This window comes from Sphingopyxis selenitireducens (genome assembly GCF_051550705.1).
GTDB lineage: Bacteria > Pseudomonadota > Alphaproteobacteria > Sphingomonadales > Sphingomonadaceae > Sphingopyxis.
Genome location: NZ_JBPULG010000001.1, coordinates 1,022,375 through 1,136,544 on the forward strand (window position 1 = coordinate 1,022,375; position 114,170 = coordinate 1,136,544).

General features: G+C 64.2%; 99 protein-coding genes, 1 pseudogene and 1 riboswitch (2 of these 101 running past the window's edge). Of the genes and pseudogenes, 47 read left to right on the forward strand and 53 right to left on the reverse strand.

What is annotated here, in order from left to right; all coding sequences use genetic code 11:
* The 3 genes in view from ACSYDV_RS04705 to ACSYDV_RS04715 are tightly spaced (at most 25 nt apart) and all read left to right on the forward strand, a layout consistent with a single transcriptional unit that may run on beyond the window.
* Positions 1-177, forward strand: partial view of an isoleucine--tRNA ligase gene (locus tag ACSYDV_RS04705; RefSeq protein WP_438322577.1) — the 3' portion only. 2,841 nt of this gene lie to the left of the window's left edge; 177 of the gene's 3,018 nt are visible here — the last part of the coding sequence; the start codon falls outside the window, past its left edge; it ends in the stop codon at positions 175-177.
* Positions 177-698: a signal peptidase II gene (lspA, locus tag ACSYDV_RS04710; protein WP_438322578.1), complete on the forward strand. Its 522-nt coding sequence runs from the start codon at positions 177-179 to the stop codon at positions 696-698. Before ACSYDV_RS04705 ends, lspA begins: the two co-directional genes overlap by 1 nt.
* A gap of 25 nt (positions 699-723) precedes the next feature.
* Entirely contained in the window at positions 724-1,143 is a 420-nt protein-coding gene (locus ACSYDV_RS04715; RefSeq protein WP_438322579.1) for a DUF3035 domain-containing protein, read from the forward strand.
* A gap of 174 nt (positions 1,144-1,317) precedes the next feature.
* Here the strand turns inward: ACSYDV_RS04715 and ACSYDV_RS04720 are convergent, their stop codons facing one another.
* The 5 genes from ACSYDV_RS04720 to ACSYDV_RS04740 are packed head-to-tail and all read right to left on the reverse strand — an operon-like array spanning position 1,318 to position 5,319.
* Positions 1,318-1,986, reverse strand: coding sequence for a hypothetical protein (locus ACSYDV_RS04720; RefSeq protein WP_438322580.1), 669 nt, complete (start codon positions 1,984-1,986; stop codon positions 1,318-1,320).
* A gap of 39 nt (positions 1,987-2,025) precedes the next feature.
* Positions 2,026-2,520 carry a hypothetical protein gene (locus tag ACSYDV_RS04725; protein ID WP_438322581.1) on the reverse strand — a complete coding sequence of 165 codons (495 nt, stop codon included), beginning with the start codon at positions 2,518-2,520 and terminating at the stop codon, positions 2,026-2,028.
* Positions 2,520-4,448 (reverse strand): 1-deoxy-D-xylulose-5-phosphate synthase, encoded by a 1,929-nt coding sequence (gene dxs, locus ACSYDV_RS04730; protein WP_438322582.1) that lies wholly within the window; start codon positions 4,446-4,448, stop codon positions 2,520-2,522. Before dxs ends, ACSYDV_RS04725 begins: the two co-directional genes overlap by 1 nt.
* Before the next feature lie 57 nt (positions 4,449-4,505).
* Positions 4,506-5,084 carry a hypothetical protein gene (locus ACSYDV_RS04735; RefSeq protein WP_438322583.1) on the reverse strand — a complete coding sequence of 193 codons (579 nt, stop codon included), beginning with the start codon at positions 5,082-5,084 and terminating at the stop codon, positions 4,506-4,508.
* A complete protein-coding gene (locus tag ACSYDV_RS04740) occupies positions 5,071-5,319 on the reverse strand; it encodes a hypothetical protein (RefSeq protein ID WP_438322584.1) in 249 nt (82 codons plus the stop codon). Before ACSYDV_RS04740 ends, ACSYDV_RS04735 begins: the two co-directional genes overlap by 14 nt.
* 153 nt (positions 5,320-5,472) lie before the next feature.
* On the opposite strand from ACSYDV_RS04740, the gene ACSYDV_RS04745 reads away from it, so the two are divergent.
* From ACSYDV_RS04745 to ACSYDV_RS04755, 3 genes are read left to right on the forward strand one after another with little or no spacing between them, the layout of a single operon-like run.
* The gene (locus ACSYDV_RS04745; RefSeq protein WP_438322585.1) at positions 5,473-6,474 is read left to right on the forward strand and encodes a MipA/OmpV family protein; all 1,002 of its coding nucleotides are present in this window, start codon (positions 5,473-5,475) and stop codon (positions 6,472-6,474) included.
* Positions 6,475-6,522: 48 nt separating this feature from the next.
* Entirely contained in the window at positions 6,523-6,744 is a 222-nt protein-coding gene (locus tag ACSYDV_RS04750; protein WP_438322586.1) for a tautomerase family protein, read from the forward strand.
* Entirely contained in the window at positions 6,741-7,196 is a 456-nt protein-coding gene (locus tag ACSYDV_RS04755) for a DMT family transporter (protein ID WP_438322587.1), read from the forward strand. Before ACSYDV_RS04750 ends, ACSYDV_RS04755 begins: the two co-directional genes overlap by 4 nt.
* A gap of 222 nt (positions 7,197-7,418) precedes the next feature.
* Here ACSYDV_RS04755 and ACSYDV_RS04760 read toward each other — a convergent pair whose 3' ends face one another.
* Positions 7,419-9,722: a TonB-dependent receptor gene (locus tag ACSYDV_RS04760; protein WP_438322588.1), complete on the reverse strand. Its 2,304-nt coding sequence runs from the start codon at positions 9,720-9,722 to the stop codon at positions 7,419-7,421.
* A gap of 191 nt (positions 9,723-9,913) precedes the next feature.
* Positions 9,914-10,025, forward strand: a riboswitch (TPP riboswitch).
* 57 nt (positions 10,026-10,082) lie between these two features.
* Here ACSYDV_RS04760 and thiC point away from each other — a divergent pair.
* The 8 genes from thiC to ACSYDV_RS04800 all read left to right on the forward strand — a co-directional run bounded on the left by thiC (position 10,083) and on the right by ACSYDV_RS04800 (position 17,530).
* Positions 10,083-11,975: a phosphomethylpyrimidine synthase ThiC gene (thiC, locus tag ACSYDV_RS04765; RefSeq protein WP_438322589.1), complete on the forward strand. Its 1,893-nt coding sequence runs from the start codon at positions 10,083-10,085 to the stop codon at positions 11,973-11,975.
* Positions 11,975-12,364 (forward strand): ferredoxin, encoded by a 390-nt coding sequence (locus ACSYDV_RS04770; protein WP_438322590.1) that lies wholly within the window; start codon positions 11,975-11,977, stop codon positions 12,362-12,364. The genes thiC and ACSYDV_RS04770 overlap by 1 nt, the downstream gene beginning before the upstream one ends.
* Before the next feature lie 18 nt (positions 12,365-12,382).
* Positions 12,383-14,215 carry a P-loop NTPase fold protein gene (locus ACSYDV_RS04775; RefSeq protein WP_438322591.1) on the forward strand — a complete coding sequence of 611 codons (1,833 nt, stop codon included), beginning with the start codon at positions 12,383-12,385 and terminating at the stop codon, positions 14,213-14,215.
* Positions 14,216-14,324: 109 nt separating this feature from the next.
* Positions 14,325-14,819: a 2'-5' RNA ligase family protein gene (locus ACSYDV_RS04780; RefSeq protein ID WP_438322592.1), complete on the forward strand. Its 495-nt coding sequence runs from the start codon at positions 14,325-14,327 to the stop codon at positions 14,817-14,819.
* 114 nt (positions 14,820-14,933) lie between these two features.
* On the forward strand, positions 14,934-15,407 hold the full coding sequence (locus ACSYDV_RS04785; protein WP_438322593.1) for a glycine zipper 2TM domain-containing protein: 474 nt from the start codon (positions 14,934-14,936) through the stop codon (positions 15,405-15,407).
* A gap of 160 nt (positions 15,408-15,567) precedes the next feature.
* Positions 15,568-15,876 (forward strand): hypothetical protein, encoded by a 309-nt coding sequence (locus ACSYDV_RS04790; protein WP_438322594.1) that lies wholly within the window; start codon positions 15,568-15,570, stop codon positions 15,874-15,876.
* Positions 15,877-16,057: 181 nt separating this feature from the next.
* Positions 16,058-16,882, forward strand: a complete 825-nt coding sequence (locus ACSYDV_RS04795) for a hypothetical protein (RefSeq protein WP_438322595.1) — start codon at positions 16,058-16,060, stop codon at positions 16,880-16,882.
* A gap of 183 nt (positions 16,883-17,065) precedes the next feature.
* Complete coding sequence (locus ACSYDV_RS04800) at positions 17,066-17,530, forward strand: nuclear transport factor 2 family protein (protein WP_438322596.1); 465 nt, start codon at positions 17,066-17,068, stop codon at positions 17,528-17,530.
* Here the strand turns inward: ACSYDV_RS04800 and ACSYDV_RS04805 are convergent.
* Entirely contained in the window at positions 17,527-18,387 is an 861-nt protein-coding gene (locus ACSYDV_RS04805) for an arylamine N-acetyltransferase family protein (protein ID WP_438322597.1), read from the reverse strand. The two genes, ACSYDV_RS04800 and ACSYDV_RS04805, sit on opposite strands and share 4 nt — an antisense overlap.
* Before the next feature lie 155 nt (positions 18,388-18,542).
* Here ACSYDV_RS04805 and ACSYDV_RS04810 point away from each other — a divergent pair, with 155 nt between their 5' ends.
* A complete protein-coding gene (locus ACSYDV_RS04810) occupies positions 18,543-19,151 on the forward strand; it encodes a 2'-5' RNA ligase family protein (RefSeq protein WP_438322598.1) in 609 nt (202 codons plus the stop codon).
* On the opposite strand, the gene ACSYDV_RS04815 is transcribed toward ACSYDV_RS04810, so the two are convergent.
* From ACSYDV_RS04815 to ung, 7 genes are all read right to left on the reverse strand, one after another.
* Positions 19,148-19,576 carry an OsmC family protein gene (locus tag ACSYDV_RS04815; protein ID WP_438322599.1) on the reverse strand — a complete coding sequence of 143 codons (429 nt, stop codon included), beginning with the start codon at positions 19,574-19,576 and terminating at the stop codon, positions 19,148-19,150. The genes ACSYDV_RS04810 and ACSYDV_RS04815 overlap by 4 nt on opposite strands.
* Before the next feature lie 66 nt (positions 19,577-19,642).
* Positions 19,643-20,203 carry a hypothetical protein gene (locus ACSYDV_RS04820; protein WP_438322600.1) on the reverse strand — a complete coding sequence of 187 codons (561 nt, stop codon included), beginning with the start codon at positions 20,201-20,203 and terminating at the stop codon, positions 19,643-19,645.
* Positions 20,204-20,290: 87 nt separating this feature from the next.
* Positions 20,291-20,632 (reverse strand): Mpo1-like protein, encoded by a 342-nt coding sequence (locus ACSYDV_RS04825; RefSeq protein ID WP_438322843.1) that lies wholly within the window; start codon positions 20,630-20,632, stop codon positions 20,291-20,293.
* A gap of 120 nt (positions 20,633-20,752) precedes the next feature.
* Entirely contained in the window at positions 20,753-21,208 is a 456-nt protein-coding gene (locus ACSYDV_RS04830; protein WP_438322601.1) for a YaiI/YqxD family protein, read from the reverse strand.
* Between the two features lie 28 nt (positions 21,209-21,236).
* A complete protein-coding gene (locus tag ACSYDV_RS04835; protein ID WP_438322602.1) occupies positions 21,237-21,368 on the reverse strand; it encodes a hypothetical protein in 132 nt (43 codons plus the stop codon).
* A gap of 93 nt (positions 21,369-21,461) precedes the next feature.
* A complete protein-coding gene (locus tag ACSYDV_RS04840) occupies positions 21,462-22,220 on the reverse strand; it encodes a sulfite exporter TauE/SafE family protein (RefSeq protein WP_438322603.1) in 759 nt (252 codons plus the stop codon).
* Positions 22,217-22,933 (reverse strand): uracil-DNA glycosylase, encoded by a 717-nt coding sequence (ung, locus tag ACSYDV_RS04845; protein WP_438322604.1) that lies wholly within the window; start codon positions 22,931-22,933, stop codon positions 22,217-22,219. Before ung ends, ACSYDV_RS04840 begins: the two co-directional genes overlap by 4 nt.
* A 93-nt stretch (positions 22,934-23,026) precedes the next feature.
* Here ung and ACSYDV_RS04850 point away from each other — a divergent pair, with 93 nt between their 5' ends.
* The 5 genes from ACSYDV_RS04850 to ACSYDV_RS04870 all read left to right on the forward strand — a co-directional run bounded on the left by ACSYDV_RS04850 (position 23,027) and on the right by ACSYDV_RS04870 (position 33,808).
* Entirely contained in the window at positions 23,027-23,356 is a 330-nt protein-coding gene (locus tag ACSYDV_RS04850) for a phosphoribosyl-ATP diphosphatase (protein WP_438322605.1), read from the forward strand.
* Positions 23,357-23,382: 26 nt separating this feature from the next.
* Entirely contained in the window at positions 23,383-23,760 is a 378-nt protein-coding gene (locus tag ACSYDV_RS04855; RefSeq protein WP_438322606.1) for a histidine triad nucleotide-binding protein, read from the forward strand.
* A 154-nt stretch (positions 23,761-23,914) separates the two neighbouring features.
* Entirely contained in the window at positions 23,915-29,755 is a 5,841-nt protein-coding gene (locus ACSYDV_RS04860; RefSeq protein ID WP_497198767.1) for an alpha-2-macroglobulin family protein, read from the forward strand.
* A 233-nt stretch (positions 29,756-29,988) separates the two neighbouring features.
* Positions 29,989-32,160: a penicillin-binding protein 1C gene (pbpC, locus tag ACSYDV_RS04865; RefSeq protein ID WP_438322607.1), complete on the forward strand. Its 2,172-nt coding sequence runs from the start codon at positions 29,989-29,991 to the stop codon at positions 32,158-32,160.
* Positions 32,161-32,266: 106 nt separating this feature from the next.
* Positions 32,267-33,808 carry an amino acid permease gene (locus tag ACSYDV_RS04870; RefSeq protein WP_438322608.1) on the forward strand — a complete coding sequence of 514 codons (1,542 nt, stop codon included), beginning with the start codon at positions 32,267-32,269 and terminating at the stop codon, positions 33,806-33,808.
* 40 nt (positions 33,809-33,848) lie between these two features.
* On the opposite strand, the gene ACSYDV_RS04875 is transcribed toward ACSYDV_RS04870, so the two are convergent.
* The 4 genes from ACSYDV_RS04875 to ACSYDV_RS04890 form a co-directional block, all read right to left on the reverse strand.
* Positions 33,849-35,042, reverse strand: a complete 1,194-nt coding sequence (locus tag ACSYDV_RS04875) for a multidrug effflux MFS transporter (protein WP_438322609.1) — start codon at positions 35,040-35,042, stop codon at positions 33,849-33,851.
* Between the two features lie 197 nt (positions 35,043-35,239).
* Positions 35,240-35,542, reverse strand: a complete 303-nt coding sequence (locus ACSYDV_RS04880; RefSeq protein ID WP_438322610.1) for a hypothetical protein — start codon at positions 35,540-35,542, stop codon at positions 35,240-35,242.
* 25 nt (positions 35,543-35,567) lie between these two features.
* Complete coding sequence (locus ACSYDV_RS04885; RefSeq protein ID WP_438322611.1) at positions 35,568-38,447, reverse strand: M16 family metallopeptidase; 2,880 nt, start codon at positions 38,445-38,447, stop codon at positions 35,568-35,570.
* 94 nt (positions 38,448-38,541) lie between these two features.
* The gene (locus ACSYDV_RS04890; protein ID WP_438322612.1) at positions 38,542-40,698 is read right to left on the reverse strand and encodes an acylase; all 2,157 of its coding nucleotides are present in this window, start codon (positions 40,696-40,698) and stop codon (positions 38,542-38,544) included.
* A gap of 155 nt (positions 40,699-40,853) precedes the next feature.
* Between ACSYDV_RS04890 and ACSYDV_RS04895 the strand changes: the two genes are divergently transcribed.
* On the forward strand, positions 40,854-42,425 hold the full coding sequence (locus ACSYDV_RS04895) for a leucyl aminopeptidase (protein WP_438322613.1): 1,572 nt from the start codon (positions 40,854-40,856) through the stop codon (positions 42,423-42,425).
* Between the two features lie 109 nt (positions 42,426-42,534).
* Entirely contained in the window at positions 42,535-45,111 is a 2,577-nt protein-coding gene (clpB, locus tag ACSYDV_RS04900) for an ATP-dependent chaperone ClpB (RefSeq protein ID WP_438322614.1), read from the forward strand.
* Between the two features lie 76 nt (positions 45,112-45,187).
* On the opposite strand, the gene ACSYDV_RS04905 is transcribed toward clpB, so the two are convergent.
* The 6 genes and pseudogenes from ACSYDV_RS04905 to xseA form a co-directional block, all read right to left on the reverse strand.
* Positions 45,188-48,136, reverse strand: coding sequence for a TonB-dependent receptor plug domain-containing protein (locus ACSYDV_RS04905; protein ID WP_438322615.1), 2,949 nt, complete (start codon positions 48,134-48,136; stop codon positions 45,188-45,190).
* A 212-nt stretch (positions 48,137-48,348) separates the two neighbouring features.
* Positions 48,349-48,450: pseudogene (locus tag ACSYDV_RS04910) on the reverse strand (M23 family peptidase); the annotation flags it as partial.
* A 185-nt stretch (positions 48,451-48,635) separates the two neighbouring features.
* Positions 48,636-51,482 (reverse strand): TonB-dependent receptor domain-containing protein, encoded by a 2,847-nt coding sequence (locus ACSYDV_RS04915; protein ID WP_438322616.1) that lies wholly within the window; start codon positions 51,480-51,482, stop codon positions 48,636-48,638.
* A gap of 265 nt (positions 51,483-51,747) precedes the next feature.
* Positions 51,748-52,683, reverse strand: a complete 936-nt coding sequence (locus ACSYDV_RS04920) for a M23 family metallopeptidase (protein WP_438322617.1) — start codon at positions 52,681-52,683, stop codon at positions 51,748-51,750.
* Complete coding sequence (locus ACSYDV_RS04925; protein WP_438322618.1) at positions 52,680-52,892, reverse strand: DUF2093 domain-containing protein; 213 nt, start codon at positions 52,890-52,892, stop codon at positions 52,680-52,682. Before ACSYDV_RS04925 ends, ACSYDV_RS04920 begins: the two co-directional genes overlap by 4 nt.
* 75 nt (positions 52,893-52,967) lie before the next feature.
* The gene (gene xseA / locus ACSYDV_RS04930) at positions 52,968-54,392 is read right to left on the reverse strand and encodes an exodeoxyribonuclease VII large subunit (protein WP_438322619.1); all 1,425 of its coding nucleotides are present in this window, start codon (positions 54,390-54,392) and stop codon (positions 52,968-52,970) included.
* Between xseA and purD the strand changes: the two genes are divergently transcribed.
* Positions 54,391-55,668: a phosphoribosylamine--glycine ligase gene (gene purD / locus ACSYDV_RS04935; protein WP_438322620.1), complete on the forward strand. Its 1,278-nt coding sequence runs from the start codon at positions 54,391-54,393 to the stop codon at positions 55,666-55,668. The two genes, xseA and purD, sit on opposite strands and share 2 nt — an antisense overlap.
* A gap of 62 nt (positions 55,669-55,730) precedes the next feature.
* Positions 55,731-56,558, forward strand: coding sequence for a helix-hairpin-helix domain-containing protein (locus ACSYDV_RS04940; protein WP_438322621.1), 828 nt, complete (start codon positions 55,731-55,733; stop codon positions 56,556-56,558).
* A 756-nt stretch (positions 56,559-57,314) separates the two neighbouring features.
* On the opposite strand, the gene ACSYDV_RS04945 is transcribed toward ACSYDV_RS04940, so the two are convergent.
* A complete protein-coding gene (locus ACSYDV_RS04945; RefSeq protein ID WP_438322622.1) occupies positions 57,315-58,640 on the reverse strand; it encodes a hemolysin family protein in 1,326 nt (441 codons plus the stop codon).
* Between the two features lie 217 nt (positions 58,641-58,857).
* Between ACSYDV_RS04945 and ACSYDV_RS04950 the strand changes: the two genes are divergently transcribed.
* The gene (locus tag ACSYDV_RS04950; RefSeq protein ID WP_438322623.1) at positions 58,858-59,547 is read left to right on the forward strand and encodes a YiaD family glycine zipper/OmpA-like lipoprotein; all 690 of its coding nucleotides are present in this window, start codon (positions 58,858-58,860) and stop codon (positions 59,545-59,547) included.
* Between the two features lie 57 nt (positions 59,548-59,604).
* Here ACSYDV_RS04950 and ACSYDV_RS04955 read toward each other — a convergent pair whose 3' ends face one another.
* The 6 genes from ACSYDV_RS04955 to ACSYDV_RS04980 are packed head-to-tail and all read right to left on the reverse strand — an operon-like array spanning position 59,605 to position 63,724.
* Positions 59,605-60,234 (reverse strand): MarC family protein, encoded by a 630-nt coding sequence (locus tag ACSYDV_RS04955; protein WP_438322624.1) that lies wholly within the window; start codon positions 60,232-60,234, stop codon positions 59,605-59,607.
* Positions 60,231-60,902 carry a hypothetical protein gene (locus ACSYDV_RS04960; RefSeq protein WP_438322845.1) on the reverse strand — a complete coding sequence of 224 codons (672 nt, stop codon included), beginning with the start codon at positions 60,900-60,902 and terminating at the stop codon, positions 60,231-60,233. The genes ACSYDV_RS04955 and ACSYDV_RS04960 overlap by 4 nt, the downstream gene beginning before the upstream one ends.
* 2 nt (positions 60,903-60,904) lie before the next feature.
* Entirely contained in the window at positions 60,905-61,798 is an 894-nt protein-coding gene (gene folD, locus ACSYDV_RS04965) for a bifunctional methylenetetrahydrofolate dehydrogenase/methenyltetrahydrofolate cyclohydrolase FolD (RefSeq protein ID WP_438322625.1), read from the reverse strand.
* Positions 61,798-62,097, reverse strand: a complete 300-nt coding sequence (locus ACSYDV_RS04970) for a YggT family protein (RefSeq protein ID WP_438322846.1) — start codon at positions 62,095-62,097, stop codon at positions 61,798-61,800. Before ACSYDV_RS04970 ends, folD begins: the two co-directional genes overlap by 1 nt.
* 44 nt (positions 62,098-62,141) lie before the next feature.
* Complete coding sequence (argB, locus tag ACSYDV_RS04975) at positions 62,142-63,050, reverse strand: acetylglutamate kinase (protein ID WP_438322626.1); 909 nt, start codon at positions 63,048-63,050, stop codon at positions 62,142-62,144.
* Complete coding sequence (locus tag ACSYDV_RS04980; protein ID WP_438322627.1) at positions 63,047-63,724, reverse strand: queuosine precursor transporter; 678 nt, start codon at positions 63,722-63,724, stop codon at positions 63,047-63,049. The genes argB and ACSYDV_RS04980 overlap by 4 nt, the downstream gene beginning before the upstream one ends.
* Positions 63,725-63,899: 175 nt before the next feature.
* Between ACSYDV_RS04980 and ACSYDV_RS04985 the strand changes: the two genes are divergently transcribed.
* The 3 genes from ACSYDV_RS04985 to ACSYDV_RS04995 all read left to right on the forward strand — a co-directional run bounded on the left by ACSYDV_RS04985 (position 63,900) and on the right by ACSYDV_RS04995 (position 66,283).
* Positions 63,900-65,228, forward strand: a complete 1,329-nt coding sequence (locus ACSYDV_RS04985) for a NupC/NupG family nucleoside CNT transporter (protein ID WP_438322628.1) — start codon at positions 63,900-63,902, stop codon at positions 65,226-65,228.
* 113 nt (positions 65,229-65,341) lie between these two features.
* Positions 65,342-65,959: a beta/gamma crystallin-related protein gene (locus tag ACSYDV_RS04990; RefSeq protein ID WP_438322629.1), complete on the forward strand. Its 618-nt coding sequence runs from the start codon at positions 65,342-65,344 to the stop codon at positions 65,957-65,959.
* A gap of 15 nt (positions 65,960-65,974) precedes the next feature.
* Complete coding sequence (locus ACSYDV_RS04995) at positions 65,975-66,283, forward strand: MliC family protein (protein ID WP_438322630.1); 309 nt, start codon at positions 65,975-65,977, stop codon at positions 66,281-66,283.
* Between the two features lie 33 nt (positions 66,284-66,316).
* Here the strand turns inward: ACSYDV_RS04995 and ACSYDV_RS05000 are convergent, their stop codons facing one another.
* The 8 genes from ACSYDV_RS05000 to gluQRS all read right to left on the reverse strand — a co-directional run bounded on the left by ACSYDV_RS05000 (position 66,317) and on the right by gluQRS (position 73,137).
* Positions 66,317-67,459: an epoxide hydrolase family protein gene (locus ACSYDV_RS05000; protein WP_438322631.1), complete on the reverse strand. Its 1,143-nt coding sequence runs from the start codon at positions 67,457-67,459 to the stop codon at positions 66,317-66,319.
* Between the two features lie 28 nt (positions 67,460-67,487).
* Complete coding sequence (locus ACSYDV_RS05005; RefSeq protein WP_438322632.1) at positions 67,488-67,976, reverse strand: hypothetical protein; 489 nt, start codon at positions 67,974-67,976, stop codon at positions 67,488-67,490.
* 89 nt (positions 67,977-68,065) lie between these two features.
* Entirely contained in the window at positions 68,066-68,932 is an 867-nt protein-coding gene (locus tag ACSYDV_RS05010) for a 3-hydroxyacyl-CoA dehydrogenase NAD-binding domain-containing protein (protein ID WP_438322633.1), read from the reverse strand.
* 55 nt (positions 68,933-68,987) lie between these two features.
* Positions 68,988-69,974: an L-histidine N(alpha)-methyltransferase gene (egtD, locus tag ACSYDV_RS05015; protein WP_438322634.1), complete on the reverse strand. Its 987-nt coding sequence runs from the start codon at positions 69,972-69,974 to the stop codon at positions 68,988-68,990.
* Positions 69,975-69,976: 2 nt separating this feature from the next.
* Positions 69,977-71,281: an ergothioneine biosynthesis protein EgtB gene (gene egtB / locus ACSYDV_RS05020; protein WP_438322635.1), complete on the reverse strand. Its 1,305-nt coding sequence runs from the start codon at positions 71,279-71,281 to the stop codon at positions 69,977-69,979.
* Positions 71,282-71,450: 169 nt separating this feature from the next.
* The gene (locus tag ACSYDV_RS05025; RefSeq protein ID WP_438322636.1) at positions 71,451-72,032 is read right to left on the reverse strand and encodes a cob(I)yrinic acid a,c-diamide adenosyltransferase; all 582 of its coding nucleotides are present in this window, start codon (positions 72,030-72,032) and stop codon (positions 71,451-71,453) included.
* A 13-nt stretch (positions 72,033-72,045) separates the two neighbouring features.
* Complete coding sequence (locus ACSYDV_RS05030; RefSeq protein WP_438322637.1) at positions 72,046-72,273, reverse strand: HIG1 domain-containing protein; 228 nt, start codon at positions 72,271-72,273, stop codon at positions 72,046-72,048.
* 9 nt (positions 72,274-72,282) lie between these two features.
* On the reverse strand, positions 72,283-73,137 hold the full coding sequence (gene gluQRS, locus ACSYDV_RS05035; RefSeq protein ID WP_438322638.1) for a tRNA glutamyl-Q(34) synthetase GluQRS: 855 nt from the start codon (positions 73,135-73,137) through the stop codon (positions 72,283-72,285).
* Between the two features lie 194 nt (positions 73,138-73,331).
* Between gluQRS and ACSYDV_RS05040 the strand changes: the two genes are divergently transcribed.
* The 3 genes from ACSYDV_RS05040 (at position 73,332) to ppc (ending at position 77,164) form a co-directional block, all read left to right on the forward strand.
* Positions 73,332-73,898: an HNH endonuclease gene (locus ACSYDV_RS05040; RefSeq protein ID WP_438322847.1), complete on the forward strand. Its 567-nt coding sequence runs from the start codon at positions 73,332-73,334 to the stop codon at positions 73,896-73,898.
* Between the two features lie 80 nt (positions 73,899-73,978).
* Complete coding sequence (locus ACSYDV_RS05045) at positions 73,979-74,401, forward strand: YbaY family lipoprotein (RefSeq protein WP_438322639.1); 423 nt, start codon at positions 73,979-73,981, stop codon at positions 74,399-74,401.
* Positions 74,402-74,485: 84 nt separating this feature from the next.
* On the forward strand, positions 74,486-77,164 hold the full coding sequence (ppc, locus tag ACSYDV_RS05050; RefSeq protein WP_438322640.1) for a phosphoenolpyruvate carboxylase: 2,679 nt from the start codon (positions 74,486-74,488) through the stop codon (positions 77,162-77,164).
* A 31-nt stretch (positions 77,165-77,195) separates the two neighbouring features.
* Here ppc and ACSYDV_RS05055 read toward each other — a convergent pair whose 3' ends face one another.
* From ACSYDV_RS05055 to ACSYDV_RS05070, 4 genes are all read right to left on the reverse strand, one after another.
* Positions 77,196-77,711: a hypothetical protein gene (locus ACSYDV_RS05055; RefSeq protein ID WP_438322641.1), complete on the reverse strand. Its 516-nt coding sequence runs from the start codon at positions 77,709-77,711 to the stop codon at positions 77,196-77,198.
* A gap of 160 nt (positions 77,712-77,871) precedes the next feature.
* Positions 77,872-78,675, reverse strand: a complete 804-nt coding sequence (locus ACSYDV_RS05060; RefSeq protein ID WP_438322642.1) for an SDR family oxidoreductase — start codon at positions 78,673-78,675, stop codon at positions 77,872-77,874.
* 143 nt (positions 78,676-78,818) lie between these two features.
* Entirely contained in the window at positions 78,819-79,937 is a 1,119-nt protein-coding gene (locus ACSYDV_RS05065; protein ID WP_438322643.1) for an acyl-CoA dehydrogenase family protein, read from the reverse strand.
* 3 nt (positions 79,938-79,940) lie between these two features.
* On the reverse strand, positions 79,941-81,122 hold the full coding sequence (locus tag ACSYDV_RS05070) for an acyl-CoA dehydrogenase family protein (protein ID WP_438322644.1): 1,182 nt from the start codon (positions 81,120-81,122) through the stop codon (positions 79,941-79,943).
* 169 nt (positions 81,123-81,291) lie between these two features.
* Here ACSYDV_RS05070 and ACSYDV_RS05075 point away from each other — a divergent pair, with 169 nt between their 5' ends.
* From ACSYDV_RS05075 to ACSYDV_RS05115, 9 genes are all read left to right on the forward strand, one after another.
* Entirely contained in the window at positions 81,292-82,149 is an 858-nt protein-coding gene (locus ACSYDV_RS05075; protein WP_438322848.1) for an SDR family NAD(P)-dependent oxidoreductase, read from the forward strand.
* A complete protein-coding gene (locus ACSYDV_RS05080; protein WP_438322645.1) occupies positions 82,146-83,606 on the forward strand; it encodes an MFS transporter in 1,461 nt (486 codons plus the stop codon). Before ACSYDV_RS05075 ends, ACSYDV_RS05080 begins: the two co-directional genes overlap by 4 nt.
* A 111-nt stretch (positions 83,607-83,717) precedes the next feature.
* Positions 83,718-85,007 (forward strand): acyl-CoA dehydrogenase family protein, encoded by a 1,290-nt coding sequence (locus ACSYDV_RS05085; protein WP_438322646.1) that lies wholly within the window; start codon positions 83,718-83,720, stop codon positions 85,005-85,007.
* Positions 85,008-85,113: 106 nt separating this feature from the next.
* Positions 85,114-86,205 carry a Zn-dependent alcohol dehydrogenase gene (locus ACSYDV_RS05090; RefSeq protein ID WP_438322647.1) on the forward strand — a complete coding sequence of 364 codons (1,092 nt, stop codon included), beginning with the start codon at positions 85,114-85,116 and terminating at the stop codon, positions 86,203-86,205.
* A complete protein-coding gene (locus tag ACSYDV_RS05095; protein WP_438322648.1) occupies positions 86,202-87,269 on the forward strand; it encodes a phosphotransferase family protein in 1,068 nt (355 codons plus the stop codon). The genes ACSYDV_RS05090 and ACSYDV_RS05095 overlap by 4 nt, the downstream gene beginning before the upstream one ends.
* Positions 87,266-88,042: an SDR family NAD(P)-dependent oxidoreductase gene (locus tag ACSYDV_RS05100; protein ID WP_438322649.1), complete on the forward strand. Its 777-nt coding sequence runs from the start codon at positions 87,266-87,268 to the stop codon at positions 88,040-88,042. Before ACSYDV_RS05095 ends, ACSYDV_RS05100 begins: the two co-directional genes overlap by 4 nt.
* Positions 88,042-88,845: an SDR family NAD(P)-dependent oxidoreductase gene (locus ACSYDV_RS05105; RefSeq protein WP_438322849.1), complete on the forward strand. Its 804-nt coding sequence runs from the start codon at positions 88,042-88,044 to the stop codon at positions 88,843-88,845. Before ACSYDV_RS05100 ends, ACSYDV_RS05105 begins: the two co-directional genes overlap by 1 nt.
* Positions 88,846-88,931: 86 nt before the next feature.
* Positions 88,932-90,134 carry a serine hydrolase domain-containing protein gene (locus ACSYDV_RS05110; RefSeq protein WP_438322650.1) on the forward strand — a complete coding sequence of 401 codons (1,203 nt, stop codon included), beginning with the start codon at positions 88,932-88,934 and terminating at the stop codon, positions 90,132-90,134.
* Between the two features lie 117 nt (positions 90,135-90,251).
* Positions 90,252-92,285, forward strand: a complete 2,034-nt coding sequence (locus ACSYDV_RS05115) for a 3-hydroxyacyl-CoA dehydrogenase NAD-binding domain-containing protein (RefSeq protein ID WP_438322651.1) — start codon at positions 90,252-90,254, stop codon at positions 92,283-92,285.
* A 223-nt stretch (positions 92,286-92,508) separates the two neighbouring features.
* On the opposite strand, the gene mmsB is transcribed toward ACSYDV_RS05115, so the two are convergent.
* From mmsB to ACSYDV_RS05155, 8 genes are all read right to left on the reverse strand, one after another.
* Positions 92,509-93,384: a 3-hydroxyisobutyrate dehydrogenase gene (mmsB, locus tag ACSYDV_RS05120; protein WP_438322652.1), complete on the reverse strand. Its 876-nt coding sequence runs from the start codon at positions 93,382-93,384 to the stop codon at positions 92,509-92,511.
* A gap of 118 nt (positions 93,385-93,502) precedes the next feature.
* The gene (locus ACSYDV_RS05125; RefSeq protein ID WP_438322653.1) at positions 93,503-94,285 is read right to left on the reverse strand and encodes an enoyl-CoA hydratase-related protein; all 783 of its coding nucleotides are present in this window, start codon (positions 94,283-94,285) and stop codon (positions 93,503-93,505) included.
* Between the two features lie 96 nt (positions 94,286-94,381).
* Positions 94,382-95,428 (reverse strand): enoyl-CoA hydratase/isomerase family protein, encoded by a 1,047-nt coding sequence (locus ACSYDV_RS05130; protein WP_438322654.1) that lies wholly within the window; start codon positions 95,426-95,428, stop codon positions 94,382-94,384.
* Positions 95,425-96,570 carry an acyl-CoA dehydrogenase family protein gene (locus tag ACSYDV_RS05135; RefSeq protein WP_438322655.1) on the reverse strand — a complete coding sequence of 382 codons (1,146 nt, stop codon included), beginning with the start codon at positions 96,568-96,570 and terminating at the stop codon, positions 95,425-95,427. The genes ACSYDV_RS05130 and ACSYDV_RS05135 overlap by 4 nt, the downstream gene beginning before the upstream one ends.
* Before the next feature lie 2 nt (positions 96,571-96,572).
* Complete coding sequence (locus tag ACSYDV_RS05140; protein ID WP_438322656.1) at positions 96,573-96,968, reverse strand: RidA family protein; 396 nt, start codon at positions 96,966-96,968, stop codon at positions 96,573-96,575.
* Complete coding sequence (locus ACSYDV_RS05145; protein ID WP_438322657.1) at positions 96,961-97,266, reverse strand: I78 family peptidase inhibitor; 306 nt, start codon at positions 97,264-97,266, stop codon at positions 96,961-96,963. Before ACSYDV_RS05145 ends, ACSYDV_RS05140 begins: the two co-directional genes overlap by 8 nt.
* Positions 97,267-97,291: 25 nt before the next feature.
* Positions 97,292-97,822, reverse strand: coding sequence for a hypothetical protein (locus ACSYDV_RS05150; protein ID WP_438322658.1), 531 nt, complete (start codon positions 97,820-97,822; stop codon positions 97,292-97,294).
* An 89-nt stretch (positions 97,823-97,911) separates the two neighbouring features.
* Positions 97,912-99,405, reverse strand: a complete 1,494-nt coding sequence (locus ACSYDV_RS05155) for a CoA-acylating methylmalonate-semialdehyde dehydrogenase (RefSeq protein WP_438322659.1) — start codon at positions 99,403-99,405, stop codon at positions 97,912-97,914.
* Between the two features lie 99 nt (positions 99,406-99,504).
* Between ACSYDV_RS05155 and ACSYDV_RS05160 the strand changes: the two genes are divergently transcribed.
* The 7 genes from ACSYDV_RS05160 to ACSYDV_RS05190 all read left to right on the forward strand — a co-directional run bounded on the left by ACSYDV_RS05160 (position 99,505) and on the right by ACSYDV_RS05190 (position 112,071).
* Complete coding sequence (locus tag ACSYDV_RS05160; protein ID WP_438322850.1) at positions 99,505-100,392, forward strand: LysR family transcriptional regulator; 888 nt, start codon at positions 99,505-99,507, stop codon at positions 100,390-100,392.
* Positions 100,393-100,649: 257 nt separating this feature from the next.
* On the forward strand, positions 100,650-101,828 hold the full coding sequence (locus ACSYDV_RS05165) for an efflux RND transporter periplasmic adaptor subunit (protein ID WP_438322660.1): 1,179 nt from the start codon (positions 100,650-100,652) through the stop codon (positions 101,826-101,828).
* Between the two features lie 6 nt (positions 101,829-101,834).
* The gene (locus ACSYDV_RS05170; RefSeq protein ID WP_438322661.1) at positions 101,835-105,041 is read left to right on the forward strand and encodes an efflux RND transporter permease subunit; all 3,207 of its coding nucleotides are present in this window, start codon (positions 101,835-101,837) and stop codon (positions 105,039-105,041) included.
* Positions 105,038-106,435: an efflux transporter outer membrane subunit gene (locus ACSYDV_RS05175; protein ID WP_438322662.1), complete on the forward strand. Its 1,398-nt coding sequence runs from the start codon at positions 105,038-105,040 to the stop codon at positions 106,433-106,435. The genes ACSYDV_RS05170 and ACSYDV_RS05175 overlap by 4 nt, the downstream gene beginning before the upstream one ends.
* A 104-nt stretch (positions 106,436-106,539) precedes the next feature.
* The gene (locus ACSYDV_RS05180) at positions 106,540-107,340 is read left to right on the forward strand and encodes an ImuA family protein (RefSeq protein WP_438322663.1); all 801 of its coding nucleotides are present in this window, start codon (positions 106,540-106,542) and stop codon (positions 107,338-107,340) included.
* Positions 107,231-108,793: a Y-family DNA polymerase gene (locus ACSYDV_RS05185; RefSeq protein ID WP_438322664.1), complete on the forward strand. Its 1,563-nt coding sequence runs from the start codon at positions 107,231-107,233 to the stop codon at positions 108,791-108,793. Before ACSYDV_RS05180 ends, ACSYDV_RS05185 begins: the two co-directional genes overlap by 110 nt.
* Before the next feature lie 5 nt (positions 108,794-108,798).
* The gene (locus ACSYDV_RS05190) at positions 108,799-112,071 is read left to right on the forward strand and encodes an error-prone DNA polymerase (RefSeq protein ID WP_438322851.1); all 3,273 of its coding nucleotides are present in this window, start codon (positions 108,799-108,801) and stop codon (positions 112,069-112,071) included.
* Between the two features lie 152 nt (positions 112,072-112,223).
* Here the strand turns inward: ACSYDV_RS05190 and ACSYDV_RS05195 are convergent, their stop codons facing one another.
* Positions 112,224-113,090 carry a flagellin N-terminal helical domain-containing protein gene (locus tag ACSYDV_RS05195; RefSeq protein WP_438322665.1) on the reverse strand — a complete coding sequence of 289 codons (867 nt, stop codon included), beginning with the start codon at positions 113,088-113,090 and terminating at the stop codon, positions 112,224-112,226.
* Between the two features lie 239 nt (positions 113,091-113,329).
* On the reverse strand, positions 113,330-114,170 hold the 3' portion of the coding sequence (locus ACSYDV_RS05200) for a flagellin N-terminal helical domain-containing protein (RefSeq protein WP_438322666.1). It continues 8 nt past the right edge of the window; the window shows 841 of its 849 coding nt (coding positions 9-849); its start codon lies beyond the right edge, outside the window — the gene reads right to left on this strand; its stop codon occupies positions 113,330-113,332.

A 114,170-nucleotide genomic window follows, 5' to 3' on the forward strand; every position in this document is an offset into this window, starting at 1 on the left:
ACGCTCGATCCGGCGGCACTCGAGGAAATCTTCATCGTATCGGTCGCGCGCGCGGGCGATGCGCTCACGGTAACCCGCACCGAAAACCACAAATGCGGCCGCTGCTGGCGCCACTTGCCCGAGGTCGAGGCCGACGGCAGCTTGTGCAATCGCTGCGACACGGTATTGGACGCCTGATGACCCGTACCCGCTCCCCCTATCTGGGTTTCGGCCTGCTGATCGCGGCCGTCGCCTTTCTGCTCGATCAGGTCAGCAAGTGGATCGTCATCACGCCGCTGTCGCTCGAAGCGAAGCGGTCGATCGAACTCGTCTCTTTCTTCAACCTGACCTGGGCTGAAAATTGCGGCATTTCGCTGTCGATGTTCTCGGCCTGCAACGACACCACGCGCTGGACCCTCGTCGCGGTCACCGCCGCCGTCGCCGCCGCCGTCGCCTTCTGGATGACGCGCGAAAAGGCGAAGGGCGACGTGATCGCGCTCGCGATGATCCTCGGCGGGGCGCTCGGCAATATCGTCGATCGCGTCCGCCACGGCTTCGTCGTCGATTTCGCCGACCTGCATTTCGGCGATTTCCGTCCCTTTCTGATTTTCAACGTCGCCGATGCGTGCATCACCATCGGCGTGCTTTTGCTGGTTGCGCGCGCGCTGCTCTTGGGCGAAAAGGCCCCAGCCGCGGACGGCCAGCCGTCCGCCGATTAACGGGGCGCATAGGAGAGTATTTCAAGTGAACCGGACCACCGCCATCCTTGCCGCCACGATTGCCGCATCCACCCTGTCGGCCTGCGGGTCGAGCAGCCTGTTCAGCCGCGACCGCCCCGATGAAATGATGGTGTCGCGTCAGGCACCCCTCGTCGTGCCGCCCGACTATTCGCTGACCCCGCCCGCCCCCGGCTCGGCGCGTCCCGGCGGCGAATCGACCGCGGAACAGACGCTCCGCGCGCTGTTCGGCGGCCCCGCCCCGCGCAGCGCCAGCGAAGCCGCAGTGATCGGCAGCGCCGACGGCGGCCGTGCCGACCCCGGCATCCGCAGCCAGGTCGGCAGCCCCGACACACAGGTCGTCGACAAGGGCCTCGTCGTCCGCGACATCATCGCCGCCCCCGAAGGCGACGGTCGCGACGCATCCTCGGCGATCCCGGGCGCGTAAAGCCCCACAAAATCCAAAGAGATCGGGCGGCCTCGGCCGCCCTTTTTCATATCCTCTACGCGACCGACGCGCCGCGATTCGGCCTGACCGCGCCTTCTTCGCGCCTTTGCGTGAGCTTTTCCGGTTTCACGCAAAGGCGCAAAGCCGCGAAGAAGAATTGGCTTGCCGGTGGGCTTAGCTGAACAGGCTCGACAGCAGGAACATCGCGATCAGGCTTTCGACCATCGTGCGCGACGCGTGACCAAAGGCGCGGAGCCGCCCGCATTTCAGATGCTGGTTGAACCAGGCGGTCTGCAGAAAGCCGAACCACAAAAGCCCGAAGAAGGCGAGCGCCGCGCCCGCGAGCGCCGACCAGTCGTGCCCCAGCTTGATCAGGATCACCCCTCCGCCCAGCAGCATCGCGAGCACCGCGGCGGCATAGCATTGGCTGTAAAAGGGCGCGCGCAGCGTGTCGCGGTTGACTTGCAGCCCCTGCGCGCGAACCATCCGCGTCGCCATCATCACCGGAAACAGGCTGTACATCACGATGCGCAGGACGATCAGGTCGGTGTTGTTGCTGACCAGCGCCGACAGCCCGACCTTGCTCGTGACCACCGCATTATTACCAACCAGCGCGATCTCGGCGGCGTGGACGATGATCAGCGACAACAGCAGGAACAGCGGCGGCGACAGCGTGTCGCTATATTGCTGGTCGGCGGCGTCGCCCTGCTCGACGTCCGAATAATCCATCATCTGCAACGGACGGACGAGCGTGCGCCACAAGGTGATCGGGTAGAAAATCAGCCACGACATCACCTCGTACAAAAGCTCGTCGAGCGATTGCAGGAGGTTGAAGAAGTTCATGCGCGGCTCCGAACGCAGCGGAAGCAGTCGCTAGCGTCCTTATAGATCGTCATATCGGTTGTAGTCGGAGATCACCACGCGATTGGTAAAAGGCGACAGCTTCAAGTCCTTATCACATCGAGCGCAATAGACAATTTCTCCGCCACTGTGCTTGTTCTTGACGTGCAAGATCGATCTTTTCTTATCCTCAAAGCATGCCGCACAAATTCTGTGAAATGTCTCAGCAGCAGAAAATTCATCGAGCAGATCATAGGTATAGGCACCACCTGTCGACTTGGTTAGTCGATATCTCGACGCAAGAGCTTGCCATTCATCGTTTGACGAAATTTGGCGACGAAAATCCTCGATCTCTCGGTTGAGCGCCGCGATTCGCTCCTTATCTGCCAACGCCGATTCTTGCACTTCCAAAAGTATGCGTTGAATCTCGATAACCGCAAGGTTGCGTTCGGTCTCCGATTTCAGCGCATTTATGCCTTTGGCCAGATCAAAGGCCGCTTTTGCTCCAGATATTGCCCCTGCGGCTTCTCCGAACATTATGCCCTAACCCCCGCCTCCTCGACGCCCGCGCTATTGTGGCGCAGCGCCTTCAGCACCGTATCGACGATCTGCGGCGCGTTCAGCCCCGCTGTGTCATATTGCGCCTGCGGCGAATCCTGATCCTGGAAGACATCGGGCAGGCGCATCGTGCGCAGCTTCAGTCCGGCGTCGATCAGCCCTTCGTCGCTCGCCAGCGTCAGCACATGCGCGCCCAGCCCGCCGATGCTGCCTTCCTCGACCGTCACGCACACCTCGTGATTCGCCAGCGTCTTGCGGATCAGCTCCTCGTCGAGCGGCTTCGCGAAGCGCAGGTCGACCACGCTCGTCGACAGTCCGCGCGCTTCCAGCGTGTCGGCGGCCTTGAGCGCCTCGGCCAGCCGCGTCCCCAGCGACAGGATCGCGACCGTCTTGCCGCTCCGCACGGCGCGGCCCTTGCCGATGGGAAGCTTTTCGGGAACCGCGGGCAGCGCGACCCCGGTGCCATTGCCGCGCGGATAGCGAAAGGCAATCGGGCCGTCGTCATATTCGGCGGCGGTATAAGTCATATGGACCAGCTCGGCCTCGTCGGCCGCCGCCATCACCACCATGTTCGGCAGGGTCGCGAGGTAAGTGACGTCGAACGATCCCGCATGGGTCGATCCGTCGGCGCCGACCAGCCCCGCGCGGTCGATCGCAAAGCGCACCGGCAGATTCTGGATCGCCACATCATGGACGACCTGATCATAGGCGCGCTGGAGGAAGGTCGAATAAATCGCCGCGAACGGCCGCATGCCCTGCGCCGCGAGGCCCGCCGCGAACGTCACCGCATGCTGTTCGGCGATCCCGACGTCGAAGCTGCGCGTCGGATGCGCCTTGGCGAATTTATCGACCCCGGTTCCCGACGGCATCGCGGCGGTGATCGCAACGATGCGCTTGTCGGTCTCGGCAAGTTTCGCCAGCGTTTCGCCAAAGACATTCTGGTACGCGGGCGGTCCCGGCGGGGATTTTGCCTGCTCGCCCGTGACCACGTCGAATTTCTGGACGCCATGATATTTGTCGGCGGCCGCCTCGGCGGGGGCATAGCCATGCCCCTTTTTGGTCACCGCATGGATCAGCACCGGGCCATGGTCGGCGTCGCGCACATTCTCCAATATCGGGATCAGATGCTCCAGATTATGCCCGTCGATCGGCCCGACATAGTAAAAGCCCAGCTCCTCGAACAGCGTCCCGCCCATCGCCATGCCGCGCGCGAACTCGTCGGTCTTGCGCGCCGCCTTGTGCAGCGGCTCGGGCAGCTTGCGCGCGAAGCGCCGTGCAATTTCGCGCAGCTCCAGAAACGGCCGCGACGACACCAGCTTGGCCAGATAGGCCGACAGCCCGCCGACCGGCGGCGCGATCGACATGTCATTGTCGTTGAGAATCACGACCAGCCGGTTGCCGGCCGCCTTGGCGTTGTTCATCGCCTCATAGGCCATGCCCGCCGACATCGACCCGTCGCCGATCACCGCGATCGCGCGGCCGGGCTCGTCCTTCAGCTGGTTGGCGATCGCAAAGCCCAGCGCGGCGCTGATCGAAGTCGACGAATGCGCCGCGCCGAACGGATCATATTCGCTTTCGCTGCGCTTGGTGAAGCCCGACAGGCCCCCGCTGGCGCGCAGCGTGCGAATGCGGTCGCGGCGTCCGGTGATGATCTTGTGCGGATAGCATTGGTGGCCGACATCCCAGACGATCTTGTCGCGCGGGGTGTCGAACACATAATGGAGCGCGGTCGTCAGCTCGACGACGCCCAACCCCGACCCCAGATGCCCGCCGGTCGTCCCGACGGCCGAAATCATCTCGGCGCGCAGTTCGTCGGCGAACTGGCGGAGTTGTTCGGGCTTCAGCTTGCGGAGGTCGGCGGGGACATCCACCGTGTCGAGCAGCGGCGTATGCGGACGTTCGGTCATCTCGCCGTCATAAAGATAAGCGCTGAAACTGTCGAACGAAAAGGCGGTGCCGGTCGCTCAACGCGCACTGGCGGGGTTCCTGATATCCGCCGTCAGCCGCCAGCAATCGGCGGTGCGCTCGAAGATCAAATAGCCGCCCGGTCCGGTTCGTTCGATCAACGTCCCCGGCCCGTCGCCCTCGCCGGGTTCGAAACGCCCCGGAGCCCAGTCGACGCGCTCGATTCCGCCCGACGAAATGTTGAAGTCGACCTGCACAGGGACAAGCTGGCGCGGATCGCCGCCGCCCGGCGCATCGAACTGCCGCGCCGACGCCCCGGTGACATAGGTGAAATCGATCATCACGACCGGAAAATCATCGGCATCCAGATAGCGCGCCACCGGCACCGCCACCGCGCTGCCTGCAACGCCCGTCCTGATCGCCGGCGCGCTATAGCGCTCGCGCACCAGCCGGCTGTTGGCAAAAGGCCAGAGAAAGGCCGAAAAATCGCCGCTGCTGCACGTGGTTTCGGCCTCGTTCAGAAAAAATTGATCGCTTTCGCTCACCGCATTCCCGGCGGCGGCGGCGGCGCTCACCGGCGCCAGCACGCACAATATCGCCGCCAGCGTCCGGCCCAGGCGGGTATTATTCTTCGTCATCGACTCGTTTCTCCTCGGCGGGCGGCGCATCTTTCGCCGCCCCGACCTGCGCATAAAGCCCGCGCACCATCAGGTCTGTGAACACGATCATAACCCCGATCATTCCGATCAAAAGCGCGACCGCCGCGACGGGGAAGGGGCCGAGGGCGTCGATCAACCCGCGACGCGACGCGAGCGCGAGCAGCGCCGCGAGCGCCATCATCGCATAGCCGGCAAAACGCGGCGCGCGGCTCATGCCGCTGGGTCCGCGAAGAAAGGAACGGGAACAGGATGCATGAAGGCCTGATGGCGCCAAATGCCCCGGCCCGCAAGACGAAGCCTTTGCATTGCGCCATCAATCTCTTACACCTGTGAACAAGGGGGTCGGATCACAGGAATGTCGAAACCTATGACGACAACCTCAGCCCGCTTCACTCCCCCTTCCCTTCCTCACTGGCGCTTCCTGCTGCCGCTCGCGGCGCTCGGCCTCTTCGCCGCCGTCCCGGCACGCGCCGAAGAAGAAGAAGGCGCCGCACCGCGCACGGCGACGGGCGAAGGCGAACCCGCCCGCTTCGTTCAGGACACGAACGACATCGACGAAAATATCCTGTTGCCCGCTGCGCGGGTCGATGACGAGGGCGACCGCAAATGGGCACGCGACTATATCGCGCTCGCTGCCGGGGCGATCACCTCGCCCGACTATAGCGGTTCGGACGAACGCCGCGTCCTGCCCGCCTTTTATCTGCGCGGCCGCATCAGCGGTTTTTCCTTTTCGACGCGCGGCACCAATTTCCAGATCGACCTGATCCGCCAGCGCCGGGGACAAAAGACCGATTTCAAATTCGGCCCGATCATCAGCCTGCGCGGCGATCGCACCGGCAAGGTCAAGGACCCGCAGGTCGCGGCGCTCGGCGAAAAGAAAATGGCGGTCGAGCTGGGCCTTTTCGCAGGGGTGACCCAAACCGGCGTCTTCACCAGCGATTATGACCAGATCGGTTTTCGCCTCGTCGGCACCCGGGATATTTCGGGCCGGCACGGCAGCTGGATGGCCTCGCCGTCGATCGACTATGGCACGCCCCTGTCGAAACGCGCCTTCATTGGCGTTTCGGCCTCGGTAAATGTCTATGGCAAGGGTTTCGGCCGCTATTATTACGACATCGACCCGCTCGGCAGCGCAGCAAGCGGCCTGCCCGTCTATGCGGAGGCCGGACGCAAGCCGACCGCGGGAAAATATACGTTCGGCATCGCCGGTGCTTATGGATTGTCGGGCGACCTGCGCAAAGGCTTTGTGCTGCTCGGCGGCGCGCAATATGGCCGGGTGGCGGGCCGCTACGCCGCCTCGCCGATCGTCGCAGAGGCGGGCGATGCCGACCAGTGGCTCGCCGGCGCCGGCATCGCCTATCAATTTTGACCGATCCGCGGCGGGGTGCGGACCGGCGAGGAAAAAGGGGGGAGTTTCATGCCTTACGTCAATATCCAGATCACCCGAGAGGGCGCGAGCGCCGAACAAAAGGCGGCGCTGATCGCGGGCGCCACCCGTCTGCTTCAGGACATATTGGGCAAGAATCCCGCGACCACCGTCGTCGTGATAGACGAGGTCGATACCGACAATTGGGGGATCGGCGGACTGCCCGTGCTCGACTATCGCGCGGCGCAGGCGGGCGAAGGAGCAGGCCGATGACGACCAGCCAGGCCCCCGCCTTCGCGGTGATCATGCTCCTCACCGGGGTCGGCATTCCGATCCTCGCCGCACTCAACGGCGGACTCGGCACCCGGCTCGGCAGCCCGATGGCGGCGTCGATGATCCTCTTCGGACTCGCCTTCCTCATCGCCACCACAGGGGCGCTGCTGACCGGGTCGATCGGCCAGATCCGCTTTTCGTCGGACATTCCGTTCCAATTTTACTTCGGCGGGCTGTTCGTCGCCTTCTATGTCATCGCGGTGACCTTCATCGCCCCGAAATTCGGGGTCGGCAATGCGATCTTCTTCGTCCTCGTCGGCCAGCTGATCAGCGCCGCGACGATCGACCATTTCGGCCTGTTCGGCGCGATGCGCTCGGCCATCGACGTCAAACGCATCGCCGGGATCGGGCTGATGGTCGCCGGCGTCTGGCTCGCCCGCCGCACAGGCTGAAGGACGCTTTCGACCGATAGCAGCCGACCACTTCCCGTCACCCCGGGCTTGACCCGGGGCCTGCCTTGCCTTTGCTAAAGTCGAGCGGGAGGAAGGCGGGATCCCGGGTCAAGCCCGGGATGACGCGTGAGAAACGGCCGGACGATCGCCGCGCCGGCCTGAACCGACACGGCGATCGTCACGCGACCCGAAGCAACATTGCGCCGGGTGCGGCGGCGCCCCCTAGAAGCGCCCGGTCACCTGCACCCCGTACATGCGCGGCTCAGCCGGGATGAAGGTCGGAATGCCGAAGCTCCCGCCCGTATTGCCCGCATCGAGCAGATAATTTTTGTCGGTCGCATTGCGGACGAATCCCGCGATCTCGAAACCGCCGTCGGCAAAGCTGACCCCCGCACGCGCGTTGACCAGCGTCACCGCGTCCTGACTGATCAGCTCCTGATTGGGCACTTCGAAAAAGATCTTGCTGCGATGGGTGATCGTCGGCGTCGCAAAGAAGCGCATTCCGCCGCCGATATCCGCGTTGATCGTAAAGCCCGCTGCCGCCTGCCATTCGGGCTGGAGCCGGAAACGGTCGCCCGCGAACACGCCGTTCGCCGCCTTGTCGTCGATGCCGCCGTCGATATAGCCGACATTGCCGAACAGCCGGAACCAGTCGGTCACCGCAAAGCTCGCCTCGGCCTCGACCCCGAAATTGCTCGCCGTACCGGCGCTCTGGGTTATTGTCTGGCCGTTCGACTGTGTCACCGACACCTGGAAATTGTCGTATTTCTGGTAATAGACGCCAAGCGACCCCGAAAAGCCGCCGCGCGCGGCCTTGAGCCCGACCTCGTAATTCCAGACATTTTCCGACGCGATATTGCCGATGTTCGGCACCGGACCCGTGGGCGTGCTGAGCGCGCCCAGATTGACGGTCGGCGACCGGCGGCCCTTCGACACCGTCGCAAACGCGTTGAAGCCACCGCCGAACCGGTAGAGGATGTTGAAGCGCGGCAGGAACGCCTGAAAACTATCCTCGCTGAAATAGGTCTGGCCGCCGGTGTCGACCTGTCCGGGGATCAGCGACGCACCGCCGGTGATCTGCGAGCGCGGCACCACGGCGAAAAAGCCCGAGCGGCGCTTCTCGATCAGCGCGCGCACGCCGGCGGTGATTTCCAGCGCGTCGCTGGCGATCCACGTACCGTCGGCGAACACCGAATAGCTCTGGTTCTTGCCGATATTGCCAAAGGTCGAGCTATAGGGAATGACCGTCGCCGCGCCGCCCGTCAGGATTCCGGTTGCCGCAGAGGCCGCGACGCTGCCGTCGGGGGCGATGCACGGCAGGCCCGGGATCAGCTGCGCCGCGCATTGCAGGAACGTGCCTTCCTCGCTCGAAAAGGGAACGACCTGCGAGCCATCCTCGATGAACGCATTCCAGCCGAACGAGCCGCGAAATGCGTCGCTATTATAGGAAAAGCGCGTCTCGTGGTTATACTGCCACCCCTTCGCGTCCTCGCCAAATTCCAGATACCAGGCCGCGCTGCCGTCGGCGTCGAAAATCTCCAGCGAATCGAAATCGCGATAGCTGTTGACCATCGTGATCGTCCAGTCGTCGGCGACCTCCCATCCCAGCGTCAGATTGGCGTCATAGACGTCGCGGGTCAGCCCCAGTTTCGCCGCGCCCAGCGCCGCCTCCGACACCGGCGAGCCGCCAAGGGCAGCATCGCCGAACGGGTTCGCCGGACCCGACGCGGTGGGATAGGTGCCCGAAACGAACGGCGTGCCGCTGTGGCGCTGGCGATCATAGGTCAGGATCAGGTCGGCGGTGAAGCGGTCGGTCGGGGTCAGGCGCAGCGACCCGCGCACGCCCAGCTGATCCTGCGCATACAGATCCTCCTGCCCGGCGGCGAGGTTGCGGACATAGCCGTCGCGCTTTTTCCATTCGAACGCCACACGGCCGGCAATCTTGTCCGACCCCAGGTTGACGAAGCCGCCCAGCGTCATGGCGTCATAATTGCCATAGCTCGCGTTGACCTCGCCCGAAAAGCCGGGCTTCGGCCGCGCCGATATGATGCTGATCGCGCCGACCGCCGACGCGGTGCCGAACAGCGTCGCTTGCGGTCCCTTGATCACCTCGATCCGGTCGACGTCATAGATCGCCTGATACGACCCGCGCGAACGCGAAATATCGGTCCCGTTGTAATAGAGCGTGACGCGCGCGGCCTGCTGCGCCGATCCGCTGTCCGACGTGATGCCGCGGATGACGATGCCCGGATTGTTGGCGCTCTGTTCCTGGATATTGAGCCCGGGGACATAGTTGGACAGTTCGTCGAGATCGCCGATCCCCAGATTGCGCAGCTGCGCCCCGCTGGTCGCCGAAATGGTGATCGGCACGTCGATCGCGCGCTGTTCGATCTTCTGCGCGGTGACGACGATCTCCTCGCCCGGCGCGCCGTCGGCGACGGGCGCCGCGTCGGCTTGCGCCAGCGCGGGAGTGGACACGGCGGCGAGCAAAAGCGACGCGGCAAGAACGCAGGTGGAACGGCGCATGGGGAGACCCTTTGTTTTTTGGAGGAGAGATTATTCTGCTTTGGGGCGCCCGCGGGCGCCGCCCGCTCCTTTGCGCCATGGCGGCGGCGGTTCCGTGTCGCTTGTGCTGCAGGACGATGACAATTGCGGACACTTTTGTTGCAGCGGCACCGACATTAGCGAATGACTTTACGGCCACGGGCGCTAAACTGCGGCCATCCCCGGGGAGCCTGCCGCGTGATCGCAGGTTGAGAGCGGAATAAACCGCGACCCGTTGAACCTGATCCCGGTAACTCGGGCGGAGGGAGGGTCGGCTTTCACCCCAGGCAAAAGGGGAGATGAGAACCGTCTTTCGCTCCGATAACAATGGAGCGACTGCACATGGCCGACATCGATACCCGCCTCGCAAAGGGCACCGCGACCCCCATCGGCGTCACCACCGGGCCTATTCGTGGCAGCCGCAAAATCCATGTCGCGACCCAGACCGGCAGCGGCATCCGCGTCGCGATGCGCGAGATCGACCTCGACCCGCACAGCGGCGAGCCCCCCGTCCGTGTCTACGACACCAGCGGCCCCTACACCGACGTCAATGCGACGATCGACATCAACGCCGGCCTCGCCGAACTCCGCCGCGACTGGATCTTCGGACGCGGCGACGTCGAGGAAGTGACGCAGCGCGAGGTTCGCCCCGAGGATAACGGCCAGCTCGGCCCCGACCGCTCGGGCGGCGTCCCCGCCTTCCCCAACGTCCGCAAGCAGGTCCTCCGCGCCAAGCCCGGCCAGAACGTCAGCCAGATGCACTATGCCCGCCGCGGCATCATCACGCCCGAGATGGAATATGTCGCCGAGCGCGAAAATCTCGGCCGCGCGCGCCTCGCCGAGTACAAGCGCGACGGCGAAAGCTTCGGCGCCAGCATCCCCGACTATGTCACCCCCGAATTCGTTCGCGACGAGGTGGCGCGCGGCCGCGCGATCATCCCCAGCAACATCAACCACCCCGAAAGCGAGCCGATGGCGATCGGCCGCAACTTCCTCGTCAAGATCAACGCCAATATCGGCAACAGCGCGGTCGCGTCCGACGTCGCGAGCGAGGTCGACAAGATGGTCTGGTCGATCCGCTGGGGCGCCGACACCGTCATGGACCTGTCGACCGGCCGCAACATCCACGACACGCGCGAATGGATCATCCGCAACTCGCCCGTCCCGATCGGCACCGTCCCCATCTATCAGGCGCTGGAGAAAGTCGGCGGCATCGCCGAGGACCTGACGTGGGAAATCTTCGCCGACACGCTGATCGAACAGGCCGAACAGGGCGTCGACTATTTCACCATCCACGCCGGGGTCCGCCTGCCTTACGTCCCCCTCGCGGCGAAGCGCATGACCGGCATCGTGTCGCGCGGCGGCAGCATCATGGCGAAATGGTGCCTCGCGCATCACAAGGAAAGCTTCCTCTACGAACGCTTCGACGAGATTACCGAGATCATGAAGGCCTATGACGTCGCCTACAGCCTCGGCGACGGCCTCCGCCCCGGCAGCATCTACGACGCGAACGACGAGGCGCAGTTCGCCGAACTCTATACGCTCGGCGAGCTCACCAAGCGCGCCTGGGCGCAGGATGTGCAGGTGATGATCGAGGGCCCGGGCCACGTCCCGATGCACAAGATCAAGGAGAATATGGACAAGCAGCTCGAAGCCTGCGGCGAGGCGCCCTTCTATACGCTCGGGCCGCTCACCACCGACATCGCGCCCGGCTACGACCATATCACCAGCGGCATCGGCGCCGCGCAGATCGGCTGGTACGGCACCGCGATGCTTTGCTACGTCACGCCAAAGGAGCATCTCGGCCTCCCCGACCGCGACGATGTGAAGGTCGGCGTCGTCACCTATAAACTAGCCGCCCACGCCGCCGACCTCGCCAAGGGCCACCCCGCCGCACAGGTCCGCGACGATGCGCTGAGCAAAGCCCGCTTCGAATTCCGCTGGCGCGACCAGTTCAACCTGTCGCTCGACCCCGACACCGCCGAACAATACCACGACCAGACGCTCCCCGCCGAAGGCGCCAAGTCGGCGCATTTCTGCAGCATGTGCGGCCCCAAATTCTGCTCGATGAAGATCAGCCAGGAAGTGCGTGATTTTGCGAAGCTGCAAAATCAGGACAGCGCGGGCTTCATCGCGGCCGAGGAAGCCGAGAAGGGCATGGCGGAAATGAGCCAGGTCTATGAAGACACGGGCCGCGAACTGTATATGGGCGCCGGTGACCGCGAACACGACTGATGTTTCGCTGGGTGCGGGATCGATGGGAGGCGCTGCTCGGTAGCGGCGTAATGCCGACCGCCAGCCGCCGCCCCCCGCACCCGGCGAACGTCCCCGGTCCCTTCTATGTCGAGGACGGCTGCTGCATCAGCTGCGGCGTGTGGGAAGATGTCGCCCCCGACCTGCTCGCATGGCTGGGGGACGACGACCTCCCGCATTGCTACGTCCAGCGCCAGCCCGAAAGTGACGAAGAGTTCGAACGGATGATCGAAGCGATGCAGTTCGGCGAAGTCGACTGCATCCGCGTCCACGCCTGCAAGCCCGACTGGATCGAACGCTTGCGCGAAGAGGGTTTGGGTGATCAGATCGACCCCGAAAGCGGGCCGCTGCCGAGGCGCCTGTTACAGTAATTTAAAGTAGGATGACCAATGGATGAAACCGCCGGGGCGCCTAACGATCCGAACCATCATATTCGCGATTATCTTGCACACTTCCTAGGGCTAGCGCATGCGCCACACTATGCCGTCATGCTCTCGGGTCGATGGGGAATCGGCAAGACATTCCAAGTAAAGAAAATCGTCAGCGAACTTCTGGCCGAAAGCGGCAAGCGGTACGTCTTGATGAGCTTGTATGGACTCAAATCGCCGCAGGAGATTGACGATGCCATGGTCGCAGCACTTTATCCTTGGACCAATAATGACGGAGTGAGAATCGCTTCAGCAGTTGGGAAAGCGATATTAAAGCACGCAAAGATTGAACTTCCTAAAATTCAATCGGGCGATCTCGTCAGTAGGATGAGTGCAGATGTATTTATCTTCGATGACTTAGAACGCTGCCGAATGTCAGTGACCGATGCTCTCGGCTATATCAACCAACTCGTCGAAAGAGACGGATGCAAGGTAATTATCCTCGCTAACGAGGACGAAATAAGAGAGCTAGATGATTACGTAGCAGGGAAAGAGAAATTAATCGGAAAAACATTGGAGCTCGACCTCGATTTCGATGCTGCCTTCACGAGCTTTCTATCCAAGATTTCTGACCATGGCTCAAGGACATTGTTTGAACGTTTTTCGCCTGACATCAGAGCAATTCATGAATATTCTAATTTTAAGAACCTCCGCATATTGCAGCAAACGATGTGGGATTTTGAGCGGCTATATAAGATTATTGGTCCGGAATATCGGAATAGCCAAGAAGCAATGGGACATCTATTGAAGTTATTCTTTGTTCTTAGCTTTGAGTACAAGGCCGGAGCCCTCAGTTCTGATGAACTATCTAGACGAACTGGAAGTTGGCTTCGCCTTGGATTGGATAAAGAAAAGCCATCCCCACTAACTGTCGCTTCGACGAAATATCCGGGTCTTCACATTTACGATTCGATGCTGCCCGACGAGGTTGCAGTGAACGTGCTGGTGAAAGGTGTCATCGATGCGTTAGAGATCGAGGCCGCTCTTAATGCGAGCTCTTGGTTTGCCACTGATAATGAACCGTCTTGGCGGACCGTTTGGCGGTCTACAGAGCTAGCCGACACCCAAGTTGAAGCCGCGGCGATCGTCATGCAATCCGAGTTTTCCGCGAGAAAATACGACATTTCGGGTGAAATACTCCACCTCTTTGGACAGATGCTATTTTTGGCTGATATTGGCGTCTCGGGTCGCAGCCGGACAGAAATAGTCGGAGACTGCAAAGCGTATGTCGATGACCTCATGAGTCAAGGTCGCCTCGAGAGGCCTCGAGAGGCTTATCTCGATGATATTCGCCACGGAAGCTTTGGAGGATTGGGTTTTGCGCAAAATGACACCCCGGAGTTTCGAGAGCTTTGGGCATATCTAGCGAAAATGCGCTCGGAGGCAGAGGTTTCTGCCTATTCCGTAAACGCGACCTCGCTAATAGATCTAATGAAGGCGGATCCTAGCGAGTTCGTTAATCAAATTACATACGGTCGCGAGGGCGGCGGAGAATTCGCAAATCGCCCCGTATTGGCGGCTTCTGACCCCATTCTCTTTGCGGAATCCCTGATCGGGCTCGATCCTAAATCGTACCGAGAAGTGTTGTTAGGATTGAGTTCTCGCTACGATATGGCGCGATTGGCGGCTAACCGCGAATTAGCTCAGGAACGTCCTTGGGCTGAGAAACTTGAAAGAGCAATTCTCGACAAAGCCAGTAGAATGGGAGCTTTTGCTCGCGACCGCTTAAGTAAGAATTTGATTTGGACATTGGGAAAGGAACTTGAGGAACTTCGCAAGGCTGACGCGGAATGAATGAAGTTGCGGTGACAACTTCCGCGCCGCACGAAGCATACGCCAATCGGCCTCGCAGCCACATCATGCTATACTCCCGCTCATGCGCGCCCGGAACCCCCTCTACATCATGGCCAAGCCGCCGCCGGAGGTTCAGGCGCAGATCGCCGCGCTGCCGCGCAACGATCCGTCGCGCGGGGTCGACCTCCTCCATGTCACGCTCATCTCGCTCTACGACCTGCACCATGTGCCGCCCGAGTGGCTGCCCGCGACCATCGCCGCGCTGGACAGTTTCGTCGCGGCGCCCTTTCCGCTCCGCTTCGACCGGATCGAGAACCGCAAGGCGGTGACTTTGCGCACGCGCGAGCCGCTCGCCGAGGCGCGGGCGTTCCAGAAGGCGCTGGTGAACCATCTGCTCGCAGCGAAGGCGCCGATCATGGACGGCACCACCCCCGAACCGCACATCACGATCAACTATCGCGGCGACCGGCTGGGTTCGCAGACATTCGGCGCGCTGAAATTGCCGCCGATCGGCTGGACGGTGGGCGAAATCATCCTGACCGAAAGCATCGTCGGCAAGACCACCCATGTCGAACATGGCCGCTGGCGGCTGCTTGCCACCTGACCCCGGCGGGGAACTCCCCCCACTCTCAAGACTTTATCTCATGCGAGGGGTAAAAACACAGCATGCCTGCGCCTCCCCCCTGGCGGGCACGCGACCCTGAATGGAGTGATGTCGATGAACAAGCTGATGACCCTGCCCCTGGCCGCCGCGACCGCCCTCGCCGCCGGCTGCGCCTCGAACGGCGCCTATGGCGGCGTCGGCGCGGGCACCGGGCGCTATGACGATGGCGGCTATGGCTATTACGACCGCGGCTATTACGACCGGAACGGCCGTTATGATTACGACCGCCCCGACCCGCGTCAGGACGGCTATTATGCCGACCAATATTACCGCGCCGACAAACGCTACAAGGAACGCCGCCTGTCATCGAACGACCGCGTCTATCGCGGCCGCGACAATAAATATTATTGCCGCCGCAACGACGGATCGACCGGACTGATCGTCGGCGGAGTCGTCGGCGGCATCGCGGGCAATGTTATCGCCCCCGGCAAGTCGGAAACGCTCGGCACCATCCTCGGTGCGGTGGGCGGCGCGGTCGCCGGACGCGCGATCGAACGCAGCGGCAACAACGACGTGCGCTGCCGCTAACGGCTGTGCGGAGGTGCGGGCTGACCGATTGCCGGTCAGAATGAGGAACTGACGTCCATTCCTTCGTCATCCCGGGCTTGACCCGGGGCCCGCCTTTCGGGTTCAGGACAAGGCAGGCCCCGGCATTGCCAACCCCCACCCCCCGGCCTACCCTCCGCCCATGTCGCACCCGTCGAACATCGTCCATTGCAGCGGCCCGCAGGACCGCCATGCGCTCGACGGCATTTCGCCGCGCCACCGGACCGGCGATCTCGACCTGCGCTGCCCCGTCTGCGCGGGGTATGGGCAATGGAACAGCCAGATCGACCTGATCAGCCACCGCTCGATCCGCGTCCCCTGCCCCAAATGCGACGGGCGCGGGTGGATCGAGACCGGGGCCGACATGGTCCCCAGCCACGATATTTCGCTGTCGCCAGAGGGCCAGCCGCAGTGGGTCGTGCGGCTCGACCCGTCCGACGATGTCGAATGACCGACCCCTTTTTCAACCAGCCGTGCCGACCGCCGCAATGCCCTTCGCGTCTTTGCGCCTTTGCGTGAACCCCATTCTTCCCTGACCCCGCCGCCGCATCCCGCCGCCCCAAATCCTATTTCGCACGCCCCCCGCGCAAAAGGGCTTTCCTAATAGATTTCGCCATGTTCCATACTGGTGGATGAGCAAACCAGATCCCATTCGCATCACCCGGGCACGGCGCGCGGCGCCGGACGACAGCCGCAAGATCGGCCAGATCCCCGCCTTCACCCCCGCTTCGCCGCGCGCGCGGCACGACGGGTGGACGCCCGAACGGCAGGTCGCCTTTATCGAGGCGCTTGCCGAATGCGGCTGCGTCGCCGAGGCGTGCGAGCGCGTCGGCATCACCCAGGCCGCGGCCTATCGGTTGCGGCGGCGCGTCGATGCCTACAGCTTCCGCGCCGCGTGGGACGCCGCGCTTGACTATGCGATCCGGCGCCTGTCCGACGCCGTTTTTTCGCGCGCGCTGAACGGCGTCACCCGCCCGGTGTTTTTTCAGGGCGAACAGGTCGGCGAGCGGCGCTATTATGACGAGCGGCTCGCCATGTTCCTGCTGCGCTATCGCGATCCCGACACCTATGGCGCGTGGCGCGACCGGCGCGAGCCCCGGCGGCGGCCCGACGCGCAGGCGATCGGGCTCGACCGCTGGACCAACCATGTCGCCGAGGATGCGTGGGACGGCGAAGCGGGTTTCGCGGTCGATCGCGCGCGAGAGGCCGACCCGACCGACTGGCTGACCGACGAAGAGGCGGCCGAGCGCGAACTGCGCGCTCCCCCCACCCCGCGCCCCACGCCGGAGGAAACCGACGCCGTCTTCATGGTGCGCATCGCCGCGATCAAGGAGCTGAAGGCGCGCGGCGTCGACCCGCTGACGGTCGACAGCGCCGAATTCGAACGGATGGTCGAGGAAATCGAAGCCGCGCAGGCGCGCGAGGTCGCGGCCCCGCCGCCCGGGGACGGAATGTAGGGGGCAAACACAGGGGGGACGCGGGCTATACTTCCGATACTTTGGAATAATATTGCGCGGCGGAACGAGCGGGATCGCGGACCAGTGGATTGTTGTGCCAACACAGCATCGGGCCTATCGTCCATCGCGGCCAACGGCCGAAGGCCCGCCGCATCCATCGCCGATCCTCATCCGGGAGGCTCCATGCTCGCCACATTCCTCGCCATCGCCGCCGCGACCGCCCCGGCCGCCACCGCCGTCCATCAGCCGGCGGACGATATCGCCGCGCTCACCGCCTTCGCCGACGCGTTCGACGCGGCACAGATCGCCAAAGACGGCGCGGCGCTCGATCGCATGGTCGCGGGCGACCTCGTCTTCATCGACGGCAGCGGCCGGCGGCTCGGCAAGGCGGATTTCATTGCGGGCTGGACCGGCGCCGGCGACAGCTATGACCCCGTCATCCTGCGTGACCGCATCGTCATGCCGCTCGGTGCCGGCGCCGGGCTCGCGAGCGCGGAGGCGCTTCTGTCGGGGCGCTCGGCAGGCCAGCCCTTTCGCGTCCGCATCCGCTTCACCGACATCTTCCGCCGCACCGGCGACGGATGGCAGGCCAGCTATATCCACGTCACCCGCATGGCGCCCGAGAAGGAGGCCGCGCCCAGCCCCTAAGCCGCGATCTCCATCACCGCCGCCCGCGCGATCGCCGGGCGCCAGTGCGGGCGCACCGGCAACAGGAACAGGTCGCCCAGCGCCGCCTCGATTTCGTCGGCGGTCAAATAGCTTTGCTCGACGCGTCCGTCGGTAAAGCGCACCGTCAGCCGGTTGTCGCGCAGCACATAGCGCGCCGCGTTGTCGGCCCGCGCGACGATCAGCTGGTGGCGGAAATGCGAGCTGGGGTGGGTCGATGTGTACCAGTTGGCGACCGCGATATCGATCGGCTGCTGCGGCACATCGTCGAAAACATACATCGCCTTCCAGCTGTCGCCCAGCAGCGCCTCGACCAGCCATTCGCCCGTCTCTCCGGCATGCGACTGGCGGATGCGATACGCCTCATGCACCGTCGGCTGCGGGTCGGGATCGTCCATCGCCAGCGGCGCGGTGGGTGCCGCCGCGCCGAAGCCGACATCGGCCAGCCACGGCCGCCCGTTCAGCATGACGCGGCTCACCATATGGCTGCGCGCGGTCGTCGGCGCATCGTCCGCCAGCATCCAGCGTACCCGCCCCAACCGCGCCTCGGCATCGAAACCGATCGTGCGCAGCACCCGAAGGAACAGGCCATTCTGCTCATAGCAATATCCACCGCGCTCCCGGTCGATCAGCTTGGCATCGACCGACGCGGCATCGACTTCGACCCCCTTGCCGGTCAGCACGTCGAGCGCCTCGAACGGGATCGCGGCGATGTGCGCCGCCTGCAGTTCGCGCAGCACCTCCAGCGTCGGCGCAATCGGCCCGTCATAGCCGATGCGCGCCAGATAGCGCGGCAGGTCGACGGGGTCGTGGACAGGAGCGGGGGCGGGCTGGGTCATCGGCATATCTCCGTTCGGCGAATCATCTGACGCATCTTATGCAAGCTCAACCACAGTTGAGATCAAGCGCCTTCGGACCATCGCGCCGCATCACGATTCGACTCTTGCCGCGAATGAGAACATAATAAGAACATATCCCGATTCGGAGGAGTGTCATGTCCAGTCAGATCGTTCGAACCTTTCTCGGTTTCCAGCTTCCGCAGGCGCTGCACCCGCTGTTCGCCGAATGGCAGAGGCGCGCCGGCCAGACGGGCAACGCCGTCGATCTCGACATGCTTCATCTGACACTCTGCGTCGTCGGCGAAACCTTTCAGCGCGACCTGTTTCTCAAGAACCGTATCATCGCCGCGCTGGGAACCGGGCTGCCGCCCGCCGCGCCGATCCGCCTGGGCCGCGTCCACAGCCGCGCGTTGGGCGCCGAACTCGTGACGCGCGGCCGGGCGAATGAAATCAGGGACTTCTTTGAAGCGGTCGCGGCGATGCTTTGCGCCGTTGGCATCGACCCGATGCACCGTATGTCGGGCCTCCGCCCGCATGTTACGCTCGGTTATGACCGGTCGCCCTTCGACGCCTTCGACGTCGTCCGCCACTGGACGCCAGCGGAATTGCTGCTGATCGAAAGCCGGCCGCGGCCCGGCGGCAAGGGCCGCGAGCATATCACCCTGCATCGCTGGCCGCTTTTGCCACCCGCGCAGTCGGCCTTCGCCTTCATGGCCGAAGAGCCGCCCGCACCGCCGATGCCGCCGCTCCTCCGCGCCGCCTAGCTCGCCAGATTATGCTCCAGCGTGATCTCGCAGTTCAGCAGCTTGGAAATCGGGCAGTTCTTTTCGGCCTCCTCGGCGATCCGCGCGAATTCGTCGGCGTCGATGCCGGGAACCGTGCCGGTCAGCGTCAACGCCGATTTGGTGACGGTAAAGCCGCCGTCCTGCTGATCGAGCGTCACCGCGGCGCTGGTGTCGAGCGAACCGTCGGAATAGCCGGCGCGCGCCAGCCCGAACGACAGCGCCATGGTGAAGCACGCCGCATGCGCCGCGGCGATCAATTCCTCGGGGTTCGTCCCGGGCTTACCCTCGAAACGCGTGCCGAAACCATAGGGCTGGGCGTCGAGCACCCCCGATTTGGTCGTGATCGACCCTTTGCCTTCCTTGCCAAAGCCTTCGTAACGGGCGGATGCGCGATTGACGGTCATGAACATGCTCCTGGGCTGAAATCGGTTCGGGGAGATTCGCGCGGCCAGCATAGCATGGCGGGCACGCTAGCGCTTGATCTTGCCGACCAGCGCCACGGCCGTGTCCTTCGCGCTTTCCGCCGGCGCGCTGCCGATCGTCAGGATCACGAACTTTTCGCCGTCGAGAAAGACGTTGAGCTGATTGATGCCGGGGATGAAAAACGCCGCCTTGCCCAGCCCCGCCACATCTTCGATCTTCTTGTCGGAAAAGGCCGCCATCGTTTTCGCGGCGCCTTCGCGCGTCTGCTTGATCGCGGCGTCGCTATTGTCGCCGATGGGCGACCGCCGCGTCATCAAGGTTGCGGTCCCGCCCTTGGCGAGGCGATAGCTGCATTCGGACGTCGCGGCATTCGAACCTTCGGCTTTGTTGACGAAAGCGAGGTTCGTTTCGGTCACCGTGTCGCCCAGCGCCGCGCCGACCGCCGCCTTGTCGAGCAATGCGCAGGCATCGCTGGCATCCCAGTCGTTCGCCGCCACCGCCTTGGCGTCGCCGTCGGCTGTGGCGCCATCCTTCGCCCCGCCGCCACATCCGGCGAGCATCAGGGCGCCGAACGCCACCGTCACGATATAATTCACACCTGTCCGCATAAGTTCATCCTTCTGCCATGGTGCGACCCGGGCGCCACGATGCGCGCAAAGCGCCGCCGCGGCAAGGATAGAGGAGCGGCGCGTGCATCAGCGTGCCGGGCGCGCCACCCCGGCCTTGTCGAGTTCGGGGCCCAAACGCCCGGTCAGCCACATCGCCCACATTTTGAAATCGGCGGCAAGGCTCCACAACGGATAGGTAAAGGTAGCCGGACGATTCTTCTCGACCCCGAAATGCGCGACCCATGCAAAGAAATAGCCCGCGACCGGCAGCGCGAGCAGCCACGCCCAGCGCCCGTTCAGCACCGCCGCAATCGCGATCAGCACGACAAGGCTCGTCCCGACATAGTGAAGCACCCGCGTGCGCACCTTGCTGTGCTCGCGCAGGTAAAAGGGCCAGAATTCAGCGAAGCTGGTGTAGAGCCGGGACATGGGCAAAGAATGTCGCGATCGGGGTGCGGGGTCAAGCCACCCGCCGCTGCCAACCGCAGCCCCCGCTCCACGAAAGGCATTTCGCCAGCCCCGCCGGCGGCCGGGGCCTGTTCCGTATCGCTATCCGCGCTTGAGCCGGACCAGCGCGCCATCCAATGCCTGCAAAAATTGCGAGCGATCAGCCTTCGAGAACGGCGGCGGGCCGCCGATCTGATCGCCCCCGGCGCGCAGGTCCGCCATGATCGCGCGGGTCGCGATCGCCGGGCCGATCGACGCCATGGTAAAGGGCTTGCCATTGGGTCCGAGCACGGTCGCCCCCGCCTTCAGCGCGCGGTCGGCAAGCAATATGTCGGCGGTGATCACGATGCTCCGCGGGCCCGCCGCCTCGGCGATCCAGTCGTCGGCAGCGTCAAAGCCATCGGATACGACGACACGTTCGATCAGCGGGTGGTCGGGGACGCGCAGCCGGCTGTTGCTGACCACTTTCACCGCGACCTCGTGCCGCCACGCAACACGATAAATCTCGTCCTTCACCGGACAAGCGTCGGCATCGACCAATATGGTGAGGGCGGTCATCGCAATACCGGCCAGGGGGGTGCCCCGGCTATTTCTTCATATTGTCGAGGCCAACGACGACATCCGCCTTGGTCGACGAGTTGCTGGCGTTGGGCTTTTTGGTCTTTTCCGCCTTGGGTTTGCGGACTTCGCGGGTCGATTTCTTCTGGCCTTTTGCCATGATCACTACCTTGAGGGCAGCGGACGCCTGTGTCCGCCAACATTGACCCTAGGCGCAAGCAGGCGCTGCGTCGCCCCCTTCCGGTAATGATCATCATCCCGCGAGCCCGTCCCAAAGCAGCTTGGCGCCCAGCAGGACCATCAGCCAATAGATGAAGGAATAGAAACGCGCGCCGTCGATCCGCTTGAGCCAGCGCACCGTCAGCAAAGTCGATCCGATCGCGAGCGGCATCAACAGCGCCGCCGCGACCAGCACTTCGTGCGGGAAAGCGCCGAGCGCTAGATAAGCGGGCACTTTCATCCAGTTGATCAGCGCGAACAGGATCGAACTCGTGCCGACGAACACCAGATGCGGCAGCCGGCGCGGGGTCACCCACATCTGGAACGGCGGGCCACCGGCATGCGCGATCTGGCTGGTGAAACCGGTGAACGCGCCGAAAAAAGTCCCGACCCAGCCGGGTGATTTCGACGCCGCTACGATGCGCCCGCCGCGCTCGACCCAAAGGCGATAGCCCCCGAACACCAAGGTGATTGCGCCAAGCGCCGCCATCAGCTTCGCTTCATCGACCCGCTCGGCGTAATAATAGCCGGCGGCGATGCCGATCGCTGCGCCGGGGAGCATCCACGCAATAATCCAGCCGTCCCAGGTCTTGCGAAACGACCAGACGCTGACGACATCCTGCACGATCAAAATGGGCAGCAGCAACGCGGCGGCGATCGTCGGCGGCAGCACGAGCGCGGCCATCGGGGTCGCGAGCGCGCCAACCCCCGACAGTCCGCCCTTCGCCAGTCCGAGCAGGACGACCGCAAGCGCGACGACCGCAAGCGTCACCGGGTCGGCGAGCAGGCTCATTCGGCCGAAAGCAGATCGGGTGCGTCGGGCAGGTGCCAGTCAATCGCGCCCCGGCCATGGGCCTCAAGGAAATCATTGGCCTGACTGAACGGCCGCGATCCAAAAAAGCCATTATGCGCCGACAGGGGCGAGGGGTGCGGCGCGCGCAGGATCAGGTGCGGGCTGCCCGCTCCCAATGCCGCAACATTCGCTGCCTTCTTCTGGGCGTGACTCCCCCACAGGATGAACACTTTGGGTGCCGGATCGCCCGCGACCGAAGCGACTACGGCATCGGTGAACTTCTCCCACCCCTTGCCCTGATGCGATGCCGCCTGCCCCGCCTCGACGGTCAGCACATTGTTGAGCAACAGCACGCCCTGTCCGGCCCAATGCGCCAGATAACCGTGCGAAGCGCGCGCTATGCCAAGGTCGCTCTGCATTTCCTTATATATGTTGACGAGGCTCGGCGGCACGCGAACCCCGGGCTGGACCGAAAAGCACAGGCCGTGCGCCTGCCCCGGGCCATGATAGGGGTCCTGCCCCAATATGACGACGCGCACATCCTGCGGCGATGTCGCATCGAGCGCGGCGAACCAGTCACGTGGGCGCGGATAAATCGCCTTGCCCTTCGCACGCTCGTCGCCAAGAAACTGCTTCAACGCCGCCATATAAGGCTGCTCGAACTCGCCGCCGATACGAGCGAGCCAATCGGGATGGAGTTTGACGTCGGGCATGCGCGCCCTTCGACCAGAGCATCCTGCGCTTGTCCAGTGCTCTTGTCCCCGTGGTCGCCGGACGCTAGGCACGCGGGCGAAAGGACAGTCGGAATGAGCAAGGCAATCGGCGAAGCGTTGGAGCGGCTCGAGACCGTCGTCCACGACCGGCTCGCAGCGGGTTCGGCCGAGGCCTCCTATGTCGCCAGCCTCGCCGCCAAGGGCCGCGGCAAGATCGCCCAGAAATTTGGCGAGGAAGCCATCGAAACCGTGATCGCCGCTATGAGCGAAGACGACCCCGCCCTGATCGGCGAGGCCAGCGACCTGATCTTTCACCTCACCGTCCTGCTCGCCGAACGCGGGGTCGCCTGGGCCGACGTCGCCGCCGAGATCGACCGGCGCCACGGCACCTCGGGGCATACCGAAAAAGCCAGCCGTTCATAATCCAGCCGTCAGCAACAGGAGCCCCCATGGCGATCGACGCGACCCTCCCCTATGACGACAGCAATATCTTCGCCCGCATCCTGCGCGGCGAACTGCCGTGCAAGAAAGTATTTGAGGACGATCACGCCCTCGCTTTCCACGACATCAACCCGCAGGCGCCGCTGCACATATTGGTGATCCCCAAGGGTCCCTATGTCAGCTGGGACGATTTTTCGGAGCGCGCGAGCGACGCCGAGATCGCAGGCTTCGTCCGCGCGGTCGGTCAGGTCGCGCGCGACAATGGCCTGGTCGTTCCGGGCTATCGCCTGCTCGCCAATGTCGGACCCGACAGTCATCAGGAAGTCCCGCATCTTCACGTCCACCTGTTCGCCGGACAGCCGCTCGGACCGATGCTCGTGCGCTGAACCCTCGCAGGGGTGCCCGTCGGGATTTACCCGCGCCTGTAATCCCTGTCACAGCATATCGGTCCATTGCGGCTAGTCGTGCACGATGCACGGTGGACTCACACCCCTGTTTCCAGCAGGATAGACCAACGCTCGAAAAGCGGGGAGACGATTAATGGCATCGATGTGGCACGGGCTCGGTGGCCGCCTGACCGGCAAGATGCGGCTGGCGCTGCTCATCCCCCTCGCCATGGCCGTGGCGGCGGCAGGCGGCGATACGCCCCCGCAGGTCACGCTCGCCACCCCGGGGAGCAGTGGTACCGGCGAAGGCACGATCAGCCGCTTCACCCTGCGCTTTTCCGAAGACATGGTGCCTCTCGGCGATCCGCGTGCCAAGGCACCCGCAACCAACGACTGCAAGCTCCCCGCCGACGGCCGCTGGGTCGACACGCGCACCTGGGTGCTCGAATTCGAAAAGCCGCTCCCCGGCGGGCTGCGTTGCCATGTCGAACTTCGCGACGGGTTGACCACTGCGCGCGGGGTCAATGTTGTCGGCAACAGCCGTTTCGCGCTCGACACCGGCGGTCCCTCGGCGCGCGCCGTTCTTGCGGGCGGTATGTATGGCGGAATCGAAGAGAATCAGATTTTCCTCGTTGCCACCAATGTCGCCGCCGATCGCAGTTCGGTCGGCCGCTATGGCTATTGCGCGGTAGACGGGATCGGCGAGAAGATTCCACTCGACGTGCTGCCGAGCGAAACCGCGACGCAGATACTCACGGGACTCGGCGACAATAACTGGTCGCGCCAGTCCTTCACCGAAGACGCGGGCCTGCCGCAGCGCCTGCCTGCGGCGGGCGCCGACCGCAAAGCCGCGCTCGACCGCATAGTTCCCGTCAAATGCCGCCGCCCCCTCCCTCCCGGGCGCGACATGGCGCTCGTCTGGGATGCGCGCATTTCGCAGGCCGGCGTTCCGGCACGCACGGCCGGGCGCGACCAGCGTTTCGACTATGATGTGCGCCCCGCCTTCACGGCGAAAATGTCGTGCAACCGCGTCAATCCGCAGGCCGGATGCAACCCGATCAAGGACGTCATCCTGACCTTCGCCGCGCCGATCGCGCGCGATACGGCGCTCGCCGCGTCGCTCAACACCGCCGACGGCAAAAAGCTGACGCCCAGGATTGCCGACAGTGACAAAAATGACGCGTTTCTGACGCAGGTTCGCTTCACCGGCCCACTGCCGCAAAATGTCGACGCAACGCTGGTGCTGCCAGCCGACGTAACCGACCAGAGCGGCCGCAAGCTTTCCAACCAGTCAAACTTCCCGCTGAAATTCCACATCGACCGCGCCCCCCCGCTAGTCAAATTCGCCGCCGAATTCGGTATATTGGAAGCAAGCGAGGGCGGCGTCCTGCCCGTCACCGTGCGCGGGGTCGAAGGGACGATGGTCCAGTCGAATCTAAAAATGCCCGCGACCGCGCTGAAAGTTGGGGACGACGATGCCGCGATCGCGCGCTGGCTAAAGCGCGTCGATGACGCCGACGACACCGACTATCGTGAGGAAAAGGACCGCACCGGCAAAGAGGTCACGGTCAACTACACCGGCACCAAATCGGTGTTTACGGGCGCGCCTGCGGGCGGCGAGCGCCGCGACCTGCAACTGACGCCCCCTGGCGGCGGAAAGGAATTTGAAGTCATCGGAATCCCGCTGACCGAAAAGGGATTCCACGTCGTCGAGATCGCCAGCCCCGAACTCGGCGCGACGCTGCTCGGCCGCAAAGCAACGCGCTATGTCGCGACCGCAGCTCTCGTCACCAATATGGCGGTGCATTTCAAATGGGGCCGCGAAGGCTCGCTTGCGTGGGTGACCTCGCTCGACAAGGGCCTGCCCGTCGCGGGCGCAGAAATCCGCGTCACCGACAGCTGCACCGGCCGTCTGATCGCGCGCGGGGTTGCCGACAAGGCGGGTCGTCTTGCCTTCCCGTCTGGACTGCCCCAGCCCGAAACCTATGCGAGCTGCGAGGAAAAACCCGATCTCGCGAACAGCGAGGGCCATGCGCTGATGGTCAGCGCGCGCGCGGGCGATGATTTCAGCTTCACCCTCACCGACTGGGGCAATGGCATCCGTCCCTATGACTTCGATCTGCCCTATGGCTGGTCGGAGCGGAACGACATTCTCCACACCATCTTCGACCGCGCGCTCGTCAAGGCGGGCGAGACGGTCAATATGAAGCATATCCTGCGTCGTCCGATCGGCCTCGGCTTCCAGATTCCCAAGGCGATGGCGGGCAAGCTGCGCCTCGTCCATCGCGGATCGGACACCGAATTTGAAATGCCCTTCGCGATCACCGCAAACGGCAGCGGCGAGACATTGTGGAACGTTCCCGCGTCGGCGCCGATGGGCGATTACGAGCTCGTCTTCGTCACCAAGGACAAGGATGGCGAAGATAAAACCATCTGGTCTGGGCAATCGGTTCGGGTCGACGAGTATCGCCTGCCGACGATGAAAGCGGCCGTCACTGGACCCAAGGTGTCCCCGGTGCGGCCGACTGCGGTGCCGCTGTCCTTGTTCGTCGGCTACCTCTCGGGCGGGCCCGCGCCGAACCTGCCGGTGGAACTGCGGACCAATTTCCGCCCGAGCTGGTCGCCTCCGCAAGATTATCGCGACTGGGATTTCGACGGCCAGCCCGTGAAGGAAGGCGTCGTCCAGCTCGACGACAGCGGCGATGAGCCCGCCGCCGAGATGCCGCTTGCGCGCTCGATGCCGCTGACATTGGGCGCAGACGGGACCGCGTCGACCAGCGTGACGGTCGACCAGCCGATCACCGAGCCGACGCTGATGGCGGTCGAAATGGACTATGCCGATGCCAATGGCGAGACGCTGACCAGCAGCCGCCGGATCACGCTTTATCCGTCGGCCGTCCGCCTCGGGCTCAAGACCGACGGCTGGATGATGCGCGACAATGATCTGCGCCTGAAGTTCGTGGCGCTCGACCTCGACGGCAAGCCATTGTCGGGCCAGCGCGTCTCGGTCGCGCTCTATAATCGCGAGATCATCACCGCACGGCGGCGCCTGATCGGCGGCTTCTATGCCTATGACAATCAGATGCGCACGACCAGGCTCGCCACGACGTGCGCCGCGACCACGGACAAGCTTGGCCGCGCGAGCTGCGCGATGGCGCCCGGCATCTCGGGCGAAGTGACCGTCGTCGCGACGACCACCGACGCCGACGGCAATGAAGCGCGCGCCGTGCGCTCGGTATGGCTCGCGGGCGACGACGACTGGTGGTTCGGCGGCGACAATGGCGACCGCATGGACGTGATCGCGGAGAAGCCGCGCTATGCCGCAGGCGAAACCGCGCGTTTCCAGGTCCGCATGCCGTTCCGCGAAGCGACCGCACTCGTCACCGTCGAACGCGAAGGCGTGTTGTCGAGCTTCGTCGTGCCTTTGAAGGGCACCGACCCCGTCGTGCAGGTCAAGCTCCCCGCCACTTATGCCCCCGACGTCTATGTCTCGGTGATGGCGGTGCGCGGGCGCGTCACCGGCGAGGAAAGCTGGTTCCGCCAGATGAAGCGCGCGGTTGGTTTCCAGATCGAGAATAGCGAGGGCGCTCCCCCGACCGCCTTGGTCGATCTTGCCAAGCCAAGTTATCGCATGGGCATTGCGCGCATCAAGGTCGGCTGGGAAGGCCATCAGCTGGGCGTCAAGGTCAAGGCCGACAAGGAAAAATATGCGGTTCGCGAAACCGCAAAGGTCGCGATCGAGGTCAAGACCCCGGGTGGCAAGACGCCCAAAAGCGCCGACGTCGCCTTTGCCGCAGTCGACGAGGCGCTGCTCCAGCTCGCCCCGAACGAGAGCTGGCAGCTGATCGACGCGATGATGGGTGAGCGCACGCTCGACGTGCTGACCTCGACCGCGCAGATGCAGGTGGTCGGCAAACGGCATTATGGCCGCAAGGCGCTCGAACCCGGCGGCGGCGGCGGCGGCGATCTTTCGGGGCTCGCCCGCGAAGACTTCCGCCCGGTCCTGTTGTGGAAGGGCAATGTCCCGCTCGACAGCAAAGGCCGCGCGATGGTCGACGTACCTTTGTCCGACAATCTGTCGAGCTTCCGTCTCGTCGCGATCGCGTCCGACGGCGCGCAATATTTCGGCACCGGCGAAACCAGCATCCGCACCGTGCAGGATCTCGCGGTCTTTGCCGGGCTCCCCGAACTCGTCCGCACCGGCGACACCTATGATGCGCGCTTCACGCTGCGCAACGGCACCGACAAGCCGATGGAGGTCACGGCGACCCCGACGCTGGCGCCCGCGATCGCGACCGCCCCTCCGCTGACCGTCACCATCCCGGCAGGCGGCGCGGTGCCGGTCAGCTGGTCGATGGTCGCCCCCGAAGCGACCGGACCGATCCAGTGGACGATCGAGGCGGTCGCCAAGGGCGGCAAGCAGCGCGACCGGCTGGTCTTCGAACAGATCGTCGAGCCGGCGGTCCCGGTCGAAACCTGGGCAGCCAGCCTGTTCCGCGTCGGCCCCGGCACGACGCTGCCGATCGCCATCCCGGCCGGCGCCTTGCCCGGCGGCTATGTCGATGTCGCACTCGCCGGCACGCTCGCACCACCGCTCGCCGGGGTGCGCGATTATATGGCGATCTATCCGTACAACTGCTTCGAACAGTCGACCTCGCGCGCGATCGCACTCGGCGATGTCGGGCGCTGGCAGTCGCTCGCGGAAGCCATGCCGACCTATCTGGATGACGACGGCCTGCTGCGTTACTGGCCGAACAACCAGATGACGGGCTCGCCCGAACTCACCGCCTATGTTCTGGCGATCACCGCCGCGAACGGTTTCGCGATCCCCGAAACGTCCAAGGCGAAGATGGTCAAGGCGTTGCAGGCGGTGATCGAAGGGCGCCTCAGCCGCAAGGGCTATGGCCCCTATGACATCCGCCCGGTCCGCATCGCCGCGCTGGCGGCGCTCGCACGCAACAATGCGTCGAGCGCGAGCCTTGTCGCAGCGATCGACGTCGCCCCGATCGACATGTCCACCGGCACCCTCGCCGACTGGCTCGTCGCGATCGAGCGGACACCGGGGGTACGCAATGCCGTCGCCCTGCGCACCGCGGCCGAGGCTGAACTGCGCAAGCGGCTCGTTTACGAAGGCACGCGTCTCGACCTTGTCGACGATGCCAAGGCGCCGTGGTGGATGATGACCAGCGGCGACGAAATGGCGATCAAGGCATTGGAAGCCGTTCTCGGCCGCAAGGGCTGGGAGGACGATGCCGGAAAACTGATGGTCGGCATCGCCCAGCGCCAGCGCAAGGGGCATTGGGACACCACCCCCGCCAATGCGTGGGGCGCCACCACCGTTCGCCGCTTTGCCGAGCTGTATCCCGCCAGCGCGATCACCGGCGTCACCAACATTAGCCTGGCGGGCGCCACCGCGTCGCAAAGCTGGCCGCTTCCGGCAGAGCCGATCTCGCCGCTGCGCGTCGCGCTGGCCGCCGCAACGATGAGCCTGAAGCATGACGGCACCGGCACGCCATGGGCGACGGTCAGCGTCAAGGCAGCCGTGCCGCTGAAGGAACCGCTCAACGCGGGCTACCGGATCAAGCGGTCGGTGAGCATCGTCAAGGCAGCCGACAAGAACCGGCTGACGCGCGGCGACGTGATCAAGGTGCGGATCGAGGTCGTTGCGGCGGCCGGGCGGACCTGGGTCGTGATCAACGATCCGGTCGCCCCGGGCGCGACGATCGTCGGCAATCTGGGCGGCCAGTCCGAAATGCTTGGCCAACAGGCCAGCGGATCGGGCGCGCAGCCAAGCTATGTCGAGCGTGGCAAGGACAGCTGGCGCGGCTATTTCGGCTGGATGCCCGCTGGGACGCACGCCGTCGAATATGTCGTCCGCCTCAACGGATCGGGCCGCTTCACCCTGCCGCCAACGCGGGTCGAGGCGATGTATTCGCCTGCGATCCGCGGCCAGTGGCCGAATACGCCGCTGACGGTGGCAAGCGTCGGGCAGTGATGCCCGGCCGGCCGCCTTCTTTCCGGTCGTGTCGAGCGAAGTCGAGACACCCCCAAGGCGTGCACGACCGATGGGCATCTCGACTTCGCTCGATGCAAACGGGAATTGAGGGATTCCGCCAACATTCTTTAATCTTCGTCACCCTGAACTTGTTTCAGGGTCCGCGGCCTGCCCTTGCGCCCCACGCGGCGCAGAAGGCAAAATCCGGCCATGGATGCTGAAACAAGTTCAGCATGATGAGTGTATCGAAGACGGCTGGAGGAAGCGGACCTCCTCGTAAACGCTGGGTTGACGCGCTCGCATGGGCTGCGCTCGCCCTCCTCATCCTGACGACCATCGCGCACCTCCTCACGCGCCCGCCGGTAATGCCCGAGTACGCCGCCGTCCGTGCCGACTGGAAACCCAGCGAAGCATGGCTCTATGACCGCAGCGGCCGCCTGCTCGACAGCGAGCGCGTCAATTTCGAGCGTCGCCGCCTCGCGTGGGTCGCATTGAAGGATATCAGCCCCGCAGTCCGCGATATGGTGGTGCAGGCCGAGGACCGGCGTTTCTGGTCGCACGGTGGGGTCGACTGGCTCGCGGTCGCGAGCGCGGCGCGCACCCGCCTGACCGGCGGTCGCTCGCGCGGTGCCTCGACGCTGCCGATGCAGCTTGCGGGCTTTCTCGCCCCCGAACTCGCCCAGCCGGGCAAGCGCGACTGGTTGAACAAGATCCGCCAGATGCGCGCCGGACAGGCGCTCGCGTCAAACTGGTCGCACGAAGAGATGCTCGAGGCCTATTTCAACCTCGTGCCTTTGCGCGGCGAAGCGCAGGGGATCGGCGCGGGGTCGCGCGCCTTGTTCGGCAAGCGCCCCGCCGAAATGACCCGCACCGACGCCGCCCTGTTCGCGGGCCTGCTCCCCAATCCGACCGCCGGCGCCAAAGCCCTCGGCCGCCGCGCGTGTCGCGTCGCGCAATCCAATCAAGGAGGGGCGAAGGATTGCAGCGAGATCCGCGCCGCCGCCGCGACGCTCGTGTCGGGCGAGCGCATCGCCGAACTCGATCCCGCGCTCGCCCCCCACCTTGCCGTCCGCCTGCTCGACCAGCCGGGCAAACGCGTCACGACCACCATCGACCGCCGCATTCAGGCCGCCGCGATCGTCGCGTTGCGCCGCCAGCTCGCAGGCCTCGGATCCGACCGCGTTCGCGATGGCGCGGTCGTCGTGCTCGACAATGCCACCGGCGAAGTCCTCGCCTATGTCGGCGGCGTCGGCCTGAAATCGACCGCCGCCGCGGTCGACGGCGCCAATGCACGGCGGCAGGCCGGATCGACGCTGAAGCCGCATCTTTACGCGCAGGTGATCGAACGCGGCTGGCTGACCGCCGCCTCGATCCTCGACGACAGCCCGGTTCAGCTCGACACCGCCTCCGGGCTGTATGTCCCCAAAAATTACGACCGCAGCTTCAAGGGGCCGGTCAGTGTCCGCAACGCGCTGGCAAGCTCGCTCAACGTCCCTGCCGTGCGCGCGCTGGTCATCGACGATGTTCAGGAATTTCGCGACCGCCTTTGGGCGCTGGGCTATCACGGCCTCATCGAGGATGGCGATTTCTATGGTTTCAGCCTCGCGCTCGGTTCGGCCGAAGTCTCGCTGGTCGAACAAGCCAACGCCTTTCGCAGCTTCGCCAACGGCGGTCGCTGGTCGCCGGTGCATTTCGCGCTGAACGAGTCCGCGGGCGAGACGCGCCAGATCGTCCAGCCGGCGGCAGCCTTCATCATCGGCGATATATTGGCCGACGCGTCCGCCCGCGCCGATGCCTTCGGTTCCGACAGCGCACTCCGCCTGCCATTCTGGGCGGCCGCCAAGACCGGGACATCGAAGGGAATGCGCGACAATTGGTGCGTCGGCTGGTCCGACCGTTTCACCGTCGCGGTGTGGGTCGGCAATCTTGAGGGCGATTCGATGCGCGCCGTGTCGGGCACATCGGGCGCCGCCCCGGTATGGCGCGACGTGATGCTCGCGCTCCATGCCGGTAGCCCCGGCAAGCCACCGGCGATGCCCGACGGCGTCGAGACACGCCAGATCAGCCTGCCCGGCACCCGCGAGCCGCCACGCCGCGAATATTTCGTGCGCGGCACCGCGCAGAGCGAAATGGCCGCCGCGCCGCCCGTCGCGCGCCGCCCGCGGATCACCAGCCCGGTCAGCGGCAGCGTCTATGCGCTCGATCCCGATATTCCGGTCGACCGCCAGCGGCTGGCGGTCAGCGTCAGCGGTTCGGTCGCCGGCCACCGCCTGATCCTCGACAAGACGGTGCTGGGCGACGCCGATGCGGGCCAGCAAATCCTGCCGCGCCCGGGAATCCATATGCTGACGCTCGTCGATCCCGGCGGGCGGATGATCGACCGGGTGCGCTTTACGGTACGGTAAGCGGTGCCGCCCCACGAAATTAAGTTGCGCTGACGGGTGGAGCGGCTAGTCTGCGCCGCCAGGAGAGGGCGCCGTTGACGGTCGCCCCACAAGGGGAAAATTCTCTATGATATTTGACCGGGTAAAACCGTTAGATGCCATTTTGGCGACAGCCGAAAAAAAATCGCTGACGCGAACTTTGGGCGCCTTCCAGCTCACCATGCTGGGGATTGGCGCCGTCATCGGTACGGGTATTTTCGTGCTGACCGCCGAGGCCGCGCAAAAGGCCGGCCCGGGCATGATGATCAGCTTCATCATCGCCGGTTTCGTCTGCGCCTTTGCCGCGCTTTGTTATGCCGAAATGGCCTCGATGGTCCCCGTGTCGGGCTCGGCTTACACGTATAGCTATGCCGTGATGGGCGAACTCATCGCGTGGATGGTCGGCTGGGCGCTGATCCTCGAATATGCCGTTGCGGCGGGCGCCGTCTCGGTCGGCTGGTCGGGCTATGTCGTCGGTTTGATCGAAAATGCGTTCAGCGTCGACATACCGTCAACATTGGTGCTCGGGCCCTATGACGGCGGGATGATAAATTTGCCCGCGATGTTCATCGCCGGGCTCGTGACCACCCTGCTGGTCATCGGCACGCGCGAATCCGCGACGGTCAACGCCTTCCTCGTCGTCATCAAGGTCGCGGCGCTGACGCTCTTTGTCATCCTTGCCGTTCCGGTGATGAATATGGAGAATTTCCAGCCCTTCGCACCGCTCGGGATCGGCGGCATCGGCGCCGCCGCCGCGTCGATTTTCTTCGCCTACGTCGGCTTCGACGCAGTCTCGACCGCCGCCGAGGAAACCAAGAACCCCCAGCGCAATATGCCAATCGGCCTGATCGGCAGCCTTGCGATCTGCACCATCTTCTACCTGCTCGTCGCCGCTGGCGTCATCGGTTCGGTCGGCGCGCAGCCGGTCGGTATCGACGCCGCTGCGGGCCATGCGCTCGAACCCGGCAGCCGCGAACTCGCTGCGGCCTGCGCCGCCATGGGCGATCAGGCGGTGGTCTGCTCGAAGGAAGCGCTGGCGTGGACGCTGCGCGAAATCGGCTGGCCCCAGGTCGGCAATCTGATCGGCCTTGCCGCCGGTCTTGCGTTGCCGTCGGTCATCCTGATGATGATGTTCGGCCAGACCCGCATCTTCTTCGTCATGAGCCGCGACGGTCTGCTTCCGCAGGCTTTCTCGAAAATCCATCCAAAGTTCAATACGCCGCACGTGATCACGATCATCACCGGTGTGGCGGTCGCGCTGTTCGCCGCCTTCTTCCCCGTGGGGCAGTTGGCGAACATCTCCAACTCGGGCACGCTTTTTGCCTTTGCCGCCGTTTCGATTGCGGTGATGGTGATCCGCCGTACCGACCCTACCCGCCACCGTCCGTTCCGCACCCCGGCGATCTATCTCACCGCGCCGATCGCGATTGCGGGCTGCATCTACCTGTTCTTCAACCTCGACACGAAGAGCATCATGCTCTTCCTGATCTGGGCCGCCGTCGGCCTGCTCGTCTACTTCGGTTACAGCCGCCGCCGCAGCCATGTCGGCCTGGGCCATGTCGAAGTGCATGAGGATGACAGCGATGCGCCGCCGCCGCCGGTTCCTCCGGTGCCGTCGTTCAAGGACTAATCGGAAAGGGGGCTTCGGCCCCCTTTCTTTTGCCCGCCGGTCAGTAAGGGCTTTTGGGTGCGGTGCCCGGCCGGGTGAACAATTTGCCGCGCTCGGCCCACAGCACCAGCAGCAATCCCGAAACCGCACAGCCAAGGAAGGCATAGGCCAGCGGCAGGGTGGTGCCGTCATATTGCTGGCCGATAAACGCTCCTGCCGATGCCGCGAGCAGCATCTTGGCAAAGCTTTGGTACGACGATGCGACGCCGGCCATATGGCCAAAATCCTCCATCGCGATCGACCCGAAATTGCTGCTGATGAAACCGATCAGCCCGACATTGACCATCATCAACAGGGTGAACATCGTCAGCGTTTCGCTGCCGCTCGACGCCGCTGCAATCTGGGCGATCGAGGTCGCCATGAAGGCGAAGACCGCGGTCTGCGACACCCGCCGCGCGCCGAAACGCTCGACGATATGCGCGTTGGAGAAATTGGCGATCGCGATGCCGACGGCAACGCACGCGAAGACGAGCGGGAACAGCGGCTGGGCGCCGAATATCTCGGCGATGATCTGTTCGCTGCTGTTGAGATAGCCGAACAGCGCGCCCTGCATGAGGCCCGAGGCGATCATATAGCCCGCGGCGCGGCGGTGCCGCGTCACCGTCAGCCAGCCCGACACCACCGTGCCGAGGTCCAGCGGCCGCGCATCGGCGGGGTCGAGCGTTTCGGGGAGGCGGCGCAGCCAGATGAGCATGACGAGGCTCATCACCGCGAACAGCATGAAGATCGCGCGCCAGCCGGCCAGCGCCGCGACCCCGGCACCGATCGCCGGGGCGATGATCGGCACGATCATGAAGACCAGGAAGATCAGCGACATGCGCTTCGCCATCGCATCGCCGACGAACAGGTCGCGGATCACCGCGACGACGATCACGCCGAGCGCCGCGCTGACCAGCCCATGGCCGAAACGCAGCGCAAGCAGCATCGGGAAACTCGTCGCGAGCGCGCAGCCGATCGCAAGCACCGCATAGGCCCATAGTGCCGCGACAAGCACGCGCTTGCGCCCGAAGCGATCGGAGAGCGGGCCGTAGACGAGCGATCCGAAGGCGACGCCGAGCAGATAGATGGAGATGACATGCTGGCGCTGGTTGGCGACGAGCACGCCCAGCCCGTCGGCGATCGCCGGCAGCGCGGGGAGCATCGAGTCGATGGCGAGCGCGTTGAGCGCCATGACCATCGCCATCATGAACACCATTTCGCGATCGCCCGGAAGGCCCGACCGTTGTGAAGTTTCGGATGAATTGTGCATTGCAGCGAGGCTATGCGCCGCTGGCGCCGTTTTGGATAGCCCCCAAGAGGCAAAGACGGCAGTGCAATGCTATGCAGTTCAAGCAAAAGGGCCGCCCCGCGCGCTGCGGAACGGCCCCTGCTATTTCCCGGCTGCGTGGGCGATCAGGCCTGACGCGTGCCGTTCATCGCCATCGAACCAAATGCGCCGGCCTTGATCGTGCCGGTCAGCGTGTCGCCATCGACCGTCGCTTCGCATTCGAGCGTCATCGGCATCGGGACCTTCATATTCATGGTCCAGGTCAGCTTGTTGCCGTCGACCTTGCCATTTTCGACATCGAGCGAGCCCATGCCGCCGGCATTCTGGCCGGTGAAGCTGCCGCCGTCGCTGTTGACGGTGAAAACCGACTTCTGGTCACCCATCGGCGACTTGGTGATGCAATCATAGCTACCATCGACTTGAGACATGCAAACTCTCCTACTGAAACTGATGTTAGTTAGCGGGTGTCGCTGTTTCCACTGCCAATCCCAATCCGTCAAGCTGCGGTTTTACCACCGCAGCATCGCCGACGACGACATAGACCAGATCGTCGCCGCCAAAGGCCTTGCGCGCCGCCGCGTCGATCTCGGGCGCGGTCATCGCCTCATAAGTGGCGGCGAGCGTTTCATAATAATTGTCGGGGCGGCCGAACTTGACGATCGAGCGGAGGCCCCCAAGCACGTCACCCGAAGTTTCGAAGCTGCCCGGCAGCTCCCGGACGCTGCCGTTGATCGTGCGCTGCAATTCTTCGGTGGTCACACCCTTGTCGCCGAGGAACGCCTTGAGGTCGCTTTGCAGTTCCTTGATCGAATCGCCGGTGCGGTCGGCCTGAACCGGCGCCGAGACGACCCAGCTCAACCGGTCCTTCTCGCCCGAGACGCGCGTTCGCACGCCATAGGACCAGCCCTTGGTCTCGCGTAGGTTCATGTTGAAGCGCGACAGGAAATTGCCGCCGAAAATATCGTTCGCCGAACGCAGCACTTCCAGTTCGTCGCCGCCCTTCGCATCCAATACCTTGCCCGCAAGGATCACCGACTGCGGCGATTTCGGCCGGTCGATCAGGAGGATGCGCGGCTTGGGCTGCGGAATCGCGATTTCGAAATGCTTGACCGGCTTTGCAGCCGCCGGAGCCTTCCACTGGCCGAACGCGGCGTCGAGCTGCTTCGTCACATCCTTCAGCGTCGTGTCACCGACAACGAAGATCCGTGCGGTATCGGGCCGGAACCATGTCGAATGAAAGGCCGCGAGCTGCTCGCGCGTCGCCGCGGTCACGGCCTTCGCGTCGCCCAGACCTGACGGCGGGATGCCATAGGGATGATCCGGCCCGTACAACGCCGGCATCAACACGCGCGAGGCGATCGCGTTCGGATTGTTGAGTTCGGCCTTCAACCGGTTGAGTTGCTGCGCCCGGACCCGTTCCAGTTCCTTCGCGTCGAACGCCGGGTTGCGGATATAGTCGGCGAGCAAGGTCAGCGACGGCGCGAGGTTCGGTTTCAGCGCGAACAGGCTGAACACAGTCTCGTCGGCATTGGCCGATCCGCCGATCTGCGCACCGAGGCGCTCCTTCGCCTCGGCGAACGCGATCGAATCGAGACTGGTGGTGCCCTCGTCCATCAGGCTGAGCATCAGCGACTGGGTGCCCAGCGCATTATGCGGGTCGGCGGCATAGCCAGCATCAAAGCTGACCGCGACATTGACCGTCGGCACCGTCGCACGGTGCGCGAAAACGACTTCGATGCCGTTTTTGAGCTTTGCGCGCTCGATGGCGGGGAAATCCAGCGCCTTGAGGTCGGTCACGGTCGGGAGCTGCGAGCGGTCGGCGATCGATGTGCCGATGCCGGTGTCGGGACCGACATCGCCAAGCGCCGGGTTCCAGTAATGATTGGGCCCGGCAACATCACGCGCCTTGCCCGTGGTCACCGCACCGCCGCGATTCTCGCCGCCCTCGGTGCGTTCGCCGGGAGTATAGGTCAGCGAGAAGGCCGGACGCGACAGCCATTTTCCGGCGATCGCCTTCACCTGCTCCGGGGTGGCCTTGGCCATACGGTCGAGTTCGACCTTATAATAAGCCGGATCGTTCGAATAGAGCGCCCCCTCGGCGAGCGCCACGGCCTTGCCGCCGAAACCACCGACCGCTTCGAGCCCGCCGATCACGCCGCCCAGATGGCTGGCCGCCGCGCGCTGCAATTCATCAGTGGTGGGCCCACTCGCGAGGAAGGCGGCGATTTCTTCGTCGAGCCGTTTGGCGACATGCGCCGGATCGACCCCGGGCTTCACATCGGCCTGAACAAGCAAAATGCCCGCATCCTCGAACGGCTGAACCCCCGCCGACACGCTGACCGCGATCGGGTCCTTGCGCACCAGTGCATTGTCGAGGCGCGACGACGACAGGCCGCCAAGTACGGTCATCGCCATTTGCAGCGGCACCGCTTCCGGATCGTTGAGCCCCGGGATCGTCCACATGCGATAGATGCGCGTGGTGGGGATCAGGTCCTTGACCTCTTTGGCGAGCGGCGCGGGCAGCGTCGGCACCGATGCCGCCGGCATCTGCACCGCCGGGCCGCGCGGGATATCGCCGAACCATTGCTGCGCTTTCACTTTGGCGGTGGCGGCATCGATATCGCCCGCCAGCACCAGCACGGCATTGTTCGGACCATAATTGTCGGTGAACCATTTCTTCACGTCGGCAAGGCTTGCCGAGTTGAGGTCCGCCATCGAGCCGATCGTGCTGTGATGATAGGGGTGGCCCTTGGGAAACAGATTTTCCTGAACCTCGTACCACAGCAGCCCATAAGGGTTGTTGTCGCCCTGACGCTTTTCATTCTGGACGACGCTGCGCTGGTTATCTAGCTTTTCCTGCGTCACCGCGCCGAGCAAATGCCCCATGCGATCGCTTTCGAGGAACAGCGCGCGATCAAGCGCGCCGGTCGGAACGGTTTCGAAATAATTGGTCCGATCAAGCCAGGTCGTCCCGTTGAAATCGGTGGCCCCGACCTGTTGCAATGGTTCGAAGAAATCGCCGGGGGCATTTTCCGATCCGTTGAACATCAGATGTTCGAACAGATGCGCAAAGCCCGTCTTGCCTTTGGGTTCATGCTTCGACCCGACGCGATACCAGACCGACACCGCGACGACGGGTGCCTTGCGGTCCTCGTGCACGATCACGCGCAGCCCGTTGTCGAGGGTGAAGGCCTGATAGGGAATATCGACCGCTTTCACGAGGTCGGCGATCGGCGCGGGGTTGGCCGCCTTCGCTTTGGCGAGCGCTGGCCCCGCGGCGACAAGCGATGTGGACAGCGCAAGCGCCACGGCGAAACGATGGAAACGGAGCATGGATATCCTCTCGGAACGGCGGGCGTGGACGCCCGCATATGACGGTGTGCCGGTCGGCACTGTATCAGTGGTTTAGGACGGCTATATTCGCCGTTCAAGGGCGATAGACGCGGGGCTTCGTTGCCATCAGCGCCGCCGGATCGAACAGCACCGGTTTCAGCTGATGCCGCACGAACAGCGGCGCCTGATCATTATAGTGCGGGCTGTCCGGCCGCGTCGTCGCGGCGCCGAACGGCTGGATCGATTCGGAGCGCACCCGGCCGTCGCGATCCCATGTCATGAACATGATGAAGCTGTCGCCGTGGCGGACCTTCAGGCGCCCGTCGGGCTCAGCGTCCCACAGCGTCGAGGCCCGCACCGTATCATTCCCGCCGTCGAGCGGCAGGTCGATGCGATGGGCGCCCTCGCCATGACGCAGGCGCAGCACGGTACCGAGCCTGGGGTCGAGAGACGCGAAATGCTTTTGCAGATGGACGACGGTCTCTTTCAGCACGGTGCGCGGATCGGGCGCCGCGCGCCGCTGATAATGGCTGCCATTGGCGGGGCGCAGCACCATCAGCGCCAGCGCATCACCCTTCCCCTTGCCGTCGAGGTTCCAGTCCCATTGGCGGAGCAGCTGCTGCGCTTCGACCAGCGCCGGATCGTCCTTCACATCGAGGGCGAGCAGCCGGTCGATCCACGCCTTGGCATAGCCCGCCTTCGCATAGCTGGTGTCATATTTGATCGCCTTCAGCCGCGCCTCGTCAATCTGTCCCGACGCTTCGAACAGGTCGATCAGCCGCACCGCGCGGTTGGTCATATCATCCTCGATCCCCAGCAGGGGCGAGAAGGCAGCGGCGTCGAGCTCGTCGCCCGGCCCCGCCGCGACCCAAGGCGTGTTGTTGGCGTTCATCACATAGCCCGAGCGCGGATTGACCAGCGCGGGGACGCGGTCGAACGGCAGCGTCTTGGTCCACAGATCGGCCGAGGTGTCGCCGGGCAGCACCCCGCGCCAGTTGAAGCCCGGCTGGCGGTCGGGGAACATGGCATTATAGAAAAGCCCGATATTGCCCCGGGCATCGGCATAAATGAAATTGGTCGCAGGCACGCCCTGTCCCGCCATCGCGGCGCGCCATTCGGCGAAACTCTTCGCCTTGTTCAGCCGGTAATATTGGGTGACCATATTCGCCTGATCCTGTCCCGCATAGCGGATCGCGAACGCACCTTTGTCATTTTTGACCACCGGCCCGTGGACCGAGCGATAGATGGTGCGCGGTACGGGTAGCACGAAGGGGCCGAATTTGACCCCAAGCCAGATGCGCCTCTCCTCAAGCGGGCGCCACTGACCGTCGAAACGGTAATTGTCGCCGCTGTCGTCAAGCGTCAGCTTATAAACGTCGATCAGATCGGGCCGGTTCACCGTGTTGGTCCAGCCGAGATATTTATTGTGGCCGAGGAAGGGATAGGGCGATCCGGGGAAGTTCGCACCGGCGAAATCCCAACCCTCTTCGCTATGGACGACCAGCTCGTACCACGCGACCCCGCCGGTCCACGGCTGGTGCGAGTTGGAGACGAGCCGCGTCGCGCCGTCGGTCGCGCGCGCCGGGGCGACCGCCATGCCGTTCGACCCATTGGCGTCAGGATCGCGTCCGACCGGGGTCAGCGCGCGCGGCACGACCTTGCCCTTCACGTCGAGCAACGGCCCGCCTTCACGCCCGCCCGGTTTGCCCTCGACCAGCGAGCCCAGCACCGAATCGAGCCCGAAGAAAAAGGGCGAACGCAGCACAAAACCCGCGACGACATCCTCGCCGGTCGCCGGGAACAAGCCGCGCAGGCGCACTTCGCCCGGATGCTTGTCGGCATAATGGTTGAGCCCGGCGGCATAGGCGGTGAACAGCTTTTTCACATCGTCGGGCAGTCGCGGCCAGTCGCGCGCGGTGGTCGCGCGAATGTCGAGCAGCGCGGCAGCATAATCGACCTTCGCACCATCGGCGCCCAGCATCGCCCCGGCGCGACCGCGCGTCATCGCCAGCACCTCCTGCAAGGTCGAAAAATCATCTTCGGCGTGGGCGTAGGCGACGCCATAGGCCACGTCGGCGTCGGTCTTGCCAAAGATATGCGGCACGCCGAACTTGTCGCGGGCGATTTTGACGTCGGTGGGCTTGAAGACGGACGCCTGCGGCGGCGGCGCGGCCATCGGCTCCCACAAGACCAGCCCGATCCCGGTCGCGACGAGCAGAAAGGCGAAAACCAGGAAAATCCGTCGCAGCATCACCGGTCCTCTTCTGTGCGTCGTCCGGGCGCCTGTGTGGCGGCGTCATCGGTCGATGGCAAGCGGCTGTCGTTCGTCGAGCAGGATTTGCGATACGGCGCGTGGTCGCTATGCCTGTCGCTCAGGTCATTGAACAAACCGGGGAATGTCGAAATATGCGTACCAAAAGCCTGCTCCTTGCCGCTTGCCTGTCGTTCGGCGCAATGCCTGCCGCGATGGCGCAAACCTTTGTCGGATCGGGGGTTGCCCCCGCGACGGTGGCGAACAGCGCGGAGCGCGCGATCGGCTTTGCTGCAAGCGCCCCCGCAGGCAGCGCGCTCGCGCTGCTCATGGCCGATGCGGTGCTGCCGCCACTGACCGGCGTTGCGCTGAGCGCCGCCGAGCGCGAAGCCGTGACGGCGGCGATCGCCGCCGCGGGTTTCGACGGCAAGGCGGGGTCGACCCTGTCGCTGCGCGGCATCGGCGCGCATCCGCGCATTCTGCTCGTCGGGACCGGCACGGCGCCGACCGCACTCTCGCTTGCCGAGGCTGGCGGCAAGGCGGCGCAGGAACTGAAAAGCGAGGCACATCCGGTGACAATCGCGGGCACCTATAATGACGCGGGTGCCGCCGACGTCGCTTATGGTTTCGCGCTCGGCCAATATCGCTTCGACCGTTACAAGACCGTCGACAAAAAGGCTCCCGCGACCGGCGCGGTGACGCTGGTCGGTGCCAATCCCACGGCAGCCGAAGCCACCTTTGCCGCGCGCGGACGTCCGCTCGCCGAGGGGGTTCGCCTGTCGCGCGACCTCGCCAATGAACCCGCCAATGTCATCTATCCCGAAAGCTTCGTTGCCGAGACGCGCCGTGCCTTCGCCGGGGTCGCCGGGGTGACGATCGAGGTTCTCGACGAAGCCGCGATGCGCAAGCTCGGCATGGGCAGCATCGTCGGGGTCGGTCAGGGCAGCCCGCGCGGGTCGCGCATGATGCTGGTGCGCTATCGCGGCGCCGGCGCGCCCGCCGCGCCGCTCGCGCTGGTGGGCAAGGGCATCACCTTCGATTCCGGCGGCCTGTCGATCAAGCCGAGCAGCGGCATGGGCAATATGAAGGGCGACATGTCGGGGGCCGCATCGGTGATCGGCGCCGCCTTGTCGCTCGCGAAATCGCGCGCGCCGGTCCATGTCGTCGCGGTTGCGGCACTCGCCGAGAATATGCCCGACGGCAATGCCCAGCGCCCCGGCGATATCGTGCGCACCATGTCGGGCAAGACGATCGAGATGGTGAACAGCGACGCCGAAGGCCGCCTCGTCCTCGCCGATGCGAATGAATATGTCGCCAAGGCGTATCAGCCGCGCGCGATCGTCAATATCGCGACGCTCACCGGGTCGATCGTCGGCGCGCTGTCGGATCAATATGCGGGGCTGTTCGCGCGCGACGAGGCGCTTGCGGCCAAGCTGCTCGCCGCCGGGACCGCGAGCGGCGAGGAACTGTGGCGGATGCCGCTCCACACCAAATATGCCGAACGCGTCAAATCCGACATCGCCGATGTCCGCAACAGCGGCGGTGAGGGACCGGGCGCCAGCCTCGGCGCGCATTTCATCGGCTTTTTCGTCGACGATGCCATGCCGTGGGCGCATCTCGACATCGCGGGGGTCAATCGCAGCGACAAGGCATCGGCGCTGGTTCCCGCCGGGATGACGGGCTTTGGCGTCCGCCTGCTCGATCAGCTGGCGCGCAGCGGAGAGTAAGCACACGCCCCAACTTCGCGCGTATCAAGCGAACGAGGTTGGGGCGAAACTCGCCCCTTGTGTTGCCAAATAGCAACACTATCTTGCTTGACGAGAAAGGGGATTTTCCATGAACCTCGAAAAATTCACCGACCGCGCCAAAGGCTTTCTGCAAGCCGCGCAGACGATCGCGATCCGCATGAACCATCAGCGGATTTCGCCCGAGCATATCGCGAAAGCGCTGCTCGAAGACAATGAAGGCATGGCCGCAGGCCTGATCGCGAAGAGCGGCGGCGACGCCGCGCGCGCAGTGCAGGGCATCGACGCGCTGCTCGCCAAGGTTCCCGCCGTTTCGGGTTCGGGGGCGCAGCAAACGCCGGGCCTCGACAATGATGCCGTGCGCCTGCTCGATCAGGCCGAACAGGTCGCATCCAAGGCGGGCGACGGCTATGTCACCGTCGAACGGCTGTTGCTCGCAATGGCACTTGCGCCGACCACGCCGGTCGGCAAGGCCTTTGCCGACGCCGGGGTGAAAGCCGACGCCCTCAATGCCGCTATCAACGACCTGCGCGGCGGGCGCAGCGCCGACACCGCTTCGGCCGAGGACCGCTACGAAGCGCTGAAGAAATTCGCCCGCGACCTCACCGAAGTCGCGCGCGAGGGCAAGCTCGACCCCGTCATTGGCCGCGACGAAGAAATCCGCCGCACCGTGCAGATCCTCGCACGCCGGACCAAGAACAACCCGGTTCTGATCGGCGAACCCGGGGTCGGCAAGACCGCGATCGCCGAAGGGCTCGCGCTGCGCATCGTCAATGGCGACGTGCCCGACAGCCTGAAAGACCGCCGCCTGCTGTCGCTCGACATGGGCGCGCTGATTGCGGGCGCCAAATATCGCGGCGAGTTCGAGGAGCGCCTGAAAGGCGTACTCGACGATGTGAAGGCGGCCGAAGGCGAGATCATCCTGTTCATCGACGAGATGCACACGCTCGTCGGCGCGGGCAAAGGCGAAGGCGCAATGGACGCCTCGAACCTGCTCAAGCCTGCTCTCGCGCGCGGTGAGCTCCATTGCATCGGCGCGACGACGCTCGACGAATATCGCAAGCATGTCGAAAAGGATCCCGCGCTCCAGCGGCGCTTCCAGCCGGTTTTCGTCGGCGAACCGACGGTCGAGGATTCGATCTCGATCCTGCGCGGCATCAAGGAGAAGTATGAACTGCACCATGGCGTGCGGATCACCGACGGCGCGATCGTTGCCGCCGCGACGTTGTCGAACCGCTATATCTCCGACCGCTTCCTGCCCGACAAGGCGATCGACCTGATGGACGAGGCCGCGAGCCGCATCCGTATGGAGGTCGAATCGAAGCCCGAGGAGATTGAGAGCCTCGACCGCCGCATCATCCAGATGAAGATCGAGGAATCGGCGCTGTCGAAGGAAAGCGACGACGCGTCGAAGGACCGCCTTGCCGCGCTCAAGGCCGAACTCGCCAATCTCGAACAGCAATCGGCCGGACTGACCCAGAAATGGCAGGCCGAAAAGGACAAGATCCACGCCGAGGCGAAGATCAAGGAGGCACTCGACGCCGCGCGCTCGGCGCTCGATCAGGCGCAGCGCGCCGGCGACCTCGCGAAAGCGGGCGAGCTATCCTACGGCACCATTCCCGGGCTCGAACGGCAGCTCGAGGAAGCGCAGGCGATCGCCGGCAATGCGATGCTGCGCGAAGAGGTGACCGCCGACGATATCGCGGCGGTGGTCAGCAAATGGACCGGCATCCCCGTCGACCGGATGATGGAGGGAGAGCGGGAGAAACTGCTCGGCATGGAAGCGACGCTCGAGCAACGCGTGATCGGGCAGGACGAAGCCGTCCGCGCCGTGTCGACCGCTGTCCGCCGCGCGCGCGCCGGGCTGCAGGACCCGAACCGGCCGCTCGGCAGCTTCCTCTTCCTCGGCCCCACAGGCGTCGGCAAGACCGAGCTCACCAAGGCGCTCGCGCGATTCCTGTTCGACGACGACAATGCGATGGTCCGCATCGACATGTCCGAATTCATGGAAAAGCACAGCGTCGCGCGGCTCGTCGGCGCGCCCCCGGGCTATGTCGGCTATGAAGAGGGCGGCACGCTCACCGAAGCGGTGCGGCGCCGGCCTTATCAGGTCGTGCTGTTCGACGAGGTCGAGAAAGCGCATCCCGATGTGTTCAACATCCTGCTGCAAGTTCTCGACGACGGGCGCCTCACCGACGGGCAGGGCCGCACGGTCGACTTCACCAACACGCTGATCATCCTGACGTCGAACCTCGGCAGTCAGGCGATCGCCGCGCTCCCCGACGACGCGCCGGTCGAACAGGCCGAACCCGCGGTGATGGAGGTCGTGCGCGGACATTTCCGGCCCGAATTCCTCAACCGGCTCGACGAGATCGTGCTCTTCAACCGGCTGGCGCAGCGGCATATGGGCGGCATCGTCGACATTCAGGTCGCCCGCGTCCAGAAACTCCTCGCCGACCGTAAGGTGACGCTGGAACTCTCCGATGCGGCACGCGCCTGGCTCGGGCGGGTGGGCTATGATCCGGTCTATGGCGCACGGCCGCTGAAGCGCGCGGTGCAGAAATATGTCCAGGATCCGCTCGCCGACCTGATCCTGCGCGGCGAGGTCAAGGACGGGTCGACGGTCAAGGTCGACGAGGGCGATGGGGCGTTGGTGCTGACGTCCTAACGACAGGCCGAGAAACGAAGGAAGGGCGGAATTTTCATTCCGCCCTTCCGAAAATCAATGGATCATTCTACGCTGGTCAAAGCCCGACCTTGACCCCTGCGTAGACATAGCGGCCTACACCCGAAACGGGATAGCTCAGCTCGCCAAATTCAGGCTTGGTGTCGAACAGGTTGTTGACGCCTGCATAGAATTGGAACGCATCGGACACCTTGACCGCAGCGCGGACGTCATGCTCGATCTTTTCCTTCATCCAGAAATATTTGGGATCGGAAATGTCCGGATCGGCCGCAAGCTGCTCCGTCGTGAAACGGCGCGTCTTGCTCCAATAGCTTACGCCATAGTTGAGCGAAAAATTGTCCAGCGACCAGTTGACGCTGGCGCTGCCACGCCAACGCGGATTGTATGCCTCCAGGATATCATTATCGACATCTGCGCCAATCGTCGGAACAAAGCTGATCTTGTCGAGATAGCCGGCGGTCATATTCAACTCGAACTGCCCGAGCTTGTCGCTCGGCGAGAATTTATAGTTGATCGTGAAATCCGCACCGGCGGTACGGAAACCTGCAACATTCTCCGGACGCGACAGGAAGGCGTTCCGCTGCAGCGGATCATTGCCGCCACCGAGGAAATAGCCCGTGCTCTGATCGCGGAAAACATTCTCACAATAGATATTGTCGATCGTCGCCTGGTCGACGCAAAGCGCCGCCAATTCCGTCGCCGTCGGCGTGTTGATCGCGCCCTTGATCCGGATATTATACCAGTCGAAGGTCATCGTCAGGCCACGAATGAAGCTCGGCTGCAGAACAACGCCCGCCGTCCAGGTCTTGGCGGTTTCTTCCCGCAAATCCCTATTGCCGGAAACCTGCCCGCGGCGGGTCGTATTCATTTCAGGCACCGAATTCGGGCTGAAAGCGGCAATCTCGGCAGGGGTAAGGCCGATACCTGCAAGCAAAGCTTCGCAATTAGCCACCCGATACTGGGTTCCCTGATCGCGCCGGGTGATATCGCAAGGATCGGTCATGCGCGAGAAGGTACCCGAAGCCGGCAAAAACAATTCGCCCATGTTCGGCGCGCGCACAGCCTGCGAATAGGTGGCCCGGAAACGCACGTCGCGAATGGGAGCGTATAGGCCGTCAACCTTCCACGTCGTCGTGGTGCCAACGGTCGAATAATCCGAATAGCGGATTGCCCCACCGAATGACAGGCGCTCGGCAAACGGCATATCGGCGAGGAGCGGCACGTTCAACTCGGCGAACACTTCCTTGACGTTGAACTTGCCGCCACTCGGAGCAATCGCCGCGAAATCGCGGAAATCACCGTTCACCATCAGCGGATCGGGGTTTTCGCTGCTCTTTTCGCGGCGATATTCTGCGCCCACAGCAAAGCCCACAGCGCCGCCCGGCAGGTTGAAGAAAGCGCCGGTGTCGCCCGAGATGGAACCGCTGAACACTTCCTGCGAAATGCGCGAGCGGCTGATGTTGTCGGCGAGCACGAAATCCAGCGCAGCCTGATCGGCAACGCCTTCGCCCAGCAGATTCAAGGGGCGGCAGGTGCTGCCTGCGCCCGGCGTGAACGTCGTCGCCCCCGCAGCAGCGCTCGGATCGAGGGTCGACCGGCAGACAATCTGGCCCGAACCCGGGTCGTACACGGCATCGAGTGCCGCAAAGAAGCGATCGCCGATCAGGTTCGATGTCTGTTCATAGCGAGCGGTGGTGCGGCCATAGACATAGGACATGTCGTAACGCAGATGGTCGCTGAGCTCACCCTCCAGGCCCAGAACGATGCGATACGTCTTGCGCTGGTTGGTCTCGCCGCGGATGCCCAGATCAAAATTGTCGCGATACAAACCCGCGCCGCCGGCCGCGGCGGCCGCACCGAAACGTTCGATCAGATAGGCGTTGTCGCCGGCAAGCGCGGTGCCGAATTCAAAGCTTGGCTGAGCCACCGAAAAAGCCTTGGTTTCGACATATTTCCCTTCGGCATAAAAACGCGCCGCAGGCGAAAATTCAAAGCTGCCCATCAGATTATAGGCATGACGCTGGGTCGCGGGCTGCAAGTCACCGAAATAGCCCGCAACCGGCGTGTTGGTGCCACCGATGGCAAAGGCGGTCCCGGGAAGTACGATACCGGGATCATAGGCCGAACCGTCACCCAGGAACAAACCCGAGTCGAGTTCAACCATCCCCTGCGGTGCGCTATATGCCCAGGTCAGGTTGTTCTGCGGAATAAAATCGAAAAGATCGGGATTATCGCCCGGCTGGAAATCATCCGGATTCTGCACCATGCTAAAATATTCATCGGGGTTGCCCGAGAAGCCGCGCCGCGAGCTATGGAGCCGCTTCGACTTGCTATATTCATAGGCGGCCGTGACGTTGCCGCGACCGTCCGCGAAATTCTTGCCCGCGACGACCGAGATCAGCTGGCTGCCAGCGTCACCACGGCTGGAAAGGCCAGCCTGCGCGCGCGCGGTAAGACCTTCAAAGTCACGCTTCAGGATGAAGTTGACCACACCGGATACGCCGTCGGCGCCATAGATGGCCGATGCGCCGCCGGTCAGCACATCGACCCGTTCGATCAGATCTTGCGGAATGGTGTTGATGTCGACAGCCGCCGAGTTGGGAATACCAGCGACATGGCGCTTGCCATTGACCAGCACCAAAGTACGCTCCGTACCCAGGTTGCGAAGATCGAGCAGATTCACGCCCGTTTCGCCAAAGCCCGCATCCGGACCACCGGCGAGCGACGAACCAACCGAGGCCGTCAACGCAGGGTTGCGGAGAAGAATGTCGGTGATGTTGGTCTGACCGCTGTTCTCGATCGTCATGGCCGTGATGCCAACAACGGGATTGGTGTTGTCCAGTTCCGGACGCGCGATGCGCGAGCCGGTGACGATGATCGTATCTTCGCTGCTGACAGCTTCATCCGCTGCCGCGTCTTGCGCGAAGGCAGGTGCCGAAATCAACGCGACACCCAAAACAACCGGGGCGACACCCAGCTTGAGCCTGGAGAATTGGATTTTCTTCACAGTGCAGTCCCTTGCTACTGGTGGATTCTCATGGGGGATAGTCACCGGGACACGCACTGCGAAAGCGCTAAAAGCACCGCGTAACGACACCCAGATAGGGGCTCGATGGCGGCTCATCCATTGGGAGTAAAGTGATATCCCCCGCTTTCGCGCGTTTAGGGAGGGGACTGTGATCCATTTGCAACAGCTCACAGAGACCTTGCAACATGTGAATGGAGGAAAGCAATGGTGAGCCGCATGCCATGGTCGATGGCCAGCAAATTGCCCTCGATCGTAAAGAGGATCGTTGCAGCCAGCACCACAACCCCGCCGATGATCGCGCCTGTTGGACAATTTGCAATATCACGCTGGCACCGGAAAATGGAGAATCCCGGTGTCTGTGGGCAGCGGCGCCATGTCGGGCACGGATACCGCATGCAAAAAAGAGGGCGGCCTTTCAGCCGCCCTCTCTTTTTGGCTGTCGCTGCGCAGCTACCCGCGCAACGTCAGTCAGATATTATCAGAAGTTCGCTTTGACCCCCGCATAGAACGAACGCCCAAAGACGTCGTAATAAGCGGGAATCGTATCCAGCGCCTGCGTACCCGACGTACCCGTCGGGAAGAACGGCGGCTGGTTGTCGAACAGGTTGTTCACACCGAAGTAGAACTCATACTGCTTGTTGACGTTGTAGCTTAGGCGAATGTCGCTGTAGGTCTGCGCCGGAATGTCGGGGAAGCCCGCTTCCTTGGTTCCCACAGCCGCTTCCGTCTTCGGAATGTAGCGGAAGTGGTAGTTGAACGCAAAATCATCAAGCTTGTAGTTGAAGTTCAGCGTGCCCTGCCACGTCGGCCAACCCTGATCGGAGGTCGAACCGCCAATGGTTCCGTCATACTTGATCGGATCCTGGCCCGGAATGGCGATCTTTTCTGCCTTGTCATAGATCGTCGCCTGACCCTGCAGATTGATGCGTCCGCTGCCGAGGTTGAAGGCATAGCGCGCATCGACGTCGATGCCCTTGACCTTCAGGGTCGCCACGTTGAGCAGCTGATCGTTAACTGCCTTCAGCACGTAGTTTGCACCCGGAACTGCCGGATCCGTACCGCGCCGCAACTGGTCGCAGAACAACCGGTCGGTCGTGTCGTAGCAAAGGTCAGCCTGTTCCTGACGACCCACGGTCGAGATCAGATCCTTGATCTTGATTTCGAAGCGGTCGACCGTCAGCGAGAAGCCAGGCAGGAAGCGCGGGGTCAGCGCGACACCATAAGTCAGCGTCGTTGCCTTCTCCGGCTCGAGATCGGCATTACCGCCAACGAAGCCCTGAACGCCCTGCTCCACCGTCAGCGGCGGATTATAGTTGGCAGGAACGCCATCGGCGAGACAGTTGGCCGCACGCGTCGTGTTAGCGTTGCGGCGAGCTGCGGTGCACGGATCGTTGACGACACCGAAAGTCTGACCGATCCCCGAAAGGTCGCTCGGCACCGGCGCGCGAACAGCGCGCGCGCGGATGGCACGGAAACGGACACCTTCGACCGGCTCCCACGTACCGCCGTACTTCCACGTTTCGTAGCTCTTGCCGCGGTTCGGGTCCGAAATACGGAACGCGGCTTCGAGCGTCAGACTCTTGGCGAAGGCCATGTCCGACAGGACCGGCAGGATCGCCTCGACATAGGCTTCCTTGGTGGTCGACTTGACGAAATCGACATCGCCGATCTGGTTGCCGGTGGTCAGACCGCCTTCGATCGCGTCATCATAATCGAGGAAGCCCGAGAAGGTGCGATATTCTGCACCCAGCGCGACGCTGACCGGACCGCCGGGCAGATCGAACAATTCACCCGAAATATAGGCGTTCGCATCGTGCAGGACGCTGCGCCCCTGCTGACCGGCCGAGATGGTGAGATAGTCCTTCATTTCCTGCGTGTAGGGCGCAAAGGGATTGATCGGCACGCAACCCGCGGCGCGCGCGCCAGCATCGACGCAACGATAACCGGTGGGGTTGGCGGGATCCGCCTCGACGCGCAGACCATAATAGAGGCGATCGGTCCCGACGAGACCTTCGGTCTTGCTGTTCAGCGAAGTCCGGCCATAAACATAGCTGACTTCCCAGTTCCAGTTGCGGTCCTTGAGCAGCTCGAATTCGCCGTTCAGGCCGGCGACGATGCGCACGGTCTGCCGCTCGTTGGTCGAACCGCGGTCACCCAGATCCTGGAAACGCTGCGACCAGCTGATGCCGTTTGCAATTTGGTCGGGCGTATAGGCGTTGCGCACAGCGGTGGGCACAAAGGGATTGTCGAAGGGGATGGTCGCTTCGAGCACGCCGCCGAACGTATTGACATTCGACTGGAAAGGCGCCGCTTCGAACAGCCCCGTGGTCGTCGAGCGGCCATAGCTCGCTTCCATGAACACATTGACCGAATCGTTCACCGCATATTCGGCCTCGGCCGAGAACATCATACGCTTGGTCGGGATAGCGAGCGTGCGACGCGCGTTACGGTTATAGCCGTCGATCGGAACCGAAAACTGCACGAAATCGCCGTTGCGATTGGTGAAGCTGCCCGTGGAGCCTGCGAAGAAGCGGCCGCCGAGCGGCACGCCCGAATAAGCTGCGGGACCACGGATCGGGTCGGCCGCAGGGTTGGTCCACGCAAAATCCTCCGCGCACAGGTAGCGCGACGAACAGCCGACAAAGCCCTGATAGTCATATTCAGCGGTCACGAGGATGTGTCCGCGATCATTCAGCTTCGAACCGAACATCAGGTAAGCGCTGGGATTCTTGTTATCCCCGCGCTCCGAAATGCCATAGCTGGCACCCGCTTCGAGACCCTCAAAACCCTTTTTGGTGATGATGTTGATCACGCCCGCGACAGCATCCGAACCGTAGATCGCCGACGCGCCGCCGGTCAGGACCTGCACCTGTTCGATATTCGCGGTGGTCATCGTGTTGAAGTCGACGAACGTATCGGTCGGGCTACCGCCAGGCACGCGACGACCATTGATCAGGACGAGCGAGCGGTTCGCGCCGAGATTGCGCAGGTTGACGAGGTTCAGACCCGACGAAGCCGAACCCGAAAAGGTCGACTGCGTGCGCGATGCACCGAAGGACGGTGCGAACTGGGGATTCTGCGCCGCAATGTCGGCGAAGTTCTTAAGCCCTTGCTGGTCAAGCTGAGCCTCGCCCAGAACGGCGACAGGCGTGCTGCTTACAAGGTCAGGCCGCGAAATGCGCGAGCCGGTGACGACGATCGTGTCTTCGGAAGATGCGGCATCACCTGCCGCCGCATCCTGCGCAAACGCAGGAGTGGACAGCAACGCCACACCAAGAACGATCGGCGCAACGCCGACCTTCAGTTTCAGAATTTGAGTTTTCACAGAGCAGTCCCTTGCTACTGGTGGATCGAAACACCCGGGCAGGTCCTGCGCTGAAGATTATCCCTCCGCAAAACTACCCCGATGGCACGCCGGATGGCGGTTCGTTCATCGGGAGTAAAGGGAATAACCTACGCTTTCCGCCGTTTAGAAGGCGATTGTGACGTATTTGCAACAACACGGAGACTCAACGCAACACAATGTGCCGCCTTTGCCGGTTTTGCGAAATTTTGTTTCAGCGGTTACCAGTTCATGGACGGCGAGCCGATCAGCTGCCCATCGCGCCCGCGAGTTTTCCGGGATCGATCCGGGCATCGCGCCACTTCAGACCCCAGTGCATATGCGGTCCGGTTGCGCGGCCGGTCGCGCCGACAGTGCCAAGCCGCTGCCCTTGTATCACCCGGTCCCCGACCTTCACGTCAAGCCGCTGACAATGGAGGAAGGCACTGCTCAGCCCCATGCCATGGTCGACGATCAGCAAATTGCCCTCGAGCGTGAAGGGCGCCGCAGCCGCGAGCACGACAACGCCATTGGCGGGCGCGACAAACGGCGTTCCCGCCGGCACCGCGACATCGGTGCCGCTGTGATAGGCACCGGGCTTACCCTGATAGACGCGCTGCGACCCGAAGAAGCCCGAGAAACGCCCCTTCACCGGCCAGATGAAGTCTTGCCGCCAGCCATCCGAATCGACCGCCATGTTCCGTGCTGCAGCGATTTGCGCCAGCTCGGCGGGGCGGCGGCGCTGGAACTCGGCGTCATTCGACGCACTGCCGCGATAGGGGGCATTGATATGCTCGAGCCGCCAACTTCCGGGGGCCACATCGAGCCGACGCTCCACCGCGCGTCCGTCGGCGAGCGTCGCGACAAGCCGCGCATCAGCCCCGGCATCGCGATCGAAGGCGATCAGGAAATCGCCGTCGGAGGTGACCGGAATCACTTGGCCATCGAGCGTCAGCGTGCGCGTACCACCGGGCGCCTTTCCGACAAGTACCCCACCCTGCCCGGGCGTTCCGCGTAGAATGAAGTCTCCGCGAATCGGCGCCGCGGGCCGCACCGGAACGGCGACCGGCGGAGAATAAGCGGCAGCGGGAGGATGGGGCGCCTCAGAGGTTGCGGAGGACGGCACACAGCTTGCGGTAACCAGCAACGGAACCAGCAACAGCGACGCGGCCGCATGGCGCGGCCCATGCCCGGCGAAACTCATGCCCCGCGCGTGTCGTCCAGCGCGGCCTGCACCGATATGGCGGCGGTGGCATAGGGCTCCTGCCGCGCGACCGACCAGTAACGCAGCTCGTCGAGCCCGATCGGCGCACCCGTCACCGCGCACAGCACATGATCGCCGGGTTCCAATACGCGAAATCCGTTCGGGCCATATTGCAGGCGGGCGAGGCGGTTGCGGCTGGCGATCAACATGGCTCTATATCCAAATGGTGGCACGTCATCGGGCTTCTATATCAGCTTCGCCGCGCGCGGACACCCCCGCTGACCTCAGAAAAGCTCGCCCTGCCCCCGTTTGGGCGCCGGTGGCAGCGGTTTACGTGCGGACCTGGGCGCTCCCGCGGGAGCATCGCCGTCCGTCACCTCTGCGGCCACTTCGCCATCAGCGAATTGCAACCGCAGCGAACCGGCCTCCCGCGCCTTGCCCGCCGTGGTGACGATCGCCCCGCCCGTATCGCGCACCATCGCATAGCCGCGCGACAGCAGCGCGCGTGGGTCGAGCGACGTGAGCAACCGCCCCAACCCTTCGATCCGCGCCCGGTCGCGGTCCCATGCCCTCGCAAGCAACGACGGCCGCAGCGCGCCTGAACGGTTCGCAAGACGTTCGGCCATCACCGTCAACCGGTGCTGCTGCCCGCGGTCCAGCCGGTCGCCATATTCGTCGAGCCGCTGACGCTGCGGCGCATAAAGCGCCTCGCGCTTCGGCAGATGCCGCGCGAGCGCGGTCAGCCGCTCGACGCCCAGCGCCTGATGGCGGCTCGCAGCGCCGATCATCCGGCCGCCCCATGTCGCAAGCTGCGCCTGCAGCTCGGCACGCACCGGCACCGCCATTTCGGCGGCGGCGGTCGGCGTCGGCGCGCGCACGTCGGCGGCATAGTCGGCCAGCGTCACGTCGGTCTCATGCCCCACCGCGCTGATCGTCGGGATGCGGCAGTCGGCGATCGCCCGCACGACAATCTCTTCGTTGAACGCCCACAGATCCTCGATCGAGCCGCCGCCGCGCGCGACAATGACCAGATCGGGGCGCGGCACCGGGCCGCCCGGTTCGATACTATCGAAGCCCCGGATCGCATTCGCGACCTGTGCCGCCGCGCCGTCGCCCTGCACCAGCACCGGCCAGACGATCACCCGCGTCGGGCAACGGTCGGCAAGCCGGTGGAGAATATCGCGAATCACCGCCCCCGTCGGCGAGGTCACGACGCCGATCGTGCGCGGCAGATAGGGCAGGCGGTCGTATTTGCGCTCGCGGTCGAACAATCCCTCGGCGCCAAGCCGCGCCTTCAATTTCTCGAAGAGCAGCATCAATGCGCCCTCGCCCGCGACCTCGAGGCTGTCGACGACGAGCTGATATTTGGACCGGCCCGGATAGGTGGTGAGCTTGCCGGTCGCGATCACCTCGATCCCGTCCTCGGGCCGGAAAGCGAGGCGGCCCGCCTGCCCCTTCCACATCACCATGTCGATCAGCGCATTGTCGTCCTTCAGCGCCGCATAAAAATGCCCCGACGCCGCGCGCTTCGTCCCCGACAATTCGCCGCGCACCCGCACGCGCGCAAAGCCGTCCTCGACCGTGCGCTTGATCGCCGCCGACAATTGGCTGACCGAAAGGGCTGGCGCATTGTCGCCGGGCGCGCCCTCGGCTAACAGCCGCGCGGGCGCGTCGCTTTCGGACGCCGGATCGGGAAAAGGGACTGACATGAATATCCTGCTGGTGGGCTCGGGGGGCCGCGAACATGCGCTTAGCTGGCAGTTGGCACAATCGGAAAGCTGCGCCAAGCTCTATGCCGCACCGGGGAGTCCGGGGATCGAAGCCTATGCCGAATGCGTCGCCATCGGCGTCGACGACCTCGACGGGCTGATCGCTTTCTGCACCGCGCACAGCATTGATTTCGTCGTCGTCGGCCCCGAAGCGCCGCTCGTCGCGGGGCTCGCCGACCGCCTGCGCGCGCTGAACATCGCGGTCTTTGGCCCCGGCGCTGCGGCAGCGCAGCTCGAAGGATCGAAGGGCTTTACCAAGGATCTGTGCGCGCGCGCCGGCATCCCGACCGCCGCCTATGTCCGCTGCACCAGCGCCGACGAAGCCCATGCCGTGCTCGAAGGCTTTTCGATCCCCGTCGTGATCAAGGCCGACGGCCTCGCCGCGGGCAAGGGCGTGATCATCGCCGAGACTTCGGCGGACGCGGCCGCAGCCGTCGACGACATGTTCGACGGCGCCTTTGGCGGCGCGGGCGCCGAAGTGGTGATCGAGGAATTCATGACCGGCGAGGAGGCGAGCTTCTTCGCGCTCTCCGACGGCACCAACGTCATGGCGTTCGGCAGCGCGCAGGATCACAAGCGCGTCGGCGACGGCGACGTCGGCCCGAACACCGGCGGCATGGGCGCGTACAGCCCCGCCCCCGTGCTGACGCCCGAACTCGAATCCCAGGTCATGGACCGCATCATCCGTCCGACGGTGGCGACGCTCGCCGCCGAGGGCACGCCCTATGTCGGTGTCCTTTTTGCCGGGCTGATGCTGACCGACGCGGGACCAAAGCTGATCGAATATAACGCGCGCTTCGGCGACCCCGAATGTCAGGTGCTGATGATGCGCTATACCGGCGATCTCGCCGCGCTGCTCCACGCCGCCTCGACCGGCGCACTCACCGGTGCGACGCCTCCCGCCTTCGCCAGCGACTATGCGCTGACCGTCGTGATGGCGGCGAACGGCTACCCCGCCACCCCCGAAAAGGGCGGCGCGATCCACGGCATCGCCGACGCCGAAACCGGCGGGGTCCGCGTTTTCCACGCTGGAACGGCGCGCGATGGCGACCGGATCGTCGCCGCGGGCGGGCGCGTACTCAATGTCACCGCGACCGGCCGCACCGTCACCGAAGCGCAGGCGCGTGCCTATGCTGCGGTGGACAAGCTCGATTTCGCCAGCGGTTTTTGCCGCCGCGACATCGGCTGGCGTGAGGTGGCGCGAGAGGCGGAATAGCAGACGCTGGACGCGGCGCTGCCAGCCGCATAGGCTGGGACAATATGGGAGCAGAAAATATCATGATATGGCTTCAGGAAAATTGGATCATCGCGGTCGTCGGCCTCGTCGTCGCGATCATACTCCTCACATGGCTGCTGCGCCGCAAAAAGCCTGAAGAAATTGCGCCGCCCACAGCGGCACCCGCGAAACCCGCAAAGCCGCTCGAACCGGCAAAGCCCGAAATCATCGCCGCCGAACCCGCGCGCTTCAAACCGATTGAGCCCAAGCCGCAACCCGTCGCGCCCGCCGCTCCGCCACCCGCACCGGAGCCCGCAGCCAAGGCACCGCCTGCGCCGGAACCCGCGCCGGCTCCGAAGCCCGCCCCCGTGATGGAGCCGGTTGCCAAAGCCCCCCCGCCAAAGCCCGCGACGAAGCCAAAAGCCGCCGCAAAGCCTGCCACGGTGAAGACTGCGGCAAAGGCACCAGCAGCAAAGCCCGCCGCAACACCCCCGGCGAAGCCCGCTGCCAAGGCTGCGAAGAAACCCCCTGCAAAGCCGGCACCGGCCAAAGCGGCAGCCCCGGCTCCCGAGAAACCCGGCACTCCGGCGCGCGCACCCGCGCCTGCAAAGGCCCCTGCAAAGGCCCCCGCAACGGCCAAAGCAGACAATCTTCAGTTGCTAAAGGGTGTCGGACCCAAAATGGTCGCACTGCTTCATGGCCTTGGCGTCAACAGCTTTCAGCAGATCGCCGGGTGGACCGCCGCCGACATCGCCGCCATCGACCCGCAACTCGGCACGTTCCAAGGCCGCATCGGGCGCGACAATCTGGTCGATCAGGCCGGCTATCTCGCGCGCGGCGACAAGGCCGGCTTCGAAGCGAAATATGGCGCGCTGGGCGGCGAACTCTGACCCTGCCTTCCGTCAATCTCCACAGATGCGGACAGGCAGCCTTCCCATTCTCGTGCCGGAATCGACCCGGGGTGACGATCTGGGAGATGGGAGCGAGCGACCGATTGCGGAGCTTTGATCCTCCCTGTGGCGAAGCCATGGGGAGGTGGCAGCGCGAAGCGCTGACGGAGGGGCTTTGGCGCTGCTGTCGCTGCCCCTCCACCACCGCCTGCGGCGGCGGTCCCCCTCCCCATCGCTGCGCGACAGGGAGGATTTCTGACGTCCGCTTCCCACCCCATTTTCGCCATTTACTGCCGATTGGGCGCGATGACTGGAAACGACCGCAAGCCGACCTCGCCTGACTCGTCATCCCGGACTTGATCCGGGATCCACAGCAGCATTGAAGTCATGGACCCCGGATCAAGTCCGGGGTGACGAAATGGAAATGGCAGCTCACGACCGAACTCCGTCATCCCCGCGAAGGCGGGGATCCCGCTTAACGCCGGTGAGGAACAAGCGGGATCCCCGCCTTCGCGGGGATGACGACAAGAGTCGGAAACGTCCGCTTCCCACCCAAAAGCCAACAAAGGGACAGGCCCGAAAATTCCGCTGTCCTACATTATCCGGAGCGCATAGCCTCACGCTCATGGCCACTCGATCACCCCTCCACCTCCGTCATTCGCTGCACAGCGCCCGCCGTGCGCGAGGGAGCGAAATGAGGGGGTACGTGGTGTGTACTTCCTATACTTTGGAATAAAATTGCGCGGCGCGAACCGCCTATTCGCCGTCCGACTCGGCCTTCGGCTTGCTCATCTCGGTGACCAGCAGCTTGTCGATCTTGCGGCCGTCCATGTCGACGATCTCGAACTGCCAGCCGCGATCGCGGAACACCTCGCCCTCCTTGGGCAGATGCTTCAATATCGCGAGCGCGTGGCCTGCCGCCGTCGCATAATCGCGGTCGTCGGCGAGTTCGATCCCCAGCCGTTCGGCCATCTGATCGGCGGGCATCGAACCCGCAACCAACAGACTGCCGTCGTCACGCTCGACGACGAAAGGCTCGCTGCCGATGTCCTGATCCGACGCAAATTCGCCCGCGATCGCTGCGAGCAGGTCGGCGGGGGTCACCAGTCCTTCGAAATGGCCATATTCGTCGTGGACGAACAACATCGGCACTTCGGCGACACGCAGCGCCTCAAGCGCATCCATTGCGTCGATCTGGTCGTGGATGACCTTTACCGGGCGGGTGAGTTTTTCAAGGTCAAGCGCATCGCCGCGGAACAAGGCGCCGGCGATGTCGCGCGCCTGCACGACCCCGACGATATCGTCGACCGAGCCCCGCGCCACCGGGATTCGCGTGTGCGGGGTTTCCAGCAATTTCGCGCGCACCCCATCGGCGTCGGACGCGATGTCGATCCAGTCGACATCCTTGCGCGGGGTCATCACCTCGCGCACCGGGCGGTCGGCAAGGCGCACGACGCCCGAAATAATCGCGCGTTCGCTCTCCTCGATCACGCCCGATTTGGACGCTTCGGCGACGATCAGGTGCAATTCCTCGGCGGTGACCCGATCTTCCGATTCGCGGTTGAGCCCGAGCAGGCGGAACACCAGCGCCGAACTGTTGTCCAGCAGCCAGACCAGCGGCGCCGCGACCTTCGAAAGCCAGTACATCGGCACCGCCACCGCAATCGCGATGCGTTCGGGCGAGCGCAGCGCGAACTGCTTGGGAACCAGCTCGCCCGCGATCAGCGAGAAATAGGTTGTAATCGCAATGACGAGCGCAAAACCGGCGGCCAGCGCATTTTCGTCGTTGAGGCCAAGCAGCGCCTGCAATCGCTCGCCGACGGGGCCACCCAGGCTGGCACCCGAATAGGCACCGGCGAGAATCCCGATCAGCGTAATGCCGACCTGTACCGTGGACAGAAAGCGTCCGGGGTCGGCAGCGAGCCTGCGTGCGATCGCCGCACCGCGACTGCCGCGCTTCTCGGCCGCCTGCAGACGCGGGCCACGCGACGACACGAGCGCGAGTTCAGACATGGCGAAAATGCCGTTGAGCAGAATCAGGACGGCGATGATCGCAACGTCAGACCAGGGAAAAGGAGTCATCGGATGTGTTGCGGGCGCTTCGGCGCCCAGCCCCTGTCTTCGTCGGTCATGTCCTGCCTATAGGCGAAAGATGCAGCGATATACAATGGTGCCCGTCAACACATGGCTCAGCTATTGTTCAGCAAGATTTTGGAACCAGAAACGCAGCCATATGTTATCGGCTTGAAGCGACGTTCGCATGACCGGCGAAGCCGCCGCAAATAAAGGGAGCGACACGATGAATAGCAGAATGATCAAGCTCACCACGCTCGCCAGCCTTGGCGCGCTCGCGCTGACCGGCTGCGTTACCGATCCGGAAACGGGTCAGAAGCGCATTTCGAAGGCCGCGATCGGCGGCATCGGCGGTGCGCTCGGCGGATATCTGCTCGGCGACCTGATCGGCGGCCGCAACAGCCGTACCGAAGAAATTCTAGGCGCTGGTATCGGCGCCGTCGCCGGCGCGGGCATCGGCAATTATATGGATCAGCAGGAAAAGAAGCTGCGCGAACGCACTGCGGGCACCGGCATCGACGTCGAACGCCAGGGCGATCAGCTGGTGCTCAACATGCCGGGCGACGTGACCTTCGACCTCAACAGCGCGCTGGTGAAGCCGCAGTTCCGCAGCGCGCTCGACAATGTCGCGACGACGCTCGCCGAATATCCGAGCACCTATATCGACGTGTACGGCCACACCGATTCGAAGGGCAGCGATACCTATAATCAGGGCCTGTCCGAACGCCGCGCGGCGTCGGTCGCCGACTATCTGGGTGGCCGCGGCATCCAGCGCGCGCGCATGGCGACGCTGGGCTACGGCGAATCGCAGCTGAAATGCACGCCGGAGGTGAGCGAGGCCGATTATCAGTGCAATCGCCGCGTCGAAATTCGCATCGCGCCGGTGACCCAGGCCGACGTCAACGCCGCACGATAAATCCATTCCCGTGGATGAGAAAGGGCGTCGCCTGCGGGCGGCGCCCTCTTTTCATCACTAACCCAGCGAGGGGAAGCTGGCTTTCAATCCATCGATCACGAACTGCGCCGCAAGCGCCGCGAGTAGCACGCCGAGCAGCCGGGTAATCACCGCCTCACCTTTGTTGCCGATCAGCCGCATCAGCGGCCCCGCGGTGAGCAGAGCGGCCAGCGTCAGCAACAGCACCAGCAGCAACGCACCGAAAATCACCATCGCGCGGTCGAGGCCGTTATTCTGCGCGACCAGCAGCATCACCGAGGCGATCGACCCCGGTCCCGCGAGCATCGGCATCGCCATCGGGAACACCGAAACATCCTCGACCTCGGGGGTCGCCATCAGCTTCTCGGCGCGCTGTTCGCGTCGCTCGGTGCGCTTTTCGAAGACCATGTCGATTGCGATCATGAACAGCATGATGCCGCCCGCGATGCGGAAACTATCAAGGTCGATGTGCAGGAAGCTGAGCAGCGCTTCGCCGAACATCGCGAAAAAGACGAGAATACAGCCGGCGATCAACGTCGCGCGGATCGCCATCGCCCGGCGCTGCGCGGCGCTCGCACCCGACGTCAGGCTGGCATAGATCGGCGCGCATCCCGGCGGGTCGATGACCACGAACAGGGTGACGAAGGCCGAAATGAACAGGTCCATCATGGCCGCTTGGGCACCGCGACCTGATCGTCGATGACGGTCGCCATCTGCGTGCCATCCCACAGCCGAATCGTCACGCGGCGCGACTGGTCGGCGCGGACGGTCGAGGTCCAGCTAAGCGTCTGGTCGGGTGACAGCCCGATCATCCGATCCTCACCCTCGGTTCCGCCATCGACGCCAACGCCCGGCGATCCGCAGGTCGCTTGTTTCGACGCGATGAAATCGGGCGCTTCGCGCGGAGTGGTCAGCGTGTCGCCATGGTCGAGCGTCCAGAGCAGATCGCCCTTTTTGGGATCGCGCAGCCAGACGGTGGTGAAATAGCCATTCTCCCCGCCCTTCTGCCACGCGCCGGTCGTCGCCCCGGCATTGCCGTCGCAGCTGACGTACACCGCATGCGGTTGCCACTTCACCGCCTCGGCAGGATCTTTCTGCGATTTCAGCCAGTCGCGCGCCTTGACGCGCTGCGGTACGAACATCACCGCATCGGACGCCGCGGTTTCGCGGAACGCCGTCCATTGCCCCTTTTCCTGCGCCAGCCGGGCAAAGCCGATCTCGGCGGCGATGAAGGCGCTGGGGTTGGCCGAAAGCGGCCTGTTGCGAAGATCGTCCGTCGATGCGCAGGCTGCGAGCAACGGCGCGGAGATAGCGGACATCAGCAACAGGCGGCGCATCATCAAAAACCTTTCGGATCGGCGAGCCCCGCGCGGCGATGCGCGGCGACGAGCGTGTTGCGCAACAGACAGGCGATGGTCATCGGACCGACGCCGCCAGGAACCGGGGTGACCGCACCGGCGACCGCCGCGGCCCCGGCATAATCGATGTCGCCGACGAGCCGCCCCTTTGCTTCCCCCGGTGCGGGGGCGAGACGGTTGATACCGACGTCGATGACGACCGCGCCGTGCTTGATCCAGTCGCCCTTCACCATTTCGGCACGGCCGACGGCGGCGACGACGATATCGGCGCGGCGAACGAGGTCGGGCAAATCCTTCGTCCGGCTGTGCGCCATGGTGACGGTGCAATTGGCGCCGAGCAGCAATTGCGCCATCGGCTTGCCGACGAGGATCGAACGGCCGATCACGACCGCATCCTTGCCCGACAGGTCGCCGAGACGATCCTCGAGCAGCAGCAAACAGCCATATGGGGTGCATGGCACCATGCCGGGAATGCCGAGCGCGAGGCGCCCGGCGCTGACCGGGGTCAGCCCGTCGACATCCTTGTCGGGGTGGATCGTCGCGACCGCCGCCTGTTCGTCGAGATGTCCGGGCAGCGGCAACTGCAGCAGGATACCGTCGACGGATTCGTCGGCGTTGAGGGTCGCGAGCAGCCCCTCGACCTCTTCCTGCGACGCACTGGCGGGCAGGCGATGCTCAAAGCTCGCCATGCCGGCCGCAACCGTCGCCTTGCCTTTCGACCCGACATAGACCGCGCTCGCCGGATCGTCACCGACCAGCACAACCGCGAGCCCGGGAACGCGCCCTGTTGCTGCCTGAAATGCCGGAACCGCATCACCGATCCGGGCGCGAAGACCCGCAGCGAAGGCCTTGCCGTCGATTGCTTCGGCAGTCATCACGCCATCCCGCTGCTATAAGCGAGGCTCGCCAGATAGTTCAGCACGGGTCCGTCGATGATGATGATCAGGATCAGGACCAGCATGGGGGTCAGGTCGAGGCCACCGAAATCGGGCATGATGCGGCGAAACGGGCGGTAAAGCGGCTCGGTGATCCGGTCGAGTACCGTCCACAGCTGGCGGACGAAATCATTGTGCGTGTTGATGACGTTGAACGCGATCAGCCACGACATCACCGCCTGCGCGATGATGAACCACCACAGGACCGTCAGGATGATGTGGACGATCTGGATGAGCATGAGAAGCAAGACAGGTCTCCGTAAAAGGCGGCGTTTGAACGCTCTTAGCGGTGAATGAGCGTGCCCGCACCCCTCGCCGTGAAAATTTCCAGCAGCATTGCGTGCGGGATGCGTCCATCGAGGATGACCGCGGCCTCGACCCCGGCATCGACGGCGGCGACGCAGGTCTCGACCTTGGGTATCATGCCGCCGGTGATCGTGCCGTCATCCTTCAGCGCCTCGATCGCCGGGCGGTCGAGGTCGGTGAGCAGCGCGCCCGATTTGTCGAGCACCCCGGCGACGTCGGTGAGCAGGAAGAAGCGCTTGGCGCCCAGCGCACCGGCGATCGCCCCCGCCATCGTATCGGCGTTGATATTATAGGTCGCGCCATCGGCGCCGAGCGCGACCGGCGCGACGATGGGGATGAAATTATCCTTGGTCAGATTGACGAGGATCGTCGGATCGACCGCCACCGGTTCGCCGACGAAGCCGAGGTCGACATGCCGCTCGATCCCCGAATTGGGGTCGGGTTCGGTGCGGCGTACCTTTTCGGCGAGGACCAGATTGGCGTCTTTGCCCGAAATGCCGACCGCGCGACCGCCGAGCGCGGCAAGCCAGCCGACGATTTCCTTGTTGATCTTGCCCGCCAGCACCATCTCGGCAACCTCGGCGGTCGCGGCGTCGGTGACCCGAAGGCCCCCGACGAAGGTGGATTCGATCCCGAGTTGCTTCAGCATCCGCCCGATCTGCGGTCCGCCGCCATGAACGACGACCGGATTTATCCCGACCGCCTTGAGCAGCACGATATCTTCGGCGAAATCGCGCTGCGCCTCGGCATCGCCCATCGCGTGACCGCCATATTTGATCACGAAGGTCTCGCCGGCGTAGCGCTGCAGATAGGGCAGCGCTTCGACGAGGGTTTCGGCCTTGGCGAGCAGGTCGGGCATTTTGGAGGGATCGGTCATCGTCATCATCCTGCGTTCTTTGCATCAAGGTGGCGGCCAAGCGCAACGAGGCCCGTGATGACAAACGGAATGACCACGATCGACAGCCCGACTTTTGCCAGCATCTGCCCGCCCATCAAATTGGCGATCGGGAAGACGCCCGAAAAAGCGATGGTGACGAACAGCAGGGTGTCGACAATCTGGCTCAGCGCGCTGGCGATCGCACCGCGCACCGCAAGCCAGGTCGATCCGGCCCCCGCGCCTTCGCGTCCGCGAAGTTTGCTGAAGATGGTGACGTTCAGAAATTGCGACGTGCCATAGGCGACGATCCCTGCCGCCATCAGGCGCGGGCTCTGACCCAATATCGTGTCGAAAGCGGCAAGCCGTTCGGGCTGCATTTCGGACGACGCCGGGAGCGCGAGCACCAGCGCGGTCAGCATGATCGACAGGACCAGCGGGACGAAGCCCCAGAGTACGAGGCGGTTGGCGGTTGACTGACCGTGCAGTTCCGACACGCTGCTCGACAAGGCGACGAGGAACAGAAACGGGAAAATCCCGGCTTCGACCGCGAGCCAGTCGCCCAGCGCGACCTGCTTGTTACCGAGCACCCCGGCGAGCACGACCATGCCGCCATAGATGATGGTAAAAAGAAAGAGCGAGGGCGATAGCGTGCGCGGCAGCGCCGTCGAAGTGGTGTCGGTCATGCCGCCCGATAGTCGGTTTTGCTGGCGCTGGAAAGATGGCGCCGCAACCTCGTTTCGGCATGCGGGATATGGCCCGATGTCCGCCACGTCCTCTCGGAAAGGCCGACCCCGGACTTGCCCCGCCGCCAAAGCCCGCTAGACAGGCGAATTACGCTCGCGGGGGACGCACGAAGATATGGAACGCCTGATCGGTTTGCTTGGCATTGTCGCATTGCTCGCGATTGCCGTGCTTTTCTCGTCGAACCGCCGCTGGATTCGCTTGCGGATCGTCGTCCCCGCTTTCCTGCTTCAGGCCGGTTTCGCCCTGTTGGTGATCGGCACCCCGTGGGGCCGCGCGATCATCCAGGGGATGTCGAACGCGGTGTCGAACCTGCTCGGTTATGCCAAGGCCGGGACCGATTTCATCTTCGGACCGCTTGCGGCGCCCGAGATGGGCGGAAACAGTTTTGCGATCGCGGCGCTGCCGGTCATCATCTTCTTCGCCTCGCTGATCTCGATCCTCTATTATCTGGGCATCATGCAGCTGGTGATTAAATGGGTCGGCGGCGCGATCCAGAAAGTCACCGGCATCACCAAGGTCGAAAGCCTCGGCGCCGCGGCGAATATCTTCGTCGGCCAGTCCGAAGCCCCGCTGGTCATCCGCCCCTATCTCGCGGGCCTGACCCCGTCGCAGCTGTTCACGATCATGACCGTCGGCATGGCGGGGGTCGCTGGCACGATTTTGGGCGCCTATGCGAGCATGATCGGTGAACAATTGCTGCCCTACCTGCTCGCTGCCAGTTTCATGTCGGCACCCGGCGGCATTTTGATGGCCAAGATCATGATGCCCGACGATCCCAAGGATCTGGGTATCGAGCCCGTGATCATGCCCGAGGCGAGCCATGATGAGGAAAAACCCGCCAACCTGATCATGGCGGCGGCACAGGGCGCACAGACCGGGGTCAAGCTGGCGGTTGCGGTCGGCGCGATGGTTCTCGCCTTTGTCGCGCTCGTCGCCCTCGCCAACGGCCTGCTCGGCGGGATTGGCGGCTGGTTTGGCTATGACGGCCTGTCGTTCCAGGCGATCATCGGCGCCATTTTTCGCCCGGTGATGTGGCTGATGGGCGTACCATGGAACGAAAGCGCCGCCGTCGGCGGCTTGTTCGGGACCAAGGTCGTTCTCAACGAGTTCGTCGCCTTCATCGACCTTGGCAAATTGCAGGGCGACATGTCGCTGGCTGCGATCGCGATCGCGACCTTTGCGCTGTGCGGCTTTGCCAATTTCAGTTCGATTGCGATCCAGATGGCAGTCACCGGCAGCCTTGCCCCCAATCAACGCCCGATGATCGCACGACTGGGGCTGAAAGCGCTGCTCGCGGGAAGCCTGTCGAACCTGATGTCGGCGGCGCTGGCGGGCTTGATGCTGAGCATCGCCCCGCCCGTGGCACCTCCGGCAGCAACGCCGCCCATTTCGGCGGTGACGCCCGCGGAAGCACCTGCTCAGGCCCCGGCAAAGGCGCCTTGAACTGACAGGTTGCCTTCCTTCGACAGCGACATAGGCACTGGCCTCCGGCCGCTTGGCGGAACCGGCCGGAAATGATAGATTCCCGAGGTTCGGATCTGGAACAGGAGGGCATCATGAAAACCGCCTATCGTTTGTCGATATTCGCCGCAGCCGCGCTTTCGGTGGGAGGTGGTCTGTTTGCCGTTTCCCATGCCCAGCCGCCCGAAGAGCGCATGGCGCGTCCGACCGAGGCGACCATCTATCGCGACGCCAGCTATCGCGGCCCGGCAGTCTTCATCGGCGAGGCCAAGCCAAACCTCGGCCTCGCCTGGCCGGTCAATTCGATTCGGGTGACGAACGGACGCTGGGAGCTGTGCGAAAGGACCCGCTATCGCGGTCAGTGCCGCACCGTCGATCGCGACACGCCGGTGCTGAACAATGTGCTGCGCGGTCTGACCATCCAGTCTATCCGGCCGGTCGGTTCGGGCGGCGGCGGTGGCTGGGGCCCGAGCCCGCCCGCCAACGACCAGAGCACCCGCGGCAATTTCGCCGAATTCCATACCCAGCCCGCGACCGGAAACCGCCGTGTTCTAGCCTGCGCCAACGGGTCGGGAACCGCCAATTGCGCGGCGCAGACCGCCGACACCTGGTGCCGTTCGATCGGCTGGAACGGGTCGGCACGCGAGCATATGGAAACGGTCGCAAACCGCGTTTACCTCGCCGACGTGCTGTGCGTCCGTTCGGGTTATTGAGCCATACGAACGCAGATGCACATCGTCGCAGCCGCCACCGCTACGTTCGCGCTGGCCGCCTGCTCATCGGTCCCCGCAAGGACGGGAACCGCCTATGAATGCAGCGGCGGGACCCGGCTGAAGGTCGACTATTTGCCGGATAGCGCGATCGTGCGCGTCAATGGTGGCAGGACGCTGGTACTGCGTTCGACGCCTGCCAACAGCGGCGCCATTTATGAAAACAAGACGGGCGCACGACTGCACCGGCAGGGCAATCAGGTGACATGGAACACCGCCACCCGTTCGGCGGCCGAGACCTGCAGCGTGGTTATACGGCCGATGTAGTTTGAACGGGCCGCCGGCGACGCGGCGGCCCGTTCAAAGCGTCATCCCCGCAAAGGCGGCGCGCACTTCGGCGGCGAACAATTCCGGTTGTTCCCACGCGGCGAAATGGCCACCGCGCTCGACCTCGTTCCAATAGACGATGTTGCGATAGCGGCGCTCCGCCCAGCGCCGCGACAGCCGCATGATCTCGTTCGGAAACAGGCTGCAACCTGTCGGCACCATGATCTCGCCCGCGGCAAAGCTACGGAAACTGTGCCAATAGAGCCGTGCCGACGAGGCCGCGCTCGCGGTGAGCCAATAGAGGCTGATCGTGTCGAGCATCGCATCCTTTGACAGCGCCTTTTCGGGGTGTCCGCCAACAGATTGTCCGCCCGGTTCGTGTCCGCAATCGGTCCAGCCATGGAATTTTTCGGCGATCCACGCCATTTGCCCGACCGGCGAATCCGTCAGGCCATAGCCGAGCGTCTGCGGTCGCGTCGCCTGCTGCGTCGAATAGCCGCTGTCCTTCGCCTGATACCAGCCGAAGCGCGCCAGATAGATTTTCTCGACGTCGGTGAGATCGCTCATCAAGTCGGGCGGCGGCACGCCGACGACCATATTGACGTGGATGCCGGCGCAATGATCGGCGTGATTCATTCCGATCGCGCAGGTGACGGCGCTCCCCCAATCGCCGCCCTGCGCGAAATAGCGATCATAGCCGAGCGCGCGCATCAGCGCGTCCCAGCCGGCGGCAATATGTTCGACGCTCCATTTGGCGTTCGTCGGCTTGCCCGAAAAGCCATAGCCGGGGAGCGACGGAATCACGAGGTGATAGTCAGCCGAGAGCGGAGCGACGACATCGAGGAATTCGAGCACCGATCCCGGCCAGCCGTGGGTCAATACCAGCGGGCGCGCAGCGGGGTTGTCCGAAAGGATATGGAGGAAATGAATATCGAGGCCATCGACCTCGGCCAGATAATTGGGCAGCGCATTCAGCCGCACCTCGACGCGCCGCCAGTCATAGTCATGCTGCCAATAAGCGGCCAGTTCCTGTGCATAGGCGAGCGGAAGACCCTGATCCCAATCGGCAACAGTTTCCTTTTCGGGCCAACGGGTTCGGGCGAGGCGGTCTTTCAGATCATCGAGCGCCGCGTCGGGCACCGCGACGTGGAACGGACGGATATTTTCGACGCGCATTCGGCTCTCCCCCGGCAATCATGCCAGATTAGGGCCGCGCGGGCGCCTTGCAACCGCGTTCGAGGCCGACGCCTTTCAGGAAACCGCGGCGGACCGTGCCGGCATAGACGGCGAAGGCGTAGCGGCGGCGCTCGGCATTGGCCCCGGTGACCTCGCCGATCAGCCCGCGGAACGGAATAATCCCGCCTGCTATCGTGCCAGCGACGCGGCCTGCCGTTTCTTCACGCTTCTTCGCGCGGTCCTTGTCGACCTGTTCGTTGACGTCGGGGCCGAGCACCGCGTTGAGTTCGGTTATTTCCGTAATGATCGTAGCACATTTGCCAAGCCCCGCGAGCGAATAGGGATCCTCCTGAATCGCCAAAAGCTTTGGGGGCACTTCCTTGCCATCGAACGGTTCGGTCACCGAATTGGCCGTATCCTTGATCGTCGAATCCTCCGGCGCACCCTTTTGGGCGTAAGAAGGAACCGGAAGGATGAAGGCCGTGGCCATCAGGCCAATCAGAAGCTTGCTGCGCATGATCTTTTCCTCTGTTCGCTCCGGGCAGTGCGGCCCATAGTCTCAACGCATGGAAAGTCAGCCGGCTCCCGGCTCAATCATTGTCGGCGTCAGCGTGTCGGTACGGGTTCGGGCCCGGTCCAGTCGTAGAAGCCGCGCCCGGCCTTTTTGCCGACCCAGCCCGCATCGACATATTGAACGAGCAGCGGTGCGGGGCGGAATTTGGGATCGCCGGTGCCACTGTGGAGCACGCGGATGATTTCGAGGCAGGTGTCGAGCCCGATGAAATCGGCGAGCGTGATCGGACCCATCGGATGGTTGAGGCCGAGGCGGCAACCGGCGTCAATATCCTGCATCGTCGCTACGCCTTCACCCAGAGCGAACACCGCTTCGTTGATCAGCGGCATGAGGACGCGGTTGACGATGAAGCCCGGCGCGTCGTTGGCGTGGACGATTTCCTTGCCGAGCCCGCGGCCATACGCCTCGACCGCCTGCAGCGTCGCATCGCTGGTCGCGAGCCCGCGGATCAGTTCGATCAGCCCCATGACCGGAACGGGATTGAAGAAATGGACGCCGATGAAGCGCGCGGGATCGTGCGACGCCTGCGCCAGACGGGTGATCGGGATCGAGCTGGTGTTGGTCGCGAGGATCGCGGTCTCCGACAGATGCGGCCCGACGCTGGCGAAGATCGCGCGCTTGATCTCTTCGCGCTCGGTCGCCGCCTCGATCACGAGATCGGCGGGGGCGAAGGCGCTATGGTCGGCAACCGGCGTGATGCGCGCGAGCAAGGCGTCGGCGTCGCCCTGGGTCATTTTTTCCTTGGTGACGAGGCGGCCGAGCGCCTTGGCGATGCCTGCCTTACCGGCTTCGGCACGCGCGAGGTCGATGTCGGAAAGCAGCACATCATGGCCGGCGCCGGCCGACACTTGCGCAATCCCCGCACCCATTTGCCCCGCACCGATGACGCCGACGATCATTCCGCTATCCTTTCACTATATCCGTGGGCGCTGACTAGGCTTTGGAAACAGCGCGTCAAGGGGCGGAACGGAAAGCGGTTGCTTCGGCAAGGATCAAGGCGAAGGCGGGATCGGCGTCATCCCATGTCGCGACCGGGGTCCAGCCGCCCGTCCGCAGCAGGAGATTTGCGTCGCGCGGGCCATATTTATGGCTGTTCTCGCTGTGGATCGTCTCACCCGCGGTCATCGCATAGCTGTGGCCATCGACAGTGAATTCCATGTCGCATGCGGCAACAAGATGCATTTCGATCCGCGCATAAATGTCGTTCCAGACGGCGCGGTGAACGAAATTCTCGATCGGAAGGTCGCCGCCGAGTTCGCGGTTGATCCGTTCGAGGAGATTGAGGTTGAACGCCGCAGTCACCCCGGCGGGATCGTCATAGGCTCGTTCGAGAATCGCGATATCCTTGATCCGGTCGATCCCGATCAGGAGCAGCGAGCCGTCGCCGAGCGCCCCGCGCCAATGGCGGAGCAGATCGACCGCGCTGCGCGCGACCATATTGCCGATCGTCGAACCGGGGAAGAAACCGAGCTTGGGCAGCGGCCCGATTTCGCGCGGCAGATCGACGCGCTGGGTAAAATCGGCCTCGACCGGATAGATGGGGAGACCGGGAAAGCGCAAAGCGAGCGCCGCCGAACTATCACGAAGGAAATCGCCCGAAATATCGACCGGCACATAAGCGGCGGGCGCAATCGCGCCAAGTAACAAGGGCGTTTTGGTCGAACTTCCCGATCCCAGTTCGACCACAGCGCGGCCGGAGCCGATCGCGGCCGCCATATCGGCGGCGTGGCGGGTGAGCAGGTCGGTCTCGCTGCGCGTCGGATAATATTCGGGAAGCGCGGTAATATCCTCGAACAGCGCCGATCCGGTCGCATCGTAAAACCAGCGCGCGGGAATCGCCTTTTGCTGCTGGCTGAGGCCGGCATGGACGTCGGCGCGAAAGGCGACGTCGATTCCGGCATCGTCGGCCGAAACCTGACGAAGGTTGCGCACAACGCCCATATTTAAATATCCTTGGCCAGGCGAAGGCCCGTGAATTGCCAGCGCTGATGGGGGTAGAAGAAATTGCGGTAACTGGCGCGCACATGGCCGCGCGGAGTCGCGCAGCTGCCGCCGCGCAGCACAAACTGGCCGCTCATGAACTTGCCATTATATTCGCCGACAGCGCCGGGCGCGGCGCGAAAGCCGGGATAGGGGCGATAAGCGCTGCCGGTCCATTCCCACACGCTGCCGAACATCTGTTGCAGCCCCGTGTCACCATCGTCCGCAACCGGATGCACCGGCCCGGCGGTGTCCATTTGTTGCCCCGATGCCGGGTCGAGCACGGCCGCGGCGGCTTCCCATTCGATCTCGGTCGGCAAACGCGCGCCGGCCCAGCTGGCAAAGGCATCGGCCTCGAAAAAGCTGATGTGGGTGACGGGCGCGGCGGGGTCGATATCCTGCCAGCCAGCGAGCGTGAATTGCCGCCCGTCCTGCCAATAGGCCGGCGCTTCGACATTTTCGGCCTGCACCCACGCCCAGCCGTCGCTGAGCCAGAGCGATGGCATGCGATAGCCGCCATCGTCGATAAAATCCTGCCATTCGCCGTTGGTCACGGTGCGACTGGCGAGCGCGTGCGGCACCAGAAGCGCGGAAAACTGCGGAAGTTCACAGTCGAATGCGAAATCTTCGCCATGATGACCGACCGGAACCACGCCCTCGCCGCCCTCAATCCAGCGCATCGGGGGAGCCGCGTCGCGCGACGACGAAAGGGCGGAAAACTGCGCAACTTCATTCTGAAATGCAGGGTCGGCAGCGTTCCACATGGCGGGGCCGAGCGGGTTTTGCGCGAAGAGATGCTTGATATCGGTGAGCAGCAATTCCTGATGTTGCTGTTCGTGCTGGACGCCGAGTTCGACGAGCGCGAGAGCGGCAGGCGAGAGGCGGGGCAACGCGTCTTGCACCGCGGCATCGACATGCGTGCGCCAGTCGCGCACGTCGTCCAGTGACGGGCGGGTCAGCAGCCCCCGCTGCGGGCGGGCGTGGCGCGGACCTTCGGCTTCATAATAGCTGTTGAACAAATAGGCGAAGCGGTCGTCCCAGGCGCGGTAGCCCGGCACATGATCGCGCAGCACGAAGCTTTCGAAAAACCATGTCGTGTGCGCGAGATGCCATTTGGCGGGCGACGCGTCGGACATCGACTGCGCCGAAGCATCGGCGTCGGACAAGGGGGCGACGAGGTCGAGCGACAGGCGCCGCGTCGCCGCGAAGCGCTGCGTCAGCGCCTCCACTCTGTCGATTGTCGGCGAAACATCGGTTCGGCTGGCCATGACAAGACAATTCCCCGAGGCGCGATTCGGTTTCGCAAGAGACGTCGATTATGGTGATGCCGCGACGCAATGTCCAGAACATTAAGGGAACATATTTCCTGATCCCGCTCCATGAGAGCGTAGACCCCGGATCACGTCCGGGGTGACGAAGGAGGGGCGCGGTGCCCCCTCAGCGCGTCGCGCCGGGTTTCCACAGGATATCGCCGCCAGCAGCAGCGTTGAGGTGACGCGTCAGAACGAAGAGATGGTCCGACAGGCGATTGAGATAGCTGAGCGCGAGCGGATTGAGATCGCGTTCGGCGCCCGCTGCGACGCCCGCACGTTCGGCGCGCCGGGTAATCGCGCGGGCGAGGTGGAGGCGCGCCGCCGCCTCGGTCCCGCCGGGCAGGATGAAGCTTTTGAGCGAACCGAGCGCGTCGTTCATCGCGTCGATTTCATCTTCGAGGCGCGCAATCTGGCTGGGGACGATCCGCAGCGCCATATCGTGCGGACCGAAACCGAACTGGATATCGGGCGGGGTCGCAAGGTCGGCGCCAAGGTCGAAAAGCTCGTTCTGGATACGCGACAGCATCGCGGCTTCCTCGCTCGCCGGATCGAGAGCAGCCGCCGCAATCCCGACCGCGCTGTTCGCTTCGTCGACGTCGCCGATCGCCGCCATCAGCCCGTCCGATTTGGCGATACGCGATCCGTCGACAAGTCCGGTGGTGCCGTCATCGCCCGTGCGCGTGTAGATCTTGTTGAGTTTGACCATGATATGCGCGGGCTCAGCTGCCGCCGGCCGCCGTCAGGCCGATCACCACGAGCAGGATGATCGTGATCGCCTGCCACTTGATGCGCGACATCATCATTTTATTCTGCATCAACTGATTTTCCTCGACCTTGCCTTCCATCGCGGCGTGGTGGCCCTGCGAGAAATAGAAAAGGCCCCGCGCGAGCGAGAAGAGGACGAATCCGGCCGCGACAACGACCGCCAGGACGAGAAGGATTTGCATGACGCTATTTTAGGGATTTTGCAGCGAATAGCCAGCGGGAAGCCGCCCGGCGCGCAAATCGGCGGCGAGCGCGCGGCCGTCGATGCCCGCGGCGCGCAACGAGGCGAGCGACGCCGCGGCGTCGCGCTTCGCCAGCCGCTTGCCGTCGGGGCCGCAGATGAGGCCGTGGTGGCGATAGACTGGGGTCGGGAGATCGAGGAGCGCCTGAAGCAGGCGGTGGACATCGGTCGAGGCGATGAGGTCGGCACCGCGCACGACGTGCGTCACGCCCATATTGGAATCGTCGAGAGTGCTGGCGAGATGATAGCTGGCGGGGGCGTCCTTGCGCGCGAGGACGATATCGCCGTGGGCGCGGGGGGCGGCGGCGCGCATCCCCTGCCCCTGCTCCTCCCATATGAGGTCGCCCGCCCCTGCCGCGGCACGGTCCATGTCGAGCCGCCAGCAATGCGCCTCCCCCGCCGCGATGCGCCGCGCGCGCTCCTCGGCGGAGAGGTCGCGGCAGATACCGGGATAGACCACACCCGACGGGCCATGCGGCGCCGAAAGGCTGGCGGCGATATCGGCGCGGGTGCAGAAACAGGGATAGACAAGGTCGCGGGCGCGCAGCGTCTCCAGCGCTGCCGCATAATCGCCGAGCCGCTGCGACTGGCGTACCGGTTCGCCGTCCCAGTCGAGCCCGAGCCATGCGAGATCGGCGAGCGAAGCGCCTACATATTCGTCGCGCGAGCGGCTGCCGTCGATGTCGTCGATGCGCAGCACGAACCGGCCGCCGGCTGCCCGCGCGGCGCCGTGCGCGAGCTGCGCGCTATAAGCATGGCCGAGATGGAGTTCGCCCGTCGGACTGGGCGCGAATCGGGTCAGCATGGCGGTCCCGGTGATTTCAGGGACTGCGCGCGGCAATGCCCTATATGCTGTGGTCGCGACTTTTGAATCATTCCATATCTTGCGGCAATTGCCCCCTTGACGTCAGATTCAGATACGTCATGTAATGACAGTGTCACTCGGGAACGGCAGTGGCGCGCCATCCCTCGCAGCAAAAGGGGCAGCGTCGAAAAGCCATGTTCCATCCCGATCTCGCCCGACATCCTGATAGCTGTCCCGCATTGGTGCTCAACGCCGATTATACGCCGCTCAGCTATTACCCGCTCAGCCTGTGGCCCTGGCAAACCGCGGTCAAGGCGGTTTTCCTCGACCGCGTCACCATCGTCGAAAATTACGAACGCGAAATCCATTCGCCAACGCGCACGATGCCGATCCCCAGCGTCATTGCGCTGCGCCAATATGTGAAGCCGTCGCAGCACCCCGCCTTCACGCGGTTCAACCTGTTCCTGCGCGACCGTTTTTCATGCCAATATTGCGGGGCGGGCAAAGACCTGACGTTCGACCATGTCGTTCCGCGCCGGCTGGGCGGACGGACGAGCTGGGAAAATGTCACCACCGCCTGCGCACCGTGTAACCTGCGCAAAGGCGGCCGGACGCCGCAACAGGCACATATGCCGATCTATCGCCAGCCGTGGCGCCCGACGACCTGGCAGTTGCAGGACAATGGCCGCGCCTTTCCCCCGGGATATCTGCACGAAAGCTGGATCGACTGGCTGTACTGGGACGTCGAACTGGAAGGATGACAGGCGCACAACGGGGCAGACAGCATCAATTCACCTGAGCGGTTCCAGAGCGCCGCCAACCATTGAAACAGGAGAATGTCATGGTCCGTATCACCCGCGCTGTCGCGCTCAGCCTCGCCACCCTGCCGCTTGCCGCCTGCGCGACGATCATGCCGTCCGAAGAGCCGGTATCGGTCACCGGCAACATCACCTATCGCGAGCGCATGGCGCTGCCCCCGACCGTGCAGGTCGAAATCCAGCTCGCCGACGTCAGCCTGATGGACGCCCCGTCAAAGACGATCGCCCAGCAGTCGTTCACCGCCGATGGCCGGCAGGTGCCCTTTCCCTTTACCCTGACGGTCGATCAGCGCCGCCTCGACCCGCGCGGCCGCTATGCGGTCTCGGCGCGGATCACCGACGCGTCGGGGAAGCTGATGTTCATCACCGATACGCATAATAGCGTGACCTTCACGGGCCAGCCGCGCATCGACCTGGGGACGCTGGTCCTCATCAAGACGCGCTGACGACAGGATATGACAGGCGCGCATAGCTATGCGCGCCTGTCCCGCCGCTTGACGCTGCGCCTTCGCAGGTGCAGCAAAGCGGTCATGGGCCCTCCGATACAGATCTCGCAAAATCCCGACATCCGCTATCTGGGGCGGATCCTCGGTGACGTTATCCGCGCCTATGGCGGCGACAAGCTGTATCGCCAGACCGAATATATCCGATCGTCGAGCGTCGACCGGCACCGCGGGATCGCGGGGGCCGAGGCGATCGACCCGGGGCTCGACGCGCTGGGCCTTGACGACACGATCGCCTTCGTTCGCGGCTTCATGCTGTTTTCGATGCTCGCCAATCTTGCCGAGGACCGGCAGGGAGTGGCGGCGGAGCCCGAGGCGACCGTCGCGGCGGCGCTCACCAAGCTGAAGACCGACGGGATCGGCAGTGATGCGGTTGCCGCGCTGCTCGACGCCGCGCTGATCGCGCCGGTGCTGACCGCGCATCCGACCGAGGTACGCCGCAAGTCGATGCTCGACCACAAGAACCGCATCGCCGAGCTGATGCTGCTGCGCGATACGGGGGCCGACGAAACCCCCGAGGGCGATGTGCTTGAGGATGCGATCCGGCGGCAGATCGTGCTGTTGTGGCAGACGCGTCCGCTGCGCACCGAAAAATTGTTTGTCGCCGACGAGATCGACAATGCGCTGACCTATTTGCGCGACGTGTTCCTGCCCGTGGTGCCGAAACTCTATGCGCGTTGGGAAAAGGAACTGGGCCAGCGCCCCGCAAGCTTCCTGCGCGTCGGCAGCTGGATCGGCGGCGACCGCGACGGCAACCCCTTCGTCACCGCCGAGACATTGCAAATGGCGACAGGGCGCAACGCCGCCGCTGTACTGGGCCATTATATCGACGCGGTCCACGCGCTGGGCGCCGAGCTGTCGGTGTCGTCGGCGCTGGCGCCGGTGTCCGAAGCGGTCGAGACGCTGGCCGAGGCGAGCGGCGACGATGCGCCGAGCCGCCGCGACGAGCCTTATCGCCGCGCCTTGTCGGGGATTTATGCGCGGCTGTGCGCGACCTATGCCGCCATCGTCGGCCGCGCACCCCCGCGTCCGTCGGCGTTGACGGGGCGGATTTACGAGTCCCCTGCCGATTTTCGCGGCGACCTTATCACGCTCGCCAATGGCTTGTCGGCGAGCGGCGAAGGCCAGCTCGGCGGAATCGGCGCGATCGGGCGATTGATCCGCGCGGTCGAAGTCTTCGGTTTCCATCTGGCGACGCTCGACATGCGGCAGAATAGCGCGGTGCATGAGCGCGTGCTGGCCGAACTGCTACAGGTTTCGGGCGTGTGCGCCGATTATCTGGCGCTGGACGAAGACGCGCGCGTCGCGCTGCTGACCGCCGAGTTGCAGAGCGACCGGCCGCTCGCGGCGCCGTGGCACGCATGGTCAGAAGAGACCGCGGGCGAACTCGCGATCGTCCATGCCGCCGCCGACGTCCGCAGGCGGCTGGGCGGGCAAGCGATCTGCCAGTGGATCATCAGCATGGCGCAGGACCTGTCCGACTTGCTGGAAGTCCATGTCCTCGCGCGCGAGGCCGGGCTGTGGCGCAGCGGCGAGGCGGCGGGCGAGAGCAATCTGATGGTCGTGCCTTTGTTCGAGACGATCGCCGATCTCGACCGCGCACCCGACATCATGGCGCGATATTTCGCGATGCCAGAAATCGGCCCGCAGGTTGTCTTACGCGGCCATCAGGAAGTGATGATCGGCTATTCGGATTCGAACAAGGACGGCGGTTATCTGACCTCGACCTGGGGGCTGCATCAGGCGTCGCAGGCGCTGACCCCGGTGTTCGAGGCGGCGGGGCCGTCGATGCAATTGTTCCACGGCCGCGGCGGCGCGGTCGGGCGCGGCGGCGGCAGCGCCTTTGCCGCAATCCGCGCCCAGCCCGCGTCCACGGTGCAGGGCCGCATCCGCATCACCGAACAGGGCGAAGTGATCGCCGCCAAATTCGGCACGAGCGAAAGCGCGGCGACCAATCTGGAAGCGATGGTGTCGGCGAGCCTGCTCGCAAGCCTCGAACCCGACGCGCTGGGCACGGCCGACGCGCCGCGCTTTACCGAGGCGATGGGAAAATTGTCGGACAGCGCCTTCGCCGCCTATCGCGGGCTGGTCTATGACACACCGACGTTCAAGGATTTCTTCCGCGCGATGACCCCGATCGCCGAGATTGCGACGCTGAAAATCGGGTCGCGCCCGTCGAGCCGCACCAAGAGCAGCGCGATCGAGGATTTGCGCGCAATCCCGTGGGTCTTCAGCTGGTCGCAGGCGCGCGCGATGCTGCCCGGCTGGTACGGCACGGGCGAGGCGTTCGCGGGCTTTGGCGACAAGGCCTTGCTGTCCGACATGGCGCAAGGCTGGCCCTTCTTCGCCGCACTGCTCGACAATATGGAGATGGTGCTGGCGAAATCCGACATGGGGATCGCGGCGCGTTATGCCGAGCTGGCGAACCATGTCGACGGGCATGAAGCGATCTTCGGCCGCATCCGCGACGGATGGAACCGCGCGCATGACGGGCTGCTCGACATCACCGGCCAGACGCGATTGCTCGACAAGAATCCGGCGCTGGAGGCGTCGATCCGGTTGCGGCTGCCCTATATCGAGCCGCTGAACCTGTTGCAGATCGAGCTGATGAAACGCCACCGCGCGGGCGAGACCGACCCTCGGATTGCCGAGGGGATTCAGCTGACAATCAACGCGATCGCGACCGCGCTCAGGAATAGCGGGTAGGAATTCGTCGCCCCCGCGAAGGCGACGGATATTATTTCGAAGTGATCAGCGCTTCGCCCTTGGCCTGCGTGCCGTCGGGGGCGAAGCTGATCCGGAACATGTCGCCATCGCTGGCGGTGCCCGCGAGCGTGTCGCCGGTGCGGGTGATCTTGACGCCCTTCTTCGCGAACTCGGCGGCCATCCAGTCAGCGGCCTTTGCAGGCGCGGCGGGCGCGGTGAAGCCGAACTTCACCACCGCGTCGTTCGCGCCATTTTTGTCATTGGCCTTGACGTCCATCGCGGTGATCTTGCTGCCGGGATAGAGCTTGACCCCGTCGATGTCGAAATCACTCCCGAGGTCCATGTCGCCAAGGTCGGGGATATCGAGGTCGATATTCACGCCTTCGCCGTTGATCTTCAGCTTGCCGCCATCCTTGCCCGAACTGATCTGGAGGTTCCCGCCGTCGCCGTCGGCATTGATGCTGATTTCAGTTTCGTCGTTCGCCTTTTTCTCCTGCCCGCAAGCGGCGAGGAGCATGATCGGCGGAATGAGGAAGGCGAGACGCATGACCAATCTCCTTGGTGAGTTATATTGATAATACACCAAGGAGATTGTTGAGTCAATTTCCCCTCACATCGTCATGCCGGACTTGATCCGGCATCCATAACAGCGCCGCCGTCATGGACCCCGGATCAAATCCGGGGTGACGATGAAAGAAAGGTTGGAGCTACGCGTCGATGCCGGTGCTGATATTGCCATGGACGATCCCGCCGTCGACAGTGATCGTGTCGCCGACGACATAGTCGCCCGCCTTCGACGCGAGGAAGATGGCGGCGCCCGCCATATCTTCGGGTACGCCGATGCGCTTGACCGGGATGCTTTGCGCGACCGCGTCGCCATGGTCGCGCGCGGCCTTGTTCATGTCCGACTGGAAGGCGCCCGGCGCGATCGCGGTGACGAGGATATGATCGCTGACCAGACGTGCGGCGAGCCGCTTGGTGAGGTAAAGGATCGCCGCCTTCGACGCATGATAGCTGTAGGTTTCCCACGGGTTGAGACGCTGGCCATCGATCGAACCGATGTTGATCACCTTTGCGGGGCGGTCGGCTGTGCCGCCGGCCTTGAGCAGGCCGTGCAGCGACTGGGTGAGGAAGAAGGGCGATTTGACGTTGATGTCCATCACCTTGTCCCAGCCCGCCTCGGGGAAGCCCTCGAACGGTTCACCCCATGCCGCGCCGGCATTGTTGACGAGAATGTCGAGGCGTTCTTCGCGGGCTTCGAGTTCCTTGGCGAGCGCGCGGCAGCCCTCGACCGTCGCGAGGTCGACGGGGAGGCCGATGACCTTGCCCGGATAGCGGGTTTCGAAATCGGCGACGGCTTCCTCGATCTGCGCGGTCTTGCGCGCCGAAATATAGACGCGCGCGCAGCCCGCGGCGAGATAGCCCTCGACGATCATCTTGCCGATGCCGCGCGAGCCGCCGGTGACGAGCGCGATGCGGCCGTCGAGGCCGAACATGTTCTGGAGGTTCATTGTCGTTCTCCGATCATCCCCCTCCCGCTTGCGGGAAGGGTTAGGGGTGTGTCAGCGACGGTGAGGTTGCCCACCCCGCTGCGACTAGCCAGCAAGCTGGCAAGTCTCGCTGCCCCTCCCGCTTGCGGGAGGGGATAGATAGATCAGTAGCCGTTCATCCGGGCGACCTGGTCGATGTGATAATGCACGTCGCCCATAAATTCGGCGAGCGCGCGGTCGCGTTTCATATAGAGGCCGATGTCATATTCGTCGGTCATGCCGATGCCGCCATGCATCTGCACGCCTTCGCGCACCGCGAGATTGGCGGCGCGGCCAGCCTTGGCCTTGGCGACCGAGACCATCAGCTTCGCGCCCTCGCTGCCGTCGTCGAGCAGCTGCTGCGCCTTCATCACCGTCGCGCGCGCGACTTCCATTTCGCCATAGAGATGCGCGGCGCGGTGCTGGAGGCCCTGGAACTCGCCGATCAGCTTGCCGAACTGCTTGCGTTCCTTGAGGTAGGTGACGGTCATGTCCATCGCGCCCTGCCCGACGCCGACCATTTCGGCGGCGGCACCGGTACGGGTGGCGGCGAGCAACGCGTCGAGGATAGCCTGCCCCGCATCGACCTCGCCGATCACGGCGTCGGCATCGACCTCGACGCCGTCGAGCGTGACATGGCTTGCAAGACTGGAGTCAACGAGGCGGCGCGGATCGGCAGTAACGCCCTTCGCATCCTTCGGCACCGCGAACAGCGTGATCCCGCCGTCGGTCTTCGCCGCAACGATGCTCATGTCCGCGGCATGGCCGTGGAGGACGAAGCTTTTCTTGCCGTCCAATCGAAACCCGTTACCGGCGCGCGTCGCGGTGGTCGCGATACGGTCGGGGCGGTGCTTCGCGCCCTCGTCGATCGCGAGCGCGATGATCGCCTCGCCCGATGCGATCGCGGGGAGCCAGCGGTCGGCCTGCGTGCCACCCGCCTTCGCGAGCGCAGCGACCGCGCCGACGCTGGTCGCGAGGAAAGGCGACGGGGTCAGGTTGCGGCCGATTTCCTCGAGCACGATGCCCGCCTCCATATGCCCCATGCCGAGCCCGCCGTGGGCCTCGGGGACGAGCATGCCGGGCAGGCCCATTTCGGTGAACTGCGCCCAGAGATCGCGCGAGAAACCCGTTGCGTCGGCGGTATCGCGCAGACTGCGCAGATGCGAAACGGGGGCCTGTTCGGCCACGAAGGGCGCGACGCTGTCCTTGAGCATCGCCTGGTCGTCATTGTGGTACAAAGGCATGGGTCAGGCTCCGGGCAGGTCGAGAATACGCTTGGCGATGACGTTGAGCATGACTTCGCTCGTTCCGCCCTCGATCGAATTGGCTTTGGTGCGGAGCCAGCCGCGCGGGCGCGCCCCGCCCTTGGTCTCTTCGCTGTCCCATTCGAGCGCTTCGCTGCCGCCGCCCGACATGACGAGTTCGTGGCGGCGCTTGTTGAGTTCGGTGCCGACATATTTCATCATGTTCGACGAGGCGGGATGTGCGCGGCCGGTCTTCCACATGTCCATGAAACGCTCGCCCATCGCGCGATAGGCAAAGACGTCGACGTCGAACGCCGCCATTTCGGCGCGCAGGATCGGATCGTCGAGTTCGCCCGCGGCGTTCTTGCCGAACGCTTTCGCAAAGGCGCCGCCGATGCTGACCATGTCGCCGCCCGCGCCGCCGCCCGAAATCATCTCGCGTTCGTGGCCGAGCAGATATTTGGCGACGTCCCAGCCGCGGTTGATTTCGCCGACAAACTGCGTCTTGGGCACTTCGACATCGTCGAAGAAGGTTTCGCAGAAAGGGCTGTTGCCGCTGATCAGCAGGATCGGCTTGGTGGTGACGCCCTTGCTCTCCATGTCGAAGAGCATGAAAGTGATGCCCTGATATTTGTTCGCCTTGTCGGTGCGGACGAGGCAGAAGATCCAGTCGGCCTTGTCGGCATAGCTGGTCCAGATTTTCGATCCATTGACGACCCAGTGATCGCCCTTGTCTTCGCCGAAAGTCTGCAAGCTGACGAGGTCGCTGCCCGAGCCGGGTTCGCTATAGCCCTGACACCAGCGGATTTCGCCGCGTGCGATCGGGTTCAGATATTGCACCTTCTGCTCTTCGGTGCCGAATTGCAGCAGCGCGGGGCCGAGCATCCAGATGCCGAAGCTGTCGAGCGGCGAACGCGCCTTGATGCGCTTCATTTCCTGTTTGAGGATCTTGGTCTGTTCGGCGGTCAGGCCGGCGCCGCCATAGGGCTTCGGCCAGTCGGGGACGGTATAGCCCTTCGAAACACAGGCATCGAGCCATGCCTTCTGGGCGTCATTCTTGAATTTGAAGTTGCGTCCGCCCCAGCAGACATCGTCTTCGTCGCGGATCGGTTCACGCATTTCGGCGGGGCAATTCGCCTCCAGCCATTCGCGCACTTCGGTACGGAAAGCGTCGACTTCGCTCATGTCAGGTTCCTCTTCTGCCTCCAAATCTAGGGGGAGTCGCCTGCTTTACGCAAGCGTCAACTTGATCGATCCAGCCTGCCGTTACGGCGCCGTAGCGTCGGATCGAGCGCCGTTGACGCGCCCGGTCGCGTCCCTAAGTTAGGTGGCAAAAGAAAACGGGAGAATGGGTATGCGATTCGCGAACAAGATTGCCGTCGTCACCGGTGCCGCATCGGGAATCGGCAAGGCGGCGGTGCTGAAACTTGCCAGCGAAGGCGCGCATGTGTTCGCCGCCGACATCGACGAAGCCGGCGGCCAGGCGCTCGCCGCCGCGTCGAACGGCAGGATCGATTTCATCCGCTGCGACGTCACCCAACCCGCCGAAATCGAGGCGCTGATGAACGAAGCCGCGGCGCGCGGCGGCGGGATCGACATCGTCTTCAACAACGCCGCCGCGGGCGGCGACCGCGCGCCGATCGACGAGATTACGCCCGAAGGCTGGGACCGGACGATGGATCTGGTGCTGAAATCGGTCGCGATGGGAATCCGCTATGCCAGCCCGCACATGAAGGGCCGCAAAGGTGCGAGCATCGTCAACACCGCGAGCGTCGCGGCGCTGGGCGCCGGCTATTCGCCGACCGCCTATGCCGTTGCAAAGGCCGGCGTCTTGCACCTGACCAAGGTCGCGGCGACCGATCTTGCGCGTTACGGCATCCGGGTGAACGCCATCTGCCCCGGCTTCATCAACACCAATATCTTCACCTCGTCGCTCGATGTTCCAGACGCGAGCAAGGATATGGCCAAGGCGATCATCGCCGGAATGAGCGAAGCGGCGCAGCCAGTCGCGCGCGGCGGCCAGCCCGACGATATCGCCAACGCCGTCGCGTACCTCGCGAGTGAAGACAGCTCGTTCATGACCGGCACGCATATGCTGGTCGATGGCGGGCTGACGATCGGCCAGCGCCACGCGTGGGACCCGGAGGCGCCGGGAATCTTCGACGCGCTGACCGCGATGGAGGATGCGGCAAAGGCCGGGGCCGCCGCGTGAACGCCGCCGCAGCCGCGGTTCCCGCTCCGGAGAAACTGCCCCTCGGGCTGAAGCTGATGCACGGCCTCGGCAGCATCGCCTATGGCATCAAGGACAACGGGTTTTCGACCTTCCTGTTGCTGTTCTATAATCAGGTTATCGGGCTCGACGCCGGTGTCGTCGGCACCGCGATCATGGTCGCGCTGATCGCCGACGCCTTTGTCGATCCGATCATCGGCGAATTGACCGACCGCACCCGCAGTCGCTGGGGCCGCCGCCTGCCATGGCTCTATGCCGCGCCGATCCCGCTTGCGATCGCGTGGATGCTGCTGTGGAGTCCGCCCGAGATGAGCGACACGATGACCGTCGCCTGGCTGATCGGCCTTGCCATCATCGTCCGGTCGCTGGTGTCGATGTGCGAGGTGCCGTCGATCGCGATCGTCCCCGAACTCACCGCCGATTATGACGAACGCACCGTCGTCATGCGCTATCGCTATCTGTTCGGCTGGGGCGGCGGATTGCTGATCCTCCTCCTCGCCTACGGCGTCTTCTTCGGCGGCGCCAAGGGTCTGGTCGATCCCGACGGATATTTCCCCTATGCCCTCACGGGCGCGCTGATGATGTCGGGCGCGGTGCTGATTTCGGCGCTGGGGCAGCATAAGCGGATCGCGGCGTCGAACCTTGCCGACGTCAAACCCGCCATGTCGCTGGGGCATATCCTGCGCGACATGCGCGACACGCTGTCTAACCGCGCCTTCCTGTGGCTGACCTTTGCGGCGCTGTTCGGCTTCGTCAATCAGGGCATCACCTTTGCGATGAACAATTACCTGCTCGGCTTTTTCTGGAAGTTCGATCAGTTCGAAATGATCGCCTATGTGTTTCTGCTCTTCGCCTCGATGATCGCGGCCTTCCTGCTCGTCGCGCCCATATCGGCGAAGCTCGGCAAGCGCGACGGCGCCATCATGGCAGGCATGATTGCGCTGCTCGTCAACAGCGGCATCTATTTCGCATGGATTCAGGGATTTTTCCCCGGCCTGCCCGGCAAGCCAAGCGTACCGACGATGTTCGCGCTGGTCTTTATCAGCAACAGTTTCTCGATCGTGCTGATGATCCTGTCGTCGTCTATGATGGCCGACGTTGTCGAAGCGTCGCAGAGCGAAACCGGGCGCCGGTCCGAAGGCCTGTTCTTTGCGGGATATTTCTTCATGCAGAAATGCGCGACGGGCATCGGCATTTTCATCGCCGGGCAGATATTGTCCTTCGCCGCCTTTCCGGCCGCCGCGAAACCGGGGCAGGTCGGCGATGCGGTGTTGGGGAATCTGGCGCTGGGCTATTCACTCGCGATCCTGACAATCGGCACTTTGGGTCTGATCGTCATGCGACGCTTTCCGATCTCGCGCGCCGATCATGAGGCGCGGCTGGCGGTGCTTGGCGATGCGGCGCGGGTCGATCCCGACGCAAGCGGGGCGCACCCCTGACCGATCATGTCGCCGGGTGACCAAATGAGGTAATTTTCGGGCGGCAGGACTTGGCAAGGCCGGCGAATCGGTCCAAGAGTTTACGTGAACGTAAAGGGAAAGGGAGCGCAGATGGATTTCGATCTTACCGAGCGGCAGCAGCATTGGCAGGGCCGCGTGCGCGAGTTCATCGAGCGCAAAGTGCGGCCCGCCATTCCGGTCTACAAGGAACAGGATGCCGCGGGCGACCGCTGGAAAGTCATTCAGGTCGTCGAGGATCTGAAGGCCGAAGCCAAGGCGGCGGGGATCTGGAACCTGTTCATGCCGCCCAAGTCGGCGGCGCATCATCATGTCGACGAAAGCATCGAATTCGAAGGCCCCGGTCTCACCAACCTCGAATATGCGCTGTGCGCCGAGGAAATGGGCCGCGTCGGCTTTGCCAGCGAAGTGTTCAACTGCTCGGCGCCCGACACCGGAAACATGGAGGTGTTCCACCGTTACGGGACGCGCGCGCAGAAGGAAAAATATCTGCTGCCGCTGATGAGCGGCGAGATTCGCTCGGCGTTTCTGATGACCGAACCCAAGGTCGCCTCGTCCGACGCGACCAATATCGAAACGCGTATCGAGCGCGACGGCGACGATTATGTGATCAACGGCACCAAATGGTGGTCGTCGGGCGCGGGCGATCCGCGCTGCAAGGTCGCGATCGTGATGGGCAAGACCGATTTCGCCGCAAAGCGCCACGCGCAGCAGTCGATGGTGCTGATGCCGCTCGACGCGCCGGGGATCACGATCCTGCGCCACCTGCCCGTCTTCGGTTATGACGATGCCCCGCACGGCCATATGGAGATCGAGCTCAAGGACGTCCGCGTCAACGCCGAGGAAGCGATGCTGCTGGGCGAAGGACGCGGGTTCGAGATCGCGCAGGGGCGGCTCGGGCCAGGGCGCATCCATCATTGCATGCGCACGATCGGCGTCGCCGAGGAAGCGCTGGAAAAAATGTGCAAGCGGCTCCAGTCGCGCGTCGCTTTCGGCAAGACGATCGCCGAATACAGCATCTGGGAACATCGCATTGCCCGCGCGCGCATCGACATCGAAATGACGCGCCTGCTGTGCCTGAAGGCCGCCGACATGATGGACAAGGTCGGCAACAAGTCGGCCGCGGCCGAGATTGCGATGATCAAGGTGCAGGCGCCGAACATGGCGCTGAAGATCATCGACGATGCGATCCAGGCGCATGGCGGCGGCGGGGTCAGCGAGGACTTCGGCCTCGCCAAAATGTACGCCGGTCAGCGCACGCTGCGGCTGGCCGATGGCCCCGACGAAGTTCACGAACGCGCCGTCGCCCGCATCGAATTCGCCAAGCATTCCGCCGCCGCTGATCCCGGTTTTTCGTCGGGCGACATCGGGGTGTCGCGCTAAGGATATCCCTTCGCCCTGAGCCTGTCGAAGGGCCGTTCTTCTTTTGAAAGCAAGAAGGACGGTGCTTCGACAGGCTCAGCACGAACGGTCAAAGAGGATAGTTTATATGACCAAAGCTGCGATTCTGATCGAACCGGGCAAACCGCTCCAGATCGAAGATATCGTCATTGCCGACTGCGGCCCGCACGAGGTGCGCATCCGCACCGCCGCCTGTGGCCTCTGCCATTCGGACCTGCATTTCATCGACGGCGCCTATCCGCACCCCCTGCCTGCGATCCCCGGCCATGAAGCGGCGGGCATCGTCGAGGCGGTCGGCAGCGAAGTGCGCACGGTCAAGGTCGGCGACGCGGTCGTCACTTGCCTGTCAGCCTTCTGCGGTCATTGCGAGTTCTGCGTTTCGGGCCGCATGTCGCTGTGCATGGGCGGCGACACGCGTCGCCCGGCCGGTTCCGCGCCGCGCATCACGCGCCCCGACGGATCGCCGGTCAACCAGATGCTCAACCTCAGCGCCTTTGCCGAAACGATGCTGGTTCACGAACATGCCTGCGTGCGGATCGACCCCGACATGCCGCTCGACCGCGCCGCCGTCATCGGCTGTGCAGTGACGACGGGCGCGGGCACCATCTTCAACGCGTGCAAAGTGACGCCGGGCGAAACCGTCGCGGTGGTCGGCTGCGGCGGTGTCGGGCTCGCCACGATCAACGCCGCGAAGATCGCGGGCGCGGGGCGGATCATCGCTGCCGATCCGGTTCCCGAAAAGCGCGAACTGGCGATGAAGCTGGGCGCGACCGACGTCGTCGATGCACTCGCCGACGACGCCGCCAAGCAGATTCTGGAGCTGACGAAGGGCGGGGTCGATCATGCGATCGAGGCCGTCGGGCGTCCGGCATCGGCCAGCCTCGCCGTCGCCTCGCTGCGCCGCGGGGGCACCGCGACGATCCTCGGTATGATGCCGCTCTCCGAAAAGGTCGGCCTGTCCGCGATGGACCTGCTCTCGGGCAAGAAACTGCAGGGCGCGATCATGGGCGGCAACCGTTTCCCGGTGGACATCCCGCGCCTCGTCGATTTTTATCTGCGTGGGCTGCTCGACCTCGACTCGATCGTCGCCGAGACGATCCCGCTCGACCAGATCAACCAGGGTTTCGACCGTATGAAGAAAGGCGACGCCGCCCGTTCGGTGATCGTATTCGACCAATGACATTAGATGCACAGGCCGCCTTTAGCGGCACCGTAGCGCCCGAGGGCGCCGATATCCTCGACGAAGCGAAGCTCACCGCGTGGATGGAAGCGAATGTCGAGGGTTTTGAAGGCCCGCTGACCCAAAGCAAATTCGCCGGTGGTCAGTCGAACCCGACGTACAAGATCAGCGCTCCGTCGGGCAATTATGTGCTGCGGCGCAAGCCCTATGGCCAGCTGCTCCCCTCGGCCCACGCGGTCGACCGCGAATATAAGGTGCAGGCGGGACTCCATAAGGCAGGCTTCCCCGTCGCGCGCCAGTTCGGCCTGTGCACCGATGACAGCGTCATCGGCAGCTGGTTCTATGTGATGGGCATGGTCGACGGCCATACGATCTGGGACGGCGCTATGCCGGGATCGACCCCCGAAAACCGCCGCGCCACCTATGAGGCGATGATCGATACGCTGGCGGCGCTGCACAATGTCGATGTCGAGGCGGCTGGGCTGTCCGACTATGGCAAGCCCGGCAATTATTTCGGCCGTCAGGTCGATCGCTGGACCAAGCAGTACCGATTGTCAGAGACCGAGACGATGGACGAAATGGAGCAGCTGATCAAATGGCTGCCCGCGACCCTGCCCGAACAGACGCGCACCAGCGTCGTTCACGGCGATTATCGCATCGACAATATGATTTATGCCAAGGGGCGCCCCGAAATCCTCGCGGTGCTCGACTGGGAATTGTCGACGCTGGGCGATCCGCTCGCCGATTTCACCTATGTGGCGATGGCGTGGGTCACCGAAAATGGCGGCCGGTCGGGCGTCGAAGACCTTGACCGCAAGGCGCTTGGCATTCCCGAGCTCGACGAGATGGTCGAACGCTATTGCAAGGCCACCGGCCGCGACGGCGTGCCCGACATGAACTGGTATTTCGCCTATAATTTCTTCCGCCTCGCCGGAATCATCCAGGGCATCAAGAAGCGCGTGATCGAAGGCACCGCCTCGTCGCAGCACGCCCGCGACATGTCCGAACGCGTCCGTCCGCTCGCCGAAAAAGCGTGGGACTTTGCAAAGAAGGCCGGCGCATGAGCCTGTTCGACCTGAGCGGCCATGTCGCGCTGATCACCGGATCGTCACGCGGCATCGGCAAGGCGACGGCGGAGGCGATGGCCGAACAGGGCGCCAAGGTCGTGATTTCGAGCCGCAAGCAGGACGCCTGCGACGCGACCGCAGCCGAAATCAACGCGAAGTTCGGCGACGGCACCGCGATTGCGGTCGCCGCGAACATCTCGTCGAAGGACGATCTGCAGAATCTGGTCGACGAGACGCGGCGCGCGTTCGGCAAGATCACCACGCTGGTCTGCAATGCCGCGTCGAACCCCTATTATGGTCCCGGGCTCGGGATCAGCGACGATCAGTTCCGCAAGATCATGGACAATAATATCCTGTCCAACCACTGGCTGATCACGATGGTCGCGCCCGAAATGCTCGAACGCGGCGAGGGATCGATCACGATCATCAGCTCGATCGGCGGGATCAAGGGATCGCCGATCATCGGCGCCTATGGCATTTCCAAGGCCGCCGACATGCAGGTCGCGCGCAATTTCTCGGTCGAGTTCGGCCCTTCGGGCGTGCGCGTCAACTGCATCGCCCCCGGACTGATCCGCACCGACATGGCGCGCGCCTTGTGGGAAAATGAAGAGAATCTGAAACGATCGACTGCCGCTTCGACGCTGAAGCGCATCGGCGAGCCGCATGAGATTGCGGGCGCCGCGGTCTTCCTCGCCAGCCGCGCGGGGGCATTTACCACCGGCCAGACCATCGTCTGCGATGGCGGTGCCACGATTTCAGGAGGTGCATGATGGGCGCGTTGGACGGAAAGATTGCGATCATCACCGGGGCAGGCAGCGGGATCGGCCGCGCGAGCGCGCTGCGCTTTGCCGCCGAGGGCGCGAAGCTCGTCATCGGCGACAAGAGTGCCGCCGTGCATGAAACGGCGCAGATGGTGAAGGATGCCGGCGGCGAAGCGGTCGCGCTGGAAATCGACGCCGGGGTCGAAGCCGATGTGGCTTCGCTCGTCGCCACCGCCAAGGAAACCTATGGCGGGCTCGATATCGCTTTCGCCAACGCCGGGATCATCGGCGATATGGGCGGGATTTTCGACTTCGATCCGGTCGCCTGGGCCGAGACGTTGCGCGTCAATCTGATTGGCCCCGCGCTGATGGTGAAGCATGCAGGCAAGGCGATGGTCGATCAGGGGCGCGGCGGCGCGATCGTACTGACCGCGAGCGTCGCGGGTCTCAATTCGGGCGCGGGTCCGGGGGCTTATTCGGCGTCGAAGGCCGGCGTCATCAACCTCGCCAAGACCGCGGCGCAGCAGCTGACGACCAGCGGCGTGCGCGTCAACGCGGTCTGCCCCGGCCTCACCGAGACGGGAATGACCAAACCGACCTTCGACTATGCCAAGGCCAAGGAAGTCACCCACAAGCTTGGGCAATTAAACCCGCTCAAACGCGCGGCGCAGCCCGAAGAGCTCGCCAATGTCGCGCTGTTCCTCGCCAGCGATCAGGCAAGCTATGTCAACGGGCAGGCCATCGCGGTCGATGGCGGGCTGACCAGTTCGCACCCGGTGACCCGCCAGCTGCTCGGCCAGACCTCGCACTAAAGCAGATAATTTGTCCCCCTTCCCCCCTTCGCTCGACACGAACGGAAGCGGGGGTATGATTTGACGGAAAATCTCGAAGGAACGCCATGACTCACGGCTTCGACACCGCCCGGCTCGACCGCATCCCGGCCTTTCTCGCCGCCAGATATGTGGATAGCGGCCGCCTGCCGCACGCGGCGACGCTCGTGTCGCGGCGCGGCAAGATTGCGCATCTGTCATGCATCGGCGATGCGCGGCCGGGTGAGGCACTGAAAGAGGATGCGATCTTCCGCATCGCCAGCATGACCAAGCCGATCACCTCGGTCGCCTTCATGATGCTGGTCGAGGAGGGTAAGGTCGCACTGTCCGATCCGCTGGTGAAGTTCTGCCCCGAGTTCAGGGACACCGGCGTTTTCGTCGCGGGCGGCGGCAATGTGCCCTTCGTCACGCGGCCGCCGACACAGCCGATCCGCATGATCGACTTGCTCCGCCACACGGCGGGGCTGACCTATGGCTTTCAGGAGCGCACCCCGGTCGACGCCGCCTATCGCAAGGCGAAGATCGACGATTTCGATGCCGATTATACGATGGACAGCTTCATCGCCGGACTCGCCAAAATTCCGTTGCAGTTCGACCCCGGTGCGCACTGGAATTATTCGATGGCGACCGACGTGCTGGGCGCGGTGATCGAGCGGATCGAGGGCAAGCCCTTTGCCAAGGTGCTGCAGGACCGCATTTTTGGCCCGCTGGGCATGGTCGATACTGGGTTTCAGGTTCCCGCCGATCAGCAGCACCGCCTGACCGACTGTTATATGTTCCATCCCGCCGAGAAGATGAAGCCGTTCGACGGCGGCGACCGCAGCCGCTGGGCGAAGGATCGCAGTTTTCATTCGGGCGGCGGCGGGCTCGTCTCCACCCTTTCCGACTATCACCGCTTCTGCCTGATGCTGCTCGGCGGCGGAAAGCTGGATGGCGTGCGCATCCTCAGCCGCAAGACGCTGGATCTGATGACGTCGAACCATCTCGTCGGCGGAGGCGACCTGACCCGGCACAGCGTCGGCGTGTTCAGCGAGGATGAAAATGCCGGGGTCGGTTTCGGGCTCGGCTTTGCGGTCACTCTCAATCCCGCTGACGCCGGCATCCCCGGCTCGGCAGGCGATTTTTACTGGGGCGGCATGTTCTCGACCGGCTTCTTCGTCGATCCGGTCGAACAGATTTGCATGGTCTTCATGACCCAGCTGATGCCCTCATCCACCTATCCCGTGCGGCGCGAGGTCAAGACCCTTGTCCATGCCGCGATCGACGATTGAAATGAAACCCATGTTTCCGTTCGTGTCGAGCGAAGTCGAGACACCCCGAGGGCACCTGCTGCCGATGGGCATCTCGACTTCGCTCGATGCGAACGGGTCAGTTTAAAGGAGCATCCCATGTCCGAAGATACCCCGATTTCTGTCACGATGGAAAAGGACGGCGAAGTCGCCGTCATCATCGTCAACAACCCGCCGGTCAACGCACTGAGCTGGCACGTCCGTCAGGGACTGCAGGATCATTTCGCTGCCGCGATCGCCGATGACAGCGTGCAGGCAATCGTGCTGCGCTGCGACGGCGCGACCTTTATCGCGGGCGCCGACATCACCGAATTCACCAAGGCGCCGCGCGGCCCCGATTTCAACGCAGTGCTCAACAGCATCGAAGCCGCGTCGAAGCCGGTCGTCGCTGCGATCCACGGCACGGCACTGGGCGGCGGTCTCGAAACCACGCTCGTCTGCCATTATCGCATCGCCGTTCCGTCGGCGAAGCTCGGCGTGCCCGAGGTCAAGCTCGGCTTGCTGCCCGGCGCCGGCGGCACCCAGCGCCTGCCGCGCGTCGTCGGGGTCGAGACCGCCGCGATGATGACCTCGCTCGGCGATCCGCTGCCCGCCGCCAAGGCGAAGGAACTCGGCCTTGTCGACGCCCTCGCCGGTGAAGACAGCCTTGCCGCCGATGCGATCGCCTTTGCCCGCACCAAGATCGCCGATGGCCCGCGTCCGACGCGCGAACGCCCGGTGTTCGGTGACGTCGGCGCGATCGAACAGCTGAAAACCGCGAACGCCAAGCGCTGGCGCGGCTTCGAGGCGCCCTATGCCAACCTCGCCTGCGTCGAGGCCGCGACGCGCCTCCCGTTCGAAGAAGGCATGACCTTTGAACGCGAGCAGTTCACCAAGCTGATGTTCGGCAGCCAGTCGGCGGCACAGCGCCACATCTTCTTCGCCGAGCGTCAGGCGGCAAAGATCGACGGCCTGCCCAAGGACACCAAGCTGCGCGACATCAAGAAGGTCGGCGTGATCGGTGCCGGCACGATGGGCGGCGGGATTTCGATGAACTTCCTGCAGAAGGGCATTCCCGTCACGATCGTCGAAATGCAGCAGGAAGCGCTCGACCGCGGCGTCGGCGTGATCCGCAAAAATTACGACGCATCGGCCGCCAAGGGCCGCTTCAAGCCCGAACAGGTCGACCAGATGATGGGCATATTGACCCCGACGCTGAGCCTCGACGACCTCGCCGACTGCGACCTGATCATTGAGGCGGTCTATGAGGATATGGGCGTCAAGAAAGAGATTTTCGGCAAGCTCGATGCGATCGCCAAGCCCGGCGCGATCCTCGCGTCGAACACCAGCTATCTCGACGTCGATGAAATCGCGACTGCGACGAGCCGCCCCGGCGACGTGCTCGGCATGCATTTCTTCTCGCCCGCCAACGTCATGAAGCTGCTCGAAGTCGTGCGAGGCGACAAGACCGCGCCCGACGCGCTGGCGACGGCGATGGCCATCGGCAAGAAGATCGGCAAGGTCGCGGTGGTTGCGGGCGTGTGCGATGGCTTCATCGGCAACCGCATGCTGAAGCCGCGCCAGCTCGAGGCAATGAAATTGCTGATGGAAGGCGCCACCCCGGCGCAGGTCGACAAGGTCCATGTCGAATTCGGCATGCCGATGGGACCGTTCCAGATGAGCGATCTGGCAGGGGTCGACATCGGTTGGCACCGCGATCCGAACCGGATCGAGAGCATCCGCGACGCGCTGTGCGCCGAAGGCCGCTGGGGCCAGAAGAAGCAGGCGGGCTTCTATGATTATGACGAGAAGCGCCAGCCGTCGGAAAGCGCACGCGTCGCCGAACTGATCGAACAGTTCCGTGCGAAGGCGGGCGTGGAAAAGCGCGAGATCACCGATCAGGAAATCATCGAGCGCACGCTGTACCCGATGGTCAACGAGGGCGCGCTGATCCTTTCCGAAGGCAAGGCGCAGCGCGCGTCGGATATCGATGTCGTGTGGATCTATGGCTATGGCTGGCCGGTGTATCGCGGCGGCCCGATGTTCTGGGCCGGGCTGGAAGGCACCGACAAGATCGTCGCCGCGCTCGAGAAACATGGTTTCGAAATTGCGCCGCTCCTCAAGGAAAAGGCCGACGCCAAGTCGGGTTTCTGATCGCTTCGCACAGATAAAGACAAGGCCGCCTGTCCCGATGGGGCAGGCGGCCTTGTCTTTATCTGGCGATTGTTGGTGGAACGACCGCTATCTTCGTCACCCCGGACTTGATCCGGGGTCCATCACGACAGCGCGGCTATGGATCCCGGATCAAGTCCGGGATGACGATAAATGGAGCTCCGCGCCTCGCACCGGAGCAAACACCTCGCAGCGCGGGCGACGACTAGCCCTGAAGCGTCTTGATGATCGCCGAAAAGTCGCGGCCGTCCTTGTCGGCCTCGACGAACGCTTCGTACAGTTCGCGTGCTTTCGTCCCCATCGGAACATCGGCATCGACGCTCGCTGCCGCTTCCATCGCGAGGCGGAGATCCTTGAGCATCAGTGCCGCGGCGAAACCGCCCTTATAGTCGTTGTCGGCGGGGGTCGTCGGCCCGACGCCGGGCAGCGGCGCATAGCTGGTCAGCGACCAGCATTGCCCCGACGACACGCTGGCGATGTCGAAGAATTTCTGCGGGTCGAGGCCCAGTTTCTGCGCGAGCGCGAGCGTCTCGCACGTCGCGACCATCGAGGCGCCGAGCAGCATATTGTTGCAGATTTTCGCGCCCTGCCCCGCGCCCGCGTCGCCGGCGTGGATCACCGCCTTGCCCATTTTCACAAGGATCGGTTCGGCGCGCGCAAAGCCTTCATCGGTGCCGCCGACCATGAAGGTCAGCGTGCCCGCATTGGCGGCGGCGATCCCGCCCGAAACCGGTGCATCGACCGCAACGAGGCCCTTGGCGGTCGCCGCCGCGATGTTCGAACGCGCGGTCGCGACGTCGATCGTCGAGCAGTCGAGGAGCAGCGTGCCCGGCGCCGCGTTCGGGAAGACGTCATTTTCATAGACCGACGCCACATGCTTGCCGGCGGGGAGCATGGTGACGACGGCTTCGGCGCCGGTAACCGCCTCAACCGCCGAGGCGGCACGCGTGCAGCCGGCTTCGACGGCGCGCGCGAGCGCCTCTTCACTGAGGTCGAAGGCGCGGACTTCGTGCCCGGCCTTCGCAAGGTTCGCGGCCATGCCGCCGCCCATATTGCCGAGTCCGATAAATGCGATTTTCATATAATCTCCCCTCCCGCTTGCGGGAGGGGCCGGGGGAAGGCCTGTCCCGAATATTGAACTGGTGGAAAGGCAACACGCCTTCCCCTAACCCCTCCCGCAAGCGGGAGGGGGACTGGGCTCACCGCCCCTTCCACACACCTTCGCGCTTCTCGATAAAGGCCGCCATGCCTTCGGCCTTGTCCTCGGTCGCGGCGAGGATCTGAAACAGGCGGCGTTCGTAGACGAGGCCCTGGTCGAGGGTGGTTTCGAAGGCTGCGTTGACCATATCCTTGTTCACCATCGCGGCCATCGGCGGCATGGCGGCGATCACCGTCGCAGTCTTCACCGCTTCGTCGACCAGCGTGGCATGCTCGACGACGCGCGCGACGAGGCCCGAGCGTTCGGCTTCGGCGGCGTCCATCATCCGGCCGGTGAGGCACATTTCCATCGCCTTCGCCTTGCCGATCGCACGCGTCAGCCGCTGCGACCCACCCATGCCGGGCGCGACGCCGAGCTTGATTTCAGGCTGGCCGAATTTCGCCTTGTCCGACGCGATGATGAAGTCGGCCATCATCGCAAGCTCGCAGCCGCCGCCAAGCGAAAAGCCGTTCACCGCCGCGATCCACGGCTTGCGAACCTTCTTTACGAAGTCGCTCGTCCATTTCGAGAAGAAATCTTCAAGGTAGAAATCGGATGCCGGCTTGTCGGCCATTTCCTTGATGTCGGCACCTGCGGCGAAGGCCTTGTCGCCCGAACCGGTGAGGACCGCGCAGCGCTGGCTGGCGTCGGCTTCGAAGGCGGCGAAGGCAGCGATCAGGTCGCCCAGCACCTGGCTGTTCAGCGCGTTCAGCGCCTGCGGGCGGTTGAGCGTCACCAGCGTGACGGCGCCGCGCGTTTCGACGAGAAGGGTTTCGTAGGTCATTCTTTTGATCTCCAGATAATCGTCATGCCGGACTTGATCCGGCATCCATTCCAGCGAGGCCCGAAGGGACCCCGGATCGGGTCCGGGGTGACGAGCTTATGGTAGCGGGGTCCATTTCTCGTTTTCGGGGAGCGGTGCGAAGATCGCATCGATCCAGTCCTCGGTGACAGCCTCGGCGGTCGGCGGGTCCCATTTGGGCTGATTGTCCTTGTCGACGATCAGCGCGCGAACGCCTTCGATGAAATCGTGCATCGCGACGACGCGGCTGCCGATCGCATATTCCTGCGTCATCTGGGCGGCAAAGTCGTGCATCGCGCCGCCTTCCTTCAGCTGGCGGAGCGCGACCTTGCATGTTTGCGGGCTTTTGCCGTTGAGCGTCGCCAGTTCCTTCATCGCCCATTCTCCGCCGTCGGCTTCGAGCGCGGCAAGGATATCCTCATAAGTATCGCTCGCGAACAGGCGGTTGATGCGATCAAGATGCTGGGTGATCGCAGCGGGCGGCGCCGTCACAGACAGTTCGCCCAATATGCCGCCGATGCGGTCCGGGTGCGCCGCGATGCGTTCTTTCGCCTCGGCAAGCTTTTCGGACGGGAGGTAATGGGTCGCGAGGCCGAGCGCGAGGCATTCGGCGCCGTCGAGCCGCGCGCCGGTGAGCGCGAGAAAAGCGCCGACACGGCCTTCGAGGCGCGGCAGATACCAGCCGCCGCCGACGTCGGGGAACAAGCCGATTCCGGTTTCGGGCATCGCGAAGCGCGTATGTTCGGTCGCGACGCGATATTTCGCCGGCTGCGAAATGCCGACCCCGCCGCCCATAGTGATGCCGTCCATGAACGCAACCACGGGTTTGGCATAAGTGAAGAGCACATGGTTGAGGCGATATTCGGTGTGGAAGAAGGCGCGCGCCTCCTTGCCGTCCTTCGCGCCGCTCTCCGCCAGCATGCGGATGTCACCGCCGGCGCAAAAGCCGCGGCCTTCGCTATGGTCGATGATGACGGCCTCAACCGCATCATCGCCCTGCCACGTCACAAGCGCGTCGGTCATTGCCTCGCACATGGCGAGGTTGAGCGCATGGATCGCCTTGGGGCGGTTGAGCGAGATCCGGCCGACACGGCCATCATTCGCCAGAATTACATCTTCGGTCATTGGCGCAGCAGGTCCCTTCCGACAATCATCCGCATCACCTGATTGGTGCCTTCGAGGATCGAGTGGACGCGCAGGTCGCGCCAGAAACGCTCGATCGGATAATCCTTCAAATAGCCATAGCCACCGAATAATTGCAGCGCGTCATTGACGATCTTGCTGCCATTATCGGTCGCAAGCCGCTTTGCCATCGCCGAGAAGCGCGACTTGTCGGGGGCGTTCGCGGTGACCTTTGCCGCCGCCATATAAAGCAGCGCGCGCGATGCCTCGAGGTCGGTCGCCATGTCCGCGAGCATGAACTGGGTGTTCTGAAAATCGGCGATCGGGGACCCAAATTGCTGGCGATCCTTGGTGTAGGCGATCGCTTCGTCGAGGCAGCGCTGGGCGCCGCCCAAGGAGCAGGCGCCGATGTTGAGGCGACCGCCGTCGAGCCCCGCCATTGCGAAGCGGAAGCCGTCGCCCTCGGCGCCGACCAGATTCTCCACCGGCACGCGGCAATCCTCGAAGATCACCTGTGCGGTCGGCGAGGCATTCCAGCCGAGCTTCTTCTCGGGGGCGCCAAAGCTGAGACCCGGTGTGTCCTTTTCGACGACGAGGCAGCTGATCCCCTTCGACTTTTCCTCGCTGGTGCGGACCATGCAGACATAAATATCGTTATAGCCCGCGCCCGAGATGAACTGCTTGGTGCCGTTCAGCACATAATGGTCGCCGTCCTTTTTCGCCGTCGCCTTGAGCGCCGCAGCGTCGGACCCCGAACCCGGCTCGGTCAGGCAATAGCTCGCGATCTTTTCCATGCTGACCAGATCGGGCAGGAAGCGCGTCTTGATCTCCGCCCCGCCGAAGCGGTCGATCATCCACGTCGCCATATTGTGGATCGAAACATAGGCGCTGGTCGCGGGGCAGCCATAGGCCATCGCCTCCATGATCAGCGCCGCGTCGAGCCGGCCGAGCCCGATGCCGCCCGATTCTTCGGCCACATAAATCGCGCCGAAACCGAGTTCGCCCGCCGCTTTCCACACGTCGACGGGGTAGTGATGTTTCTCGTCCCATTCCGCCGCAAAGGGCGTGATGCGATCAGCGGTGAATTTGCGCGCCATATCCTGAATGGCGAGCTGGTCGTCGGTAAGCTGGAACTGGTCGGTCATTGTCACTTCTCGATAATGGCTTCGGCTTCGATTTCGACTTTCCACTCGGGGCGGATGAGCGCGGGGATGACGAGCATCGTCGCGGCCGGGCGGATATCCTTGAACACGGCGCCATGCGCATGGCCGACAAGATCGGCGTCGGCGGCGTCGGTGATGTACATGCGCGTGCGCACGACATCGGCGTAGCTGCCGCCGAGCGCCTCAAGCGCCTCGCCGATGATCGTCAGACAGCGCGCGGCCTGTGCCCCGGCATCGCCGGGGGTCGAGGTGCCGTCGGCCTCGATCGGCGCGCAGCCCGCAACGTCGATGCGGTTCCCCACCCGAACCGCCCGGCTGTAGCCGTAAACGGGTTCGAACGGGGACGCCGAAGAGTGGTTACGCCGCGTCGGATCAGCCACAGGTGACCTGCGTGATCTTGTACGCGTCGTCGTACATGACGTTCACGCGGTCGATGCGATAGTCCATCGTCATCGCCGAACGCGGCGGCCCCCAGCGCAGCGTGCGAGCGCCCGCGGCTTTCAGGATCGCGCCGCCAAGGTCGGGGGTTGCAGTCTGGCCGACATAGGATTGCGCCGCATCGGCCTGGCACGTCATTTCGGCTTCGGGCGGAGTCGGGATCGATTCGACGGGTGTCCGTTCCTGCGTGCAGGCGGCGAGCGGCAGAATGGCGGCAATTGCGAGCAGGCGAATGTCCATCGTGAGTCTCCCTTTCAAAAAGCCGTCATCCGGCGCAGCGCGTATAGCGCATCGCGCCTGCGGCGGCACCCTCGTCGGTGTCGCGCCGGACGAGCGTTTTGCCCCCGTCGGCCAGATCGAGCTGCATCCGGCGATCCCATTCGACGCCCTCTCCGCTGAATTTATAGTCTGCGACGATGCTGTTCGCGTCGCTTTCGCGGACGCGTGAAAGCGCGCCATGCGATTCGTAAAAGCGCAGGTTGGTGGCATCGATGGTCAGCGCGGTGAGGTCGGCGCCCTTTTTCGCGGTGCAGTCGGCCGCCTTGAGCGCCCAGCGGCCACGGATCGCGGGCGGGATCGCCTTGCCCGCGTCCTTGGTTGCGGCTTCGGGTTTCGCAGACGCCTCTTCGGGCAGGTCGACATCGACCGCAGCCGCGGGCGTTTCGGCAGGCGCGGGGCGCTCCGCCTTTTGCAGCGGGCCGATCGCGGCGCTGGCTTCGGGGCCGGACTCCTCGTCCTTGCCGCCGCTGCACGCGGCGAGCAAAAGCGTCGCGGCAAGAAAGACCCGGTGCGTCATCGTCACTCTCCTCGCGGCGCCGACCACATGTCGGCGCCGTCAGAAGAAGAATGCCCGATGGCCGAGCCGGGTTTCATGGGTTCGCGCCGTCAGCCCATCGTCGGGATGACGAAGGCGTTGCCGCCATCGAGCGAACCGTCGGGCCAGCGCGCGGTGACGGTCTTGACCTTGGTCCAGAACTTCACGCCTTCCATGCCGTGCTGGTTGGTGTCGCCGAACGCCGAACGCTTCCAGCCGCCGAAGGTGTGATAGGCGACGGGAACCGGGATCGGGACGTTGATGCCGACCATGCCGACATTGACCCGCGCGGCAAATTCGCGTGCGGCGTGACCATTGCGCGTGAAGATGGCGACGCCATTGCCGTACTGATGCTTGCTGGGCAGTTCGAGCGCGGTTTCGAAATCGGCGGCACGGACGATCTGCAGCACGGGGCCGAAGATTTCTTCCTTGTAGCTTTCCATGTCAGGCGTGACATGATCGAACAGCGTCGGGCCGACGAAGAAGCCCTTTTCATGGCCCTGCAAGGTGAAGCCGCGGCCATCGACGACCAACTCGGCGCCTTCATCGGCGCATTTCGCGATCCAGCCTTCGACCTTTTCCTTATGCGCCTGCGTCACCACCGGGCCGTAATGCGCCTCGGCATCGGTCGACACGCCGACACGCAGCGCCTCGATCGCGGGGATCAGCTTGGCGCGCAGACGGTTGGCGGTGTCCTCGCCGACGGGAACGACAACAGGCAGCGCCATGCAGCGTTCGCCCGCCGAGCCGAAGGCCGCACCGGTCAAATCATTGACGACCTGATCGAGATCGGCGTCGGGCATGACGATGCCGTGGTTCTTCGCGCCGCCCATCGCCTGCACGCGCTTGCCGTTGGCGACGCCGCGATTGTAGACATAATGGGCGATATCCGACGAGCCGACGAAGCTGACCGCGCCGATATCGGGATGGTCGAGGATCGCGTCGACCATTTCCTTGTCGCCATGGACGACCTGAAAAATCCCCTCGGGCATTCCGGCTTCGAGGAAGAGTTCGCCGAGGCGCACCGGCACGCTGGGATCGCGCTCGCTGGGCTTCAGGATGAAGGCGTTGCCGACCGCGGTCGCAACGCCGCCCATCCACAACGGGATCATCGCGGGAAAGTTGAACGGGGTGATGCCGGCGCCGATGCCGATCGGCTGACGCATCGAATAGACGTCGATGCCCGGACCCGCGCCCTGCGTATATTCGCCCTTCAGCACATGCGGCATACCGCAGCAGAATTCGATGACTTCGAGCCCGCGCTGGATGTCGCCCTTGGAATCGGCAATCACCTTGCCATGTTCGGCCGAGAGCATTTCGGCGAGCTGGTTCATATTGGCTTCGACGAGACGCTTATATTCGAACATCACGCGCGAACGGCGCTGCGGGTTTGTCGCTGCCCATGCGGGCTGCGCCGCCTTCGCCGCCGCGACCGCGCGGTCGAGCAAAGCACGATCGCCGAGTGCGACCTGCGCCTGAACGCCGCCATTGTTCGGGTCGAGTATGTCGCCGAGGCGGCCATTGCCGCTGGCACCGCCAACGATGTGATGATCAATCTGTCGCATGCGTCGAGTCTCCCGTAACTGAATTGCCGCCGGTTGAGACCAAGCCGGGTCCGATTGCAAGGGATAGACTTGCAGGACGATACTGCATAATTGCAGCACATGGATTGGGACAAGCTGCAATATTTCCTGATGGTCGCGCGTCACGGCACGCTCGCGCGCGCAGGGCAGGCGCTGCACGTCGATGCGACGACGGTGAGCCGGCAGGTGAGCGCGCTCGAGACGGCGCTCGAACAGACTTTGTTCGAACGTGCCCCGGGTGGATTTGTTCTGACGGCAGCGGGCCGCGCGCTCGTCCCGCATGCCGAAGCGATGGCGGCGGCGGCAGCGCGCATTCATTCGGCGCGCGAGGGCGGGTCGGCATTGTCGGGGCAGCTACGCGTCAGCGTCTCCGAAGGTTTTGGCGGCAGCTTTATCGCACCGCGACTGGGCGGCTTCACCGCCGCACATCCGGAGCTGGAGATCGATCTGGTCGCATCGAGCGGTTTTCTGAACCCGTCGCGGCGCGAGGCCGATATGGCCGTACTGCTCGCGCGGCCGCGCAGGGGGCCGCTGATCACGCGCAAATTGTCTGATTACAGCCTAGGGCTCTATGCGCCCGCCGACCGGCCCGACTGGCAGGCGGCGGTGGCCGAGGCGCCTTTGTCGCGCGCGGGAATTCCGGTGATCGGCTATGTCCCCGACATTCTCTACGCACCCGAACTCGACTATCTGGGCGAGATCGAACCCGGGCTGCGCGCCGGAGTCCGGTCGTCGAGCATCCTCGCGCAGCGGCGGATGATCGCGGGCGGCGCGGGGGTCGGTGTCCTGCCCTGCTTCCTTGCCGCGGGCGATCCGGCGCTGGTGCGGGTACGCCCCGACCAGACGATCGGCCGCAGCTTCTGGCTCGCCCTCCACCGCGACGTCGCGCCGCAACCGCGCATCCGCGCCTTCATCGACTGGCTCGATGCCGAAGTACGGGAGAGCCGGGGGCTATTCGTTCCCGCCTAGCCCCTGCCGTTATTGCCATTAAGCCGCCGGTCACGCGGTAACAGCCCACTTTACATGCCCTTTACCCGATAATCTTTTGCAGCTTCTTCGGCGAATGCCGATAGTAACCGGTATCGATTCTGTGCAACGGCTCGTGACGAGCAAAATTGTCGTAATTTGTCGCAAGCGGTGCATTGGACTTGCATGCGGGAGGTCTATCGGTTGAATAGGCCCCATTCCGCCCATCCCCCGGCGGACGGACATGAGAATAATCGATTATGCTGGAAAAAAGGTCGCTGTGGCTGACCGGAGCCGTGTGCGCTGTGACGCTGGCTTTGAGCGCGTGCGCGAACAAGGATGAGCAGGGTGGCCACGATCGCGGGGCGCCGCAGGTCGGCTATGTCGTCGCACAAGTCGGGGCGGTGCCGGTCACCACCGAATTGGGGGCGCGCACTGTTGCCTTTGAAACTAGCGAAATCCGGCCGCAGGTCAGCGGCCTGATCCGCCGCCGCCTGTTCACCGAAGGCGGCCTCGTCCGCGCGGGCCAGCCGCTGTACCAGATCGACGCCAGCCTCTATCAGGCGGCGGTCGATCAGGCATCGGCGAACCTCGCCAGCGCGCGTGCGAGCGCGCAGGCGGCCGAGGAAAAAGCCCGCCGTTTCGAACCGCTTGCCAAGATGCAGGCGATCGCCGAGCAGGATTATACCGATGCGCTGGCACAGGCGCGGGTCGCCCGCGCCGCCGTCGCGCAAAATGCCGCGGCGCTCGAAACCGCGCGCATCAATCTGCGCTACACCACTCTCTCCGCACCGATCAGCGGGCGCATCGGCCGATCGCTCGCCACCCCCGGCGCGCTGGTCAGCGCCAGTCAGGCGACCCCGCTCGCGGTGATCCAGCAGACCGACCCGATGTATGTCGATATGCAGCAATCGAGCGCCGAACTGACCGCGCTGCGTCAGGCGATCGCCAGCGGCGGCACCGCAGCGGGCAGCACATCGGTGCGCCTGCGGCTGGAAGATGGCAGCAGCTATGGCTTTTCCGGTAGCGTCCAGTTTTCCGAAATCACGGTCAACGAGGCCACCGGCACCGTGACGCTGCGCGCCCGCTTTCCCAATCCGCAAGGCTTGTTGTTGCCCGGCATGTTCGTGACCGCCTTGTTCGACCAAGCGGTCAATCCCGCCGCGATCCTGATCCCGCAGGCGGCGGTACAGCGCGATTTCGACGGGTCGGCCTTCGTCTATCTGGCGGGTAAGGACAATAAGGCGGCCCGTCGTAAAGTCACCGCGGCGCGGACGATCGGCCCCAACTGGGTTGTGACCGACGGGCTGAAAGCCGGCGACCGGGTGATCACCCAAGGCCTCGGCAATCTGAAACAGGGCGCGCCGATCCGCCCGGTTCCGGCGTCGAGCGCGCAGCAAGTGGGGCCGCCGGCCGGCCAAGCGGCGCAGGATAAATAACGGACAATGTCACGTCTTTTCATCGAGCGGCCGATCTTCGCCTGGGTGCTGGCGATCATCGTCATGCTGGGGGGCGTAGGCGCCCTCTTTTCCTTGCCGATCGAACAATATCCCGACATCGCCCCGGCGCAGGTCAATGTTCGTGCCAGCTATCCCGGCGCGTCAGCCGAGACGATCGAGAATAGCGTCACGCAGGTGCTCGAACAGCAGCTGACCGGGATCGACGGCCTGCTTTATTTCAGTTCGCAGTCGAGTTCGCGCGGACAGGCAAATATCACCGCGATCTTCGAAAAGGGCACCGATCCCGACATCGCGCAGGTCCAGGTCCAGAACAAGATCCAGGCGGCAATCTCGCGCCTGCCGCAACAGGTGCAGCAGCAGGGCGTGCGCGTCACCAAATCCAATTCGGACACGCTGCTGATGGTCGGCGTCTATGATTCAACCAACACGCGGGTGAATCAGGATGTGTCCGACTATATGGCGTCGAACATCCAGGATCCGCTATCGCGCGTCGAGGGCGTCGGCGAGGTCAATATATTCGGCGCGCCGCACGCGATGCGCATCTGGCTCAATCCGCAGCGCCTGGCCGCCATGTCGCTGATGCCGAGCGACGTGATTTCGGCGATCACCGCACAGAACAGCGAAGTCGCGGCGGGCGACGTTGGCGGCCTGCCGTCGCCGCAGGGGCAGATGCTCAACGCGACGGTCACCGCGCAGTCGCGGATGCAGACCGTCGAGGAATTCGAGAATATCATCCTCAAGACGCTGCCCGACGGGTCCAGCGTGCGGATCAAGGATATCGCGCGGGTCGAGATCGGCGCCGAAAGCTATGCCGTCGTCAGTCGCATCAACGGTCACCCGGGCGCAGGCATGTCGATCTCGCTGTCACCGGGGTCCGACGCGCTCGAAACCGCCGACCGGGTGAAGGCGCGGATGGAGGAACTCGCCGCCGACTTCCCCGACGGGCTTACCTACAGCTACGCCAATGATTCGACCGCCTTCATCAAGCTGTCGGTCAGCGAGGTGCAAAAATCGCTGTTCGAGGCCATTTTGCTGGTCATCCTGGTGATGTTCGTCTTCCTGCAAAGCTGGCGCGCGGTGCTGATCCCCGCGATCGCGGTGCCCGTCGTGCTGCTCGGCACCTTCGCCATCTTCTATCTGCTGGGGTTCAGCATCAATACGCTGACCCTGTTCGGACTGACGCTCGCGATCGGCCTGCTCGTCGACGATGCGATCGTCGTCGTCGAAAATGTCGAGCGTTTGATGGAAGAAAATCCGGGCATGTCGGCGCGCGAGGCGACGATCCAGTCGATGAAGGAGTTGCAGGTCGCGCTGATCGCGATCGCCCTCGTCCTCTCGGCGGTGTTCATGCCGATGGCCTTTTTCGGCGGATCGACCGGCGTCATCTATCGCCAGTTCTCGATCACCATCGTCTCGGCGATGGCGCTGTCGGTGCTCGTTGCGCTGATCCTCAGCCCGGCGCTGACGTCCAGCCTGCTCAAGCCCCGGACGCATGGCGAAACGCCGCCCGAGGGCGGCCGCTTCGCGGGTGCGCGCGCCATGCTCGAACGAGCGAAAAACGGTTTCAACACCCGCTTCGACGGCATGGTGAACCGCTATGTCGGCAGCGTCACCGCGGTCGTCGAGCGCAAATGGATGTTCCTCGGCATCTATGCCGTCATCCTCGTCCTCCTTGCCGTCCTGTTCCTGCGCCTGCCCAGCGGCTTCCTGCCCGGCGAGGATCAGGGACGCGTCCAGGTTCAGTTCCGCCTGCCCGCCGGCGCCACCCAGGCGCGCACGCTGGAGGTCCGCGACACCATCGAAAATTATTTCCTGACCCATGAAAAGGCCAATACGCAGGCGCTGTTCCTGATCGCGGGCGGCGGTGGCGGCGGGGCCGCGGGGCAGAATACGGGACAAGGCTTCGTCAACCTTACCCATTGGGACGATCGGCCGGGCAAGGAAAATACCGCAGATGCGATCGTCGATCGCGCGCGCAAGGCGTTCAGCGGTATTCGCGACGCCCAGGTCTTTGCGCTGGTTCCCGGCGCTGTCCGCGGGCTTGGCGACAGTTCGGGCTTTACGATGCAGTTGCAGAATCGCAGCGGCATGAGCCGCGAGGAATTCGCCGCAGCACGCGACCGGCTGCTCGCGATGGCCAACGCCAACCCCCGGCTGACATCGGTGCGCCTTGGCGATCTTCCCGACGTCGCGACATTGAAGGTCGATGTCGATACCCAGCGGCTGACCGCTTATGGCATCAACAATGCCGATGTGAATTCGACCCTCTCGGCCGCTTGGGGTGGCCGCTACGTCAATGATTTCATCGACAAGGGCCGGGTCAAGCGCGTCTATGTCCAGGGCGATGCCCCCTATCGCGCCAAGCCCGAAGATCTTGGCCAATGGTATGTCCGTTCGAGCGGCGGCGAGATGTCGCCTTTCTCGGCCTTCGCGCGTACCAGTTGGGCGACGACCCCCAGCAGCACCTCGCGCTTTCAGGGCGTCCCGACGTTCGAAATCTCGGGCCAGCCCGCCGCCGGTACCAGTTCGGGCGAGGCGATGAACGTGATGGAGGCGATGGCGGCCCAAATTCCGGGCACCAGCGTCGCCTGGTCGGGCTCCTCCTATCAGGAGCGGCTGTCGTCGGGGCAGGCGCCCTTGCTCTATGCGCTGTCGTTGCTTGTCGTCTTCCTCTGCCTTGCGGCCTTGTACGAAAGCTGGACGATCCCGCTCGCGGTGATTCTGATCATCCCGCTCGGCCTGATCGGCGCGGTGTTTGCGGTGACGCTGCGCGGGCTGGAGAATGACGTCTATCTGCAGATCGGCCTGCTGACGACGATGGGGCTCGCGGCGAAAAATGCGATCCTGATGATCGAATTCGCCGAACAGGAGGAACGCAAGGGCAAGCGCGTGATCGATGCGGCGATTGCCGCCGCGCGCATCCGCCTGCGCCCGATCCTGATGACCAGCTTTGCCTTCATCTTCGGCGTGCTGCCGCTCGCCATCGCGACCGGCGCTGGCGCGAACAGCCGCGTCGCGATCGGCACGTCGGTCATCGGGGGCATGCTGACCGCCGCCTTCCTTGCCATCTTCTTCATTCCGCTGTTCTTCGTGCTCGTCCGCCGCGGGGTACGCGACGGAATCGCCGCCGTGCGCGCCCGGTTCGGCAAGGCCAAGGGCGGAGACACAGACCCGGCGGAGATACCGGCATGATCCGCACCCTCATGCTCGCGAGCACGCTCGCCCTCGCTGGCTGTTCACTCGCGCCGAAGACAATGCTGCCGACGCCGCCCGTCCCGCAAAGCTGGCCGGTCGGAGATGCCGGGCTGCTGCAAAGCGAGGCGGCGCTGCCGATCCTGTCCTATAAGCAGGTGTTCACCGATCCGCGCCTGCAATCGCTGACCGAACAGGCGCTCACGAACAATCGCGATCTGCGTATCGCCTTTGCCAATGTTGCCGCCGCGCGCGCGCAGGTGCGCGTCACGCGATCGGGACAATTTCCCCTTGTCGGCGTCAGCGCGGGCGCGGGCTATGGTGAAAGCGCGGGCGCGAACAGCGGCAGCGGCGATTTTTCGCTGCGCGGCGGCGTCACCGCCTTCGAACTCGACCTGTTCGGCAAGCTCGCCAACGCGACCGAGGCCGACCGCAATCGCGCGCTTGGCACAGAGGCCGCCTCGCGCACGGTACGGATCGGACTGATCGCCGACCTCGCGCAGGCATGGGCCAGCTATGGCGCCGACCGCGACCTGCTCGCCATCGCGCAGCAGACCGCGACCAACGCCCGCGAAAATGTTCGCCTGACCCGCGCCCGGCTCGACGGCGGAGTCGCACCGCGCACCGATCTGCGTCAGGCCGAACAGATTCTGGCAACCGCCGAGGATGCGATCGCCCAGCAGACAAGCGCACTCGCACAGGATGAAAATCTCATCCGCCTGCTCGTCGGCGGTGACGTCGATCGGGCGCTTCTTCCCGCCGGGCTCGCCGAAGTGACGCCGACGATCGTCTCGCTTCCAGCGGGGGTCAGCTCCGACATATTGCTCCGCCGCCCCGATGTCATCGAAGCCGAATATGGGCTCCGCGCGGCCAATGCGAATATCGGCGTCGCGCGCGCGCGGCTGTTTCCGTCGATTTCGCTGACCGGCCTGCTCGGTTTCGCCAGCGACGCGCTCGGCGGGCTGTTCGACGGCGGAGCGTTCAACTGGTCTGCGGGCGGCGACGCAACCGCCACCCTCTTTGACGCTGGCGGCCGCCGCGCCGGAGTCGCAGTCAGTGAAGCGCAGCGCGACGCCGCGCTTGCGGGCTATGAAGGCGCGATCCAGACCGCTTTCCGTGAGGTCGCCGACGCACTTGCCGTGCAGGGCACGATATCCGAACGGACCCGCGCCGCGGCGGCGAACAGCGAGGCCGCTGCCGACACCGCGATGCTCACCGACGCGCGCTACAAGGGCGGCGTCGACAGCTTTTTGTCGAGCCTCGACGCCCAGCGCAGCCTCTATTCGGCGCGGCGGAGCGAGATCGGAACGCAGCTGTTGCTCGTCAACACGCGAATCGCGCTGTTCCGCGCGCTGGGCGGCGACAGCAGCGCAGGAAGTCAGCCTACTCCATAATATCTTCGCATGACGGACCTGATCCGGCATGACGAAAGTGGAAACCGACTCTCCTTGACAACCGCCCCCGCTCGCGCGCTAATAGAACACATCAGGAACAAATGATGCGCGAGTCGTCTCCCATACTCGCCGGGCTGCGCAAACGCATCGCCCGGCTGGCCGCCGATGGCGGTTTCGAAAGCCGCCGGGCAGAGGGCTGGCTGGCGAGCGGACATGCGCGCTTCGACGCGGCCCTCGGCGGTGGACTGATGACCGGGCGCACCCATGAATTTTTCGCCGCCGACGCAATCGACGCCACCAGTGCCGCCGCCTTTGCCGCGCTGATCGCGTTGCGCATGCCGGGGAAGGCACCGCTGATCTGGCTGCGCACGAGCGATGCGGGCAAGCGGTGCGGCCATATCTATGCCCCCGGCATCGCCGAGCTTGGCGGCGACCCCGACCGGCTACTGCTCGTCGAGGCGGCCGATCCCAAAATGCTGCTCGCCTGTGCCAATGATGCGGTCCGTTGCGCCGGATCGGCGGCGGTGATCGTCGAAAGCTGGGGCAAATTCCCGCTGCTGGACCTCACTGCGGGGCGCCGCCTTGCCCTCGGCGCGCGCGATGCGGGCACCACGCTGCTGATGCTCCGACTGGGCGCCGCCCCGGCACCGAGCGTCGCCGAGACGCGCTGGAGCGTCGCCGCCGCCGCCTCGCACGCCCTCGAAGCCAACGCCCCCGGCGCGCCCGCCTTCGACCTTGAATTGCTGCGCTGGCGCGGCGGCTCTGCGCCCCCCCGCTGGCGACTGGACTGGAACCATGACGAAAAAGCTTTCGGGCCCAATGCCGGCGAAGCGGCGCTATCTGGCGCTCTTCTTTCCCCTCCTGCCCGCCGAGCGATGGCTTCGCACGGCGCCGCGGCCGCCTGACGCTCCGCTCGTCTTTGCGGAGAAACAGCGCGGTGCGATGCGGATCGCGAGCCTCGATGCGCAGGCGGAGACCGTGGGGCTACGCATCGGCATGCCGCTTGCCGATGCGCGCGCGCAGGTGGGTGAACTCATCGTCATTCCACATGATCCCGTGCTCGATCAGGACTGGCTCGATCGACTTGCACAGGGCTGCGCGCGCTACTCTCCGCTTGTCGCGCTCGACGCACCCGACGGGCTGATCCTCGATATCGCGGGCGCCGAACATCTGTACGGCGGCGAAGCCGGGCTGGTCGCCGATGTCGAGAGACGCTTTGCGCGGCTGGGCATGACCTTGCGCCACGCGCTCGGTCCCACCGCCGACGCCGCACGCGCGCTGGCGCGCTACCAGACACGCCCCGCCCCCGACGAAGAGCAGGCGATCCGCCGTTTGCCGGTTGCCGCGCTCGAACTCGAGGCCGAAGCGACGACCGCCCTCGTCCGCGCCGGGCTCAAGACGATCGGCGATCTCGCGAGCCGTCCGATGGCGAATATCGCCGCACGCTTCGGCGCCGATGCCGCAATGGCGATGCGCCGCCTGCTCGGCGATGCGCCGAGCCCGCTCGCCCCGCGGATCGCCCTGCAACCCGTCGTCACCGAACGCCGCTTCGCCGAGCCGCTCGGCAGCACCGCACACGCAACCAAAGTGCTGGCCGAGCTCGTGGGCGAAGCGATCGAGGATTTGTCCGAACGCGGCAAGGGCGGGCGCCACTTTCGCGCGACTTTCTTTCGCAGCGACGGCCTCGCGCGCGGTATCGCGATCGAAACCGGCCATCCGACGCGCGACACGGGGCTGGTGATGCGCCTGTTCGCGGAACGCATGGACAGCCTGGCGGACCCGCTCGACCCCGGCTTTGGTTTCGACATGATCCACCTCGCTGTGCCGCGGCTGGAGGCGCTCGGTGCGAGCCAGCTCAAGCTCGAGGGCGGCGCGGCACGCGCTTCGAACGAGGGGGCGGCGATGGACGAACTGGCCGACCGGCTGGCGACGCGGCTCGGGCGCGGACGGGTACGGCGGCTGCGTCCCGCCGATACGCATATCCCCGAGCAGGCGCAGCTCGAACTGCCCGCAATCGACGCGCCCGAGCCACTGCCCTGGCAGGCGCTCGAACCGGGCGAGCCGCCGACGCGGCCCTTCCACCTCTTCGACCCGCCGCAACCGATCGAGGTGATCGCCGAGGTGCCCGACGGCCCGCCGCACCAGTTCCGCTGGCGCCGGCAGGCCCATGCGGTGCGGCGCTACGAAGGCCCCGAACGCATCGCCGCCGAATGGTGGCGCCGCCGCGACAATGGCGGGCTGACGCGCGACTATTACCGGGTCGAAGATGCACAGGGCCGCCGTTTCTGGCTCTTCCGCCACGGCCTCTATGACGAAAAGCCAGATCCGCGCTGGTATATTCACGGGGTTTTCGCGTGAGCGACATGCCCACCGATCCCGGCTTCGCCGAGCTGGTGGCCGCGACCAACTACAGCTTCCTGCGCGGCGCCTCGCATCCCGCCGAGATGGTCGCGGAGGCAATCAACCTTGGCATGACCGGCATCGGTATCGCCGACCGGAATAGTGTCGCGGGGGTGGTGCGGGCGCTGACCGGGCTGCGCAAGCTGCGCGAAGACGCCGCAGAGGAAGGGGTGGAGCTTCCCGACATAAAGCTCGTCGTCGGTGCCCGGCTGGTTTTCGACGACGGAACGCCGGATATCATCGCCTACCCCACCACACGCCATGGCTGGGGCCGGCTGACGCGGATGCTCACCATCGGCAATCGCCGCACCATAAAGGGCGATTGCGTGATGAAGCTTAAAAATCTGCTGATCCACTGCGAGGATATGATCCTGATCGCAATGGCGTCCGAAAAAGATGAATCCGTGTTGCGCCGTCTGGCCGAGGTCGCACCGGGCTCGTTATGGCTGGGTGCGACGATGCCAAGAGGCGGCAGCGATCGCCGACGACTCTCCCGGCTCAGCGCCCTGGCAGGGCGTGTCGGCATTCCGATGCTGGCAACCAACGACGCGCTTTACGCCACGCGCGTGCAGCGGCCGCTGCACGATGTTATCACCTGCATTCGCGCAGGGCGAAATCTCAACGATGCCGGCCGCCTGTTGCGCGCCAATGGCGAACGTCATCTGAAATCGCCACAGGAAATGCGCCGACTTTTCCGCACCCACCCCGAAGCAGTCGATGAGAGCGCGAAGATCCTCGATCGCATCGGTTTTTCGTTGAGACAACTGGAGTATGAATATCCGCACGAGCCGGTCCCCGAGGGATGGGAGCCCCAAAGCTGGCTCGAGCATATGGTGATGGAAGCCGCGAACCGGCTTCATCCAGATGGATTGCCGAGACGCTGGCAGGAGGTACTGGATGAAGAACTTTCCCTCATCCGCAAATGCAAGTTCGCCTGCTATTTCCTGACCGTTCACGACATCGTCAATTTCGCCCGCACGCGAGACCCGCCCATCCTTTGTCAGGGACGCGGTTCGGCGGCGAATTCGCTCGTCTGCTATCTGCTCGAAATCACCTCGATCGATCCCATAGCCAACAATCTGCTCTTCACCCGCTTCCTGTCCGAAGAACGTCGCGAGCCGCCCGACATCGACGTCGACTTCGAGCACGAGCGGCGTGAGGAGGTGATGCAATATGTCTATAGCCGCTACACGCGGCGGCGCGCAGGCATTGCCGCGACGGTGATCCATTACCGGCCGCGCAGTACGGTCCGCGAAGTCGGAAAGGCATTGGGTCTCAGCGAGGATATCACGCAACGGCTCGCCGACACGACCTGGGGCAGTTGGGGCAGCGAGATGCCCGTCGAACGCTTTATCGAAGCGGGACTGGATCCCGAGTTGGATGATATTGCACGGCTGCAATGGATCGTCTCGCAGCTGCTGACTTTCCCGCGCCACCTGTCTCAGCATGTCGGCGGCTATGTGCTGACCGAAGACCGGCTCGACGAAACGGTGCCGATCCACAATGCCGCAATGGACGAACGCACCTTTATCGAGTGGGACAAGGATGACATTGATGAGCTGAAGCTGATGAAGGTCGATATACTTGCACTCGGGATGCTGACCTGCATCCGCAAATGTTTCGACCTGATGCGGTTGCATGATCTGGGCGATCATGATCTCAAATCGGTACCGCCCGAAGATCCTGTCGTTTATGACATGCTATGCAAGGGCGACAGCATCGGCGTATTTCAGGTCGAAAGCCGTGCGCAGATCAACATGCTGCCGCGATTACGCCCACGCGAATTTTACGATCTCGTCATCCAGGTCGCGATCGTCCGGCCGGGACCGATCGAGGGCGATATGGTCCATCCCTATTTGCGTCGCCGCAACAAGGAGGAAAAGCCCGAACTGCCGCTGCGCGCCGGATCGCAAGCGAATGAACTCGAAGACGTGCTAGGAAAGACCGAAGGGGTCCCGCTGTTTCAGGAACAAGCGATGAAACTGGCCATTGTTGCAGCCGGGTTCACTTCGAAAGAGGCCAATGGCCTGCGACGCGCGATGGCGACCTTTCGCAATGTCGGCACCATTCAGAATTTCAGGGAGAAGATGATCGGCGGCATGATCCGGCGCGGCTATGAACCCGATTTCGCAGCCCGATGCTTCAAGCAGATTGAGGGTTTCGGCAGCTATGGTTTTCCTGAAAGCCACGCCCAGTCGTTCGCCAAGCTCGTCTATGTATCGTCGTGGCTGAAATGCCATCACCCCGCCGTCTTCGCATGCGGGATTCTCAATTCACAGCCGATGGGCTTCTACGCCCCCGCCCAGCTCGTGCGCGATGCGCGTGAGCATGGGGTTGAGGTGCGCGAGGTCGATGTGAATGCCAGTGGCTGGGACAACAGTCTCGAACGGCGCGAGGACGGCAGTCTCGCGTTGCGGCTCGGCTTTCGGCAGGTTGACGGGTTTCGTGAGGAATGGGCGAATGAGATCGCCAAAGCCCGCAGCACCGCCTTCTTCACCTCGGTCGAAGAACTCGCACGCCGCGCCAACCTGCCGGCGCGCGCGCTGCGTCTGCTGGCAGAGGCCGATGCGTGCCGGTCGATGGGACTCGACCGGCGACCGGCACTATGGGATGCGCGGCGCGTCCGGCAGGGGGTGCTGCCGCTGTTCGGCGCGGCCGACACCGACGAATTGGGCGCCGAGGAAGATGCACAATTGCCCCCCACTCCGCTCGTCGAGCATGTGCTGACCGACTATCAGACGACACGCCTGTCGCTGAAGGGCCATCCGATGGCATTCCTGCGCCGCGATTTCGAACGCGAAGGCGTACTCAGCGCTGCTCAGGTCGCGGCGGCAAAGAACGGCTCGATCGTCCGCACCGCGGGTGTCGTGTTGATCCGCCAGCGCCCGGGAAAGGGCAATGCGATCTTCATCACGCTCGAGGATGAGGGCGGGATCGTCAACATCCTGCTGTGGGCACGCCATTTCGAGCGGTATCGCCGCGCCGTCATGGCGTCGCGGCTGATGCTGGCCGAGGGTGAGGTGCAGCGGAGCAAGGAAGGCGTGATCCACCTGATGGCGACGCGCATCGTCGACCGGACCGCGATGCTCGATACGCTGGGCAGTGACCGGCATTTCGACCCCGAAGTTTGCCGCGCCGACGAGGTCAGGCATCCGCAGCATCCGCGCGGCTATGCGGCGAAGCATGGCCACCCACGCGACGTCCGCATCCTGCCAAAATCGCGCGACTTTCATTGATGCATTTGTTCCGGCTGACGCCGGGAGCGGTTCCAGCCCGCGTCTATTTCGGCTTTGCCGAAAAAAAGATGCCCCGGTCGTGGGGGACCGGGGCATCGGATCAGGCTATCAAAGGGACCAGCCAGTTATAGCCTGAGATGGGGTCGTCCGGCTTAACCGCGGAGCAGGTTCATCACGCCCTGCTGGCTCTGGTTCGCCTGAGCGAGCATCGCGGTCGATGCCTGCGACAGGATGCCGGCAGCCGCGAGCTTGGTCGATTCGGCCGAGAAATCGGCGTCTTCGATGCGCGACTTGGCGTCCGCCAGATTGGTGACGGTCGATGTCAGATTGTCGACAGTCGCTTCGAGGCGGTTCTGCTGCGCACCGAGGTTGGCACGCTGCGTCGCAACCGTCTGGATCGCCGCGTCAAGAACGCTGAGAGCATCCGAAGCGCCAGCGACATCCGACAGGTCGATATCCTCAACCAGTGCAGCGGTGACGGCCGGCGGGCCAGCTGCGGCCGCACGGCCCAAAGCGGAGGCGCGCAGGTCGGCGATCGTGATCGACACGCTCTCGCCCGAGTTGACACCCGTCTGAATGGCGATCGGCGTCGTCGTTGCGCTGCCGTCGAGCAGCTTGGTGCCGTTGAAGGTGGTGCGTCCCGTAATATCGCCGATCTGTGCGATCAGCGCGGTGATTTCGGTCTGGACTGCGGCGCGATCGGTCGTGCCGTTGGTGCCGTTGGCCGACTGAACCGCCAGTTCGCGCATGCGAACGAGGATGTTCGAGATATTGCCCATCGCGCCTTCGGCGGTCTGCGACAGCGAGATGCCGTCATTGGCGTTGCGCACGGCCTGCGTCAGACCGCGGACATTGGCGTCCATGCGGGTTGCGATGGCGAGGCCGGCGGCGTCGTCCTTCGCGCTGTTGATGCGCTTGCCGCTCGACAGGCGTTCCATCGCCTGCGACTGCATCTTGTTGGCAACGCGCGAGTTGTTCTGGGCGCGGAGCGCGCTCACATTGGTATTGATGACGGTCATGTTGTTCCTTTCCGGCCTCGATGGCCATTCTTGTTGTGATGGCTCGAGGAGCGGTCACTGAAATCAGTAACGGCGGATGATCGCGGCGTTTAAGCGGCATGCACAAAAAATCGGTGTTCGCCACTCTTCGCCAAAAGAGCCAAGGCCCGCGAAAAGACGCCCCGGTCGTGGGGGACCGGGGCATCGGATCAGGCTATCAAAGGGACCAGCCAGTTATAGCCTGAGATGGGTCGTCCGGCTTAGCCGCGGAGCAGGTTCATCACGCCCTGCTGGCTCTGGTTCGCCTGAGCGAGCATCGCGGTCGATGCCTGCGACAGGATGCCGGCAGCCGCGAGCTTGGTCGATTCAGCCGAGAAATCGGCGTCTTCGATGCGCGACTTGGCGTCTGCCAGATTGGTGACGGTCGATGTCAGATTGTCGACAGTCGCCTCGAGGCGGTTCTGCTGCGCACCGAGGTTGGCACGCTGCGTCGCCACCGTCTGGATCGCCGCGTCGAGCACTGTCAGCGCGCCCGAAGCATTGGTCTCATAGTTGAGCGCATTGACACCGAGAGCCGCCGCCCGAAGATCGGCAATGCCGATTTCGACCGTCTGACCCGTATCGAGACCTGTCTGGATCTGGACCAGGGTACCCAGGGTGGTGCCGGCGCCGGCACCGTCGAGATCGGTCGTGCCGTTGAGCAGGCTGGTGCCATTGAAGGTCGTGCGGGTGGCGATGTCGCCGATCTGGGCGACCAGCGCATCCACTTCAACCTGGATCGCCTCTTTGTCTTCCGTGCCATTGGTGCCGGTCGCTGCCTGAACAGCCAGTTCGCGCATGCGAACGAGGATGTTCGAGATATTGCCCATCGCGCCTTCGGCGGTCTGTGCCAGCGAGATACCGTCGTTGGCGTTGCGCACAGCCTGATTAAGGCCACGAACATTGGCGTCCATGCGGGTTGCGATGGCGAGGCCGGCAGCGTCGTCCTTCGCGCTGTTGATGCGCTTGCCGCTCGACAGGCGTTCCATCGCCTGCGACTGCATCTTGTTGGCAACGCGCGAGTTGTTCTGGGCGCGAAGCGCGCTCACATTGGTGTTGATG

What these genes read in the sequence shown, in the direction of transcription:
- ACSYDV_RS04855 (WP_438322606.1), top strand. Translation starts at nt 23,383, where the DNA reads ATGGCGATCGACGCGACCCTCCCCTATGACGACAGCAATATCTTCGCC.
- ACSYDV_RS04825 (WP_438322843.1), bottom strand. Translation starts at nt 20,632, where the DNA reads ATGTCCCGGCTCTACACCAGCTTCGCTGAATTCTGGCCCTTTTACCTG.
- ACSYDV_RS04725 (WP_438322581.1), bottom strand. Translation starts at nt 2,520, where the DNA reads ATGTTCGGAGAAGCCGCAGGGGCAATATCTGGAGCAAAAGCGGCCTTT.
- ACSYDV_RS05125 (WP_438322653.1), bottom strand. Translation starts at nt 94,285, where the DNA reads ATGACCTACGAAACCCTTCTCGTCGAAACGCGCGGCGCCGTCACGCTG.
- ACSYDV_RS05055 (WP_438322641.1), bottom strand. Translation starts at nt 77,711, where the DNA reads ATGCGTCTCGCCTTCCTCATTCCGCCGATCATGCTCCTCGCCGCTTGC.
- ACSYDV_RS05185 (WP_438322664.1), top strand. Translation starts at nt 107,231, where the DNA reads ATGACGAAAAAGCTTTCGGGCCCAATGCCGGCGAAGCGGCGCTATCTG.
- ACSYDV_RS04770 (WP_438322590.1), top strand. Translation starts at nt 11,975, where the DNA reads ATGTTTCGCTGGGTGCGGGATCGATGGGAGGCGCTGCTCGGTAGCGGC.
- clpB (WP_438322614.1), top strand. Translation starts at nt 42,535, where the DNA reads ATGAACCTCGAAAAATTCACCGACCGCGCCAAAGGCTTTCTGCAAGCC.
- ACSYDV_RS05085 (WP_438322646.1), top strand. Translation starts at nt 83,718, where the DNA reads ATGGATTTCGATCTTACCGAGCGGCAGCAGCATTGGCAGGGCCGCGTG.
- ACSYDV_RS04790 (WP_438322594.1), top strand. Translation starts at nt 15,568, where the DNA reads ATGTCGCACCCGTCGAACATCGTCCATTGCAGCGGCCCGCAGGACCGC.
- ACSYDV_RS04860 (WP_497198767.1), top strand. Translation starts at nt 23,915, where the DNA reads ATGGCATCGATGTGGCACGGGCTCGGTGGCCGCCTGACCGGCAAGATG.
- ACSYDV_RS04970 (WP_438322846.1), bottom strand. Translation starts at nt 62,097, where the DNA reads ATGCTCATCCAGATCGTCCACATCATCCTGACGGTCCTGTGGTGGTTC.
- ACSYDV_RS04840 (WP_438322603.1), bottom strand. Translation starts at nt 22,220, where the DNA reads ATGAGCCTGCTCGCCGACCCGGTGACGCTTGCGGTCGTCGCGCTTGCG.
- ACSYDV_RS04795 (WP_438322595.1), top strand. Translation starts at nt 16,058, where the DNA reads ATGAGCAAACCAGATCCCATTCGCATCACCCGGGCACGGCGCGCGGCG.
- mmsB (WP_438322652.1), bottom strand. Translation starts at nt 93,384, where the DNA reads ATGAAAATCGCATTTATCGGACTCGGCAATATGGGCGGCGGCATGGCC.
- ACSYDV_RS05075 (WP_438322848.1), top strand. Translation starts at nt 81,292, where the DNA reads ATGCGATTCGCGAACAAGATTGCCGTCGTCACCGGTGCCGCATCGGGA.
- ACSYDV_RS05000 (WP_438322631.1), bottom strand. Translation starts at nt 67,459, where the DNA reads ATGCGCGTCGAAAATATCCGTCCGTTCCACGTCGCGGTGCCCGACGCG.
- ACSYDV_RS04995 (WP_438322630.1), top strand. Translation starts at nt 65,975, where the DNA reads ATGCACATCGTCGCAGCCGCCACCGCTACGTTCGCGCTGGCCGCCTGC.
- lspA (WP_438322578.1), top strand. Translation starts at nt 177, where the DNA reads ATGACCCGTACCCGCTCCCCCTATCTGGGTTTCGGCCTGCTGATCGCG.
- ACSYDV_RS05165 (WP_438322660.1), top strand. Translation starts at nt 100,650, where the DNA reads ATGCTGGAAAAAAGGTCGCTGTGGCTGACCGGAGCCGTGTGCGCTGTG.
- egtB (WP_438322635.1), bottom strand. Translation starts at nt 71,281, where the DNA reads ATGGCCAGCCGAACCGATGTTTCGCCGACAATCGACAGAGTGGAGGCG.
- ACSYDV_RS05115 (WP_438322651.1), top strand. Translation starts at nt 90,252, where the DNA reads ATGTCCGAAGATACCCCGATTTCTGTCACGATGGAAAAGGACGGCGAA.
- ACSYDV_RS04895 (WP_438322613.1), top strand. Translation starts at nt 40,854, where the DNA reads ATGCGTACCAAAAGCCTGCTCCTTGCCGCTTGCCTGTCGTTCGGCGCA.
- ACSYDV_RS04720 (WP_438322580.1), bottom strand. Translation starts at nt 1,986, where the DNA reads ATGAACTTCTTCAACCTCCTGCAATCGCTCGACGAGCTTTTGTACGAG.
- ACSYDV_RS04735 (WP_438322583.1), bottom strand. Translation starts at nt 5,084, where the DNA reads ATGACGAAGAATAATACCCGCCTGGGCCGGACGCTGGCGGCGATATTG.
- ACSYDV_RS04945 (WP_438322622.1), bottom strand. Translation starts at nt 58,640, where the DNA reads ATGACTCCTTTTCCCTGGTCTGACGTTGCGATCATCGCCGTCCTGATT.
- ACSYDV_RS04875 (WP_438322609.1), bottom strand. Translation starts at nt 35,042, where the DNA reads ATGGTGTTCATGATGGCGATGGTCATGGCGCTCAACGCGCTCGCCATC.
- ACSYDV_RS05090 (WP_438322647.1), top strand. Translation starts at nt 85,114, where the DNA reads ATGACCAAAGCTGCGATTCTGATCGAACCGGGCAAACCGCTCCAGATC.
- ACSYDV_RS04805 (WP_438322597.1), bottom strand. Translation starts at nt 18,387, where the DNA reads ATGACCCAGCCCGCCCCCGCTCCTGTCCACGACCCCGTCGACCTGCCG.
- ACSYDV_RS05070 (WP_438322644.1), bottom strand. Translation starts at nt 81,122, where the DNA reads ATGAGCGAAGTCGACGCTTTCCGTACCGAAGTGCGCGAATGGCTGGAG.
- ACSYDV_RS04880 (WP_438322610.1), bottom strand. Translation starts at nt 35,542, where the DNA reads ATGTCTCAAGTCGATGGTAGCTATGATTGCATCACCAAGTCGCCGATG.
- argB (WP_438322626.1), bottom strand. Translation starts at nt 63,050, where the DNA reads ATGATGACGATGACCGATCCCTCCAAAATGCCCGACCTGCTCGCCAAG.
- ACSYDV_RS05190 (WP_438322851.1), top strand. Translation starts at nt 108,799, where the DNA reads ATGCCCACCGATCCCGGCTTCGCCGAGCTGGTGGCCGCGACCAACTAC.
- ACSYDV_RS05065 (WP_438322643.1), bottom strand. Translation starts at nt 79,937, where the DNA reads ATGCCTTTGTACCACAATGACGACCAGGCGATGCTCAAGGACAGCGTC.
- ACSYDV_RS05145 (WP_438322657.1), bottom strand. Translation starts at nt 97,266, where the DNA reads ATGGACATTCGCCTGCTCGCAATTGCCGCCATTCTGCCGCTCGCCGCC.
- ACSYDV_RS04885 (WP_438322611.1), bottom strand. Translation starts at nt 38,447, where the DNA reads ATGCTCCGTTTCCATCGTTTCGCCGTGGCGCTTGCGCTGTCCACATCG.
- ACSYDV_RS04990 (WP_438322629.1), top strand. Translation starts at nt 65,342, where the DNA reads ATGAAAACCGCCTATCGTTTGTCGATATTCGCCGCAGCCGCGCTTTCG.
- ACSYDV_RS04985 (WP_438322628.1), top strand. Translation starts at nt 63,900, where the DNA reads ATGGAACGCCTGATCGGTTTGCTTGGCATTGTCGCATTGCTCGCGATT.
- ACSYDV_RS04785 (WP_438322593.1), top strand. Translation starts at nt 14,934, where the DNA reads ATGAACAAGCTGATGACCCTGCCCCTGGCCGCCGCGACCGCCCTCGCC.
- ACSYDV_RS04740 (WP_438322584.1), bottom strand. Translation starts at nt 5,319, where the DNA reads ATGAGCCGCGCGCCGCGTTTTGCCGGCTATGCGATGATGGCGCTCGCG.
- ACSYDV_RS04810 (WP_438322598.1), top strand. Translation starts at nt 18,543, where the DNA reads ATGTCCAGTCAGATCGTTCGAACCTTTCTCGGTTTCCAGCTTCCGCAG.
- ACSYDV_RS05040 (WP_438322847.1), top strand. Translation starts at nt 73,332, where the DNA reads ATGTTCCATCCCGATCTCGCCCGACATCCTGATAGCTGTCCCGCATTG.
- ACSYDV_RS05160 (WP_438322850.1), top strand. Translation starts at nt 99,505, where the DNA reads ATGGATTGGGACAAGCTGCAATATTTCCTGATGGTCGCGCGTCACGGC.
- ACSYDV_RS04800 (WP_438322596.1), top strand. Translation starts at nt 17,066, where the DNA reads ATGCTCGCCACATTCCTCGCCATCGCCGCCGCGACCGCCCCGGCCGCC.
- ACSYDV_RS05005 (WP_438322632.1), bottom strand. Translation starts at nt 67,976, where the DNA reads ATGCGCAGCAAGCTTCTGATTGGCCTGATGGCCACGGCCTTCATCCTT.
- ACSYDV_RS04750 (WP_438322586.1), top strand. Translation starts at nt 6,523, where the DNA reads ATGCCTTACGTCAATATCCAGATCACCCGAGAGGGCGCGAGCGCCGAA.
- ACSYDV_RS04955 (WP_438322624.1), bottom strand. Translation starts at nt 60,234, where the DNA reads ATGATGGACCTGTTCATTTCGGCCTTCGTCACCCTGTTCGTGGTCATC.
- ACSYDV_RS05150 (WP_438322658.1), bottom strand. Translation starts at nt 97,822, where the DNA reads ATGACGCACCGGGTCTTTCTTGCCGCGACGCTTTTGCTCGCCGCGTGC.
- ACSYDV_RS05135 (WP_438322655.1), bottom strand. Translation starts at nt 96,570, where the DNA reads ATGACCGACCAGTTCCAGCTTACCGACGACCAGCTCGCCATTCAGGAT.
- ACSYDV_RS05100 (WP_438322649.1), top strand. Translation starts at nt 87,266, where the DNA reads ATGAGCCTGTTCGACCTGAGCGGCCATGTCGCGCTGATCACCGGATCG.
- ACSYDV_RS05045 (WP_438322639.1), top strand. Translation starts at nt 73,979, where the DNA reads ATGGTCCGTATCACCCGCGCTGTCGCGCTCAGCCTCGCCACCCTGCCG.
- ACSYDV_RS04760 (WP_438322588.1), bottom strand. Translation starts at nt 9,722, where the DNA reads ATGCGCCGTTCCACCTGCGTTCTTGCCGCGTCGCTTTTGCTCGCCGCC.
- pbpC (WP_438322607.1), top strand. Translation starts at nt 29,989, where the DNA reads ATGATGAGTGTATCGAAGACGGCTGGAGGAAGCGGACCTCCTCGTAAA.
- ACSYDV_RS05010 (WP_438322633.1), bottom strand. Translation starts at nt 68,932, where the DNA reads ATGATCGTCGGCGTCATCGGTGCGGGGCAAATGGGTGCGGGGATTGCG.
- ACSYDV_RS05025 (WP_438322636.1), bottom strand. Translation starts at nt 72,032, where the DNA reads ATGGTCAAACTCAACAAGATCTACACGCGCACGGGCGATGACGGCACC.
- gluQRS (WP_438322638.1), bottom strand. Translation starts at nt 73,137, where the DNA reads ATGCTGACCCGATTCGCGCCCAGTCCGACGGGCGAACTCCATCTCGGC.
- egtD (WP_438322634.1), bottom strand. Translation starts at nt 69,974, where the DNA reads ATGGGCGTTGTGCGCAACCTTCGTCAGGTTTCGGCCGACGATGCCGGA.
- ACSYDV_RS05030 (WP_438322637.1), bottom strand. Translation starts at nt 72,273, where the DNA reads ATGCAAATCCTTCTCGTCCTGGCGGTCGTTGTCGCGGCCGGATTCGTC.
- ACSYDV_RS04920 (WP_438322617.1), bottom strand. Translation starts at nt 52,683, where the DNA reads ATGAGTTTCGCCGGGCATGGGCCGCGCCATGCGGCCGCGTCGCTGTTG.
- ACSYDV_RS05170 (WP_438322661.1), top strand. Translation starts at nt 101,835, where the DNA reads ATGTCACGTCTTTTCATCGAGCGGCCGATCTTCGCCTGGGTGCTGGCG.
- ACSYDV_RS04745 (WP_438322585.1), top strand. Translation starts at nt 5,473, where the DNA reads ATGACGACAACCTCAGCCCGCTTCACTCCCCCTTCCCTTCCTCACTGG.
- ACSYDV_RS05095 (WP_438322648.1), top strand. Translation starts at nt 86,202, where the DNA reads ATGACATTAGATGCACAGGCCGCCTTTAGCGGCACCGTAGCGCCCGAG.
- ACSYDV_RS05155 (WP_438322659.1), bottom strand. Translation starts at nt 99,405, where the DNA reads ATGCGACAGATTGATCATCACATCGTTGGCGGTGCCAGCGGCAATGGC.
- ACSYDV_RS04870 (WP_438322608.1), top strand. Translation starts at nt 32,267, where the DNA reads ATGATATTTGACCGGGTAAAACCGTTAGATGCCATTTTGGCGACAGCC.
- ACSYDV_RS05130 (WP_438322654.1), bottom strand. Translation starts at nt 95,428, where the DNA reads ATGACCGAAGATGTAATTCTGGCGAATGATGGCCGTGTCGGCCGGATC.
- ACSYDV_RS05195 (WP_438322665.1), bottom strand. Translation starts at nt 113,090, where the DNA reads ATGACCGTCATCAATACCAATGTGAGCGCGCTCCGCGCCCAGAACAAC.
- ACSYDV_RS04980 (WP_438322627.1), bottom strand. Translation starts at nt 63,724, where the DNA reads ATGACCGACACCACTTCGACGGCGCTGCCGCGCACGCTATCGCCCTCG.
- ACSYDV_RS04925 (WP_438322618.1), bottom strand. Translation starts at nt 52,892, where the DNA reads ATGTTGATCGCCAGCCGCAACCGCCTCGCCCGCCTGCAATATGGCCCG.
- ACSYDV_RS04775 (WP_438322591.1), top strand. Translation starts at nt 12,383, where the DNA reads ATGGATGAAACCGCCGGGGCGCCTAACGATCCGAACCATCATATTCGC.
- ACSYDV_RS04960 (WP_438322845.1), bottom strand. Translation starts at nt 60,902, where the DNA reads ATGCGCCGCCTGTTGCTGATGTCCGCTATCTCCGCGCCGTTGCTCGCA.
- ACSYDV_RS05110 (WP_438322650.1), top strand. Translation starts at nt 88,932, where the DNA reads ATGACTCACGGCTTCGACACCGCCCGGCTCGACCGCATCCCGGCCTTT.
- dxs (WP_438322582.1), bottom strand. Translation starts at nt 4,448, where the DNA reads ATGACCGAACGTCCGCATACGCCGCTGCTCGACACGGTGGATGTCCCC.
- ACSYDV_RS04940 (WP_438322621.1), top strand. Translation starts at nt 55,731, where the DNA reads ATGATATGGCTTCAGGAAAATTGGATCATCGCGGTCGTCGGCCTCGTC.
- ACSYDV_RS04780 (WP_438322592.1), top strand. Translation starts at nt 14,325, where the DNA reads ATGGCCAAGCCGCCGCCGGAGGTTCAGGCGCAGATCGCCGCGCTGCCG.
- ACSYDV_RS04830 (WP_438322601.1), bottom strand. Translation starts at nt 21,208, where the DNA reads ATGACCGCCCTCACCATATTGGTCGATGCCGACGCTTGTCCGGTGAAG.
- ACSYDV_RS04850 (WP_438322605.1), top strand. Translation starts at nt 23,027, where the DNA reads ATGAGCAAGGCAATCGGCGAAGCGTTGGAGCGGCTCGAGACCGTCGTC.
- ACSYDV_RS04820 (WP_438322600.1), bottom strand. Translation starts at nt 20,203, where the DNA reads ATGCGGACAGGTGTGAATTATATCGTGACGGTGGCGTTCGGCGCCCTG.
- ACSYDV_RS04950 (WP_438322623.1), top strand. Translation starts at nt 58,858, where the DNA reads ATGAATAGCAGAATGATCAAGCTCACCACGCTCGCCAGCCTTGGCGCG.
- ung (WP_438322604.1), bottom strand. Translation starts at nt 22,933, where the DNA reads ATGCCCGACGTCAAACTCCATCCCGATTGGCTCGCTCGTATCGGCGGC.
- ACSYDV_RS04815 (WP_438322599.1), bottom strand. Translation starts at nt 19,576, where the DNA reads ATGACCGTCAATCGCGCATCCGCCCGTTACGAAGGCTTTGGCAAGGAA.
- ACSYDV_RS04835 (WP_438322602.1), bottom strand. Translation starts at nt 21,368, where the DNA reads ATGGCAAAAGGCCAGAAGAAATCGACCCGCGAAGTCCGCAAACCCAAG.
- ACSYDV_RS05175 (WP_438322662.1), top strand. Translation starts at nt 105,038, where the DNA reads ATGATCCGCACCCTCATGCTCGCGAGCACGCTCGCCCTCGCTGGCTGT.
- purD (WP_438322620.1), top strand. Translation starts at nt 54,391, where the DNA reads ATGAATATCCTGCTGGTGGGCTCGGGGGGCCGCGAACATGCGCTTAGC.
- ppc (WP_438322640.1), top strand. Translation starts at nt 74,486, where the DNA reads ATGGGCCCTCCGATACAGATCTCGCAAAATCCCGACATCCGCTATCTG.
- ACSYDV_RS05060 (WP_438322642.1), bottom strand. Translation starts at nt 78,675, where the DNA reads ATGAACCTCCAGAACATGTTCGGCCTCGACGGCCGCATCGCGCTCGTC.
- ACSYDV_RS04755 (WP_438322587.1), top strand. Translation starts at nt 6,741, where the DNA reads ATGACGACCAGCCAGGCCCCCGCCTTCGCGGTGATCATGCTCCTCACC.
- xseA (WP_438322619.1), bottom strand. Translation starts at nt 54,392, where the DNA reads ATGTCAGTCCCTTTTCCCGATCCGGCGTCCGAAAGCGACGCGCCCGCG.
- ACSYDV_RS05180 (WP_438322663.1), top strand. Translation starts at nt 106,540, where the DNA reads ATGCGCGAGTCGTCTCCCATACTCGCCGGGCTGCGCAAACGCATCGCC.
- folD (WP_438322625.1), bottom strand. Translation starts at nt 61,798, where the DNA reads ATGACTGCCGAAGCAATCGACGGCAAGGCCTTCGCTGCGGGTCTTCGC.
- thiC (WP_438322589.1), top strand. Translation starts at nt 10,083, where the DNA reads ATGGCCGACATCGATACCCGCCTCGCAAAGGGCACCGCGACCCCCATC.
- ACSYDV_RS05105 (WP_438322849.1), top strand. Translation starts at nt 88,042, where the DNA reads ATGGGCGCGTTGGACGGAAAGATTGCGATCATCACCGGGGCAGGCAGC.
- ACSYDV_RS04890 (WP_438322612.1), bottom strand. Translation starts at nt 40,698, where the DNA reads ATGCTGCGACGGATTTTCCTGGTTTTCGCCTTTCTGCTCGTCGCGACC.